We start from the raw sequence: 114,221 nt of genomic DNA, 5'->3' as shown, positions 1-114,221 counted from the left end.
GAGGCGATCCGCGAAGAGGTCATGGAATTCCTGCCCCGCGACGTGCTTGCAGAAGCCGTGCGGGAAATGGACAGCGACGATGTCGTTGACCTGATCGAAGATCTCGACGAACCCGAACGGGCCGAAATTCTTGCCGCGCTGGATGACAGTGACCGGGCCGCAGTTCAGCAATCGCTGGCTTACCCCGAGCATTCGGCAGGTCGCCTGATGCAATCCGAGATCGTCACCGCCCCCGAACACTGGTCCGTGGGCGAGACGATCGACTTCATGCGCGCCGAAGAGTGGCTGCCCGAGCAGTTCTATCATGTCATCCTGGTGGATCCCCGCCGGCATCCGATCGGGTATGTCACATTGGGGCGCCTGCTGGCGTCGCGTCGCGATGTTCTGTTGAAGGATTTGTGCGAAGACAGTTTCCGCACCGTCAGCGCCTATGCGGAAGAAGGCGATGTCGCCTATGCCTTCAACCAGTATCACCTGATCTCGGCGCCGGTCGTGGATGCCGATGATCGCCTTGTCGGGGTCATCACGATCGATGACGCCATGTATGTGCTGGACGAAGAGCACGAAGAGGACATCCTGCGCCTTGCCGGGGTCGGCGAGGATTCGGCGATCACCGACACCGTGCTGGAAACCCTGCGCCAGCGCGTGCCCTGGCTGATGGTGAACCTGATCACTGCAATTCTTGCGTCTCTGGTGATCGCGGTTTTTGAAACGACCATTCAGAAAGTGGTCGCATTGGCGGTTCTGATGCCGATTGTTGCGTCGATGGGCGGAAACGCCGGAACCCAAACCCTGACGGTGGCGGTCAGGGCGCTGGCAACCAAAAGCCTGACGGGCAGCAATGTCTGGCGGGTCGTCAGACGCGAGGCGATTGTCGGGCTGCTGAACGGGCTGGCCTTCGCGATCGTCATGGCCGTGGTTGCCTGGTTCTGGTTTGACGGCGTATCGCTGGCCGCTGTGATCGGAATCGCGATGATCGTGAATCTTGCGATCGCGGCGCTGGCGGGAATCCTTATTCCGCTGGCCATGGAAAAGGCGGGTGCCGATCCCGCCCTTGCATCGGGCACTTTCGTGACCACGGTCACCGATGTCGTCGGGTTCTTCGCATTCCTCGGGCTGGCATCGGCAATATTGCTATGACTGGGCAAGCCAAGTCCCTGTTACGCAAGGAAGCCTTGGCCAAGAGACTGCGACTTGCGGGGGATCAGGACGCGATCCACCGGATGCTGCGCCGTGCACTCGGCCCTTTTCGGGAACATGTCCTGGCCGGATATTGGCCCATGCGCGGCGAAGCGGATCCCCGTGCCGCCATGGCGGAACATAGCGGCCCGACCTGCCTTCCTGTCGTGACCGGTCGTGCCGTGCCCCTTGTTTTTCGCGCATGGACAGGCGGCGCGCTTGTGGCCGGGCCATTCGGAACCTCGCATCCGCCCGAATCAGCAGCGCCATTGGTGCCAAATGTCCTTATCGTTCCGCTTGCCGGCTTTGACCGCCGCGGAAACCGCATTGGTTATGGCGGCGGATATTATGACAGAACTCTGGAATTACTAAGAAAATCCGGGGGCGTGCAGGCAATTGGCCTGGCCTTTTCATCGCAGGAACTGTCGGAAATTCCTGCTGAACGCTTTGATCAGCCCCTGGATCAGATTGTTACCGACCGGGAAATCATCACCGCAAACCCATGAAAAGACGGGACCTGTTGCATAGCTGCATCGGCTGTGCGCAACCTGAGGATGAGCGTGGGATAACCCTGTGGAAAACGTCTGGATACTAAACGGCAGACCATTGTTTTTGATAGATTAAACGACGGATCAGGGTCAATGGAAAACCCTGGACTTCCCGTCCTGTGAACGAATCTCGATCAATTGACAGTCATAGGCTGTCAATGAAAATCGCGGCCTGAAAGGACGAAAAAATCTGTTGAAAGCGTGACAAGAACTGTTCAATTTGTGTCTCACGGCGACGAAGTTACTAAATGTGGTAGGAACACCTGCCCGAGATCACAATTCACCGCGCCGTTCTTTGATCTGATGCCTTCGAGACGGTTCAACCGTCCGACCCCTTGCTGCGCATGCGCGGTGAGCCACGATTGACATGGCATGGGCGCAGGTCGGGGACCGAGGGACAGTATCAACGCTCGGAGGAGCAGGCATGAAAATCGAACGGCGCTTTACGACCGAACATGGTGGTGCATATGGCAGTATCGCCTTTACCGCGACCACCAGCGAGATCCGCAATCCTGACGGACAGATCGTCTTTCGCAATGACCATGTCGAGGTTCCGCAAGGCTGGAGCCAGGTGGCAAGCGATGTCATCGCACAAAAATATTTCCGCAAGGCCGGCGTTCCTGCCGCGTTGAAGCCCGTTCGGGAGAAGGGTGTTCCCGAGTTCCTGTGGCGCAAGGTCGCGGACGATGCCGCGCTGGAGAAACTGCCCGAGGCGGATCGCTATACGGGCGAGACGAGCGCAAAGCAGGTCTTTGACCGACTGGCCGGTGCATGGACTTATTGGGGGTGGAAAGGCGGGTATTTTTCCGAAGAAGAAGACGCGCGCGCCTATTTTGATGAAATGCGCCATATGCTTGCGCGGCAGATGGCCGCCCCGAACAGCCCGCAATGGTTCAATACCGGGCTGCATTGGGCCTATGGTATAGATGGGCCGTCGCAGGGTCATTTCTATGTCGATTTCAAGACCGGAAAACTGGTGAAATCCGCCAGTGCCTATGAACATCCCCAGCCACATGCATGTTTCATCCAATCGGTCTGCGATGACCTGGTGAATGAAGGCGGGATCATGGATCTTTGGGTTCGTGAGGCGCGGCTGTTCAAATACGGATCGGGGACAGGCACCAATTTCAGCAGCCTGCGGGCCGCAGGGGAAAGCCTGTCTGGGGGCGGGAAATCCAGTGGATTGATGGGCTTTCTGAAGATTGGCGACCGGGCAGCGGGGTCCATCAAATCGGGGGGCACAACGCGCCGCGCGGCCAAGATGGTCATCTGCGACATGGATCACCCGGATATCGAGCAGTTCATCAACTGGAAGGTCATCGAAGAGCAGAAAGTCGCATCGCTTGTAGCCGGGTCGAAGATGCATGAGCGGAAGCTGAATGACATCTTTCGGGCGATTCGCAGCTGGGATGGCGCATATGCGGCAGCCACGGATCCGGCCGAGAATGGCGGCTTGAAGAGCGCAATTCGCGATGCGAAACGGGCCATGATCCCTGAAACCTATATCAATCGCGTCTTGCAATACGCAGCGCAGGGTTTCGACAGCATCGAGTTTCCGACCTATGATACCGATTGGGACAGCGACGCCTATAACAGCGTGTCGGGCCAGAATTCGAACAACTCGGTCAGAGTGACCGACACATTCCTGCGTGCTGTTCGTGAGGATGCGCCCTGGGAACTGATCCGGCGCACTGACGGCAAAGTTGCCAAGACGGTATCGGCGCGCGAGTTATGGGAACAGATCGGGCATGCAGCCTGGGCCTGTGCCGATCCTGGGATCCAGTTCCACGATACGGTGAATGCCTGGCACACCTGCCCGGCCGATGGCCCAATTCGCGGAAGCAATCCGTGCAGCGAATACATGTTCCTCGACGATACGGCGTGCAACCTTGCCTCGATGAACCTGCTGACATTCTATCGGGACGGGCAGTTCCAGGCCGATGACTATGTTCACGCTACCCGTCTCTGGACGGTTACACTGGAGATCAGCGTGATGATGGCGCAATTCCCCAGCAAGGAAATTGCGCAGCGGTCATATGACTATCGGACGCTGGGATTGGGCTATGCCAATATCGGCGGATTGCTGATGAATATGGGCCTTGGCTATGACAGCGACGCAGGTCGTGCGTTGTGCGGGGCACTGACGGCGATCATGACCGGTGTGGCCTATTCGACCTCGGCCGAGATGGCCGCCGAACTGGGCGCATTTCCGGGTTATGCGCGCAATGCGGATCACATGCTGCGGGTTGTCCGAAATCACCGCGCCGCGGCCCATGGAACGGACGCCTATCAAGGCATCAATATCCGCCCGGTGCAATTGGATGCCGAGCATTGCCCCGACCAAAGCCTGATTGCCATTGCGCGCGAAGCCTGGGACGAGGCGCTGACGCTTGGCGAAGACCACGGATATCGCAATGCGCAGGCCACCGTCATCGCCCCGACAGGCACCATCGGCTTGGTGATGGATTGCGACACGACAGGGATCGAACCCGATTTTGCCCTGGTCAAGTTCAAGAAACTGGCTGGTGGCGGCTATTTCAAGATCATCAATCAATCCGTTCCCGCCGCCCTTGAGACACTTGGGTATTCCTCTGCGCAGATCGAGGAAATCATTGCCCATGCGGTCGGTCATGGCACGTTGGGCAATTGCCCCGACATCAACCACACCTCTCTGGCGGGACATGGTTTCGGAGCCGCCGAAATAGACAAGATCGAAGCCGCACTTGGCACGGCCTTTGATATTCGCTTTGTCTTCAACCAGTGGACATTGGGCGAAGAGTTCTGCCGTGGCAGCCTGGGCATTCCAGCGGAAAAACTGAACGATCCGACCTTTGATCTTCTGCGCCATCTGGGGTTCACCCGCGCCCAGATCGACGCGGCCAACGATCATGTCTGCGGCACCATGACGCTGGAAGGCGCACCGCATTTGAAAGCACGGCACCTGCCGGTCTTTGATTGTGCCAATGCCTGCGGAAAGAAAGGCACCCGTTATCTGTCTGTCGAAAGCCACATTCACATGATGGCTGCCGCGCAGTCTTTTGTTTCGGGCGCGATCAGCAAGACGATCAACATGCCCAACAGCGCCACGATCGGTGATGCGCTGGCCGCCTATGAGCTGTCCTGGTCACTGGGGGTCAAGGCCAATGCCCTGTATCGGGATGGATCGAAATTGTCGCAACCGCTGGCCTCGGCTCTGATCGAGGATGACGAAGAGGCCGAAGAACTCCTGATCAGTGGCAATCCGCAGGAAAGGGCCACCGTGATCGCCGAGAAGGTGGTCGAAAAGATCATCGTGAAAGAGGCGCTTCGCAATCACCGTGAAAAGCTGCCGCAGCGGCGCAAGGGCTATACCCAAAAGGCGATTGTCGGCGGGCACAAGGTGTATTTGCGCACGGGAGAATATGACAACGGGTCGTTGGGCGAAATCTTCATCGACATGCACAAGGAGGGCGCCGGCTTTCGTGCGATGATGAACAATTTCGCCATCGCCGTGTCGGTCGGGCTGCAATATGGCGTGCCGCTGGAAGAATTCGTGGATGCGTTCACCTTCACCCGATTTGAACCGGCAGGCATGGTGCAGGGCAATGACAGTATCAAGAACGCGACCTCGATCCTTGACTACGTATTCCGTGAACTGGCCGTCAGTTATCTGGACCGGACCGATCTGGCGCATGTCAAGCCCGAGGGAGCGCGGTTCGATGACATGGGCGGGGGCGAGGCCGAGGGTCAGAACCTGACGCCTGTCAGTGAACAGGCCGAGTTGAAATCGCTGACCATGCTGAAACAGATCAGCAGCGCGGGCTATCTGCGCAAGCGATTGCCCCAAGAGCTGATGGTCCTGCAGACCGGGGTTTCGGCTGAGCTGCAATCGGGAACCGCAATGGCGCAACCAGCAACCCCGGCTGCGTCGGTCGATGCCAGGGCCAAGGCCCGCATGCAGGGGTACGAAGGCGACCCATGCAGCGAATGCGGTAACTATACATTGGTTCGCAATGGAACCTGCATGAAATGCAACACCTGCGGCAGCACCAGTGGCTGCAGCTGATCGCGGGCGGCACCTTGGGGTGCCGCCACTATTTGTCAGGCCAAGGGCCGCGATGATGTCCGCGCCCCCTATCGATGCAGCCAGCCGCCCGGCAAGAGGCGCAGCCTGACCCAGCCCCCGCACCCCAATATCAGGGTGCGGGGGCCTTTTTCTGCACCCATCGGTGTCTTCACTGTACGGCGACGATGGGCAAGGGTGATTCGCTGTCACGAGCCCCCGCCCCTTCCATTGCATCTGAACCATGCGCCCTTTCGCGAAAATATTGCGTCCATGACGGCTGTTTTCTGATGGAAATTGCGTGCATCGCGGCGCGGCTTTACGAATGATCCTGTGCTTGCCAACCGCATCCAAGGCGGTTTTCTGACACTGTTTCATTGGCAGTTCGCCGCGAATTGCCTGCAATGGGAGGAAATCGGAATGGCCCTGACACTGACTGATTTGCAGGCCCCGCATGGGTTCGAGCGTCTGGTCGAGGCAAAGGACCAGAGCGCCGGGCTGCACGCGCTGATCTGTGTGCATTCAACCGTGCTGGGACCAGCTGCTGGCGGGTGCCGGATGTGGGCCTATGCATCCCCATCCGAAGCGATCCGGGACGTGACCCGGCTCGCCAGAGGCATGACCTACAAGAACGCGATGGCAGATCTGGGTTTGGGCGGCGGGAAATCCGTCATCATAGGGGATGCCAGACGCGACAAGACCCCGGATATGATGCGCGCCTTCGGACGCGCCGTGCAATTGCTCGAAGGGCGCTACTTTACTGCGGAAGATGTTGGCATCTCTCCTGCGGACATGGCCCATGCGGCGGAAGAAACAGAGTTTGCCGTCGGTCTTTCGACTGCCTCTGGCGATCCCTCGCCCTGGACCGCCGAAGGGGTGTTCCGTTGCCTGCTGGTTGGGGCGCAACATGTCTTTGGCAGCAATGATCTGCAAGGACGTCGCGTTCTGGTGCAGGGCCTCGGGCATGTCGGGTTGTCGCTGGCAGAAAAACTGCATGACGCAGGCGCCGATCTGATCGTGACAGATATCAATCCGGATGCCGTGGAAGATGCGCGCGTGCGGTTGAAAGCAGACGTCTGTGCACCCGATGCGGTCTTTGACCAGCAGATGGACATCTTCGCGCCCTGCGCCCTTGGCGGGGTGCTGACCGGTGATCACGTCGCGCGGCTGACGGCCCGGCTGGTCTGTGGCGCCGCGAACAATCAGCTTGCCACACCGACTGTCGGGCAGGACCTGATTTCCCGCAATATCACCTACCTGCCCGATTACGTCGTGAATGCCGGCGGCATCATCAGCGTGGCCAGCGAAATCCACGGAACTGGCAATGGCTGGCGACGCGCAAGGCTGGACGGAATTGCAGGTCGGGTTTCCCAGATGCTTGACCGCGCTGCCCAACATAATCGCAGCACCACCGAAATCGCCGACGAAATGGTGGAAACCATGCTTGCACGCAATAGCGCCGCCTAGGCGGCTTGTGCCCGGGTGGCGACGCCACCCAGCTTTGGCAGCCCTTCGATGGGGCTGTCAAAGCTTGCGCGCCGGGACGGATGCAACTTCGCCCCGAAGCCTCGCGCCGATGCTTGGCAAATCAGCGTGCGTCCGCCAGGACCGAGGCCAAAACCGATGTCTCGACATCATCGCTGACAAAGGCATTGCCGATGCCCCGCGCCAGAACGAAGCGCAACTGCCCGTCAACGACTTTCTTGTCCTGCGCCATCAATGAAATCAACGCGCTGTCATCAGGCAGCTCTCCGGGCACATCCCCCAGACGGGCCGGCATGCCCATCTGGCGCAAATGTTCCAGAACCCGGCTGGGTGCCTCCTGGCTGCAAAGCCCCATTCGCGCCGACAGATCGAAGGCAAGCGCGCAACCGATCGCGACACCTTCGCCATGCAGCAAGCGATCAGAATACCCCGTCGCGGCCTCAAGCGCGTGGCCAAAGGTATGTCCCAGATTCAACAGCGCACGCTCGCCCTGTTCGGTCTCGTCGCGGGTTACAACACCGGCCTTCATCCTTACCGAATGCGCCACGGCCTCTTGTCGCAAACCGGCATCCGTTCTCAGTGATGTGGCGTTTTCTTCCAGCCATTCGAAGAAACGCTCGTCCCCCAGAAGGCCATATTTCATCACCTCGCCATAGCCGGCCAGAAAGTCCCGGGGCGTCAGGCTGTCCAGGATCGCAATATCGGCCAGAACCAGCGAAGGCTGATGAAAGGCACCGATCAGATTCTTGCCGAATGCACTGTTGATGCCGGTCTTGCCACCGACACTGCTGTCGACCTGGGCCAGCAGCGTTGTCGGAATCTGAACAAAGCGCACGCCCCGGCGCAGGATCGCCGCCGCGAAGCCGACCAGATCGCCAATGACGCCACCGCCAAAGCCGATAACGATATCGCGCCGCTCAATCCTGCTTTCCAGCAACCATTCGACGGTCCGGGTCAGATGCGGCCAGCTTTTCGTACCCTCACCGGCGGGCAGGACAAGGACTTCGGAGCCGATCCCTTCGGCCTGCAAAGCCGACCGCAACCTTGCCAGATGCAGATCGGCCACGGTGTCATCGGTGACAATCGCAACCCGTGGCCGGGCCAGATACGGCGCGATTTCGCGCCCTGCACTGTCGATCAGCCCGGCACCGATGCGGACATCATAGGCGCGTTCGTCCAGGGGCACGTGAATGGTGACGGATTCGGTCATTTCAGCTCCAGAAGGTCAGGATACGCGGCGCGAATTTCTTCGATCAACCGCGTCGCGGTCGCTTCGACACTGTCGCCGCCGCGCGACGGGAAATTCAGATCGGCCAGTTGATAGACGGGATACCGCTCGTCGATAAGGCGGGCCAATGTGCCCTTGGGATCAGCGGTTTTCAACAACGGGCGCGTGCTGCGCTGCCGAACCCTGTGCCACAGCGTTTCCAGATCGCAGTTCAGCCAGACCGACAATCCCGCTTCGGCGATCAGATCGCGATTGCGTGGCTGCATCCATGCCCCGCCCCCCGTCGAAACGATCGAAGGCGGAGCCGCAAGAATGCGCGTCAGGATCTGCGTTTCCCGGCGCCGAAAGAACTCTTCGCCGTCCCGTTCGAAGATCTCGCTGATCGACATGGCCGCCGCAGCTTCGATTTCGGCATCCGAATCCGTGAAGTTCACGCCATAGCGTCGCGCGATCTCGGATCCGATCGCGGTCTTGCCCGCCCCCATCATTCCGATCAGCACGATATGACGCCCAAGCCGATGATTCATCCGCGCCCTCCTTTCTTCGCGTCACTGAATGGCGTGATCTTTCGGCAATTGCCATATATATTCCGACCGAACCGGCGCCGAAGCCGTCGGAATATGGCGAAACCCTGGGCGAATGAGGCAAAATTTCATGCGGTTGATCAAGCTTTTGGTGGTATTGATTCTGGCGGGTCTGATCGGGCTGGTCGGATATGCCTATCTGGGCGACATGGAGCCGCAGCGTCAGGAAGTGCGCAGTCCGGTGGGCGATGGGGCGGCGGGTGACTGATATCGACCCCACAAAGCCAACAGATCCCGCCCTGCGCGGGATTTCACCGACCCTGTCATGTCTGGCGGTGGCAGCACTGATGGCGTTGACTTCACCGGTTCACGCCCAGCAGCCGCTATCGGCCAGTGACTGGCTTTCGGGCAGCGTGCGCGGGCCCGTCCGCGAAAGCTCGGCCTGGCGGCCGACACCGCGCCCGCCCTCGGACAGCAACAGTTCGCCCGTCGCGGCCACCGGCTCGGTCAGTCCGGTGCTGGTGTCGCGCCTTGCGGATGTCGATCTGGATGCGGCGGGCATTGTCACGGCCCGCAAGGCCGGACTGCCCACGGGGTTGTGGGCAGGCAGCGACCCGACCGAACTGGCGGCGCTGGTGCTTTCGACCCCTGCCCGCCTGCCGGCGATGTCGAACCTGCTGACCCGTATCCTGACCGCGCAACTGACCCCGCCCACCGTGACCAACGCCCAACAGCGCGGTCAGCTGTTTCTGGCCCGTGCGGACCGGTTGCTTGACATGGGGGCCGTCGAACCCGCCGGTCGCCTGCTGCTTTCGGCGGCACCGGGCGACCCCGAGGTGTTCCGGCGCCTGTTTGATATTGCATTGCTGACAGGTGAGGAAAGCCGCGCCTGCCTGAAAATGGACGACACGCCGGGTGTTGCCCCCAGTTTTTCGGCCCGAATCTATTGCCTCGCACAGACCGGCGATTGGGCGGCTGCGGCGATCAGCCTGCGCGGCGCCGAAACCCTGGGCCTGCTCGATGCGCAGCAAGGCCTGTTGCTGACGCATTTCCTGGATGATGCCTTTGTCGATAGCGGCGAGCATCTTGCGCCATCCGACAGGATGACCCCGCTGGAATTTCGCGTCCACGAGGCCATCGGCCAGCCACTGCCGACCGGCAACCTGCCAATTGCATTCGCCCATTCCGACCTGCGCCTGAACAACGGCTGGAAGGCCCGGATCGAAGCCGCCGAGCGGCTGGCCCGCGCCAACGCCATTCCCGCCACAACGCTGCGCCAGATCTATGCCGAACAAAAACCGGCCGCGTCGGGCGGTGTCTGGGAACGTGCCGGCGCAATGCGCACATTGGAGGCCGCGATTGCATCGGGCGATCCACTCAGCGCCCTGCCCCGTGCCTTCGAGGAATTTCGCCGCAATGACATGACCCATGTGCTTGCCGCCATGGTCGCCGCGGATCTGCCCGGCGATGTTCAGGGCGAAGCCGGGCAGATCGCCGGATGGTTGCGACAATGGCAGGGTTTGCCGGTTCGCGATCCGGTGGAAATTCCGTCCGATCTGCGCTCTGGCCCTCTGCCCGCGCCATCGGATCGCGCGGCCGAGGCCCTGCTGTCGGCAATGACGGATATCGATGCGGGAATGGACGGCGCGGTGACGCGCGCGGCGCGCGGGCTGGCGACATTGAGGGCGCTTGGACTGCGGGAAGATGCCGATCTCGCCGCCGCGCAGCTGGCGTTGTTGCAGCAATTCAGGGACGCAGCCCAATGAACCAGTCTGACCTGCGCGCGATCTCGACCTTCCTGGATGCGATTGCGGCAGAGCTTGGGTCGTCGCAAAATACACTGATGGCCTATGGGCGGGACCTGCGCGATGTTGTGGACTGGCTGTCACAACGCAATTTGTCGCTGCGCTCGATCACCCGCGATGACATCGAAAACTATCTGTCAGATTGCGATGCCCTGGGCTTGTCACGCGCCACGCGCGCGCGACGCCTGTCCTCGATCAAGCAATTCTGCCGCTTTGCGCTGGAAGAAGGCTGGCGCGAAGATGACCCTGCCTTGCGGATTTCCGGTCCGGGCAACAGCAAGCGCCTGCCCAGAACATTGTCCCCCGAAGAGGTCGAAGCGCTGCTGGCCGCCGCCCCCACGCTTGGCCGGACCGATCGCGACAAGTGTCGGAACCGATGCCTGTTGGAGCTGTTATACGCCACGGGGATGCGGGTCAGCGAATTGGTCATGCTGCCTGTGGCCTCTTGCCGGGGGGACCCGCGTATCCTGATGATACGCGGCAAGGGAAACAAGGATCGCATGGTTCCGCTGACCGATCCCGCGCGTGACGCGCTGGCGGACTGGCTGGCCTGCCGCGACAACGCCCCCGAAAAGTCAAGCCTTGGGCGGCTGGTCGCGGGCAATGGGGCGAAATGGCTGTTTCCCGCACCCGGCAATGCGGGACATATGCCACGTCAAAGTTTCGGTCGGCTTCTCAAGGAGATCGCGATTGTCGCCGGAATTGATCCGACGCGCGTTACCCCGCATGTCATTCGCCACGCTTTCGCCACCCATTTGTTGCAAGGCGGGGCCGACCTTCGCAGCATTCAGACCCTGCTTGGCCATGCCGATCTGGGCACAACGGAAATTTATACCCATGTTCTGGATGCGCGCATGCGCGATCTGGTGCTGAACCATCACCCTTTGGCGCATCCTGCGCCATCAACCGACAGTGAACGTTAAGGAATCATGGACGACCCTTCGAGTATGTTCGACGCCGCCTTCTGGATGACAAGTGCGGCCATTTGTGTGCTTTTGATGATGTCGGGGTTCTTTTCCGGCTCGGAAACGGCACTGACCGCCGCCAGCCGCGCCAAGCTGAAATCGCGCTCGGACAAGGGCGATGCGGGCGCCGAAGTCGCGCTGAAGGTCACCGCCGACAATGAGCGTCTGATCGGGGCGATCCTGCTTGGGAACAACGTGGTCAACATCCTGTCCGCCAGCCTTGCGACGGCGCTGTTCACGCGGCTTCTGGGGTCCAGCGGTGTGGCGATTGCAACATTGGTCATGACGATTCTGGTGCTGATCTTTTCCGAAGTGATGCCCAAGACCTATGCCATCTCGGCGCCGGAAACCGTCGCCAGCACCGTTGCGCGGCCCATTCGCTGGGTGACGCTTGCGCTGTCTCCGATCGTGGCGGTGGTGCGTTTGATCGTGCGCGCGATCCTTTCGCTGTTCGGGCTGAAAACGGACCCCGAATCCAACATGTTCTCGGTGCGCGACGAAATTGCCGGGGCGCTTTCGATCGGCCATGCCGCGGGCGAGGTCCACAAGGAGGATCGCGATCGCCTGCTGGGCGCTTTGGATCTGGGCAATCGCACGGTCGAGGAAATCATGCGGCACCGTTCGGGCATCGAAATGATCAATGCCGACCTGCCCCCGTCAGAAATCCTCGATCAGGTCTTGCACAGCCCGCATACCCGCCTGCCCGTATACAAGGAAGAGCGTGAAAACGTCGTCGGCGTGGTCCATACCAAGGATCTGCTGCGCGCCGTGAACAAGGCGGCACGCGAAACGCCCGATCGCGATGCGGTGCAGGATCTGGACCTGATGTCGGTGGCGATGAAACCATATTTCGTCCCCGACACCACGGCGCTTGACGAACAGATGCGCGAGTTTCTGAAACGGCGCACCCATTTCGCCCTTGTCGTGGATGAATACGGCACGCTGCGTGGTCTGATCACACTTGAGGATATTCTGGAAGAAATCGTTGGCGAGATCGCCGACGAACATGACACCGAAGACGACCAGACCCTGATCCCGAATGCCCAGGGTGATTATACGGTCGATGGCGGCATGACGATCCGGGATCTGAACCGGCAACTGGACTGGACCCTGCCCGATGACGAAGCCAACACCGTGGCCGGGCTGGTCATTCACATGGCCCAGTCCATCCCCGATGCCGGGCAGGTCTTTTCGTTTCACGGCTATCGCTTCGAGGTGGTCACGCGCCGGGAAAACCGGATTACCCGCCTGCGGGTCCGCCGTTTGGCACCGCTGACCGCCAGCCGGGATTGAACGCCCTGAACCGACCAGCGAAGCCGTGCGGCGCTTGCAACCACGTCGCTTCGCCCCTAACACACCATCAACCGTTATCAGCCCAAAGGGACCGCCATGGATATCGACGCCCGCCGCAAAGCCGACCCCGAACATTGGAAATTGGCCAGTGCGATCCGCGTATTGGCAATGGACGCTGTCGAAGCCGCAAATTCCGGCCATCCCGGCATGCCGATGGGCATGGCGGATGTCGCTACCGTGCTGTTTCGCAACCACCTGAAATTCGACGCTGCGGCACCGCATTGGTTTGATCGCGATCGTTTTGTTCTGTCGGCCGGCCACGGTTCGATGCTGATCTATGCCTTGCTGCATCTGACCGGCTATCAGCAGATGACGATCGAACAGATCCGTAATTTCCGTCAATCGGGTTCGATCACCGCCGGCCACCCCGAATATGGTCATGTCGAGGGCGTTGAAACCACGACCGGCCCGCTGGGTCAGGGCATTGCCACAGCCGTCGGCATGGCAATGGCCGAAGAAGCAATGCGCGCAGAATTCGGGGCCGAGCTGTGTGATCACCGCACCTGGGTCATCGCGGGCGATGGCTGCCTGATGGAAGGTATCAGCCAGGAAGCAATCGGTCTGGCCGGCGCGCAGAAGCTGGGCCGTCTGGTCGTTCTGTGGGACAATAACGACATCACCATCGACGGACGCGTCAGCCTGTCTGACAAGACCGACCAGCGCGCCCGCTTCGAGGCGTCGGGATGGCGCGTCCTGTCCTGTGACGGACATGATGCCGCCGATATCGACCGCGCCCTGCGTGAAGCCGCTCAAGACGATGGTCGTCCGGTTCTGGTGGATTGCAAGACCATTATCGGTTTCGGTTCGCCCAACAAGGCCGACAGCGCCAAGGCCCATGGCTCGCCGCTGGGGGCCGAAGAAATCGCCGCCGTGCGCAAGGCATTTGGCTGGGATGCGCCGGCCTTTGAAATTCCTTCCGATATTGCAGCGACCTGGAAGGCCATCGGCAGCCGTGGCAACGAACACCGCAGCGCCTGGGAAAGCCGTGTCGGCGCGCTGAGCAATGATTCCCGCGACGAATTCACCCGCCGCATCGACAACAAGCCGAACGCGCAGCTGGCCGCCAGCATCACCGCGCTGAAGGCCAGGACGTCGGAAGAAAAGCCAAAGGTCGCAACCCGCAAGGCCAGCGAAAACACCCTTGCCGTCCTGAACCCCGACATGCCGGAAAACTTTGGCGGATCTGCGGATCTGACGGGGTCGAACAACACCAAGACCGCCGATATGGGCATCTTCTCTGCGGATAACCGCATGGGTCGTTATATTCATTACGGCATTCGCGAACATGGCATGGCCGCCGCAATGAACGGCATCTGGCTGCATGGCGGTTTCCGCGCCTATGGTGGCACCTTCCTGACCTTCACCGATTATGCACGCGGGGCGATCCGTCTATCGGCCCTGATGGGACTGCCCGTGACTTATGTCATGACCCATGACAGCATCGGCCTGGGCGAAGACGGCCCGACACACCAACCGGTCGAACATCTGGCGATCTGTCGTGCAACGCCCAACCTGCTGATGCTGCGTCCCTGCGACCAGGTGGAAACCGCCGAGGCATGGGAAATCGCGCTGACGCAATCAAACCGCCCCTCGGTCATGGCATTGTCGCGTCAGGGCTTGCCGACACTGCGCAGCACGCATCACGATGAAAACCTGTCAGCCAAAGGGGCCTATACCCTGCGCGAGGCCACTGGCGGCAAGCCCCAGGTCGTGCTGCTGGCAACGGGTTCCGAGGTCGAGATCGCTGTCAATGCCCGCGAAACCCTGGAAGCGGCCGGCACCCCGACGCGCGTGGTCTCGGTACCGTCGATGGAGTTGTTCCGCGCGCAATCCCAAGCCTATCGCGAAGAGGTTCTGCCCGCCGGGAATGTCCGCATCGCGATCGAAGCCGCGATTCGCCAACCTTGGGACTGGCTGCTGCTGGGTGAGCGCGGCCGCGAGGAAAAATCGGCTTTCGTCGGCATGAACGGTTTTGGCGCCTCGGCTCCGGCGCCCGAACTTTACAAGGAATTCGGCATTACGGCCGAAGCCGTGGTCGAGCAGGCGAAATCGCTGCTGTAACAACCATCCGGCGGGGCGACACAGATCGCCCCGCCGACACCCAAATTTGTTCGCCTTTCAGGCAAAGTGACGTCTTGCAACAGCGCGCTCAAGCGGCTAAACCGCAACAACTCTTGGATCAGCGGTGGGTTGGCGGAGAGGTTACGCACCGGATTGCAAATCCGTGTAGACCGGTTCGATTCCGGTACCCACCTCCAAGAGATTTCACCAATCGAGCAGCTTGATTACCGTTGGCAGACATCCTTGGCTGGTTCGCAAGCTCTGGGTGGCAGAAATCAACGGGCACCCCGCCATAGCATACTAAGCTCGGCCCGAATGATCGAACAGCTTGGTCGATGCATCAAGTCGCACTTGGAAACGGCTCAACGACATTCGTGACCTGGCGAAAAACAGCAGGCGGTCTCGGCCCGTAAATCTGTTTGAAACAACCGTCTTCAACCGTACGCAGCAACGAAGAAACTGTGATTTCCGGAGTTCGGCGGCATTGTTTACCCTCACCAGAGGATTGCCTTGACGCGTTGCAACCGTCAAACGCCGCCGCGACGACCGGTCAGAACAGCTGTGCAATCATCTCGTCGATTTCCGGGATATCTTCATTCATGCCCCGAACCGAACATCCACGACCTTGCTTGACGCCTCAACCAACAGGGAACCGTCGCGGTCGGGAATCCAGCGCCTTCATTTTCCGAAGACGTCGACGATTTGTTTATTTTGTTGTTTTAGGACGTTGAGTTTCATGTCGTATATTTTGCTGAGGACATCTGTTGTGATGACGTTTTCGGGTTTTCCGTCGGCGATGATTTTTCCGTCGCGCATTGCGATGATCCTGTCGCTGTGTCTTGCCGCGAAGTTGAGATCATGGAGGACGACGATGGCGGTTTTCCCGTGCTGGTCGACGGCGCGGCGCAGCAATTGCATGATGCCAACAGCATGTTTGATATCGAGACTGTTCAGGGGTTCGTCGAACAGGGCGTATTCGGTGTTCTGGGCCAGGACCATGGCGATGAAGGCGCGCTGGCGCTGGCCGCCCGACATCTCGTCAAGGAAGCTGTGCTGATATTCCTCCAGCGCGACCAGCTTGATGGCATGGGCGATATGGCGGACGTCGCACGCGTTCAGCCGCCCCCGCGAATGGGGATAGCGCCCAAAGCCGACCAGATCGCGCACGGTCAGGCGGGCATTGATGCTGTTGTCCTGGCGCAGCACCGCCAGCCGGCGGGCAAAGCGGTTGCGCGGCATGCGCAGGATGTCTTGCCCGTCCAGAATCACCTGCCCCCGTGTCGGGCGCTGCAGGCCGGCGATCATGCCCAGCAGGCTGGATTTTCCCGCGCCATTGGGCCCGATGATCGAGGTCAGGCCACCCTCGGGCAATGTCAGGGCGTCGACATCGACGACCGTGCGGCTGCCATAGTTCTGGCGCAGGTTTTTCAGCTCTATCATCTGGCTCGCTCGATCAGCAAAAGAATGAACAACAGCCCGCCAAGGAATTCGACGGCCATGCCGACCGTGCCGTCAAAGCCCAGCACCCGTTCCAGCACGACCTGCCCGACCACCAGCAGCAACGCCCCGGCCAGCCCGGCCACCGGGATCGTCTGGCGCAGCGGCGCCCCGGGCAGCATCCGATAGGTGGCATGGGCGACCAGCAGGCCAAAGAAGGTGATCGGCCCCACCAGCGCGGTCGAGGCCGAGACCAGCATGGTGACGATGGCAAAGACTTCCAGCGACAGGCGGCGATGGGACAGCCCGACCGACATCGCGCCCGATCGCCCCAGGATCATCACGTCGATGGCCGGCAGCCGCCAGAAGGCCCAGGCCGAGGCCAGCCCGATACAGGCCGCCGCCATGGCCTGCACCTGCGGGTCGGCGCCGCCGAAGCTGGCGAAGATGCGCCCCTGCAGCACCAGGAATTCTCCGGGGTCGATCATCCGTTGCAACAGCCCCGAGATCGACCGGAACAGCACCCCCAGAACGATCCCGACCAGCAGCAACAGCTCGAGGCTGCCCGCCACCCGGCGCAGCAGCAGGCCGTAAAGCCCCATTGCAAAGCCGGTCATGACCAGCACTTCACCCAGGAACACCCCCTGCACCGGCAGGATGTTGATCCGCTCGGAGCCGATAAAGAAGATCAGCAGCGTCTGGATCAGCACGAAGAGCGCATCGAACCCCATGATCGACGGGGTCAGGATCCGGTTGTCCGAGATCGCGTGGAACAGGATCGTGGACAATGGAACCGCCCAGGCCACAAGCAGCACGGTCAGCAGCTTTTCCCCCCGGTAGGGCAGGATGAACGACCAGTTGCCCGTGGCCCCCAACGTCATGAAGGCCGCGATCATCGCGATCAGCAGCAAGGCAAGACCGCCCCCCGCAAGGCGGCTGCGATTTCGGCGTGTCTCGGGGGTCATCGGGGATGTCTCTTCAGCAGGAGAAACAGGAACACCGCCGCGCCCAGCACACCCATCGTGGCCCCGATCGGCAATTCGAACGGGTAAAAGACCAGCCGGCCCAGGATGTCGCAGGCCAGGGTCACCGTCGCGCCCAGCCAGGCCACCATCGGCAAGGCCGTGCGCAGGTTGTCCCCCACCCGGCGCGACACCAGATTGGGAACGATCAGCCCCAGGAACGGGATGAACCCGACCGTCACCACGATGCTGCCGGCCGTGACCGCCACGATCGAAACCCCCAGCGCCAGCACCCGGCGCGGGTTCAGCCCGACCGAGCTGGCAATGTCATCGCCCAGCCCCGCCAATGTGAAGCGGTCGGCCGCGAACCAGGCCAGCGCCGTCACCCCGGCCGCCACGTATAACAACTCGTACCGGCCCGACAGCACGATCGAGAAATCGGCCGTCGTCCAGGCCCCCAGGGCCTGCATCAGCCCGGTCTGCCATGCGATAAAAGCCGAGATCGCCCCGATGACGCCGCCATAGGCAATGCCCAGCAATGGCGGCATCAGCGCATTGCGGCGCGGCATCGCGCGCAGGACCAGCAGGAACAGCACCGTGCCCAGCCATGACGCCACCGCCGCCATCGCCATGCGCGTCAGCGGCGCGGCATCGGGCAGAAAGATCACCCCCAGCAACAGGCCCAGGCAGGCCGCATCCACCGTGCCCATCGTCGAGGGTTCGACAAAGCGGTTCTGCACCAGGCGCTGCATGATCAGTCCGGTGATCGCCGAGGCCGTCCCCGCCAGCAGCAGCGCCAGCGTGCGCGGCAGGCGGCTGACCAGGAAGAGCTTGGCCGAAGCGGGATCGTTCAACAGCGCCGAAAGCCCGATGCCGCCGCTGCCCACCAGCAGGCTGGCCACCGCCAGCAGCGCCAGCAAGGCCAGCGCCAGAACCGGCTGCCAGACCGGCATGGCCCGCAACCCCGGCTCGTCCGCTGCGATCGATCCCGTCATCACGGCCTATTGCGCCAATGCGTCCGAGAGCTGCGCGACACTGTTCTCGACAGCCGTGATGCTGGCACCGACGATATACCAGTCGACCGGGTCCAGATACAGGATCTGCCCCGATTGCGCGGCCCTGGTGTCATTGACCAGCGGATTGTCCAGCATCTGCGCGGCGGGCTGGCCATCGCGCCCGATCGCCGCGTCGCGGTCAATCACGAAGATCCAGTCCGGATCGCTTGAACGGATGAATTCGTTGGAAATGGGCTGGCCATGATTGCCCGCCTTGATATCGGTCACCGCAGGCGCAAAGCCGAACGCGTCATAAAGCACCGCGAAACGCCCTTCGGCGCCATGGGTGCTCATTCGTCCGCCGGTGGTCAGAACCGTCAGCGCGGTCCCCGCATCTTCCGCCAGGTCATGCAGATCTGCAACCTGTGCGTCCAGATCGGCCAGCGCAGCCTCGGCCTCGGCCTCGCGGCCATAGATCGCGCCCAGGGTCCGGGTGTTGCGATGGATGCTGTCGATCACCGCGGTCGGATCAGGGGTCAGGTCAATGGTCGGGGCAAGCCCGGCCAATTCGTCATATTTGGCCTGCGAACGCCCCGACACGATGATCAGATCGGGTTCAAGCGCCGCAATCGCCTCGATGTCGGGCTCGAAAAACGTGCCGATCTCGGCATAACCGTCACCGGAATATTGCGACAGGTAATCCGGCTTGATGCCGTTGGGCACCCCGACCACATCGCCACCCAGAGCCGAAATCGTGTCCAGCGCCGCAAGGTCCATCGTCACGACCCGCAAAGGCCCCGCCTCAAGCGCAACCGGCCCCCGCGCCGTCTCGACCGTCACCGGCCCGGCATGCAGCGCCGTCGCCCCCATGAACGCACAAAAAGCGCCAGAAAAATATCGCATCATCCACCCCGTCAGAATTCAAGCACAGCGAAAAAACAAAAATGACCATAAAGCCAAAATTGCATTCCCGACCGTTTTCGTGGAGTATTGGCAGCAACCGCATTTTGCAAGGGCCACGATCGCCATCCGACAGGAAATTGCACATCCAGCGACGAGGGAAACCACGTCTTGAATGATTTGCGGGTTCTCCCGAATGTCGTCTGCCCGCGTTCAACGAAGGCCAGAACTGCCAGCGGCAAGCCGGATGGCCGCTTAGACGTCATTGGTGCAGACTGCAACATGGATGGGCGTACCATTCGCCCGGATAGTTGAACCGGTGACAATCAGATCCGGTCTTTTTGAATACTTCCGCGAGCGCCCGATCGTGTTGTTTGGCATCGAGGGTGAAATTTGAGGGCGATCCACTTGTTGCATCAATTGTGAAGTCAACGTCACCGAATTGCTGATCACCCGTCTGTTTTTCCAAGATCATGCCACTGATTTCACGACTTCCGGCGCGCAGCATGTGTCGCCGCATCCAGCGGGTTACATCAGCCTTCAGCCACAGTTGCATCCGCAGACTCCTTGTCAGGCACATGGTCCTACAGAAGCTGCAAGAGCGATTCGGCTCCAACAGATCCGCTGGCTCCCCCTGACCCGACAGGTCGCAAATCGATGGATGAGCTGCCCCTGGATTTGTAGACGCTTTCGAACCCCACCGGCGCGGCCCAAGGCCGCGCAAAGGAGCCGCGCACGGAAACCTTCGTTTCCGATGCTCGACGCAAGAGAAGGCCGCGCTTCGGGCTAAAGCCGAAGCGGCAGGTCTGCCAGCCGCCGAGCTTCTGCGGGAGCACGCAGTCTTGGCGGCGCAAACCCGCGCCCCAGGTTGACCCTTCTCTCGTTCTGGCCGTGGCGCGCTACGGCGGAAACCTCAACCAGATCGCGCGTTGGCTGAACACGGCGACACCCGCGTGATCTACGCGGGCTACATCGAAGCGCCAAACTGGAACGTCTCGCTGCATATGGCTCAGCATGAACGCTTGGTTGGCTTCGAGACATTCGAGAAGATTCAGGCACGCCTGAAAGGGACGGCAAAGGCTCCTGCTCGCAAGAACATCAACGAAAATTTCCCGCTGCGGGGCTTCATGCTTTGTGATGATTTACGTGTCGATCAGCAATGTTCCGCGATGCGTGGGATATGCGCCTTACTCAAGCATCTGAGGACACGAAGGGCGAGAAAGCGAAGATCAAGCAAACTGAAAAGCAGGTCGATCAGCTCCTTGATCGGATTGTCGATGCCAACAGAGATTCCGTGATTTTTGTTTATGAGAAGCGCATTGCTAAGCTGGAGCGCGAGGAAGTTCTCGCCAAGAGTGGCAAACCCCGCCACACCTTTGAGGTGTCGTTCGAACACGCCATGCGTTTTCTCTCAAACCCTTCGAGTATATGGCAGAATTCAGATTTAACCCTAAAGAAAACCGTCCTTGGGTTGGCGTTTGTAGAGCCTTTGCCCTGCCGCCGAAACCAAGGACCTCGAACACCTAATTTAGCCTTACCGTTCAAGGCTTTAGGCGACATTCTCGGTCAAAAATATAAGATGGCGCACCCGAGAGGATTCGAACCTCTGGCCTCTGCCTTCGGAGGGCAGCGCTCTATCCAGCTGAGCTACGGGTGCCTGAGCATTGCATAACCGCGTGGCGCGGGCTGTGCAATGCCCAATTCAGTCCTTTCGAACGATGGAAAACCCGGCCATCGCCGCATAACCTCGGACCAGAGCTTCGCGGTCGTGACGCGGCAACACTGTTTCGATATCGTCAAAACCGCCCGGAGCCAGCTTTTCGACCGCATCGATCACCCCTTCCGGGCCGCCAATGCGATTCTGGGCGACCAGATCGGAGGTCTTTGGCCGGCGATCCTGTTCATAGGCCCATAGCCCGGCACGAGGATGTGGTTGGGATTTCAATGCGTCGGCCAGGGATTCTGCATCAAGCACCGCTTGGCTGGCACCGTTGGAGCCGACGGGATACATCGGATGGGCCGCATCCCCAAGCAAGGTAATCCGGCCAAATGTCCAGCGCGGCAGGGGGTCACGATCGGCCATCGGATATTCATAGATGTCATCGGTCGCGCGCACCAATGCCTCGATGTCATAATCGGGAATGATGAACCGGCGCGCGAATGGCAAGACGGTCGCATGGGCAACCTTGCGCGTCCAATTATCAGGGGGCGGACCACTGATCGCGGGATCCTTGGTGCGGACATTCACCACCCAGTTCATCAACTGCAATCCATCGGCCTCGGGTGGCGCGATAGGATACAGGACCATCTTGGCGCCGAAACCTCCGCCGATCGCCATTTCGGTGCCGCCGCGCCATGCCGGGGCATGGGCTGCCCCGCGCCACATCGACACACCATTCCAGGACGGGGCCCCCTCGTCGGGATAGAACTGTCTGCGCCCGGCCGAGTGAATGCCGTCGGCGCAGATCAACACATCGCCGCGAACCGTTTCGCCCGGCCCGCCGGCACCTGAATCGAGAAACTGCGCCGTGACACCCGCCTCATCCTGAACGAAACCCGCCAGCCGGCGACCACACCGGATGGCATCCGGCCCCAAGCGTGCAAGCACGGCATCATGAAGGATCTTTTGCAGCCTGCCACGATGAATCGAAAATTGCGGAACATCATGCCCGGCCAGCATCCCCCGAGGTTCATCCCAGACCAGCTGGCCATTTCGCGTGTAATAAAAAAGATGCGAAGTGCGCACGGCATGCCGATCCAGATCCGGCAGCAGACCCAGTGCCTGGAAACGGGCGATTGCATGGGGCAAGACATTGATCCCCACGCCGACCTCGCGTACCTGCGGGGCGGTTTCCCAGATGCGGCACGGAATGCCCCGCGCATGCAACATCAATGCGGTGGTCAAACCGCCAATCCCGGCCCCCGCAATCAGGACACGCATCAGTCCTGATCCTCGGGCGGCAGGAAATCCACCTCATGCGCGGCAGACACGGCGACCACATCGGCGGGGTTCGGATTGGGGCCCAGATTGTGCAGCGCCCAGAACAGATCAAACAACCTGCGTGACGGCGACACCCAGAACAGGCATTTGATGTCGCTGTCCTGTTTGTTGAAAATGCCATGGGCCTTGCCCATCGGCAACCGCACAAGGTCACCCGGTTCCGCCCTGAGTTCCGCACCGTCCAGCCACAGGTCAAAGCATCCGTCCAGGATGTAGAGAAACTCGTCCTGAGTGGGGTGAATATGTGGCGGCACAAAGGTGCCCTTGGGCAATGTGGCATGCCAGGACAACGAATTTTCACTGTGCTGTTTGGGAATGTAGACCTGCCCCAGAATATTCCAGGTGATCCCGTCCATTGCTTCGGTCGCGCGCGTCACTCCGGCTGGCATCGTCATTGAGCTATCTCCTTCAGACATTCAGAAAGCGTTCCTTGATCTCGGGCGTATTGCGCAGGGCGTCATTGTCTCCGCTCCAGACGACGCGTCCCTTCTCGATCACCACATGCCGGTCGGCAAAACGGGTCAGCGCATCGACATTCTTGTCGATGATCAGGATCGATTCGCCCGCCATTTTCAATTGTGTGAGACAGGCCCAGATTTCATCGCGGATCAGGGGCGCAAGCCCTTCGGTCGCCTCGTCCAACACGACAAGACGCGGATTGGTCATCAGCGCGCGTCCAATAGCCAGCATCTGCTGTTCGCCGCCAGACAACTGATTGCCCATATGGGACATGCGTTCACCCAGGCGAGGAAACAAGCCCAGCACCTCGGCCAAGGTCCAGCGTCCGGGCTGCGCAGTCGCGATCAGATTTTCCCGAACGTTGAGATTGGGAAAAACCTGCCGCCCTTCGGGGACCAGGCCAAGGCCGGCGCGTGCAATCCGGTGGGCGGGGGCATTGGTCATGTCAACGCCCGCAACCCGGACATGCCCCGCCCCGGCCGGCAACAGCCCGAAAATCGTCGAAACCGTCGTCGTCTTGCCCATACCGTTGCGCCCCAGAAGGGTCACGACCTCACCTTCGGCCACGTGAAAGTTGATGTCGAACAGAACCTTGCTTTCGCCATAGGCAGCCTGAAGCCCTTCAATCTGCAACATCGCCAGCCCCCGCGCTTTCTTCGCCCAGATAGGCTTGCCGGACCTTGGGATCAGCCCGGATGATGTCAGGGGGGCCTGTCGCGATGATCTGTCCATACACCAGCACACTGACCCGATCGGCCAGCGAAAACACCGCCGCCATGTCATGTTCGATCAGCACCAGCGTCACCTGACCGCGCAGGCTGTGCATCACCTCGACCAGCCTTTCTGCCTCTTGGCCGCTGGTGCCCGCAAGGGGTTCATCCAACAACAACAGGCGCGGACGCGTCGCCAATGCGATCGCCAGTTCGAGTTGCCGCTTTTCACCATGTGACAGGCTGCCCGCGCGGAAAAAGGCCCGATCGGCGATGCCGACCCTGTCCAACGCCTCCAGGGCCTGGTCATTCAGACGATTTTCCTGATCGACAGGACTGAAAAAGCGAAAGCTGCTGCCGGTTCGCGCCTGCACAGCGGTTGCCACATTCTCCAGCGCGGTAAAGCCCGGCAGAATCGAAGTGATCTGAAAGCTGCGGGAAATCCCCGCGCGGACCCGGCGATGCATTGCCATGCCCATCATCTCGGCGTCGGCGAAGCGGACGGACCCGCCATCTGACAGGCTCTCGCCCGACAGTTGCGCGATCAATGTCGATTTACCGGCTCCGTTGGGGCCGATAATAGCGTGAATTTCGCCTTCTTCGACGGTCAGATCCAGATCGTCCGTGACCTTCAACGCACCATAGGCTTTGCGCAGATTGCGGACCTCGAGCAGGCTCATGTCCGCCTCCTGAACAGGCCACTCAGCCCATCGCGCGAATACAGGACCACCATCACGAGAATGACCCCGAACAACAGCGGCCAATGTTCGGTCAGTATCGACAGCCATTCCTCCAGCAGCAGCGCAACCGTCGCCCCCGCCACTGCGCCCAACAGGTTACCGACCCCGCCAAAGACCACCATCACGACCAGTTCGCCCGATCGGTGCCAATCCATGAATGCCGGCGAGACATAATTGGTCTGATTGGCCAACATCACCCCCGCCACGGCCGCCATGCAGCCCGAAATCACGAATGCGGTCAGTTGATAGCGAAACGGCGAAAAACCTATGGCGCGCATCCGCACCGGATTTTCACGCGTTCCCGTCAAGACCCGCCCGAAACGCGATCTCGTGATGGCCACCGCCAGCAGATACAATCCCAACAGCAAGGCAAAAGCGGTGTAATAAAGCGCCCGGTCGCTTTCCAGAACCGGTTGCCCGAACAATGTCGATCTTTGGGCCAGCGTCACGCCGTCATCTCCGCCATAGGCTGATAACGAAACGAAAAAGAAATAGCCCATCTGCGCGAAGGCCAGGGTGATCATGATGAAATAGATGCCCTTGGTTCGCAGCGAAATCGCACCGGTAATCGTGGCGAAAATCGCAGCACCCGCGATTGCCGCCGCCAGGTGCAGCCCCAGATCGGTAATGCCCGCGCGGCTGAGAATGGCAACACTATAGGCCCCGATCCCCAGATAGGCTGCGTGACCAAAGCTGACCAGCCCGCCATATCCAAGGATCAGATCCAGCGCCAATGCGGCGATGGCATAGGCGATAATCCGGGTCGCGATGACCACCAGATAGCTGTCATCCAGTGCATCCGCCAGAAAGGGCAAGATCGCGAATGCCGTGAACAACGCCGTTGCGGCCCAGGCACGTGTGGGAATGATCCTCATGATTTCGCCCCGAACAACCCGGCCGGGCGCAATGCCAGAATGATGGCCATCAGGATATAGACCAACATCGGCGCCAGCACCCTGCCCGCCTGCGAGGCCGCGGATGGGTCCATGATCGCCCGCAACAGGATCGGCCCGAAGCTGCGCCCCAGCGTATCCACCAGCCCGACCAGAATGGCCGCGGCGAACGCCCCCTTGACCGATCCGATACCGCCGATCACGATCACCACGAATGCCAGGATCAACACGCTTTCCCCCATTCCGGGATCAACTGTCAGGATCGGGGCAACCATAGCTCCGGCAAAGCCCGCCAGCATGGCACCGAAGGCAAAGATGATGGTGAACAACGATCTGATATCGACCCCCAGAGCCGCGATCATGTTGCGATTGGCGGCCCCTGCCCGCAATCGCATACCGATACGTGTTCGGGTAATGACCAGCCACAGCCCCAGTGCCGTCAGCAAACCCGCACCGATGACGACCAGCCTGAAAACCGGATAACGCAACGGGCCAATCAGGGGGACCGAACCGGACAGAAATTGCGGGATCTCGACCGAAAGCGGCGCCGAACCCCAGATCATTTCCACGGCTTCGCTGATGATCATCACCAGGCCGAAGGTGGCCAGCACCTGGTCCAGATGGGGGCGGTCATACAGCTTGCGAAACACCAGAATTTCCAGAACCAGCCCAACCATCAACGTGGCCGGCAGGGTCAACAACAACCCCAGCCCATAGCTGCCCGTGACCTGACTGAACGTCACTGCCAGATAGGCCCCGACCATATAGATCACACCATGGGCAAGATTGACGAAATCCATGATGCCGAACACCAATGTCAGGCCGGCGGCAATCAGGAAAAGGAGGATGCCGAACTGCATCCCGTTCAGAAGCTGAAGCAAAAACAGGTTGGTCATGCGCGATCCTGGCAAGGCCGGGGCCTGCTGGCCCCGAGCCAGTGCTTATCCCATATCGCAATCAGAAACGTAGTTATCGGCGTAATCGTCAAAGATCTTCTTGACGATCGAAGTCGCAAACTGCCCGTCCTCGCGTTGAACCACCTTGGTCAGATAGAAATCCTGAATCGGGTAGTGATTGGGACCAAAGCTGAAATCACCGCGAACCGACGTGAACGGGGCCGTCTCGAGCGCGGCAATCAGGGCATCCTTGTCCTGAACGCCGCCTGCTTCGCGAATGGCGCCATCAATCAGATTGGCGGCATCAAAAGCCTGCATCGCATATGTGGCCGGCACCTTGCCGTATTTTTCTTCGTATGCAGCAACGAACGTCTTGCTTTCGGGGGTATCGGTATCAGGCGCCCAGTTCGAACCGGCAAAGAACCCCAGCGCGGCATCCTGCTGCGCGGGCAAGGTCGATTCATCAACCGTAAAGGCCGAAAGGAACGGAATGGTATCCAGTCCGGCTTGCCGATATTGCTTAACCAGATTCACGCCCATGCCGCCGGGCATGAAGGCAAACACGGCGTCTGGCTGCATCGCCGCGATCTGGGCCAGCTCGGCCGAATAGTCCAGCTGCCCAAGCTGGGTGAAGATTTCACCGGCGAAGCCGCCCGAATAGCTGTTCTTGAACCCTGCCAGACTGTCCTTGCCCGCCTGGTAATTGGGCGCCAGCAGGAACACATTGTCATAGCCCTGTTCCTGCGCATATGCGCCCATGACCTCGTGCATCTGATCATTCTGATACGAGGTGACAAAGAAATTCCGGTTGCAATCCGCGCCCGCGAAATTCGAGGTGCCGGCATTGGGGCTGATCAGGATCGCGCCACTATCGGTCACAGGTTTCTGGATCGCGCCGAGAATATTCGAGAATATCGGCCCCACAACGATGTCCACCTCGTCGCGCTCGACCAGTTCACGGGCCTTGTTGGCGGCAATGTCAGGCTTTTGCTCATCGTCGACCACGATGATCTCGGTGTTCAGACCGCCGATATCGCCAATCTGCTCAGCCGCCAGAAGAAACCCGTCGCGGCCCATTTCGCCCAGAACCGCCGCCGGGCCGGACAGCGTGAAGATCAATCCGATCTTCAGGGTTTCCTGATCCTGCGCCGCTGCAGGACCTGTCAGCATCGTCGTGGCCACAAGGGCCGCCAATAGCTTGCGCGAATGGGTCATGTCCATCTTCCTGTTGGGATAGCCGCGTTCGCCGCAGCCCGTTCTGTTCTCTACCAGAGCGCACCAAGGAAGGGGTATGTGTCAAGAATTTATTACAGGCTTAAAATAATTTCGGGCCGCAGTACGGCCCGAACATCCCGATTCGGCAATCAGAAATTAAGCGAAATGTTTCGCGTGATCCCCAGCCGAATCACAGGTTGATCACGGTCCTGAACAATCGGAGAATCCCCGGCATCACCGATCAGACGGCCATATTCGAACTCACCCTGCAAGGCTGTGATTTCGTTCAGGGAATAACGCATCGAGAATTTGGCGGCCGCCTTGGTGAACCCGCTGCCAGCGTCATATTCGCCATACGAACTGCGCGACGCTTCATCGGCCGATACGCCGAAATAGGTGCCCACGAATTCGGAATCACCATATTCGACCTCTAGCCCTGACCAGATGCTCAGCCGATCATTAATATCGGTGCGATAGCGAAACCCGACTTCGCCGGTCACGCCGTCATGGCCACCAAACCCAAGGCGCGAGGTCACGTAAGAGGTCAGTGGCCCATATCCGAAATTGACGCGTCCACCCAATTCATAGGCGCGATCAATATCGTCCAGCCCGGCAAGCGCAGCCTCATCGCTTGTATCCCGTTCGCCCACATAGCCGAAATCAGGCAGGAAGACGAACCCGTCCAGTTCGGCCTTGCCGCGTTCACCGAAACCGGCGTTGCGCAGCGGAATCCACGGCGCGAATTCCATTTCGTCCGAACCAGGATAGCTGGGCCCGGCCGAGAAACCCAGACCAACGTCGAATGAGAACTTACCGTTGCCTGGAATCGCCGGAATGTCGAATTCTTCCGCATAGACCGGAGAAGCCAACACCGCAAAGGCAGCCAGATATTTCCACATCGATTCGGTTCTTTCATTGGATGGTCAACGCTGCCGCCAGCATAAGACGACAACCCGTTTCGAAACAAGCAAAGAGCCGGATCAATCCAGAACCATGGCAGTTGGGCAACGCCTTGCGGCGGATCAGGGGTTTTCTGCCAGTTCCAGTCTTTCCAACGCCCGCATCCACAGGTTTTCCGCGCGCGTCATCGCCTCGACAGCCTCGGCATGCTTGCGCCCCCATTTTTCGGCTTCGGGTGGATCTTGGTAAACGGCGGGATCAGCCAGCTTCACATCCAGCTTTTCCAACATCTCGGACAGTTTCTGCACGCGTTCCTCGGCCTTGCGCACATCGCTGCGCAGGGATTGGAATTCATCTTTGGACGGACGTGGGGCTGCTGGCTTCGCGGCCGGACCAGGCGTCTTTTTCTTCGCGGTTTCCGCACCCGTCAGCAGAAAGCGTCGATAATCGTCCAGATCGCCCTCATAAGGGGTGACGCCGCCAGCATCAACCAACCATAGACGTTCGGCCACCAATCCCAGCAGATGCATATCATGGCTGACAAGCACGACCGCACCGGTATAGTCGTTCAAAGCCTCGGACAGCGCTTCGCGGCTTTCGATATCCAGGTGGTTTGTCGGTTCGTCCAGAATCAGGATATGCGGCGCGTCTATCGTCGCGATCAGCAGCGAAAGCCGCGCCTTCTGCCCCCCCGACAACCGCCCGACCTGGGTTTCCGCCTGTGCTTCCATCAGACCGAAACCCGCCAGACGGGCACGCAACCGCGCGGGTGCCTCATCCGGGCGAAGCCTGCGTACATGGTCGATCGGGGTTTCGTTCAAAACCAGCTCATCGACCTGATGCTGCGCAAAATACCCGACGCGCAGCTTGCCAGAACGGGTGATCTTTCCGTCCATTTCGCTCAGCCTGCCCGCAAGCATCTTCGACAACGTGGATTTTCCCTGCCCGTTGCGGCCAAGCAGTGCGATCCGGTCATCCTGATCGATCCGCAGGTCAAGCCGGCGCAGCACGGTGCGATCGCCATAGCCGACGGCCACGTTCTGCATCGAGATAATGGGTGGGGAAAGTTCTTCCGGCTGGGCAAAGCTGAAACGATGCAGACGCGCCTCTTCGGGGGCTGTGATCGGCTGCATCTTTTCCAGCATCTTGACACGCGCCTGCGCCTGGCGTGCCTTGCTGGCCTTGGCACGAAAACGATCCACGAAACCTTGCAGGTGGGCGCGCCTCTCTGCCTGTTTCTTGGCTTCGGCGGCCTGCAATGCGCGCCTTTCGGCACGGATCCGGGTAAAGCCGTCATAACCGCCGGTATAAAGCGTCAGCTTGCGATCCTCGAGATGCAGGATATGTCCGACCGCCCGGTTCAGAAGCCCGCGATCATGACTGATGATGATGACAGTATGGGGATAGCGCGCCAGATAACCTTCCAGCCACAACGCCCCTTCCAGATCCAGATAGTTTGTCGGCTCGTCCAGCAACAGAAGATCAGGTTGCGAGAACAAGACCCCGGCCAATGCCACCCGCATTCGCCAGCCGCCCGAAAAATCGCTGGTCGGTCGCGCCTGATCCGTCGTCGCGAAACCAAGCCCGTCAAGTATCGACGCCGCACGCGCCTCGGCGGACCAGGCGTCGATGTCAGCCAGGCGCATCTGAATTTCGGCGATGCGATTGGGATCCGTGGCTTGCTCGGATTCAGCCATCAGGGAGGCACGCTCCTTGTCTTCGGCCAGCACGGTTTCAAGCACCGACAACCCCGTTCCCGGAGCTTCCTGCGCGACACCCCCGATACGTGCCCGAGAAGGCAACGTGATCTCGCCGCCATCCAGCGACAACTCGCCACGTATCAGGCGAAACAACGTCGTCTTGCCAGCACCGTTTGGACCGACCAACCCGACCTTGTGTCCTTCGGGAATAGCGGCGGAGCACCCTTCGAAAAGAGGGCGACCCTGAATGGAATAGGAAATATCATCAATTCGCAGCATGAATGGGGCATGACGCAAGCCGGCCCTCGCGTCAATGCCGTGAAATGCCCCGACAGGATCCGGTCGGGGCGTTTCATTCCGTGACGGCGCTATTTTACCGTGATGCGCCCATCAAGATAGGGTTCATATGCCTGCTGCCCTGAAAGGTAATCCGCCAGCACCTCTGCCAGGTCGGGACCGTAATCATAGGCATTGCGCGCGTTGCTCGCAAAAATCGCATAGCCGTCGCCACCCGAACGCATGTAATTGTTGGAAACGACGCCATAGACCGTTTCAGGTTCGATCGCGGCCCACTCCCCGTCCTTGCGCACCCTCACATCGCTGATACGCTGCCCGGCCTCTGCGGCGGGATCGACGCTGTATTGCAGACCGGCCACCTGCGAGAAACGACCGGCAACCTCTTCATACTGGCTTGCTCCGTTTTCCAATGCGGACACGATGTCGGCACCGCTCAACTCGAAAGTCGCAAGTGTATTCTGAAACGGAAGAACCGTATAGACTTCGCCCATGGTGACGGGCCCGGAATCGATGGATGCGCGCAGACCACCTCCATTCGTGATTGCAATGCTGACGCCCTGATCCTTTACCCGGTCCAGCATCGCATCCGCGACCAGAACCCCCATCTGGCACTCGCGCGCGCGACAATTTGCACGATCACCGTCAATCATTGCCCCAGCCTCGGCGACGACCTTCTGGCGCAATTCCTGGATGGGTGCGGCCATCTCCTTGACCCGGCCTGCAATTTCGCTGTCTTCGGGCACAGAATTGTCCAGCAAGACCGGCTGCCCCTCTGCCTTTAGAAGCGTGCCGTCATCATCGAAAGTCAGGATCAGGTGGCCTAGATATTTGGAATAGGCATAAGCCTGAGCCACCGGCACTTCCACACCCGCCGGACCTGCAACCATCGTCGGATAAGGACCTTCGGCCCCGTCCATATCCCCCAGTAAACTGTGCGAATGACCGCCGATCACCGCGTCGATCCCTTCGACTTCACCGGCGAATTTCTGGTCGCGCTGGTAGCCGACATGGGTCAGGGCGATAATCTTGTTCACCCCCGCTTCTTCCAGTTTTGCGACGCCAGCCCTAAGGCTTTCAATATCATCCTTGAAAATCACATCCGCCCCGGGCGACGATGTTTCGGGCGTATCCATTGCCAGCGCGGACACCACCCCGATCCGATTTCCCCCGACGTCCAGAACCGCAACGTCACCGATCTTTTCCTTCAGAACAGACGACATCGAAAGGTCGAGATTGCCGGAAATTACTGGAAACCCGACCCCATCGGCCAGCAATGCCAGCCCCTCAGGTCCGTCGTCAAATTCATGATTGCCAACCGCCATTGCATCATAGCCGATCGCGGTCATGAACTCGACGACATCCGCGCCCTTGTAAGTGGTATAAAACAACGAACCCTGATATTGGTCACCGGCATCCAGAACGATCACGTTGCCGCCATCCGCACGGATCTGCTCACGCAGCTCATGCACCTTATGCGCAACCCGGGCGACTCCGCCAAAGCACTCGCCGGCGTCCACCGCTTCTGCATCGCAGGTGCTGTCATATTTGTTGATCGGTTCAATTCGACTATGCAGGTCATTTGTGTGCAGCACATGCAGCACCATTTCCGCCTGAGCCGATCCAGCCATCAGTGCCGCCACGGAAACCGCAGTAATAAAACGCAGGTGCATTCGGCAATTCCTTTTCCCGCTCATATGTTCCTGCAAGCACCTTGGCGCACCACCCGGCACCGGTCAATTTTCCTGATCACCGATTTTTCGGAAACAACCCGAATGACGCGGTTTTCCAAGCGAGCCTCTTGACCAGGACAGCACGCAGCGGGCAAATGCCTGCATGATCATCTACAAGATATTTCGTCAGTCCGAATGGGATGCTTTCAAGGTTGATCGATCGACGCCGGGCGCACCGATCGATCTTCAGGATGGTTATATCCATTTTTCCACGCGCGATCAGGTGGCGGGAACGCTGGCCAAGCATTTCGCAGCCGAAAACGACCTTGTTCTATTGGCCATCGATTCCGCCAGGCTTGGCCCAAAGCTGATCTGGGAGGAAGCGCGCGGAGGCGACCTGTTTCCGCATCTGTATCGCGCGTTACGGATGGATGAGGTTCTTTGGTCGCGCTCGATCGAATTGACATCGCAAGGCCACGCAACGGGACCCCTGGAATGAACCTGATCGAACGGCTCGGTGTTACTGCGCTGCATCGCCTGCCCCCCGAAACCGCGCATGACCTGTCCATACTGGCGCTTGCCAAGGGCCTCGTGCCGCTCCATGGGGGGCCTGTCGCGTCAGAACGACTAACGACGTCATTGGCTGGGATGCGCCTTGCCAATCCCGTCGGGCTTGCTGCCGGATATGACAAGAACGCCAAGGCCGTTGCTGCGCTGATGCGTGCCGGATTTGGCTTCATCGAACTGGGTGCCGCCACCCCGCGTCCACAGCCCGGGAACGCCAAACCCCGCTTGTTTCGGTTGCGCGCAGATCAAGCCATCATCAATCGGTTCGGCTTCAATAATGAAGGCGCACAGGTAATTGCGCAGCGATTGTCCGAACGTCCGCAAGGCATCCCTGTGGGGTTGAATATAGGCGCCAACAAGGACAGCATCGACCGTGCCGATGATTTTGCGCATGTGGTCGCTGCGGCCGGCACAGCCGCCGATTTTCTGACCGTCAACATATCTTCGCCCAACACCGAAAAGCTGCGCGACCTTCAGGGGGCGCAGGCATTGGCGGCATTGTTGCAAGGTGTCATGCAGGCACGTGACAACCTGCCCCTGCGCAAGCCTGTCTTTGTCAAGATTGCACCTGACCTTGATGATGACGGGTTGGCAGATATTGCCGCCGTGGCACGTGACGCAAAGATCGATGGCATTATTGCAACGAATACCACGCTAAGCCGCGACAACCTTGTGTCTGCATGCAAATCACAGGCTGGTGGCATGTCTGGCGCTCCATTGTTCAACCGCGCGACCACTGTTCTGGCGAAATTGTATCGCGCAACCGAAGGGAAAATTCCCCTGATCGGCGTCGGTGGTATCACGAATAGCGAACAGGCATGGCAAAAGCTGCGGGCGGGTGCAACAGCGGTGCAAATCTATTCCGCGCTGATTTATCAGGGGCTTTCACTGGCCGTGCGTATTGCAACCGAGCTGGACGAACGGTTGCAACGCGAAGGCCTGACCCTTGCGGAACTTCGCGGCAGCGGTGCCAAGGACTGGTGCTAGGAATATTCTCCGGTTCCCAACAGCTGGTTCATGCTGTGTGACGGTTCGGAACAACCGGCATCACCGATGACTTTCGCGGGAACGCCCGCGACCGTCTTGCAGCTTGGCACTTCGTGCAAGACCACTGAACCAGCGGCAATACGCGAATGGTGACCGACACTGATATTGCCCAGCACCTTGGCGCCTGCCCCGATCATCACACCATCGCCGATCTTGGGATGGCGATCCCCGTCTTCTTTGCCGGTTCCGCCAAGCGTCACCGAATGCAGCATGGAAACGTCATTTCCAACCGTCGCGGTTTCGCCAATGACGATGGAGTGCGCATGGTCGATCATGACGCCAGTTCCAATTCTGGCTGCCGGATGAATATCGACGCCAAAGCATTCCGAGCAGCGCATCTGCACGAAATAGGCCATGTCATAGCGTCCCTGCCGCCACAGCCAATGCCCCATGCGATAGGCTTGCAACGCCTGGAACCCCTTGAAGAAAAGGATCGGCTGGATCAACCGATGCGTCGCCGGGTCACGATCATAAACGGCCAGCAGATCGGCACGCGCTGCATCCCCCAGCTCGTCGGAACTTGAATAGGCCTGATCGGCAATCTCGCGCAGGATCTGCTCGCTCATCTCACCGCTGGCCAGCTTCAGGGAAAACCGATAGGCCAGCGCAGCCTCGAGGCTGCTGTGATGCAACAGCCCCGCATGTATCAACGCGCCCAGCAATGGCTCATTCCGCACTGCGGTTGCGGATTCGTCGCGAATCTGGGTCCAGACGGCATCCCGATCCAGATCGACTTTCTTGGCGTCATGCTGCATGTTCATCCAAACCACCCGCGTTTCATGAGGGACCTTCATACCGCAGATAGGCCAGCGGGAAAAGGCAGAGCCACCCATCAGGTGATCACATCGGCAGGCGCAAGGACAGCCAGTGGACCGCAAGGCTGACGCGACCGCCGGTAAAATCGCCACCCTCAGCGCGCATCTGAAGCGTTGCCGGCTGATAATAAGTCATTGGCGCGCCCAGAATGCCGCGCGCCCAGGAATTCCGCGCGGTCCCAAGTCCTTGTCCAAAGCGATCATTGGCCCCATCCGTACCCAACCGCCAGCTGCTCAGGCTACCGGTAATGGCCTCTTTGACGCGGGCAACCGCGCCGATGACCATAACCCCGGCGGGGATCGTTACCGGCGTGTCGATCGTCATCCCCGAAGTTATCGTGAAATCAGCCTCGGCCATCGCGCAATCGAGACCCGACCCCAACACGCCGGCAGTGACCGCCCCCACAACCCAGTTCAGCCCGTCATGGATTGCCTGAACACCCTGATCCACGACAAAGGCGCGCATGCCAATCGAAGGCGGAACGAACTGCCACCCACCGTTCGAGCCGACCGCGATCAAACCGTCTTGCCCTGTCCACCCCGACAACGCCCCTGCAGGCACCGCCCAGCATTGCCCGTCGAACACGACGTCGGGCGGTCGTTTGCTGGTCGTGCTTTGCAGAACCAGGTTCACCACCCCGTCAAGGCGCATAAGCGCCTCATTGACCGTGACGTGTTTTTGCGCCTGCGCAGCCTGCAGCAGTGGCATCGCAAATCGCGTGGTTTCATTCGTAGGCATGGAATGTCCTCCTTGCAAATGGACCTGCTCCGAACTGGTCCGACAATTGTGCAACGGCAATCTCGAATGCTCCGCCCGACAGAGTGGATTGCCAAAGATCGTTGGGGATCTGATAAGCCGGTGCCGTCACCTGAACCTCGGCCAATACCTGTCCTTGCCGGATGACCCGCAGAAGATAGATCTCACGGGTTTCACCCAGGGGCACATCCAGCCCGTCCCAGCCGTCGCCATCGATCCGCGTGCGGCGCACCCAACTGATGGACCGGCCCTGCACCCGCAATTGACACGGGGCATAAGGACGCAAACCAATGCCCCGCGCGATTGTCCGTCGCGATCGATAACTGGCGTCATCCGGGGCCCGCAAGGCCGGACCAACACGCCAAAAACGTTCCTGGCCGCGCGTGCTGGGGGCGATCGGGACTTGCTTGACCGCATTGTTCAACAATACGACGACACTGCCTTCAGGCCAGATGTCGGGCATATTGCCATCAGTGCCCGCCTGCCCGCGCAGACGCTCAGACAGATCCCAAAGGTCGTTGCCGACAGGCACGGCCGAACGGAACTGGAAGATCTCCCAGTTGTCCAGCGACCCGTCGCCAATCGCCATCGCGTTGGCCCCAGCCAAAAGGCTTTTGTCTGACACCGATCTCAGCGAATGACCCTTTAGCCGGACACGCAGCGGCGCCCCCCGATCCAGAACCGAAGATCGCGCCGATACCAGACCATTCTCGGTCCGCCCGATGACGGATGCCCGATCAAGCCGCAATGAAAAGTCATACCCGCCTTCCTCTTCAACCGACATATAGGCCGCTACCGATCCCGGCCACGGTCGCGCGGTCGCCGCGAGATAGGGCGCATGCGGATCTTCGTTACCCTTGAGCAGTGGCAGATCTAGGAAGATCGGCCAAACCGGCATTGGCGGGACATAACGCCGAATGGAAGTGTCGTCCTCATTCGACAAAGCCGGCCGATAGACGCCCGGCTCGACCCGCACCGCATCCACCGTCAAGGCGCCGGCACGCTCGATCCGGTCAAGCCGCCACAATCTTGGCTGCGTCGTGCCATCGTCAATGCGCAGAACATCCCCGACCCCTAAATCGGACATGGATGGCGGCAGTGCAAACCGCGCAGTGTCGCGTGAAACCGTTGACTCCGAAAGCCAGCGCTCTGCTATGGCACGTCCCTCGGCACGGGTCAGTGACATGGTAAATTCGCTGTCGCTGACGGTTTCCTGGTCGTTTTCCGGCAAGTTGGTTTCGGTTGTTGCCGCGCCATAATCGGCGCCTGCCTCGACATGGGTCAGGCGCAGCCGCCCGACAAGCTCGGGCTCGGCGGCCCTGACCGTTTCAAAGCCTGGCACCTCTGCCGTGACGGCCATATCGCTGACCGACAACTCACCGGTCGCCAAGCCCTTACGCGGCACAAAGCGCAATGCTCCGTCCCCGTCAACAGCATCAAAGCCATGCACCAGCATCAATGATTGCAGTGCAGCTCGCCCTGAATCACCGCCCGCGACCGTATAGCCCCGAACAACACCGTGAATGCGACTCGTGTCAAAAGATGTCACACCGGCGGAACGACATATATCGCCCACGACGGCCGGCAGCATCACGGCGCCCGCACGCCCGTTGAGCCAATGCCCCCGTTCCCATGCCGGACCGTCCGACCAAAGATCGCGACGCGCAGGGAACGCCGGATACGGCCGCGCATCCCAACACCAGACATGGGCGCGTGACAAATCGACCATGCGACCGCCATCCTCCATTTCTGGGTTGTTGTCCGGATCCGACCAATAACCATTCACGGCCGCGACATAAGCTGACTGCACGGCATCATCCCGCTGCCCCGTTGAAAAATACGGCAACACGCTTTCCGAGCTATAGGCATCCAGAAACTTGTTGGGTTGGTTTGTGGCCTTGTCCAGCGCCGCACATCCATATTCGGTGAACCAGATCGGCTTGGACCCGGGCACCCAACCGGTTGCCTCGCGCGATCTGACGCCGCCGGGCCGATTGAAATGCAGGTTCTGCCACCAGCTTTTCAGATCCTTGTATTTCCAGACCCAGGCCTCATCATACTGGCCATCGCTAATCGGCGTTCGGCGCTGTTCGTTCCTATCGGATTCACTGGCGTAAAACCAATCGAACCCCTCGCCACCGCAGACATTTTTCTTGAGGTAGTCGACATTGCGAACATCGCCCCAATGCGCATCCAGATGATCTTCTCCGTCCCGCCAGTCAGACAGCGGCATGTAATTGTCGATTCCAATGAAATCGATGTTTTCATCGGCCCAAAGCGGGTCCAGATGGAAGAACAGCTCGCCATCGCCCGGATGATGCCCGAAATACTCGGACCAATCAGCCGCATATCCGATCTTCACATCCGGCCCCAGAACAGCACGCACATCCCGTGCCAGCCTGCGCAATTGCGCAACGGCCGGATAGCTGTTCTGAGGCCCGCGAATCTGCGTCATCCCGATCATTTCCGACCCGATAAGAAATGCGTCGATACCCCCGGCCGCGGCACATAGATGTGCATAATGCAGAATGAAACGACGGTATGACCATTCCGCAGGGCCATGATACTCGACATGCGCATCGCGCCGGGTGAAATCCGCAACCTCTGCCGAACCAAAGAACGTGGCGACCTCGGCAACTGCCTGTTCCGTCCCGTCCACAGATCCGTTCCGCCCCGCGGCCACCGAACATGTAATCCTGCCCCGCCATGGCATGACTGGCTGTTCCGTACCGCCATAGGGGTTGGGCAGACCATTGCCCTGCAGTTGTTCCATAAGAATGAACGGATAGAACACCGCGCGCTGTCCGCGTTCGTCCAGCGCCTGCAAGGCCTCAACGATGGATTGATCGCTGGGTGTGCCGCCATAAATCGGCCGGTCATCTATGGTCGCGACCTCCTGGGCCGAACTACGCGTGAGGCCACCCGCGTGCCAGGCCATTTCGCTGCCATCGACACGCGACTGTTCGACTTTTGGTTTCAGGGCGCAGTTATTGATGCGCAGGTCATCGCCAAACCACGACACCACCAAGGCGACCGAGCCGACATTGGGCAGTTCGCGCCCCATGACATTCATGGACGCACTGAAATCCGTACCTCCCATCGGCGTGTTGACATTGATGGTCTTCGTTTCGCCCAGGTCAAGATCCTGTGTCACCTGGGTCGTCGCCAGCGAATATTCCCCCGTTCCCGGAATCAGCGCCACCGCACGCACATCACGGTGCAATCCGGTTCCGTCGCGCGCAGGGCATGTGACCTCAAAGCTGAGCTGCGGCATGCGATTGCCCCAGCGCTCCAGCCCCAGATCTTCCAGAACGACATAGGCCAGACCGCGATATGCCGGGGTATTTTCGCCTTCATGCGCAACGATCGCGGGATCGGGCATCTGATCTGCATCGCCGCAATAGATCCGCAGGTTGAGATCTTCGGCCGCGATTTCCTCGCCATCCGCCCACACTCGCCCGACACCCAGCACCGGCCCCTCGCACAGCGAGATCGCAACGGACAAGCGATAGCCGATCTGCGTGACGCTGGGTTGCGACGGCGCACCCTTGCCGCCTCCGCCACCTTCGGTGGTCTGCGTTTCCTCCAGCGGCGAGGCCCAGATCACATGTCCCGGCAGCCGCATCTGCCCCCAGATCCGCGGAATCGGCACACCTTCGCCGGCGGATTGCAGTCGCAGACGATCAATGCGCCCGGTCTCGACCGCTCTCGAACCTCCGCCCAGCAGGCGTTGATCGATGGCGCGACCAACCGTTGCGCCGACGGCACGCCCGATTACCGCACCGGATAGACCCAACACGGCGCCACCCATGCTGCCCCCGATTGATGCGCCAACTGCCGACAATACGATCGTGGCCATCGTCAACCTCCTGTTTCATGATCTCAAGGAAAGCGGAACCGACCCGATATCCGGTTCCGCCATGGGGTTGTCAGCGGGCTCTCGACGACTCCGTGATGCGTGTAGGCATGCACGAAACGCGGCGCTTCCCCACCGCTGACCAAAATCCCCAGATGTTTGGCAACAGCCCCGCTGCGCATCCTGAACAGCAGGACCTGCCCCGCACCGACGGGTTCCGAACGAAGCACGGGAACCAGATGCCTCTTGGCACCCAGCCACAGCAATTCAGCCGCCCCGGTCTCACCCCAGTCGGGCGTATAGGCAGGCGGGACCTCGGGCTCCTGCCCGTAAAGGTCGCGCCAAACGCCCCTGATCAGGCCGAGGCAATCCGTCCCGGCCTGAAAGTGACTGGCTTGATGGACATAGGGTGTTCCGATCCATGCACGCACCAAATCAACGATCTTGTCCGCGTCCGCCATGTCAGCCCCCCGCCCTCGGCGCCAGCAACCAATCTTCACTCGGCAGATGCGGAAAGCCGCGAAAATTCAGAAAATTATTGAATTTCAAACGACATGTTTCGGCACGTTTATCGCACCCGGCGATCAGGCGCAGACGATCCCCGGTTTCAGGGTGGATGCCCAGGGATTTCCAAAGTTCGACCTCTCGCCCGCCATCCGGCAAGGCCGTGTCGTTCTTGATCGCTCCTTGCAAACCCTCTGCCTGACCGTTGCGCATCATCAACACGCCTCGCTCGAACCAGCCGGATTCATAGCCGGGGAACATGGCGAAACGAAAGATCCGCCCATCTTCACAACCCTCGACATCAAGCACAGTGGAATAGGCAGCGCCGTCAAGCTTCATTGTGCATGCATCATCACCCAGCCTTGCCGAGCAACGTGGATGATAGACGCGCCCCTGCGCCGCATTCAGCGGTTCGGACAGGCCACGAAGCTCGGCGCGGAATGCGCCCCGCGACCGCGAAACTTCGCCCAGACTTCCTGCAAAAACCTTCTTGCGCCGCATTGGGTCGGCCCAGTCGACCTCCCACATGGTCAACTCGGCGCTGTCCCATTTCCCTGCCAGGATGTCTTGCTCGGTGATCGCGCCATCTGTCAGGGCGCCTTCCGCCTCGGAATTGTCGACAGACAACCCCGAAGCCTGCATCAGCGATCGCGCGTTCATGCCATGGTCCGGGCGAAACGCGACCCCATCCAATGTCAGCACCGCATCGTGATCGGTAAAACCCAGGCGCAATCCGTCTTTTCGCGCGATCAACCAGGCGCGGCATATCGTTGTCGTCGTCATACGCGCACCTCGACGATCGGAATCTGTGGCATCTCGCCCGCCTGGAAAGAGGCAACCGATACCGCAATCCGGTCGGTGTCGAACCGGACAGGCACATCGAACTCAAAGCCGGCTGTGATCGCCGCTCCCGGCTCAGGGGGATCGTAAAAGGTGACAAGACCCTTCTCGTGATCGACCTCGTAGTCGTCGCCGACGAACCGTTCGACACCACCAATCCCGGCGCGCACCGATGCTTGCACCGGCTTGCAAATCGGCCGCGAGTATTTTGCGGGCCCCGACACATATGCCTTGGTCAACTGGAACGAAACCGTGTTCCCGTCGCCACGCGCGATCTGCTGATCCTCAAAAGCGACCCCCCGCGAAGGCAGCCCGCTCTTGTAATCTGACCAGTCTTTCCACCGAAACCCATGCAACTGCCCCGAGCGCGCTTCGAAGAACGCCACAAGTGTCGACAGATCGTCCATCGAGCGCAGCCCCATACCTGCGTCATAACGACGACGGGCATGTGCCCAGGGTGTGTTGCGTTCCTCGAACCCGCTTGCCAGCGCCACGATATCGGTACGCCGTTCGGGGCCGCCGACAGAACCGAATGACAGGTTCGCCGGAAACCGCACTTCATGAAATGCCATGCTCTCCCCTTTCCTGATTGATCAGCTGTTGCGTTCGCCGCGTGCCAGCGCCCGACCTAACTGCGCCGCAATCTGGGATTGGCTGCGCTGAAACCCCGCAACATCCGGTGTGCTGACATTGACGGTTACATTCACGGGTCGTTGCCCGCCCGACGCCGCCGCAACACCCAATCGGCCATCGGCACCACGCCGCAGAGGCATAATGGCCTCGGGTCCAGCTTCGCCCATCAGACCCGTCGCCCCGCGCATCGGGAAGGTGGTCGGCGACGAAACCACCCCGCCATTGGCGAAGGGCACCACACGCCCTTGCGCAAAAGCCCCGCCATTGGCAAATGGCATCACGCCCGACATCAACCCGGTCACACCTTGCGCGATGGATCCGGAAATCGCGTTTTCCACCGGTTTCATGGCAAGCGAATACACCGTATCCGCGATCGATTGCCCAATGCCCTTCAACGCATCGGAAAACTTCATTCCGTCCAGAACCATCCCGTCAAAGGCACGCCGCAATCCGCCTTCGATCCCTGAACTCAGGGTAGTCACTTCACGCGACGTAAGAACCATTTCCTGCTTCAGCCGTGCCAGTTCCGCCTGAAACTCTGCTGCCATGCGTCCCGCGTCGCCCAGCCCATTGTCCACTTCATCCAGCGCAGTGCCGAACCCGTCATTATCAGCCATCGTCAAACCTCCGTCCGACTGGTGTTTTGCTCACCTGACGCAGCGACCCGATCAGGAAATTTCTGTGACAGGGCCGCCAGGCGACTGCGTGTCATGCCCGACATGCCCTCTTCGACGCCCAGCATCAGGGCCAGTTCGGCAGGCGTCAGCGACCAGAACTGATCCGGGTGCAATCTCAGGCCACGCAATCCGGCCCGCATCAAACCTGCCCAATCAATGCCCGTGCCGGTTTCCGGCCCGAAACCACTCATGACGAGATCCGAAACGCCCGTGCCAGCAACGCGGCCGCCAGTCGCCCGGCGGCGACCGGGCCGCCCGCAATCTCGGCGGTCAACAGATCGCGGGCCTCGCCTTTCCAACCTCCGCCCCGCAGACCGGCCACCAGGACCGCCACAACGTCTCGGCTGCTGAATTGCCCGGATTCGAAACGCTCGGCGATCGCCATCAGGCTGCTGGCACCCAGCTGGCCCTCCAGTTCGGCAAGCGCGCCCAACGTCAAACGTGCTACATGGGCTTGACCGTCAATCTCGACGCTGACCTCTCCTCGCATCGGATTGACCATCAAAGCGCCGTGAAGCTAAGTGCGCCCGCCGACGCCATCGTCAGCTCATATGTGGCCTCTCCGTTATAGCTGCCCGCATATTCCAATGCAGTCAGCTGGAATGGCCCTTCGACCGTGCCGAAATCGGGGATGATGACCTGGAAACGGGGCACTTCACCATTGAAAAAAATCTGGCGCGCGCGCCCATCGGTATCGGCATCGCGAAAAACCCCCGATCCGGAAATCGACGCGCTGCGCATGCCCGCGCCGCCCAGCAATTCGCGCCAGCCTCCTTCGCTTTCAAGGCTGGTGACATCAACCGTTTCCGCGTTGAATGACAGCCTGGTCGTGCGCAGCCCCGCCACGGTCTCGAATGCGCCGTCACCTGTCATATCCATCTTGATCAGAAGATCACGTCCGTTCTGTACCGCCATGATGATATCTCCTCAGCCCAAATCAATGCGCGCGCGAAAGGTCAGATCGACCCGTCGCGCCGCGCCACTTTCCACCCGCCTTGCCTTGGCCCGACGAAACCACAGCCCCGCCAGATGACCCTGCTCCAACGCCAGCTCTCCGCGCTCCAGGGCCTCGGAAACCGCAACCGCTGCCGCCTTGACCGTGGCGAATCCGGCCGTTTCATCCGACCCGGACAAAACCGAGACGATAAAGTCATGCTGTGATCCGCCGCCGGTCACATCGCCCGCATCGCGCACGTCTTCGGGGCCAAGCGAAACATAGACCCCGCTCGGTGCCTCGACCGGCATCGCGTCATAGATCGCGTCACCGATCAGCGCCGACAACGCCTCGTCCTGCCTCAGCCTCAGATAGACTGCCGATTGCAATGAAATGCTTGCCGCATAGCTCATGCCTGCACCTCTTCAGTCGCAAAACAGGTCAACCAGTGGCCGGCACCGTCCCGTTCGGCGACGGCATCGATATGAAACACGCGCTGCCCCATGCGGAATCTCTGGCCCGCGCGGGGACGCCGCGGATCACCCAAACGCGCCGCACGAACAATGATGCGCCACGACACAACACTTTCCGCACCCACCTGCGCCGAGCGGCGTCGACCGCTGCCGGAATCCATTTCTCCGAAAAGAGCGCCAAGGCGGCGCCAGGTCACCACATGCCCACCAAGGCCGTCGCTGTCCCTTTGTTGATCTTCCAATTCCAACCGGATCATGCGCCTCGCCATCAGCGCACCTCGCGTTGGCCGCGCCCGCCCAGAACGCGTACCTGCCGCCAACGTTCGATCAGTGCACTGACCCCAAAGGGCATGCCACCCCGATGGCTGTCGCTTCCTCGATCTTCGTAATATCGCGCAGCAAGCATCAGCACCGCCTGCGCAAGATCATCGGGAACCGCCTGCCATTGCGTGCCAAACCCTGCCGAGAACACGATCTCGACCCAGCCCCGCCGGGGCACGTTGGGCAAGATCACACCCGTTGGCAGGATCAGCGGTCGTTGACTATCCGGCACCAGGCGCCAGGCCTCTGCCGGCAAATCGGTTGCCAAACCGTCCCCGTCATCCATGCGTATGGCCTCGACGGCGGTCACGGGTGCCAATGGCAATGGCTGTGCCAGCCTGTCCCGCCATTCGTCGATGCGCATCCTGAATCTGCGCTGCAGCAAGACCTTGCCAGTGCGCGCCTCAATCGTCGCGATTGCAGCGCGCAAGAACCCTGTAAGGGCCGCCGTTTCCGCACCGTCTTCCGGGTCATTAAAGCCCGACCCAAGGCGCAAATGCTCGCGCAGCGCTGCCACAGGCAGCGCCTCCGCCGCGGGCGCCGTTTCCTCTATCAGCATCATGTCGCGAACCTCCCGTCCTGCCGTCCGCATCGTCGTTCCACCGTGGCGGGGCCATGACAGGCCCCGCCAATCCCGTTCATTGCAGGAAGGGATCGCGCCCGCGCGCCAGCCATCAGCGCGCGCGGACAGTTGCAAAGCCGGTATGGCCAACACCAAGCGCGATCCCTTCCCTCACCTGATCAACCTTTGATCAGGCGAACTGCAGCAGCTTGACGGCACGAAAGTCGGTGATGCAGCCACCGACACGCTTGGTGGCGTAAAACAACACATGCGGCTTGGCGCTGAAGGGATCGCGCAGAACCCGCAGATCGGGACGCTCAACGATCGTGTAGGCGGCCCGAAAGTCGCCGAACGCCACCGAAAGCGTTTCGATATCCGTGTCGGGCATGTCTTCGCTGATCATCACCGGATAGCCCAGCAATTGCGGCGTTTGCGCCGAGGACAGCGCGTCGGTCCACAGGAACCGCCCTTCCGCATCCTTCATCTTGCGAACCTGTGCCGCCGTTTTCGAGTTCATGACGAAGCTGGCATTCGCACGATATTCGGCATCCAGCGCATAGATCAGATCGATCAGCGCATCACCCGGGGCCTCGCTGGAAAATCCGCCCAGCGCACCGGTCACCAAAGTGCCGATCTGACCGTCGGTCTCGCTGCCATTGGGCGCGATCGGATAGGTCAGAATGCCACGCGGTTTTGCGACCCCATCGCCATTGATGAACGCGGCGGCTTCCGAACGGGCGAACTTGTCGGCGATGCGTTCGGCCAGCCAGGCTTCAACATCGAAAGCAGCATCGTCCAGCAAACGCTGACTTGCCTTCGGCATTGCCGATAGCTCATGAACCGGGATCGAAATCCGCTCGATCCCGCCCGAGCCGGTCTCGGTTGCATCGGCTTCGGTCGCCCAACCTGCGCCGATATCGCCCTTGTCGATCAGCACTTCATATGACGAGGATTCGACCATCACGACATTGGCCAACGACCGCAACGAGGCACTGTTGCGCAACGAATTCTGGACCGTCTCTGCAACCTGCGGTGCGGCCAGGAACCCCCCGTCACTGGCGACCGTCAGGCCCTTTTCCTCGATTGTCAGGCCGCGCAGGCCATCATCGTCACCGCTGCGCAAATAGGCGTTGAACGCCTTCTGATGCGGCAGTTCGGTGTCCGCCGTCGTCGAAAGCGGGGCGCGGCCACGAAGGGCGGTTTTGCGATCAAGAATGTTCATGCGTTCTTCCTGTTCTTGCAGTTTGTTGTGAATGTCTTCGCGGAACCCCTTGAGTTCACTTACGAACCCGCTCATGGCCCCTTTAAGATCAACGGACATGTCCGTCCCGCCCGTGGATTTCACCTCGGTCATGGTCTTCTCCTCATCGCGATAAGTGGGCTAGCCAGCCCCAGACCCGGATCCCGCACTGTCGGGGATCCGGGCAGATTTCGGTGCCGTTCCCCACACCGAAATTCCCGTTTGTCGCCGGTGATGACCGGCGAGCATCATCCAGTGCGCAAGGCGTCTGTTGCGGCGGAAAACAGGTTTGCAATCTCGCGCAGATCATCCGCGTCCTTGCGTCCGACCTTGGCCTCGGGCAGCATTGGAAATGTCACCAGAGACACCTCCCACAGCTCGACTTCGGCCAATACGCGCCGGCCTTTTTCATCCCGTTGTGCGCGAATGGTGCGATATCCGATCGACAAACCATCGATAGCACCCGCCGTCAGCAAGGCGGCTGCCTCACGGGCCTGTTCGACATCAGGCAGTAGCCGCCCCTTGACCCACAGGCCTTTTTCATCCTCGCGAACCTCGTCCCAAACGCCGATCGGTCGGGCGGGGTCGTGTTGCCAAAGCATCCGCACCTTGTCACCTTTCGTGGACAGTTTGCGCAAACTGTTCACGAAGGCACCGGCAAGAACCGCATCCCCGCCCTGGTCGGTCAGGCCGAACAGGCTGGCATAGCCTTCGATCACATGACCATCCGTCAGGGTCGGCACCCCGCCGGCAAATTTCACTTCCAGTCCCGGTGTCATTCCCTCATCCTCCTTTCGGCGCAAAATCGAGTATCCCCTGCAGCGCCTGTGTCAGGATGACGGCGACCACGCCATAGACGGTCATCCACAACCTTCGCTCCAGCCCTTCGATCAATGCCTCGATGCGCTCCAGCCGCTTTTCCATGCTGCCAAACTGCAGTGCCATGATGCGCTCTTGCGCTTCGAAACGCTGGTCGTGCCAGGCGTTTTCCTTGACAAAGCGCGACCCTTCCATCACCTCACCCATCGCTCAGTGGCGGCAGGCCCAACAGCGTCCGTTTTTCGGCATCGCTCAGGAATGTCGCGGCGCTGATGCGCGCCCATTGCTGATCCCGTTCCGCCGCCAGCGCCGGAATCCGGTCCGGATCAGGGCGCAGCGCGATCTCGGCACCAAGATGTTCAGACAACCACCAAGCCACGGCCGCACTCACCCGCGTTGCCAAAGGCAGGACAGTCAGGCGATAGAAGGCGCGATGGGCCTCGGCATAGTTGGCATAGGTCGCATCGCCGGGAATACCCAACAGCATGGGGGGGACGCCGAATGCCTGCGCGATCTCGCGGGCGGCACTGATCTTGGTCTCGTGGAACTCCATGTCGCTGGGGCTGAACCCCATCGGCTTCCAGTCCAAACCACCTTCCAGCAACATCGGACGACCTGCGTTGCGGGCGCCCTGATGGTTCATCTCGATTTCGCCGACCAATCGATCATACTGCTCGGGACTAAGAACCCCCTGACCATCAACCCCTTTATAGACAATCGCCCCGGACGGACGGGCCGCGTTGTCCAGCAATGCTTTTGACCATGCCGACGCGCTGTTATGCACGTCCATTGCCACTGCGGCGGCCTGCATCGGCGACAAGCCGTAATGATCGTCCTGGGGATGAAAGCTCTTGATGTGGCAAATCGGATCAGGGCGACCCGTCATGTCGAAACGATGTTTGCGGCCACCGACGGCATATTCAAAGGCAACAGGCCAGCCATCCGCACCGGGAACGATACTCATCCGGTCAGACCGCAAGATATGCATCTCTTCGGGCAGACCCTCGCCGGTGATGCCAACCGCTTCGACATAAGCGTTGCCCGACAACAGCAATTGCCCGAACAAACTTTCGAAAAGCTCGGCACGTCCCTGCCCGGCATTCGGACGGCGCAACAGGTCGATAACCGGATGGCTCTCGTATCGGCGGTCCGTATCCTCGCAGACAAGCGGAACTGCGGCCGCGGCCTCGGCGATCAACTTGACCGACCGAAATCCGACCGGATTGCCGACAAAGCCCCCCCGCGTCAGGCTGTTACTGTCGCGCGCGGACCAGACCGCCCGCCCCGAACCGGTTGCAAATGCCACCACGCGGCCGGTGGCACTGGCCTTTTCTTCTGGCGCAGAAGCAGGTTTCTGCTCCCGCGAAAACAATCGCAACGCCATTCTCGCCTCCATATTCAGCCATGAAAAAGGCCGCCCCGATGGCGGCCTCCTGGAACTGTCTTGTCATCTGCAATCTGCTGGCGCCGGCATCACAACCGTCGCATCTGCGGCCTTCGCCATCCCGAGGCGGGTTCGATCATCAACTCGTGCAACGCCCAGACCAACGCGTCCAACCGATCCGGACTGCCCCGCCCCTCAAAGCCCCGAACCGACATCTGGCACATCTGATCCTCCAGGGTTCCAAGGTTTCCAGACAGCAGGTGCTTGACGCGACCCTGCTCATACAGCGCCGCCACGGGCTCGGCCCGCATCCCTTTTCCGCGCGACGCACGCAGCCCCTTGAACGGAACAAGCGGATCAACCTGGCGAATGACACTTTCGACCAGATCGCCCCCCTGATTCACCTCGGCAACCAAACGTTCGGCGCCGTGGCGTTCCATCGCCGCAATCGCCGCACGCGCCCATTCCACTGGCCCGCCACGAACGCTTGCATCTTCCAGAACATAGGCCCGCCAATCCTGCGGCTCTCCTCGGGTGACGACACCAGCCACGACAATACCGCATTCATCGCTGGCCTTGCATGCCGTGACTGCCGGGTCCACGGCGACAACAATCCGGGAAAGCTCGGGCAGCCGCTCGACGCGACATTGTTCCAACGTGCCGGTGGCCCAAAGCGCCCCCTCCACATCGTCCAGCAAGACTCCGTCCAACTCTTGGCGCCCCAACCGCGTGCCCCCATAGCGTGATTGCACTTCGGCCAAAAAGCTCTCGGCAAGATAGGCCCTGTTGGCATCGGTGGGGGCATGGGTCGTCACTGTCGAGGCATTGCGCAGAATGCGCTTCAACACCCCGACATTGCGAGGCGTTGTCGTAATCACCTGCTGCGGATGCGCCCCAAGACGCAGCGCGAATTGCAGCATATCCCAGGTTTCCTCGGCTTTCTTCCACTTGGCCAGCTCATCCACCCATGCCGCATCGAATTGCGGGCCGCGCAATGCCTCGGGCTCGTGGGCGGAATACACCGTTGCGGTGGCGCCGTTCGCCCAGACCAGCCTGCGCCGCCCCGCCTCCCAGACCGGGCGGCGGTCGGGGGGTGAACAGGCAAGGATGCCGCTCTCTCCCATGATCATCACCTCACGGGCCTGATCAAAGGTTTCCCCGACCAGGGCGACCCGATGGCATTTTCCGGGCGCGGCTGCAGTCGGCCCCTCGACCAGCTTTCGCACCCATTCCGATCCGGCACGGGTCTTTCCCGCACCGCGCCCGCCCATGATCACCCAGCTTTTCCAATCGCCCTCTGGCGGTAACTGATGCGGCAATGCCCAGAACTCGAACAGCCAGGGCAGTGCCGTCAGGGCATTGTCGCTCAGCCCTTCCAGAAAGGCATCAACCTCCCTGGGCGCGGCGGAGGCAAGCCAGGCGGCGCCCGATTTCATCTCTTGCCGAGTCAAGGTCGAGGCTACCTCCTCCGACCCCGCCGGTGATATCCTTGCGAAGTTTGTCAACCTTGTTCCTTTCCGACAGCAACAGATGGACCGCCTCGCGGACGACCTTTGCGCTGTGCATAGCCTCTTTCAGTTCTGCTGGATCCACGGCGCCACGCTCTCGCGCCTCCAGCGCCGCCTCATGTCGTCTCAGGTCCCGGATATAGGACCAGAAAAGTCCCTCCACGACGGAAATTGCCTCTTCAGGGCTGCATTCCTGCCGCGCGTCCCCCAATTGGTTGTCAGAGCGATTGCCGCTGCCCCCATTCGACAACGGTCCTCGTTCGGAATCCTGGATTCCGCACCATTCCATATCGTTCATGCAAGCCGTCCCGCCTCGTGTCCTGTCCGCACGAGCCGAGAAATGAAAAAACGGCCTCGGGGTTTCCCCCTGGCCGCTTGCCCACTTCTCCCAGCATGTAAACTTTCTACCCAGGGGCGTTCTCAAAGTCAATAACTTCAACCAATGAGCGAATGACTTGAAGGGTTTATAATTATTCTTCAGTAGCTTACGCGTTGCGCATCTGTTGCGAACGCAATGCAACACCCTGCGTTGCATTGACGAAAATGATTGGAATCGCCCGCTACAAGAATCGCAACGGGCGCGAATCCATCATGCCTTGCGGTTGGAGTTGTCCTTAGCGCGCGCTTCGGTTGCAGCGGCGATCGCGTTTGACGCTTCATCCTGCATCTTTTGTGCGAAAGCGACCATCTGGGCGGCATAAGCCTCGGCCCAATCGGGGAAATGGCCGCTTTTCCGGGCCGCCTCGCGCATTTCTTCGCCCTTTTCCTGCATGCGCTGGAACTGTTCTTCCCATGCGCTTTGCATGGTCTGCCACTGGTTGCGGACATTGTCGCCAGCTTCTTCAAAGTAACCGCGCATCTGTTGGTTCATTTCTTCCTGACGCTGCATGGCGGCCTCTTGCCATTTGCGGGCACTGGCGGTCATTTCCTCATTCTTGGCGGACATTTCATCCTGCCATTTGGCCGCGCGCTCTTCGAACATGCGTGCATTGTCAGCCAGCGTGGAAAACATATCGGACAGTTTCATCGCGAATCCTCCTGTAACCAGAGGCTCGGGCCGGCGCAGCCTACGCCATTGAAAAAGCCCGCCCCTTGCCGCGAAGCCTGCGGCGAGGAACGGGCGTTGTCAAACCCTATAAGCTGCGGGTTCCGGCCTTAACCACCATCCTGAACCGGGGTGTTGGTTTCCTGACCGCGCTGCGCCTCGATCTCGCGCCAACGCGCGACATTCGCATTATGCTCATCCAGTGTCCGGGCAAAGGCGTGCCCCCCGCTGCCATCCGCAACAAAGAACAGGAAATCGGTATCGGCCGGGTTCAACGCAGCCCTGATCGCCTCGCGTCCCGGGTTGGCAATCGGCGTCGGGGGAAGCCCGTCGATCTGATAGGTATTATAGGCGGTCCGCTGGTTAAGCTCGGACCGGCGCAACCCGCGGTTCAACACCGACCGTCCCTCGGTGACACCATAGATCACCGTCGGGTCGGTTTGCAGGCGCATCCCTTCTTCCAGTCGATTGACAAAGACACTTGCGACCTGTGCGCGTTCTTGTGCCAGCCCGGTTTCCTTTTCAACGATGGATGCCATGATCAGCGCCTCTTCGGGCGTTTCATATGGCAAACCGAACGGCCGTTCTTCCCAGGCTTGCTCGAGAATCACTGACTGGCGCGCGGCCATCTCGGCCAGCAATTCGACGCGCCCAGCCCCCTTCTCGACCGCATAGGTATCCGGTGCCAGACTACCCTCGGCAGGTACATCATCGATGTCACCGGACAGGAAATCGACCTGTTTCAATGCTTCGGCGATTTGCCAGCTTGTCACGCCTTCGGCCACGGTGATGCGCATACGGGCATCGGGCTTCTGTTGTGCAGCGGCAATCGCTTCGGGTTCATCACCGGATGCCGGATCAAAGCGGGCCATTTCCTCGAATGCACCGGTTTCGGGGTTCATGTCGCGCAGCAGCACATTATTGCCCCGCACCCCGACCAGCAGGATGACCTGCGTGCCACAGGTCGATGGCCCGCCTGCGGTAATGACATTCACGATGTCATTCATGCTTGCATTCGGCTCGACCAGATAGCTGCCGAATTTCAGGTCCCGCGACTTGTCCAGATAATCGGCGCCCGCCCGAAAGATATAGGCGCTAGAGACCGCCCCTTGCGCCGCAAGCTGTTGACTGACAGCGTTCAGGCTGGCGCCCGGCGCAATCTGCACGCATTGGGCCACTTCGCTTGGGCCGGGTCCGCTGAACTGGTGTTTACCCCAGGCAATCGCACCGGCCAGCGCCAGCAGCAGAACAATCGCAAGGGTCAAAAAATTCGAGGCGATATTGCGCCAGATCATCCCTCGACCTTCCCAAGCACCAGACTTGCATTGGTGCCACCGAAACCAAAGCTGTTGGACAAGGCCACATCGACCTTGCGCCGAACCGCCGCGTTCGCGGCCAGGTCCAGCTTGGGTTCGACCGCCGGGTTGTCGAGATTGATCGTAGGCGGGCAAATCTGGTCGCGGATCGCCAGAACGCAGAAAATTGCCTCGACAGCACCGGCCGCACCCAACAAATGCCCGATACTGGATTTGGTTGACGACATCACGGCATTCTTGGCCGCTTCACCCATCAGACGTTCAACCGCGCCCAGTTCGATCGTATCCGCCATGGTCGATGTGCCATGCGCGTTGATATAATCGATCTTGTCCGCATCCAGCCCGGCCGAACGCAGTGCCGCCTGCATTGCCCGATAGCCGCCGTCACCATCTTCCGAGGGTGCGGTAATGTGATAGGCGTCGCCTGACAGGCCATAGCCCAGAACCTCGGCATATATCCTGGCGCCACGGGCCTTGGCATGTTCATATTCTTCCAGCACAACGACACCGGCACCTTCGCCCATCACGAATCCGTCGCGATCCTGGTCATAGGGACGGCTGGCCGAGCTCGGGTCATCTTCGCGCTTGGTTGACAACGCCTTGCAGGCATTGAAGCCTGCAATGCCGATTTCGCTGATCGGAGATTCCGCGCCCCCTGCCAGCATGACATCCGCATCACCCAGCATGATCAGGCGCGCCGCGTCGCCGATGGCATGCGCCCCTGTCGAACAGGCCGTCACCGGTGCGTGGTTCGGCCCCTTGAACCCATAGCGAATGGAAACCTGACCGGAAATCAGGTTGATAAGGGCGCCCGGAATGAAAAACGGCGACACGCGCTTGGGGCCGCGTTCCTTGATCAGGACGGCTGTCTCGGCAATGCTGGTCAGACCGCCGATGCCGGAACCGATCATCACGCCCGTGCGCAACCGTTCGTCTTCATCCTCGGGTTTCCAACCGGCATCGCGCACCGCCTGTTCGGCTGCGGCCATGCCATACAGGATAAAGTCATCGACCTTGCGCCGATCCTTGGGCGACATCCAGTCATCGGGATTAAAGCTGCCATCGCTGCCATCGCCCAACGGGATCTCGCAGGCATATTTCGTCACCACATCCTTGGGATCAAACCGGGTGATCGGACCCGCGCCCGACTGCCCCGCCAACAAACGTTCCCAAGTGGCTTCGACGCCCGAGGCCAACGGCGTGACCATTCCAAGTCCCGTGACAACAACCCTGCGCATCTTCTTGTCCTTGCCTGCCTAGTTTCGGGCGGTCATACACGCCCGCACAACAACGCGCAACGAAACAACGTCCGCCGCGCATCGCCACAAGCAAGCGTGAAGTTCCGTCAGGCTCAGTGAAGCTGAACCATCGGCTTTGCATTCGCCAGATGCCGCGCCGCAAGTTTGCGACCGCGCCGGCCCGATACCAAAGGTCGCGCCGGGTTCAGGATCTCGACCTGCGAACCGATCTCGGCAAGCTGCGGGAACAGCGCCAAAATCTCTTCGCGTGCAGCCTCGCTGACCCCTTTCAGCGCCTCGGGGCCGGTGAACAGCGACTCGGTCGCAGCGCCGTTCGCGGTAACGATTTCATGCTGGTCAAACAGCAGGTGGACATAGGTAACCTGCCCGGCATCCTCGACGATCTCGATCCCCGGAAGCCCGGTCAGATGCTTGGCCGCGACCAGAACCTCGGAGGCATCGAACATGCGCGCCGCCGCGGCGGAACGCACCAGAATGCGGTGCTGCTGGGACAGCAGAAGATCGGCATTCGGGCTGTTTTCACCCAATGCACGCGCGCTGATGCGCACCGGGCGCAAATTCGGTTGCGCGGCGCTGTCCAGCTTGCGCGATCCGGTCCAGACAAGCGGCCGAGCCCCGTGGTCTGCAGTCAGCACCATATCGCCGGCGCGCAGATCCTCGACCGGGCGCAACCCGTCAGGGGTTTCGATCAGGGTGCCGGCCACGAAACAGGTCACGAAATCGGCGGCCTGACGATCAGCGGTCAGGTTCGCCGTATCAATCGTTAACGCCGTCAGCTCGATCGATTCAATCGGCCCCTGTTGATAGATCGCTGAATCTGCGTTCGCGGTGATTTCAGGAGCAAGGAAGAAGTTGCGTGCCTCATCCTGAAACAACACTGCGCTCACTTGGGCGGTCGTGCCATCAAGGAACGTCACCGTCGCATCATACACGGCAATCCCTTCGAAGGTGGCAACCATCGCGCTGGTCTCACCCGGCAACGTATAACTGACCTGATCCACCCCACCGGCCCCGCCATCGGTATCCAATGACCCCGCCTGACCCGCCCGATCCAGCGCCGTGACCTCGACGATCCGCTCAAACAATGGTGAGGCTGCCGATCCTGCCGACGCTCCTACCAGCTGATCGGCATTTTCGCTTTGTGAGTTTCCTTCGATCGGATCGATGTTGAAACTACCCGAGTTTCCCAGATAAATCGCGTTCCATGTCGTCGGCATCGTTACATCCTCAAAATCGGTTCCGGCACGGCATCAGCAGGCGGAAAATCTACCTTATTCAAAACGCACGCAGCAAATAAAGAAAAGTTGCAATTCGAACGAAAATTTCGGCAGGCAAATTCCTGCTGCGTGACTTCTTGGTTTACCTGCGACAATCGTCACTTTGGGTCAATGGTTTAACAAACCTTCCAAGCGAAAATCCGCGCGCAGGTCACGCTCGGGTCGCGGCCCCACATGGCTGATCACTTCGGCCGCGGCTATACAGCCCATGCGCCCGGCGACCTCCAGCGGTGCACCCGTGGCCAGGCCATAGATCAGCCCGGCAGCGAACTGGTCACCCGCCCCCGTCGCATCGATCGGAACGATTTTCTGCACCGGCGCGGTGACCCTTTCGCCATCGCGGATCAGAACGGCGTCCTCGCCCGAGCGCGTGCAAATGACCGTCGCGCAATCCGCCGTCGCCTGCGCCAAGGCCGCCTCGAGATCCTCAGTCTGGTAAAGTGATGTCCATTCATGGGCATTGCCGATCACGAAATCCATCGGCCCGGCCACAAGCCTGCGAAAATCCTCTCGGTGGCGGTCGACGCAAAACGGGTCACTCAGCGCGATGCCGGCCTGCCCCCCCGCCTCGTGACAGGATTTCGCGGCCTTCAGAAACGCGTCCTTACCCTTGGGCTTGTCGAACAGATACCCCTCAAGAAACAGCCAGCCAGCGCCCTGGAACACCGAAGGGTTCACGTCATCGGTGCCCAATTCAGCCGATATGCCCAGATAGGTATTCATCGAACGTTCGCCATCCGGCGTCACGAAGATAATGCTGCGCGATGTCGGCAACTCGCCCCCCGCCACAGGCGGATTGACGAACACCGTTCCCGCCGCCTCGGTCTGTTCGGCATAGCTCAACCCAAGAGGGTCATCCGCGACGCGGCCGATAAATGCGGTCTTCAGTCCCAGCGCCCCGATGCCCGCAAGCGTATTGGCAACCGATCCCCCCGGCACAAGGCGCGCATCGGCGCGCCGGGCGCCATGATCGTCTGCCTGCGCGGCCATAAGATATTCGGAACGCTCGCGTTCAATCAGCTGCATGATCCCCTTTTGAACACCCAATGTCTGCAATTGGGCATCATCCGTCGGCGAAATGACATCCATGACAGCATTTCCAATTCCGATGACATAAGGGGTGGTCATGCGGTTTTCTCCTCATAGGGGCAAAGATCATTGATGATACAGACCGCACAGCGCGGGCGACGCGCCTGACAGATATAGCGGCCGTGCAGGATCAGCCAGTGATGCGCATGTTGCTGAAAGCGGACAGGAACATGGTCCTCGATATTCCGCTCGACCTCGTCCACATCGCGCCCCGGTGCGATCCGCGTCCGGTTTCCGACCCGGAATATATGCGTATCCACGGCCTGCGCACTGTGACCGAACGCGCAGTTCAGAACCACATTCGCAGTCTTGCGGCCAACACCGGGCAATCCGGTCAGGGCCGCCCGGCTGTCGGGCACCTGACCGTCATAATCCTCGACCAGAATTCTGGACAGGGCGATGACGTTCCTGGCCTTCTGGCGAAACAGACCGATTGTCTTGATATGATCGGTCAGCCCCTCCAGCCCAAGATCCAGCATCTTCTGGGGGGTGTCCGCGATCTTGAAAAGCTCTGCGGTCGCCTTGTTCACCCCGATATCCGTTGCCTGCGCCGACAGGGCCACGGCGACAACCAGCGTGTAGGGATTGGAATAATTCAGCTCGGTCTCTGGGCTGGGATCATGCGCTTGCAACCGCTCGAAAATGGCGACCTGATCGGCAAAGGGCAATGCGGGGGGCAAACGACGGGATTGAGCCATGCATGTCTATTGAACCGCCCTGCCTGCCAATGCAAGCCCGTGGCACGGCACGTGCGCACGCGAAATCGTCATCGTGCCGGGCGCTTGAAGGCTTCCATTTTCAGGTCAACTGCGCCAGTTTGACCCGGCAAATAGCGATGACGGCCCCGCCATGCAGGGCCAGCAATACGTTCAACAGTTCCACGAGACAGGAATCTTTACGATATGAACCTGAAATTCACCGCGATTCTTGGCGCGACCGCATTGACGGCCCTGGGCGCTTGTACGGACCCCAACGGCACGACGGCCTTTGGCAATATGAACAGAACCCAACAAGGTGCATTGGCTGGCGCGGCGATCGGTGCCGTTCTTGGCGGCACCCGCGATGACGACAAGAACGATCAGGGCAAGGACGCCGTCAAGGGTGCGATTCTCGGCGCTGCTGCCGGGGCTGTTGCGGGCAATATCCTCGATCGTCAGGCCGCTGCGCTAGAGCAGGCTGTTCAGAACCCGAATGTCCAGATCGTGAACCACGGATCCTACCTGCAGGTTGTGCTGCCCGAAGGCATCCTGTTCGCGACCGACTCGGCAGCGGTATCGGGCATTGCCCAGAACGATCTTTACGCGGTTGCGCGCAACCTGAACGAATATCCCAACAGCCGCGTCGAAGTGGTCGGACACACCGACAATACCGGCAGTGCCGCTTATAATCAGGATCTTTCGCAACGGCGCGCGCAATCCGTAGCCGGTATCCTGACCGCTGGCGGTGTCTCGGCCGGCCGGATCGTCGCAGTTGGACGTGGCGAGGATCAACCGGTTGCCTCGAACGCATCGGAACAAGGCCGTGCTCAGAACCGCCGTGTCGAAATCCTGATCCGGCCAAACGGCTAAGCGCCGCACGCGGATATTCGCCTGAATGCGGGGCCGGTCTTGATCGGCCCCCAATTTTGCTGCAATCTGGCAACAACCTAAAGTTGTATCAAAGTTACGCAGCGTTTTTTGACCAAATGGTCAAATTTTTACTGGTAATAGTAGGCCAATCCACACATCTATCACATGCGTGACAGGAATGTTTCGTGATCGCCCCCAGAAGATCACGAAGGGATGCGCGCATCGGTCCGACTGCCAGAAGGCCGGTGACCAGACAGGCATCCGGGTTTCGTCGCGTCTTCTTTCGTTTGGCAGAGCAGACGAGTTTGCTGAATGAAAGAACCCCCGGCCTTTTGGCCGGGGGTAACCCTGTCCCTCGAAACTTCAGCTCGTGCCGCAGATGGCACAGGAACTCAGTTCAGGCGACGCGCCACATCTTCGATGGCATCGTCAATACCGGCCGAGCGGGTGCCCGCCTTGACTTGCTGCGACAGCAATTCCGACGCTGCGGAAACCGCGGTCTGCACGGCACGGTCGCGAACCGCGCGAACCGCATCGTTTTCGGCACTGGCGATCTGGTCGGATGCTGCTTGCAGCCGGCGCTCGATCGAGGTTTTCAGATCGGCCTGTGCCTTTTCCGCCTGTGCCTCGGCTTCGCGCTTGGCATTCGCCACGATCTGCTCAGCCTGACCTTTGACTTCGCGCTGGCGGCGCTCATAGCTGGCATAGATTTCCTGCGCTTCTTCGCGCAGGCGCCGAGCTTCATCAAGATCACCGCGGATTCCCTGGGCCCGCTTGTCCAGAAGCGAACCGATCAGGCCAGGAACCTTGAAATAGATCAGCACGCCCACGAACACGAGGAACGAGATCAATACGATGAAATCGGTGTTGCGCAGCGAAAAGAACGGGCCCGACGCGGCCGCAGCCGGACCGGCCATCAGCATTGCAGCGGCGATCGTTGCAAAACGTTTCATTGCACGGCCCCTTTCATGCGTTGGTCGACGACCTTGTCGACCGCACCCTGATCCACATCACCGCCAAAGCTGCGCACCAGTTCCGCGGTCACATCCCGCGCAACGGTTGTCGCATCCGCGGCTGCGGATTCACGGATTTCGGCCAGCCGCTTTTCGGATTCCGCAGTGCGGGCAGCGATTTCGGCATCTGCCTTGGCAATCGCTTCGTCCAGCTCTTTCTGGATGTCGGCGCGGTTGGCGGCGACGATCTTCTGAGCTTCGGACCGCGCATCTGCCAGCGCCTTGTCATAGGCAGCTTCGGCTTCCTTGGCCTTCTGTTTGAATTCCTCGGCAGCCATCAGGTCGCCGGTAATGGCCCCCTGCCGGTCCGAGATGACGGCGGCGATCCGGGGCAACGCAATCTTGGACAGCACCCAGTAAAGCACCAGGATTGTCACCACGAGCCAGAAGATCTGGTTCGGGAAACTGCTGAGATCGAGCTGCGGAAGACCCGTCGAGGCTTCGGCCGCGTGGCCAGCGGCCTCGGCCCCATGCGCAGCGGCATCGCCGTGCTGCGCCACAGCCGCGGCGGCGTCTTCGGTGTGTTCGGCCGCGTGCGTGGCGGCCTCTTGCAACAGGCTGAACATTTCCTACCCCTTGGCCTATCAGGTCACGAAGGGGCGAGGGATTTCCCCCACCCCGCCGCAAGGATGGCGAAGGATCAGACCGCGAACATCAGCAGAAGCGCGACCAGGAACGAAAAGATCCCCAGAGCTTCCGCGAAGGCCATGCCGATGAACAGCGTAGCGGTCTGGCCAGCAGCGGCCGAAGGGTTGCGCAGGGCGCCCGACAGGAAGTTGCCGGCAACGTTGCCCACACCGATAGCAGCCCCGCCCATGCCGATGGCGGTAAGGCCGACGCCGATGTACTGGCCCAGTTCTCCGATATTGCCTTCCATGATGATACTCCTTGCGGTTGGAAGTTGTGAATTCGGGTTAATCTCAGGTCAGGCCCGAAGGCATGACCAGGGAAAGTCTGGCCTGCCCCGCTTAGTGCGACGGGTGCAGCGCGTCCTTCAGGTAGACACAGGTCAGGATCGTAAAGACATATGCCTGGATGAAGGCCACAAGAATTTCAAAGGCATACATGCCGACCACCGCGATGATCGAAACCGGGGCAACAGCGGCAATCCCGGCAAAACCTGCGAAAACCTTGATAACCGCATGGCCGGCAATCATGTTGCCTGCAAGACGAATGGAATGGCTGACCGGGCGCACGAAATAAGAGATCACCTCGATCACGGCCAGAACCGGGCGGATCGCCAGCGGGGCCGAGCGAACCCAGAACAGGTCAAGGAAATGCGCGCCGTTCTTGATGAAGCCGATGGCGGTCACGGTGAAAAACACCGCGAAAGCCAGAACGCCGGTCACCGCGATATGCGAAGTGACGGTGAACGCCTTGGGCAGCAGACCTGCAAAGTTCGAAAAGACGATGAACATGAACAGCGTCATGATATAGGGGAAATATTTCAGACCTTCCTTGCCTGCAATATCCTCGATCATCTTGTGAACCATGCCATATGCCAGTTCCGCGATCGATTGCGAACGGCTCGGCACGATCGCCCGGCCGCGCGTTCCCAGAACCAGCAGCGCGATGATTCCAAGCGCGACCACCGCCATCCACAGCGTGACATTCGTCGGGGTATACCAATGAACGGGGCCATCGCCGAACAGCGGCTTGACGATGAACTGATCCATCGGGTGGAAGGTCAGGCCGGTTGCTTCACCATGCGCTTCGGTCGCCACGATCAATCCCTCTCATCGGTCTCCGGCGCATTGCCGGGTTTTGTGTCCAGCTCGGACGCGGTGCGCATCATGGTCTTGATGCCGGCCGCAAAGCCGAGAAATATAAACAGGATCATCAGGAACGGCTTCGTGCCGAACAGATAATCCAATCCGTAGCCGAGCCCGCAGCCCATCAGGATGCCTGCGACGATCTCGGTGACCATGCGCCAGGCGATATGCCCTTTGTCATAGCCGGCCATCGGCCCGCTGGCCTCTGGTTTGGAGGTCACTTTCGACAGCCGTTCCTCCAGATCGCGCAAGCGGGTCGTATCATCGTCCCTGCCGTTGCCATTCCGGGGCCCTTCGGCCATCTCTCACGCCCCCGTTATCGTTCGATGGGGTGTCTAGGGGGGAAACCGCTGCAAGTCAAGCAAGGCGCTCTACATATAAATTTGTTTGTTTTCAGTGTCTTGCGATTACCCACGATTCGAATCCCGATCTTGCAATCCTTTTGCGCTGCCGACATTATTCAACCACCAAGTTGACCATTCCGCCTTTGCAGGACAATTCACCGACAATGCCAATCCCTGACCGGCTCGATCTTATCTTCTCGGCACTGGCCGATCCGACGCGTCGGCGGGTTCTGTCGATGCTGCTGGAAGACGATATGGCCGTCAGTGACGTCGCGGCACCCTTTGACATGAGCCTTGCGGCGGTATCGAAACATCTCTCCGTGCTTGCGGCCGCCGGCCTGATCCGGCAGGAACGCCGCGGCCGGATCACCTGGTGCATGCTGGACCCCGAAGGGATGCGCAGCGCATCGGTCTGGATGCAGGGTTTTGGTCAGTTCGACCCCGTGGATCTGGATGATTTCGAACGCTTCCTGAAGGTGCAGATCGACGAATGGAACCAGGAATGAACAAAGACCCCGACATCCTCTGTATCGGCGCCATGCTTTGGGATGTCATTGGCCGCGCCCCGCGGCGGATGGCTTCGGGCGCAGATGTGCCCGGGCGCATTCGCCATGTGCCCGGCGGCGTTGCATTGAATGTCGCGGTCGCACTGGCGCGCTGGCAGGTGAGCTCGGCCGTTCTGTCCGCGGTTGGCCGCGACCCGGAAGGCAATTCGCTTGTCGCCGAGGCCGAACGTCTGGGTGTGCTGACCCGATGGCTGTGCCGTGACAGTGGTCTGCCCACCGATTGCTACATGGCCATCGAAGACAGCGAGGGGTTGATTGCCGCCATCGCCGATGCCCACAGCCTTGAAGAAGCTGGCGGCACGATCCTGGCACCTCTGGACAACGCTCTGGCCGGTTGGTCCGGGCCTGTGGTTCTGGATGGGAACCTTACGGAAGAACTTCTGGCATCGATCGCCCGCGACCCGCGCCTTAGCGGCGCCGATTTGCGTGTCGTGCCGGCAAGCCCCGGCAAGGCCGAACGGCTGGAGCCGCTGATCGCCACGCGTCGGGGGTGCTTTTACCTGAACCGGCTTGAAGCCGAGATTCTGGCCGGGCGCGCTTGCCCCGACGCCGCAAGCGCCGCCGAGGCCGTGGTCGGACGCGGCGCGGCACGGGTGTTGGTCACCGATGGTCCGAACACCGCCGCCGAGGCCATTGCAAACGGCCCCACGATCACCGTAACGCCACCAAAAGTGACAGTCGCCCGCGTGACCGGCGCCGGCGATTGTTTCCTGGCCGCGCATCTTGCGGCCGAACTGAACCGATTGCCGCGCGACGCGGCGCTGCGCCGGGCGGTTGACGCTTCGGCCGCACATGTTTCCGGAAAGGACGTACCATGACCTCCGCCCCCCTGACCTTCTCTCCCGAAGTGGAACGGGCGCTTGCCGCCCGACGGCCCGTCGTCGCGCTGGAATCCACGATCATCACGCATGGAATGCCCTATCCGCAGAACCTGCAGATGGCACGCGATGTCGAACAGATGATCCGCGACAACGGTGCCGTACCAGCGACCATCGCGGTCATGGGCGGCAAGATTCACATCGGCTTGACCGATGACACGCTGGAAGCCCTGGCCCAGACGCCGGCAGACCAGGCAATGAAGCTGAGCCGCGCGGATCTGGCGGTTTGCCTGGCGAACGGGCGCACTGGGGCCACGACCGTCGCCGCCACGATGATCTGTGCCGCGCTCGCGGGCATCACCGTCTTTGCCACCGGGGGCATCGGGGGTGTGCATCGCGGTGCGGAAACCAGCTTTGACATTTCCGCCGACCTTCAGGAACTGGCGCAAACGCCGGTGACCGTTGTGGCGGCGGGCGCCAAGGCAATTCTGGACCTGCCGAAGACATGGGAAGTTCTGGAAACGCTTGGCGTCCCGGTCATTGCCTATGGTCAGGATGAATTGCCGGCCTTCTGGTCGCGCAAATCCGGCATTCCCGCGCCTTTGCGCATGGATACGGCCGCCCAGATCGCCCAGGCTGCGCGGATGCGCGCCGCACTTGGGCTGAAAGGCGGGCAGCTGGTTGCCAACCCGATCCCGCAAGATGCCGAGATCACGCAATCCGAAATCCTGCCGGTGATCCTCAAGGCGCTGGACGAGGCCGAGGTTCAGGGAGTCGCCGCCAAGTCGGTGACCCCCTTCCTGCTGCAACGCATCTTTGAACTGACCGACGGTCGCTCGCTGACATCAAATATCGCGCTTGTGATGAACAATGCGCGACTGGCTGCGGAAATTGCCGCCGAGATGTCGAAAGCGGCTTGACCAACACGGGGATTGCGCTGTTCCAATTCGCTCATGCGCGTCCCCGACCCCACCCCCTTGCAGATCCCTCCCCGCAAACGCGGGTTTCTGGGCATGCTGCGATCGAATTTTCTGGCCGGGCTGGTCGTGGTCGCCCCGATCGGCATCACGGTCTGGCTGATCTGGACCCTGACAGGCTGGATGGACAGCTGGGTTCTGCCCATGGTGCCGGCGCGATGGCGCCCCGAACAATATATCGGCATCAACCTGCGTGGCGTCGGTGTGGTGTTCTTTCTGTTCTTCACCGTCGTCATCGGCTGGCTTGCCAAAGGCTTGCTGGGGCGATCCCTGCTGCGGACCGGGGAACACATCGTCAGCCGGATGCCGATCATCCGGTCTGTCTATGGCGCGCTGAAACAGATCGCGGAAACGATCCTGTCCCAAAGCGAGGCCCGGTTTGACCGCGCCTGCATGCTGGAATATCCCCGCAAGGGCCTTTGGGCGATCGGATTTGTCGCCGGTCCCGCCAAGGGTGAGCTGATCGAACATGTTTCCGACGATCTGATCGCGGTCTTCGTTCCAACGACGCCGAACCCGACCTCTGGCTTTCTGATCTATGTGCCCGAAAGCGACGTGACCTTCCTGAAAATGAATATCGAGGACGCCGCCAAACTAGTGATATCCGCCGGGCTCGTCTATCCGACGATGCCCGACCCGGTCAAAAGCTCGGGCAAGTCAACTGTGTCATGACGGTTCAGCGCGTCGGCGTGATCTTCCAGAAACCGGTCCGCCGCCGCCTGCCCTGCCCTTTTCATCCGCTCCAGCAAGCCCGGGGCGGGCATCATCTTGGATCGGGCATTCAGGTCATTCATCAGCAGATCATCCAGGATCATGTGGATCAGCGGATCCTTCATCGCCTTGTCCTGCAGACGGTTTTCGCCATGCAATCGCTTGACGAAATTGATCGCACGCAGTTCCGACATCAACGAGCTGTTGAAGCTGACCTCATTGACACGATCTGATATTTCAACCGGCGTCTTTGGTATGCCGTCGCGCATCAGGGGATTGATATTCACGATCACGATGTCGCGCGGCAAATGCCGGGCATAAAGCGGGAACAGCGCCGGGTTTCCGGTAAAGCCGCCATCCCAAAACGCTTCGACGCGTCCGGTCGCCGGGTCCGGGATCTCAACCGCCCGAAACAATGTCGGCAGGCAGGCCGAGGCCAGTACCGCATCCACGGTCACGCGGCGTCCGGTAAACACCCTGATCCGGCCGCTGCGGACATTGGTCGCGGCCACGAACAATTCGGGGCCGGAATCACCGTCAAATCCCGGATATGGCAGCTCGCGCAGCACGGCGCCTAGCGGGTTCGAATAAAAGGGACCATAGTCATAGGGGCTGAAGATACGGCTCAGCCCGTCCAGCCAGGCCGCCGGAGAAAACATCTCGGTCAGACGGTGCATGCTGCGCGGCATCGGCACCAGGGAATGCATCCAGCGCACCATCCGGTTATCCGACAGCTGCCCGACCTCACCCCATAGACAATCCAGATTGCGTTGCGCCGCACGGCGCCCCTGCACCCCATTGTGGCGCGCCATCCCCGCCTTGATCGCGGCGCCGTTCAGCGCGCCTGCCGATGTTCCGCTGATGGCGCTGAATCGCAGCCAGCTTTCATCCAGCAGGCGATCCAGAACCCCCCAGGCGAATGCTCCATGCGCCCCGCCGCCCTGCAACGCCAGATTGATCTGTTTTTCCTGCATGGACGGCCCCGCATGTTGCGTTGTTTTCGGGGCATAGTAACTGCCATTTGGCCTGCTGCAAGCCGGGTTCCCCTACCCCCCTTGCAGGAAGGCCACAGGCACCTGATACACTTGGCTGTCATCGATGATGACCTGCCAGATATCATCCTGCAATGCGGCATCCGCGTTGCGATTGGTCGCGTTGACATAGGGATCGCCGGTCGTCACGTCCTTCATGAAATTCATGGTGAACTGGTTCCCTGCGCCGTCCAGCACCGTCACCGAGGCCTGCCCGTCTTCCATCCGCATCACGCCAGCGGGACAACCGGCCGTCAGCTCGGCACCGGTCGCGCCGCAATTCAACAGGGCTGTCGCGTCATAATCATCGGTGGAAAACGGTGCGGTCGGATTGTCTGCATCCGACGTCTGATCACCATGCCCCCAATAGACAAACAGACTGAAATCCGGAAAGCGAAAGATCGTGCCAGCATCCGCCAGACCGCTTTGGCGATAGACCGGATTGCCCTGCGGATCCTCAAAGTTTCCGGGCATATCGCCGACCGGCATCAGGTCGTGATCGACGCCATCTTGCCGGGTGATGGTGATATGCCCCTGCCGTTGGCTGAATGTGCAAGGCGTCATCGTCTCGACCCGATCAGAGCCCGCCGGATAAATCTCGCATTGCGCCTCGGCGGTGTCGGCCCCCGCCTGGAACGCCCATATCCCCGAAACCAACAGTGAAAAGATTACAGAAACGCGCATCTGACCGCCCTTTCGCGTCATGGATGGAAACCACATCATGACACGAAACCCCGCCCCGGTCAGCAATAGGCTTCGGGGCCTTTTGACATCGCCTCGCCGTATCGGGGACCATGGGCCCAGCCAACCGGCAGTATCGCCTCGATCTGGGCAAGCTGTTGGGCACTCAGCGAAATCGTGGCGCCCAACGCGTTTTCGCGCATATGTGCAATACTGCGCGATCCGGGCAGCGCCAGAACCTGCGGCCCGCGTGACAAAAGCCAGGCGATGGCCAGTGTCGCCGGGCTGTGTCCCAGATCACGGGCATAGGCGTTGAACGCTTGCAGATATGGCAGGTTGCGCGACCAGTTCACTGGGTCGAAACGCGGCATGCCCTGACGCAGATCCCCCGGACCAAAAGCCGTGGGCTCCGGCAATTGCGACGCAAAGACCCCGCGCCCCACCGGGGAAAACGCCATCAATGCAACGCCACCACGCCCACAGGCCTGCACCAGACCCAGTTCCGGTTGGCGCGACCACAGTGAATATTCCGACTGGACGGCGGCAACCGGCCCGACAGCCAGCGCGCGTTGCAACGTCGAGGGCGCAATCTCGGACAGGCCGATGGCCCCGATCTTGCCTTCGTCACGCAGGCGCATCAGCGTATCCATCACATCTTCAATGGGGCGGCCCGGTTCGTGACGGTGCAGATAGTACAGGTCGATATGATCGACCCCCAACCGTTTCAGCGACCCCTCCAGCGATCGCCGGATATATTCAGGCGAATTGTCAAAGGGCCGTTCGGGGTTGCGGGTAATGCCGCATTTGCTTGCCAGCACGACACGATCGCGATGATCGCGCAGAAACTCGGACAAAAGCTGTTCCGCACGCCCCATGCCATAGACATCCGAGGTATCGAAATGATCCACGCCCATCTCAAGGCATTCCGCCATGCAGCGCAGGCTCTCACGTCGGTCCGCATCCCCATAGGTGCCGACGAAATTCATCGTGCCAAGGGCGACTGCGCCGATCTTGCGACCATTGCGCCCCAATTCGCGTGTCTGCATGTTCTGCCCCTGTCCTGACGCCGGGCTTCGCCCCCGGATATTCACGATCGGCGGCGGGGATCAGTCCTCGGACTGGGCCTCGGCGCGGCTTTTGCCCGCCACATCCAACGCCAGCGTTGCAGCCATGAACGCATCCAGATCGCCATCCAGAACGCCTTGCGTATCGCTGGTTTCCTCGGAGGTGCGAAGATCCTTCACCATCTGGTAGGGATGCAGCACATATGACCGGATCTGGTTTCCCCAGCCGGCATCGCCTTTGGCATCATGCTGGGCCTGAATGCTTTCGGTGCGCTTGCGCAACTCCATCTCGTACAGGCGTGACTTCAGCGCGGCCATCGCGTTGGCGCGGTTCTGGTGCTGCGACTTTTCAGAACTGGTCACCACGATTCCGGTTGGAATATGGGTGATCCGCACGGCCGAGTCCGTCGTGTTCACGTGCTGGCCGCCCGCACCCGACGAGCGATAGGTATCGACGCGGATTTCACTGTCGGGAACGGTGATCTCGATATTGTCATCCACCACCGGATAGACCCAGACCGAGCTAAAGCTGGTGTGCCGCCGCGCCGCGCTGTCATAGGGGCTGATACGCACAAGCCGATGCACGCCCGATTCGGATTTCAGCCAGCCATAGGCGTTGTGTCCGCTGATCTTGTAGGCGGCGCTGCGAATCCCGGCCTCATCGCCCGAGCTTTCGCTGATCAGTTCGACATTATAGCCCTTTTTCTCGGCCCAACGCACATACATCCGCGCCAGCATCGACGCCCAGTCACAGCTTTCCGTGCCGCCTGCCCCGGCGTTGATTTCAAGGAAGGTATCGTTGCTGTCGGCCTCACCGTTCAGCAGGGCCTCCAATTCCTTCTGGGCGGCCATTGCCGCCAGCTCTTTCAGATTGGCCTCGGATTCGGCGACCAGCTCGGCATCGCCTTCGGCCTCGGCCAGTTCGACCATCTCGGCATTGGCGGTCAGATCACCTTCGATCCGCTTATAGGTTTCGATGGCGTCGGCCAGGGACTGGCGTTCGCGCATCAGCTTTTGCGCGCGGGCCGGATCCGACCACAGATCGCCATCCTCGATCATCGCATTCATTTCTTCCAGGCGATGCGGCGCGGTCTGCCAATCCATCCGCTGCCCAAGCAGGCTCAGCGATTTGCGAATGGCTTCGATGGTGGACTGCGTCTCGGCGCGCATGTGACGATCCTTCTGGAATTTCAGGCGCGAGTGATAACGCCTGGGGGCCGGGGGAACAAGTGCCGCCGACATGACCGGCGCCGATTGCCGGGGGTCAGTACAACCCCCCGGAAGACATCGTGCCGAAATCCGTTCGCTTTGGAATGACCTTGCGTTGTCCCGTAGAGGTCGTGATCGAGGTCGCCGCACGCGACGCTGCGCCTGCTTCCCAGGGCAAAACGACCTTTTCATCGCCAAAACCGGAAATGATCACCGGCGACAACCAATCCGGATCGGTGCCGTCGCGGAAATATTCGGCGATGACATTGTCACCGGCGGCATCATCATCCAGTCGCTGACCGGTAATGCGGTCGATCTTGACCCAATGACCACCCGGCGGAACCGCAAATTCCGTGCCGCCGAATTCGGCAACCGCATCGCGCATGAAGGCGTTGAACACCGGCACGCACAGCGTCCCGCCATAGGCGTTGCGCCCCAGGCTGCGCGGCTGATCATATCCAAGATAGCAGCCGGCGACGATATTGCTCGAAAACCCGATGAACCAGACATCCTTGGCATCGTTGGTGGTGCCGGTCTTGCCGGCGATCGGCACCGGCAGGTTCACGCCCTTGCCCGATCCCCTCTGGACCACACCTTCCATCATCGAGGTCAACTGATAGGCGGTGACCGCATCCATGACCCGTTCGCGATTGCTGTCGATGACCGGGGCCTGTCCCGCCGGCAATGCCTGCATGCCACAGGTTTCACATTCACGCTGATCGTGGCGATAGATCGTTCTGCCGCGACGGTCCTGCACGCGGTCGACCAGCGTCGGCTCGACACGCTCACCGCCATTGGCAAACATCGCGTAGGCGGCCACCATCTTGAACAGGGTCGTTTCCTGCGCACCCAGGGCGTTGGCCAGGAATGGCTTCAACTGATCATATGCGCCGAATTTTTCAGCATACTGCGCCACGACATCCATGCCGATATCCTGCGCGATCCGAATGGTCATCAGGTTGCGCGATTGTTCGATCCCGGTGCGCAGCGGTGTCGGGCCATAATGGCGGCCACCCGCGTTCTTCGGCTCCCACAGACCATAGGGGGTGTTCAGACGGATCGGTTCGTCCACGACAATGGTCGCAGGGGTGTAATTGTTGTCCAGCGCGGCCGCATAGACAAAGGGCTTGAAGGACGAACCGGGCTGACGCTGCGCCTGGGTCGCACGGTTGAAGACCGAGGATTGATAGGAAAAACCGCCCTGCATCGCCATGACGCGTCCGGTATTGACATCCATCGCCATGAACCCGCCCTGAACCTGCGGCACCTGCCGCAACGTCCAGCGAATAAAGCTGCCGTCGCTGTCACTGGTCATCGGCCGTACCAACACGACATCACCCACCGACAGCAAATCGCCAGCAGTGCGGGCCTTGGGGGCCAGCTGCCCCGTCGAACGATCCAGCTTTCGCGCCCATTGAACATCCTTGGCCGGAATCCAGTGACCATCGGAATCCTCTTCGATGCCTTCGATACCGATGCGGGCATCCGATTGCCCCACCTGCAACACGACCGCAGGCGACCAGTCGGGGATGTCACGCGGCACACGGGTCTCATACAGCGCGCCACGCCATGACGCCTCGTCGGTCAGTTCCTCGGCCGGGATGGTCACCCCGGTGCCACGCCATACGCCGCGCCCGCGATCATACTGTTCCAGCGCGGTGCGCAACGCATCCGCCGCCGATTGCTGCAGCTTGGGTTCGACAGTGGCACGGATCGTCAGCCCGCCACCGAAAAACTCGTCCTGCCCGAATTCGCGGCTGAGTTGCCGCCGGATCTCGTCGGTAAAATAATCACGCGGCGGCATCTGGCTGTTGAAGGACGGGTAATCGCCATTCTGAACCGACTTCAGCGGCAGCTTGGCTTCGGCCTCGTAATTCTCCTGAGAAATATACCCATTCTGCCACATCTCGCGCAGAACATAGTTACGCCGTTCGGTGACACGTTCCTTTGCGCGAACCGGATGATAACGACCCGGTGCCTGAGGCATGGCGGCCAGCATCGCGGCCTCATGCGGGGTCAGCTCTGCCAGCGACTTGTTGAAGTAGCTTTGCGCTGCGGCGGCAACCCCAAAGCTGTTCTGCCCCAGAAAGATCTCGTTCAGATACAGTTCAAGAATCTGGTCCTTGCTCAGCGACCGTTCCAGACGCGATGCAAGAATCAGCTCCTTGACCTTGCGCTCGACGCTGCGATCGCTGGACAGCAGGAAATTCTTCATGACCTGCTGGGTAATGGTCGATGCACCGCGAACATTCGATCCACCCGAACGCGCCGCCTCGTATGCCGCGCCCAGAATACCGCGCAGGTCATAGCCGGGATGGATGTAGAAATTCTTGTCCTCGGCGCTGATGAACGCTTGCTTGACCAGATCGGGAATATCCTCGATCGGCACGAAAATCCGGCGCTCCTGGGCGAATTCGTCGATCAGGCGCCCTTCACCCGAATAGATGCGGCTGATCGTCTTGGGGCTGTATTGCGCCAATGTCTCATGGCTGGGCAAATCCCGCGAATAGACCCAGAAGATCCCCCCGACCGTCAGGGCAATAAAGAAGCTGGCGGTCACGAACCAGGAAAAGATCGCACCGAAAAATGACAGGATGCTGCGCAGCACGTCCAAACGCCTTTCAATCACTTGCCCCGTCTATAGCGATGGCCATGCCGGGGGTCAAAACAACACTGAATCAGGTGGCCCGTTCAGCGTCGCAACATGCCCTTGCGCGCAGCCTCGTCGCGGGCCCAACCGGTAACGGATTGCGCGATCACATCCACCATGCGGGTCCGCCAGCGCGGATCAACCAGATTGGCACGGTCGCCATCATCCGAAATGAAGCCCAGTTCCAGCAGGGCCGACGGAATATCCGGCGACTTAAGCACCGAAAACGACGCCGTCTGCACCGGACGTCCATGCAAGCCAATCCCCATCAATGCCAACCGCGAGGTCAGGAAACGTGCGAAATTCTCGGATCGGGGCTGGGTATCGGTGCGCGCGAAATCCATCAGAACCGATGTCAACGCATCATCCTGACCCTCCAGATCCTGCCCCGCCAACAGATCGTCGCGGTCATGGCGCAGCGCCAGCTGGTGGGCGGCGCGCCGGTTCGACCGTGAATTCCACAGATACACGGTCGCGCCCGCCGCCTGCCCTTCGGGCAAGGCATCCGCATGCAGCGACAGGAACAGATCAGCGCCCCCTTTGCGCGCGATGGTCATGCGATCTTCAAGGCGCACGAAGACATCCGCATCCCGCGTCATGATGACCTGAACACCACGTGCCTCCAACGCGGTGCGCAATTCCTGTGCGAATTCCAGAACCAGATCGGATTCCTTTTCGCCCCCCGCCTCGGCCCCCGGATCGAAACCGCCATGCCCCGGATCAAGCGCGACGACCAGACTGGAATCCTCGGGCGGTGCAGTCAGTTCGGCAGGGTTCGGCAAATTTCGCAACGCGGTCGCCGCGCTGGCCCGGGGCGCGAAATCGGCCTCGCTGACCGGATCCAGCGCCACGGTAATCGCAGGCCGGGAATCCGCGGTCCGTTGCCCCGCCTTTTCGATCCGATACGGCCCCGGCAGCTCGATCACGATGCGCGACCACCCGCGGCGATAACGCCCCCATCGGATCGCCGGCACAAGATCCGCCCCGGCCAGATCAGTGCCGGTCATATCGGGAAACTCGACCCCTTTCAGGTCAACGATCAACCGCGCGGGGTCTGCGACGATATACACCCGGTATGGCACTGCCTGCGTCAACCCCAGCGTCAGTTCCAGCGGCGCGGACCGCCCCCACCAGCCGCGCCCCGTCTGGACCAGACCCGAACCGCCCGGATCCAGACGTGCCACATCCTGCGCCACCACCGCAAATGGCAGCCATATCAGCACAAGGCACAGGGCAATCCATCTCATCGCGATGCCATGAACTCCGTCAGGCGGCGCAGTCCTTCGACGATATCTTCCGTCGAACGCGCATAGGAAAACCGCAGGGTGCGGGCGCCACGATCGGGGTCGAAATCCAGACCGGGCGTCACCGCGACCCCGGCCTTTTCAAGAATTTCACCCGCAAAGGCCAATGAATCATCCGTCAGATCCGAAATATCGGCATAGATATAGAACGCCCCTTCGGGCGGCGCGATGCGGGTGAACCCGGCCTTGGGCAAGCCGTCCAGCATCAATTGCCGGTTCCGCGCATAGACCTGCAGGTTCTGTTCGGTCTCGTCGATGCAATCCAGCGCCGCCAATGCTGCAACCTGGCTTGCATGAGGCGGGCAGATGAACATGTTCTGCGCCAGCCGCTCGACGGTACGCAAATGGGTTTCCGGCACGACCATCCAGCCCACGCGCCACCCTGTCATCGAGAAATACTTGCTGAAGGAATTGACAACGAACACCTCGTCGGTCGCCTCAAGCGCGCTATGGCACCGCTGACCATATGACAGCCCGTGATAGATCTCGTCGGAAATCACCGCCATCCCCTTGCCCCAAGCCGCATCCGTAAGGGCCTGCATCTCGTCAAGGCGCAGCACCGTCCCCGAAGGATTGCCCGGCGATGCCAGGATCAGCCCTTCGGCGTCGGGCAGCTTGTCCGGGCGGGGCTGATAGCGATCCTCGGGGCGGGTCTGGATTCCGATCGGTTGCAAGGACATTGCCCGCAATATCTGGCGATAGCTGGGATAGCCGGGAAACCCCATTGCCACGCGGTCGCCCGCATCGAACAATGTCGCAAACGCCAGAAGAAAGGCACCGCTGCTGCCGGGTGTGACGACAACACGGGCCGGGTCCAGATCGACTCCGTACCAGCGCCGATACAGTCCCGCGATACCCTGGCGCAGTCGCGGCAATCCCAATGCGCCAGTATAGCCCAAAGGTTGTTCAAGCGCGCGTGCCAAGGCATTGCGCGCGCCAAGCGGTGCCGGGGTTCCGGGCTGTCCGACCTCCATGTGGATGATATGGCGTCCTGTGGCTTCGGCGCGCGCCGCTGCCTCCATCACATCCATGACGATGAAAGGGTCAACCTGTCCGCGGGCGGATTGTCGCATTGCTCTTGCCTCAGATCTTGTTTTGTCTGCTGTCATAGCGCGACATGCGCCCCGGCTCTAGCCTTTTGGCCTTATCACGCAGCCGTGTGCCGGGCTTTCTTGCCATCTGCGGCCCATACGGCCAAGCTGCGCTGGACATATACAGAGGAATTCCATGAAACGCCTGATCGCTGCGCTGCTGCTGACCGCAACACCCGCCCTGTCTTTTGACCTTTCGGCAATGTCCGACAGCGAAAAAACCGCCTTTGGCGAAGCCGTGCGCGAATATCTGATGGCCAATCCCGAGGTGCTGGTCGAATCGATCAACGTGCTTGAAGAACGCCGCGCGGCCGAGGCGGTGCAGAATGACCAACAGCTTGTCGCCGCGAACCAACAGGATTTGTTCGATGATGGCTACAGCTGGGTCGGCGGCAATCCCGAGGGCGACCTGACCATCGTCGAGTTCATCGATTATCGCTGCGGCGTCTGTCGCCGCTTTAACGACGAAGTGCATGAACTGGTCAAGAATGACGGCAATATCCGCCTGATCATCAAGGAATTCCCCATTCTCGGTCAGGATAGCGACATGTCGGCGCGCTTTGCTGTTGCGGTCAAGCAGATCGCCGGCGACGACGCCTATATGAAGGCCCATGACGAACTGATCACGCTGCGCAGTGCCGCAACGCTGGAATCACTGAAGAAAGTCGCGGACAAGATCGGCGTCGATCCCGACGAGGTGGTGAACACGATGAACACGGCGTCGGTCGATGATGTCTTGCGCCAGAACCATCAGCTGGCCGAACGCATGGCGATCATGGGCACGCCAACATTCGTGATTGGTGATGAATTGCTGCGCGGCGTGCCGCAGGCCGGGCTGACACAGACCGTCGAACAGATCCGCGCCAGCAAGGGGTAGTGACGCCGAAAGGCAGGCGCGCCACCGGCGACGCCTGCCACCCTTATCGCGATCCGGCGATACGGCCCAGAATATGATCGGCGCCCTTTTCGCCGACCATGATCGAAGGGCCATTCAGGTTGCCATTGGTGATGCGCGGGAAAACCGAGCTGTCGACCACCCGCAACCCTTCGACACCGATGACGCGCAATTGCGGATCGACCGCCGCCTGCGGATCATCAGCGCGCCCCATGCGCGCCGTCCCGCAGGGATGATAGGCCGATTCCGCATGTTCACGAATAAAGGCGTCGATCTGCGCGTCACTTTGAATATCATCACCGGGTTGAATTTCCTCGCCCCGATATTCCTTGAACGCGGGTTGATCGAAGATCTGGCGCGTCAGCCTGACACAAGCACGAAATTCTTTCCAATCATCCTCATGCGACATGTAGTTAAAGTGAATGCGCGGTGCCTGAACCGGATCCGCGGAGTTCAGCCGCACCGTTCCCCGCGACTTTGACCGCATGGGGCCGACATGGGCCTGGAACCCATGTCCCTGTGCGGCGGCCTTGCCATCATACCGCACGGCCAGGGGCAGGAAATGATACTGGATATCAGGATATTCGATATCATCGCCCGACCGGATGAACCCGCAGCTTTCAAACTGGTTCGATGCCCCAAGCCCGGTTTTCTGCAACAGCCATTCGACGCCGACCCGGCTTTTGCCCAGCAGGTTGTAATAAGTATACAGGCTGACCGGCCTGAGCGATTTATACTGCATATAGATCTCGAGATGATCCTGCAGGTTCGCCCCGACCCCCGGCCGATCCACCAGCGGCGCGATGCCATGTTCGCGCAGATGATCGGCCGGCCCCACCCCCGACAACATCAGCAATTTGGGGGTATTGATCGAACTTGCCGACAGGATCACCTCTTTGCCCGCCGTGACCTGTTCGATGCGGCCCTTGCGGTCGATCTCGACGCCATAGGCCCGCTTGCCGTCAAACAACACCTTGCGCGCCAGCGCCCTGACCACGGTCAGCTTGCCCGATTTGCGCGCCGGACGCAGATAGGCATTGGCCGTGGACCAACGCCGCCCCTTCCAGATCGTGGCCTCCATCGGGCCAAAGCCTTCCTGGTTTTCGCCATTATAATCAGGCGTATGGGGCCAGCCGGCCTGCTGTCCGGCCTCGATGAAGGCATTGAACAACGGGTTCTTGCGCTTGCCGCGCGTGATATGAAGCGGGCCATCGGTCCCGCGCAGGGGCGAACTGCCGCCATGCCAGGTTTCCATGCGCTTGAAATAGGGCAGCACATCCCCGAAGGCCCAGCCATCCGCGCCGGATTCTGCCCAGTGATCGAAATCCTTGGGGTTGCCGCGCACGAACACCATGCCGTTGATCGATGACGACCCGCCCAGAACCTTGCCGCGGGGCGTAGCCAGATTGCGCCCGCCCAGATGCTGTTCCGGTTCCGAGGAAAAACCCCAATCATATCGCGGCATGTTCATCGGATAAGACAGCGCACCGGGCATCTGGATAAAGATCCCGATATCGCTTCCCCCGAATTCGATCAGGGTGACGGTCCTGCCCGCCTCGGTCAGCCGATAGGCCAGCGCACATCCCGCGCTGCCTGCGCCGACAATGACATAATCTGACTGGCTCATGCCAATGATACCCTCATGCAAAGGTTGGATCGGCTCAGTAGGGCGCCTCGACGTCGCCCATGCCGACATAGACCGATTTCAGTTGTGAATAATGTTCGATGGCCGCCGCCGAGTTTTCGCGGCCCAGACCGGACATCTTGACGCCGCCGAATGGCATCTCGACCGGCGTCAGGTTATAGGTGTTGATCCAGCAGGTGCCTGCCTGCAGACGGGAAATGACCCGATGCGCGCGTGTCAGATCCTGGGTGAATACGCCGGCCGCCAGACCGAACCCGGTGTCATTGGCGCGGCGCACGACCTCATCTTCGTCATAGAAGGCCAGCGTGGTCATCACCGGTCCGAATATCTCGTCACGAGTGATGCTCATGTCATCCGTGGCATCCACAAAGACCGTCGGCGGGATAAACGCTCCTTCACCGCCGCCCCCACAAAGAAGGCTGGCCCCGGCTTCTTGCCCGGCCTGGATCGCGGCGCGAATCTTGTCCGCCTGTATCGGGCTGACAATGGGGCCATGCTGGGTTTCGGGATCCAGCGGATCGCCCATGCGCACGTTGCGAACCCGTTCGGCCAGACGGTCAAGGAACCGTTCGCGGATACCTTCCTGCAGGAAAACCCGCGTGCCATTCGAGCAGATCTGCCCCGAGGAATAGAAATTCGCGTTGATCGCGGCGCTGACGGCATTTTCCAGATTCGCGTCGTCAAACACGATCAGCGGCGATTTCCCGCCCAACTCCATGGTGACGTGCCGCATCCCCTCGGCTGCTGCGGCATAGACCTTGCGACCGGTCGGCACGGACCCGGTCAGCGACACCTTGTCCACATTTGCATCGGTGGTCAGCGCAGCCCCGACGCCGCCCCTTCCCTGAACGACATTGAAGACACCGGCAGGTAGCCCCGCTTCGATCAGGATCTCGGCCAGTTTCAGTGCCCCCAACGGGGTCTCTTCCGAGGGTTTGAACACCATCGCATTGCCCATGACCAGAGCTGGCGCAGCCTTCCAGCAGGCGATCTGGCTGGGATAATTCCATGCCCCGATCCCCGCGCAGACGCCCAGAGCTTCGCGCCGGGTATAGGCCCAGTCCTGCCCCAACGGGATCATCTGCCCGGTAAGCGTTGCGGCCAGGCCTCCGAAAAACTCCAACGCTTGTGCGCCTGATTCCCAGTCGGCAATCAGGGTTTCCTGAATCGGCTTGCCGGTATCCAGGGTTTCAAGACGCGACAGTTCCTCGTTTCGTTCGCGAATGATGGCGGCGGCGCGGGTCAGAACACGCCCGCGATCGACGGGGGCCATGGCTGCCCATTCGGGCTGGGCATCGGCGGCGACCTGACAGGCAAGCGCGACCTGTTCCAGAGACGCTTCGCGCAAAGCGGCGATTTCTTCGCCGGTAAAGGGATAGCGCACGGACAGTGCATCACCTTCGCCTTCGACGGGACGGCCGTTGATGAACAAACTGGCGGCGGGTTGGGCGTTCAGGCTCATGCGAGCGCCTCCTCGATATATTCCGTGATGGTGGTCAAGGCCGCGTCACTGTCGACGGGACCCGGTGTCAGAACGGCGCGCAGATACACACCGTCAATCAGCGCGCCCAGGGTTTCAGCGGTGCGAACGGGATGATCGGTCAGCGGCCGCAGTGTCGAGATCAGGTTCGAACGCAGGCGTCGATGATAGATCTTCAACAGCCGCGCCGCCTGGCGGTTGATCAGCGCCAGCGCATAGAAATTAACCCAGGCGCTGATGATCTCGCGCTGAAAATTCTCGGGGGCGAAATTGGCACGTGCGATCGCATTCAGCCGTGCGCGGGCATCGTTCCTGGGCAGGGATGATCGAACAGAACGTCCGTAAACCGACAGGATATGGCGCATCGCAGCCAGGAATATCTGCTCCTTGGAACCGAAATAGTGATGCGCCAGCGCAGGCGACATCCCCGCCGCACGCGCGATCTGCGCGACGGTCACGTCCAGCGATCCTGCCCGCCCCACCTCGGAGATGGTTGCGTTGATTAACGCGGCTTTTCGGATAGGCTCTGCCCCAAGTTTCGGCATCTGCACACCTGCTGTCGGAGTTTTCGGTTGCTTTTTGACTGTAACCGATCTTTAATTGACTGGTCAATCAATAACAGGGAGCCCGCCATGACCCTTTCTCGCATTGCCTCCGCCTTTGCGCTGACAACCGCCCTGACAGGCACTGCCACCCTGGCAGCCGAACCCGATCAATGTCGCACCGTGGTCTTTTCGGATGTGGGCTGGACCGACATCACGGCCACCACTGCGCTGGCCTCGACCGTGCTGCAGGCGCTTGGCTATGATACGGAAACCAAGATCCTTTCAGTGCCGGTCACCTATACGGCGATGTCCACGGATGATGTCGATGTCTTTCTGGGCAACTGGATGCCGACCATGCAGGCGGATATCGGTCCTTATACCGATGCGGGCACCGTCGACACCGTGCGCACCAATCTGACCGGCGCGAAATACACATTGGCCACGAACAAGGCAGGCGCAGATCTTGGAATCGATGATTTCGCCAAGATCACCGAGCACAAGGACGCCCTCGACGGCAAGATCTACGGCATCGAGCCGGGCAATGACGGCAACCGCCTGTTGCTGGAAATGGTGGCCGAGGACAAATTCGGCCTTGGCACCTTTGAAATTGTCGAATCCAGCGAACAGGGCATGTTGGCTCAGGTTTCACGCGCGGGCAATTCGGACAAGCCGGTCGTGTTCCTTGGCTGGGAACCCCATCCGATGAACGCCCAGTTCGACATGACCTACCTGACCGGCGGCGATGACATCTTCGGCCCCGACCTTGGCGGCGCCGAGGTGCGTACCAACACCCGCACCGGCTATGTCGACGAATGCAGCAATGTCGGAACCTTCCTGAAGAACCTCGAATTCACGCTGGCGATGGAAAACGAGGTCATGGGCAAGATCCTGAACGATGGCGAAGATCCCATGGACGCCGCCAAGGCCTGGCTGGCCGACAATCCGGATGCGGCGACGCCCTGGCTTGACGGGGTCACCACTGTGGACGGCAATGACGCCCAGGCCGCGCTTGGCGCGGCATTGAACGGCTGATCCCGGCCGCATTTCCGGGGCTGTCCGGGCCCCGGCACACCCGTCGAAACTAGAAATGTCACGCAGCCTTTCTCAAAGCTGCGTGACCTAGCGTTAACAGGGAAGACGTATGGAACAGCTGACCGCAATCGTGACCGACAACAAGATCCCCGTCGGCAAGACAGCAAAGGCGCTGTTCGATTGGCTGAACACGAATGCCGCCGTGCTGTTCAACAGCATCTCGACGGCGATGGACTGGCTTATCGGACAGATTCTGGCCGCGCTGGAATTTCCGCACCCTTTCGTCTTCATCATTCTTGCGGCTGCGCTGACCTGGGCGCTGCAACGCCGATGGCAGCCCTGCCTGCTGATGATCGTGGGCCTGCTCTTTGTTCTGAACCAGGGCTATTGGGAAGAAACGCTGCAATCGCTGACGCTGGTTCTGGCCGCCTGTATCGTCTGCATGGCCATTGGCGTTCCCATCGGGATCGCCGCTGCGCACAGACCGCGCCTATATGCCTGGATGCGCCCGGTTCTGGACCTGATGCAGACCCTGCCGACCTTTGTCTACCTGATTCCCGCGATCGTGTTTTTCGGGATCGGCATGGTGCCGGGCCTGCTGGCCACGGTGATCTTTGTGCTTCCCGCCCCCATCAGGCTGACCCAGCTTGGGGTTGCCTCGACCCCGCAACCTCTGATCGAGGCCGCCCGCGCCTTTGGCGCCACCCCCCGGCAATTGCTATGGAAGGTCGAACTGCCAAGTGCGTTGCCCCAGATCATGGCGGGCCTGAACCAGACAATCATGCTGTCGCTGTCGATGGTCGTGATCGCTGCGCTGGTGGGTGCGTCGGGCCTGGGTGTCCCGGTGGTGCGCGCCCTGAACAGCGTCAACACCGCCCTGGGATTCGAATCGGGCTTCGTCATCGTTGTCGTGGCCATCTTGCTTGACCGTATGCTGCGCATGGAGGGCCGGAAATGAGCGACACCACGCCGAACGCCGTTGAATTCGACAATGTAAGCATCGTTTTCGGGGATTCCCCCGACGAGGCGCTGCCCTTGATGGACGAGGGTCAGGAGCGCGGCCAGATCAAGGAAGAAACCGGTCAGGTGCTGGGCGTGCATGATTGCAGCGTCGATGTGAAACAGGGCGAGATTCTTGTTCTGATGGGGCTGTCAGGTTCGGGGAAATCCACCTTGCTGCGCGCTGTCAACGCGCTGAACGATGTCTGCCGCGGCGAGGTACGCGTCTGGGATGGCGACAAGATGATCCCCGTGACCGGCACCGACAAGAAAACCCTGCGCGACATCCGGCTGCGCCATGTCGCAATGGTCTTCCAGCAATTCGGCCTGCTGCCCTGGCGCACGGTGCGCGAGAATGTCGGACTCGGGCTGGAACTGGCCGGGCTTTCGCCGCGCGAACGCAAGGCGCAGGTCGATCAACAGCTGGAAACCGTCGGCCTTGACGAATGGGCCGAGCGCAAGGTGGGCGAATTGTCGGGCGGCATGCAGCAGCGCGTCGGACTGGCCCGGGCCTTTGCGACGCAGGCTCCGATCCTGTTGATGGACGAGCCGTTCAGCGCCCTGGACCCCCTGATCCGCGCGCGGCTTCAGGATGAATTGCTGGAATTGCAGGAAAAAACCCGTCGCACGATCATTTTTGTCAGCCACGACCTCGACGAGGCCTTCAAGCTGGGCAACCGCATCGCCCTGATGGAAGGCGGGCGGATCGTTCAGATCGGCACCGCGCGCGAGATCATTGCCAGCCCGGTCAATGATTACGTGGCCGATTTTGTGGCCCATATGAACCCGCTTGGCGTGCTGACGGCGGCCGATGTCGCACAACCCGGCGAAGCGCAGGGCGAGGCGGTGCCCGCCGACATGCCGGTGCGCGAGGTCATGGAATTGCTGGCCGGACAAAACGCGATTGCCGTGCAGGGCGGCGGCCGGATCACCCGTGACGCAGTGCTGGCCCGCCTGATCGACCCGCGCGGCTAGCTGTTCAGAAGGTCACGATGGTATCGCTGCAACAAGGCGATACCGATCACCATCAGGATCAGGCCCAACGAAAAGACATAGACGGGCGTCACGTATTCGCCCTGATAGGACGTATAGAACGACTTGCGCATTTGCCCGACCACATGGACCAGCGGATTGAACCAGAGATAGGGTTTGACGATATCCGGCACATTGTCGAAAACGAAAAAGATGCAGGACAGCAAGAACAGCGGCCGCGTAATGATCGACCAGACCTGTTGCCACCACGGAAAAGCGCTGAACAGAAAACAGTTCACCGCCCCCACGCCGATCGCGATGGTAAAGGCCATCAGGAACGACAGCGCGATGCCCAGAATCTGGGGATCGGTCCTGGTATCCTGCGTAACCATGATGAAGGTGAACACGATATAGGCCACCAACAATTGGGTGACGACATTGAAGAACACCTTGGCCAGCATCGCATCCATGAAGGTGACCGCCGGATAGGCCAGCAATGATTTCGATTGCCTGATCGAATTGGCAACCTTGTTGGCGATATTATTATACGCGACGAAGGGAACCACGCCAGTCGCATAGAAGATGGCGAAATTGGTCCCCAGTGCAGGTGTGCGGAACCCCAATGAAAAGATCAGTGTCAACATCATGATCCCGCCGACCGGCTCGGCGACCGCCCAGAAATACCCGCCCGGAGATCGCCCGTAACTGGTCGCCATTTCGCGCAGCACAAGTGCCCCGATCGACCTGAGACTGGCAAAGCGGCGCTGTTTGTGCACCGGCCGCAGACGGGGTTTCCCCTTTTCCGGGGCGGTTTTTTTCATGGATGGAAATGTAATGCCGGACATCTTGGCTGCTCTGCCGCCCTTTTCTGTCACAACCCTGTCAGGAACGGGCCTGTCAGGAAAGGACGCTGGAACTGTCGGGCTGCTTTATGTATGAGAACCGACGACAGATCAACTGACAGGCCGGAGTTCACGCGCATGTCCGCCCATGACAAAGCCACCGGCACGGATGTTTCGCCCGACACCCCCGACAACGAGGCGGCTGCGCCCCGGAGACCTGGCTTTCTAAGCCGTGCCCCCATGTCGGTACCGGCAACTGACCCAACCGAACCCGAACAGGCCCAAACCGAACAGACGGGCCATGCCGTCACGGCAGGACCGGAAAAGGCATCGGAACCCACCACCCCATCCCCCCCCGATGACGCGACCGAAAGCGACGAAAACAAGGGGCCGCGCGGGCGCGGAAAGAAAGGCCAGGGACAAGGGCGCGGAAAAGGCCGAGGCAAGGCCGGGGGCGGCGCAGCAGAGGAACGCCGCAAGAAGGTGCGCGAACGGCAGGCCGAACGCGAAGCCAAGCGCCTTGCGCGCCCTCAACCACCCGTTCTGCCCCCTGCCCGTCCCGCCACCATCGAGCGCCGGCATGTCGGCATTCTGGTCAGTCTGTGCCTGATCGTGATCCTGCCCATCGCGATCAGCGGCTGGTATCTTTATAACCGCGCGGCCGATCAATATGCCTCGTTCGTCGGCTTTGCCGTGCGCAGCGAGGCCGGACCAAGTTCCTCGGACATTCTGGGCGGCCTGACATCTTCGCTTGTCGGGATGACCAGCAGCTCCAGCAGCGACACCGACATCCTGTACAAGTTCATCCAGAGCCGCGACCTTGTCGATCGCGTCGACCAAAAGCTGGGCCTGCGCGAAATCTGGTCCAAGGCACCCAATGATCCGATTTTCCGCTTTACAGGCAAGGACTCTCTGGAAGATCTGTTGTCCGAATGGGAACGCAAGGTCAAAGTCTATTATGACAACGGCATGATCGACCTGCGCGTGCAGGCATTTGACCCCAATGACGCCCAGAATATCGCCCAGGCGATCCTCGATGAAAGCACGCTGGTCATCAACCAGTTGAACGACATCGCCCGGGAAGACGCCCTACGCTATGCCCGCGACGAGCTGGATTCCGCGCTAGGGCGGCTGAAGGCGGCGCGCCAGGCCGTGACCGAATTCCGCAACCGCCATCAGCTGGTCGACCCTTCAGCCGATGTGCAGGGCCAGATCGGCGTGGTATCTTCGTTGCAGCAACAGCTTGCCGAACAGCTTGTTTCCCTGGGGTTGCTGCAGGCCAATGCCCAGCCCAACGACCCCCGCATCGAACAGACCGAGCTGCGCATCGAGGTGATCCGCGAACAGATCCGCGCCGAGCGGCAAAAATTCGGCTCTGAAACCTCGGGGGGCGAGGTTCTGTCAGAGCTGGTCGGTCAATATGAAACCCTGTCGGTTGACCGCGAATTCGCCGAGCGCACCTATACCGCCGCTCTGGCATCCTTCGACACGGCCAAGGCGGATGCTGCAAGACAGTCGCGCTATCTGGCGGCCTATGTGAAACCCACCCTCGCCCAGGAAGCAGAATACCCCCAGCGCAGCCGGCTGATGCTGATCATCGGCGGTTTCCTGATGTTGATCTGGATCCTGGGTGTGCTGATCTTCTACAGCCTGCGCGACCGTCGATGATCCGGCTACAGAACCTGACCAAGATCTATACCATGGACGGCCGCCACAAGCGGATCGCCGACAACATCACGGCCACCTTTCCTACCGGCGTGTCGGTCGCGCTGCTGGGAAGAAACGGCGCGGGCAAGTCCTCGCTGCTGCGGATGATCTCGGGGGCGATGCTGCCGACTTCGGGGCAAATCCTGTCAACCGGATCGATCAGTTGGCCGGTGGGCTTTGCGGGGTCATTCAACGGCGAACTGACCGGCGAGCAAAACACCCGGTTCATCGCCCGCGTCTATGGTGTGGACAGCACCGAAATGCGCGATTTCGTCGAGGATTTCGCGGAACTGGGCCAACATTTCTATTTGCCACTGCGCACCTATTCATCGGGGATGCGGTCGCGGCTGGCTTTCGGCGTTTCGATGGCGGTTCCCTTTGACACCTATCTGGTCGATGAGGTCTCTGCCGTTGGCGATGCCGCCTTCAAGGCGAAATCCAACCGGGTCTTCAACGCGCGCATGGCAAATGCCGGCGCCCTTGTCGTGTCGCATTCCATGAACATGCTGCGCAAGAATTGTGACGCAGGCGCCGTTCTGGAAGGCGGCAAGCTCAGCTATTTTCACGACATCAATGACGCCATCGAGGTGCATCTGGACAATATGGAACGCGCCAAATCCTGACCGGCCGGCCAATTGTAACAACCACATGGCAAAGTTGTTTCACGGGTTGGCGTCCCCCTTGCCGCCGTTTTACAAGCGATCGTCAAGACTTGTAACGAAGGCAACGACATGAAGATCATCGTTCTGGGCGGAGACGGATTTTGCGGCTGGCCCACCGCGTTGCACCTTTCGGCGCGCGGTCACGACGTCATCATCGTGGACAACCTGTCCCGTCGCAAAATCGATGTTGAACTCGAGGTCAGCAGCCTGACCCCGATCCGCCCGCTGGGTGAACGGGTGCGCGCGTGGAAGGAACTGACCGGTCACGATATTCGCGTGGAAAACTTTACGGTCGGTGAACATTACCACCGCCTGCTGACATTGTTGCAGCAGGAAAAGCCCGACACCGTGATCCATTTCGCCGAACAACGCGCAGCCCCCTATTCCATGAAATCCAGCTGGCACAAACGCTATACCGTCAGCAACAACCTGAACGCGACCAATGACGTGCTGGCCGCGATCGTGGAAAGCGGGCAAGACATTCACCTGGTGCATCTGGGAACAATGGGCGTCTATGGCTACGGCACCGCAGGCATGAAGATCCCCGAGGGTTATCTGCAGGTGACGGTCGACACCTCGAACGGCCCAAGCCAGCAAGAGATCCTGTATCCCGCCAATCCGGGCAGCATCTATCACATGACCAAGACCCAGGATCAGCTGTTCTTCTTTTACTACAACAAGAATGACGGCGTCAGGATCACCGATCTGCATCAGGGTATCGTCTGGGGCACCCAGACCGAAGAAACGCGCATGGATGACCGGCTGATCAACCGTTTCGACTATGACGGCGATTACGGCACGGTGCTGAACCGCTTTCTGATGCAGGCCGCGGTGGATTATCCGCTGACCGTGCACGGGACTGGCGGACAGACCCGCGCGTTCATCCACATTCAGGACACCTGCCGCTGTATCGAACTGGCCGTGACCAATCCGCCGGCACAGGGCGACCGGGTCAGCATTCTGAACCAGATGACGGAAACCCATCGCGTGCGGGATCTGGCCAGGATGATCGCGGATCAAACCGGCGTTGAAATCGCGCATCTGAAGAATCCGCGCAACGAAGCGGATGAGAACGACCTGCACGTGGCCAATGACCGTTTCCTTGGTCTGGGGTTGGAACCGATCAAGCTGGCGGACGGCCTGTTGGCCGAAGTGCAGGAAATCGCGCGCAAATATGCCGACCGTTGTGATCGCGCCAAGATCCCCTGCGCATCGCAATGGCGGCGCGATTCCTGATCGCCCACCTCCTCTGGCCCGTGCGGTGTTGCCCCGCGCGGGCCGCAGACGCTATGGACCGACCTTGGCCCAGGTCTGGCTTTTGCAGATCAGCCCGCCCGCGACACAGCCCGACAGGCTCATCCGGTCGCCCGACACGCTGGCCTTGCCCTTGTAGATCTTGTCATTGGCCGGGCGCAGCACCTTGCCCTGATAGCTTCCGCCACCGGTCGGAGCCATATCGATCACGATCTGGCGGCCGATATTGGGCGATTGATACTCGGACTTGCCCTTGAAAGTCCTGGTGATCACACCGCAATAGGCGTTTCCGCAGGGGCCTATATCGACATGGGCGAACGCGCCTTCATCGGGCTGCGTCTGCCAGATGCCTTCGATCGGGTCCGCATTGGCGACCGTTGCGCCCAAAACGAGCACCGCCGCAATGACAAGTTGTTTCATGATCCCTCCTCCTCAGGATGCCATGAGCGCAGCCTGCTGTGTCCGGGGGCACCAAGGCAAGCCTGACGTGAGGTCGCACCCTTTCCCTTTGCCGTCCAAACTGGCAAAGGAACAGGAACCTTATGATCAAGAGACTGAACATGATCCTTTATCCCGCAATCGACCTCAAGGATGGCAACTGCGTCAGGCTGCTGCGCGGAGACATGGATGCCGCGACGGTATTCGGCAGTGACCCCGCCGCCCAGGCGCGTGCATTTCAGGATGCCGGGGCGGAATGGCTGCACCTGGTGGATCTGAACGGCGCATTCGAAGGAAAGCCGGTGAATGCCGGGGCGGTGGAAGCCATTCTGGGTGCTGTTGACATTCCGGCCCAGCTGGGTGGTGGCATTCGCGACATGGCCACAATCGAGAACTGGCTGAGCCGTGGATTGACACGGGTGATCCTGGGCACGGTTGCCGTCGAAAACCCGGCATTGGTCCACGAAGCCGCCGCAGCGTTTCCCGGTCGCATCGCCGTGGGGATCGATGCGCGGCAGGGCCGCGTGGCAACCCGCGGCTGGGCGACGGAAACGAATGTGAATGCCACAGATCTTGCGCGTCAGTTCGAAGATGCCGGCGTTGCGGCAATCATCTATACCGACATCGAACGTGATGGCGCGATGCAAGGGCCGAACATCCCGGCCACAGAGGCGCTTGCGCGGGCAGTCAGCATACCGGTCATCGCCTCGGGCGGAGTTTCATCGATGGGCGATCTTCGTGCGCTGGCCGGTACCCGTGTCATCGCCGGAGCGATATCGGGCCGCGCCCTTTACGATGGCGCCATCGATCTGGCCGAGGCGTTGAACGCGTTGAAATAACCAGGCAGGGACGGAACGAACCCCGTCCCCCATCGAAGGGGACTGGGTTCGTGGGGGGCTTTGCCCCCTTTCCACCCCCGGCCAGCCGCGCTAGGAACATGATATGTTGAAAACCCGGATCATTCCCTGCATGGATGTCGCAGATGGCCGCGTGGTCAAAGGCGTCAACTTTGTCGATCTTGTCGATGCCGGCGACCCGGTAGAGATCGCACGCGCCTATGATGCCGCCGGGGCCGACGAGATCTGTTTTCTGGACATCCACGCCACGCATGAGAACCGCGGCACGATGTTCGATCTGGTCACCCGCACCGCCGAACAATGCTTTGTTCCCCTGACCGTCGGCGGCGGCGTGCGCAGCCACGAGGATGTCCGCGCATTGCTGTTGGCGGGCGCAGACAAGGTCAGTTTCAATTCCGCAGCGGTCGCCGACCCTGATGTTGTTGCCGCCGCGGCAGATCGGTTTGGCAGCCAATGCATCGTCGTGGCCATAGATGCCAAGACAACCGCCCCCGGAAAATGGGAGATCTTCACCCATGGTGGCCGCAAGCCCACCGGCATCGACGCAATCGAATTCGCCCGGACCGTCGAAGCCAAGGGCGCCGGCGAGATCCTGTTGACCAGCATGGATCGCGACGGCACCCGCAGCGGCTTTAACCTGCCGCTCAATCGCGCGGTTTCGGATGCCGTCTCGGTGCCGGTCATCGCATCAGGTGGCGTCGGCACGCTGGATCATCTGGTCGAAGGCGTGACCGAAGGCCATGCCAGCGCCGTTCTGGCCGCGTCGATATTCCATTTCGGCACCTACAGCATTGCCGAAGCCAAGGCGCATATGGCCGCTGCAGGTATCCCCATGAGGCTGACATGAGTGACGCATTGAACCGGTTGGCCGCAACGGTCGAGGCACGCAAATCCGCTGATCCTGACGGCAGCTGGACTGCCCGGCTGCTGGCGCGCGGACCGGAAAAATGTGCTGAGAAATTCGGCGAGGAAGCCATCGAAGCCGTCATCGAAGCGGTCAAGGGTGACCGCGCAAGGCTGACCTCCGAAGCCGCCGATGTCATGTTTCACCTGCTGGTGATGCTTGCGGCGCGCGACATCACCTTGCAGGATGTCACAGATGAACTGGAACGACGCGAAGGCGTGTCGGGCATTGCCGAAAAGGCTGCGCGCGAACAAACACCCTGAGTATTCAACCATGGGGCGGCCTGGCATGACCATCAGGTCAACGCTTGCCGACAAGGCAAGTATGGTTTACGGCGAATCCCTTCCCCTTATTGGTCATCCAAGGCTATAAGCGGCATAATTCCCGCACGAAATTTGACAAGCGCGGCATCAGAACACGGCAGAGGACGGCATGAGCAACGAATCCCATAACGGCAAGCATCACGAAGGCGACGTGGCCTTCATCCAGTCGCTGGCCGAGTTGTTGAACGCAAGCGAACTGAATGAAATCTCGGTCAAACGCGAATATGGCGAACATGACCGCCTGACCGTCAGCCTGTCCAAACAGGGCAAACAGGTCGCGATTGCAGCGCAACCGGCATATGCGCCAAGCGCCCCCGCCCCGGTGGCAGCGCCCGCCGCCCCGGCACCCGCTGCCCCCGCCGCAAGCGACAACAATGAAGACCCCGCAAGCCTGCCCGGCGCAGTCACCTCGCCCATGGTGGGCACGGCCTATCTGTCACCCGAACCCGGCGCCCCCGCATTCGTCCAGGTCGGGCAAACGGTGGCCGAGGGTGAAACCCTGCTGATCGTGGAAGCCATGAAAACCATGAACCACATTCCGGCACCCAAATCTGGCACCGTGAAGCGGATTCTGGTCGATGACGGCAACCCGGTCGAATTCGGCGCCCCGCTGATGATCGTCGAGTGAGGCCGGCATGTTCGACAAGATCCTGATCGCCAATCGCGGTGAAATCGCGCTGCGGGTGATTCGCGCCTGCCGCGAAATGGGCATTGCCTCGGTCGCGGTCCATTCAACGGCAGATGCGGACGCAATGCATGTCCGCATGGCCGACGAATCGGTCTGCATCGGCCCGCCCCCGTCAGGCAGCAGCTATCTGTCGATGCCTGCCATCATCTCTGCCTGTGAAATCACCGGCGCACAGGCCATCCATCCCGGCTATGGCTTCCTGTCGGAAAACGCCGGTTTCGTGCAGATGCTGGAAGATCACGGCATCACCTTCATCGGTCCCCGCGCCGAACATATCCGCATCATGGGTGACAAGATCACCGCCAAGGACACGATGAAGGCGCTTGGCGTGCCTTGCGTTCCCGGCAGCGATGGCGGCGTCGATGACGTCGAACAGGCCAAGAAAATCTCATCGGATATCGGCTATCCCGTCATCATCAAGGCGACGGCCGGCGGTGGCGGTCGCGGCATGAAGGTCGCCAAGGACGAAGCCGGTCTGGAAGTCGCCTTCCGCACGGCCCGCGCCGAAGCAAAGGCAGCGTTCGGAAACCCCGATGTCTATATCGAAAAATACCTGCAGCGCCCCCGCCATATCGAAATTCAGGTCTTTGGCGACGGCAAGGGCCGCGCCGTGCATCTGGGTGAACGCGACTGTTCGCTTCAGCGCCGCCACCAAAAGGTTCTGGAAGAGGCACCCGGCCCGATCATCACCGAAGAACAGCGCGCCCATATCGGCAAGGTCTGTGCCGATGCTGTCGGCAAGATCGGCTATGCGGGTGCCGGCACGATCGAATTCCTGTTCGAAGACGGCGAGTTCTACTTCATCGAAATGAACACGCGGCTTCAGGTCGAACATCCCGTGACCGAGGCCATTTTCGGGGTCGACCTCGTGCGTCAGCAAATTCGCGTCGCAGCGGGTGAAGAGATGGAGTTCGAACAGGACAAGCTATCCATCCTTGGCCACGCCATCGAGGTCCGCATCAACGCGGAAAAGGTACCAACCTTCAGCCCCTGCCCCGGCAAGATCACCCAGTATCATGCACCGGGCGGGTTGGGCGTGCGTATCGATTCGGCGCTGTATCAGGGCTATTCGATCCCGCCCTATTATGACAGCCTGATCGGAAAACTGATCGTCCACGGACGTGATCGCCAAGAGGCGCTGGCCCGCCTGGATCGCGCCCTGGGTGAGCTGATCGTCGATGGTGTCGATACGACAGCTCCGTTGTTCAGCGCATTGCTGCAGGAAGCGGATATCCAGTCGGGCAACTATTCGATCCACTGGCTGGAACGCTGGCTGGATCAGAATTTCGGCTGATCGGACAGAATGCTGACGGCTGCGCAACTGCTCAGAGGTTATGCGCGAGGGGTTTTTCCAATGGCCGAGAGCGCGGGAGATCCGCGCCTCTATTGGTTCGATCCGCCGATGCGGGGCATCCTGCCCATCGGCGGCGTCCATGCCTCGCGTTCGCTGCTGCGCGATCTGCGCAAGGGGCCCTGGTCAGCCAGGATTGACGGCGATTTCGGCGCAACGGTGGCCGCCTGCGCCAATCGCGACGAGACCTGGATCAATGAACCGCTAACCGATCTTTACCACCAGCTTCATGAACAAGGGCACGCCCACGCCCTTGATATCTACCAGGACGGAGTTTTTGCCGGCGGTATCTTCGGCGTCACCCTCGGCGCGGCGTTTTTTGGCGAATCGATGATGTCGGCGCGCAAGAACGGGTCCAAGATGGCGCTGCTCTGGCTGTCGAACCACCTGGCGCGATGCGGATACCAGCTATTTGACACACAATTCCTGACACCGCATCTGGCGCGTATGGGCGGTATCGAGATCACGCGCATGCAATATCTGCGCAGATTGGATGCCGCCATCACGGTTCGTGCCGACTTTACTGCACACGGCCTGCCCGATAATGATCAGCTTTGGCAGGAAATCACCCAGACATCATAGCGCGCATCGTCCAGCGCTGACAGCGCCGGCGAGCTGGCGATCATCCAGCCGCTGAACAGGGTCACATTCTGCGACAGGTCGCTGATGGTCAATTGGGCATAGGCATCGGCACTGGGATTCCCGGCCGGGTAACGGCATTCGCCCAGGCGAACCTGCAACCGGCCAAAGCGCGTTTCTTCGCCGATCTGCAACTGCATGTCGGTGGTGCGCCCGGACACCTTGTCCAGACCACGTAACAACGCGCCCTGCCCGCGCGCCACATCCTGTGCCATCGCGGGCACCGTCGATGCCATGACCAGCGCCAGCAGCAAAGTCCGGATCATTCCGCCCCCTCATCCGATGATTGGCTGTCGATGAATTTCATCATCAATTGCAGCAAGCTGACCGCGCCTTGGACATCTTCGATCTCATCGCCCGCCGCCAGATTGTCTGGGCTGCCGCCCGGTTGAATCTGAATATACGCGCCACCCAGCAAACCGTCGGATTGAATGATGGCCGCGCTATCTGCGGGCAACACCACGTCATCGGGCAGCGTCAGAACGGTGTCGGCCATATATGTCTGGGGATTCAGGCGGACATCAGAGACCCTGCCAAGCGAAACGCCGGCCATACGGATTTCGGTGCCGACCTCAATTCCATCCACATCAGGGAAAGACGCCGTGACCTCATACCCGCGCCCGGAAAATGCGTCGTCACCAAGCGCCCAGATCAGAAACGACGCGGCCACCGCAAGAACTGCGGCGCCGGCGATCAGTTCCGCGCGCTGCTCGGCATTGGTGGTCATTTATTCAGGCTGCCACGCATCATAGTCACGCCGCGCCGAGGGTTCGGCGCGATACAAGGACCCATCCGGATGATATGCCTCGGGCGTGCCGGTCATGTTGGGTTCATGAGGTTCTTCCCAGGACTTGCGCGGCAAGGGCAACTTGGTCGGGGGTTCGGCCCATGTGTGGTGCAGCCAGCCATGCCATTCTGGGCTGACCCGGCTGGCCTCGGCCTCGCCCTTATAGATGACCCAGCGACGTTTTCCGTCCTTGGTCTGGTAGAAAACGTTGCCGTCGGAATCCTCTCCGACCTTGGTGCCGTTGCGCCAGGTCCAGAATTGCGTGTTGATCGTCTGGCTGTTCCACCAGGTCAAAGCGCGTAGCAGAAACGACATGAACGCCAATCCCTTCATTCAGCTGTGTCCGAGATATGGCCCAAACAGACGCGAAGGTCCAGCCTTTGCAATTGCGGACCAACCGATCCTGCACCCCCATGCCGCGAATATGAAGACGGGGGCCAATGGCCCCCGATTCAGCACAGACAGGCACCACGGGATCACCCCGCGGAGGCGCTTTCTTTCTTTTGATCCGCATGGATCAACAATGGCTTCACCTGAGCATTTTCAACGGCGTCTTCATTGACCACCACTTCTTCGACGCTTTCCATACCGGGCAGATCGAACATGGTATCCAGCAGGATATCCTCCATGATCGAGCGCAACCCGCGTGCGCCGGTCTTGCGTTCGATTGCCCGCTTGGCGATGGCACTCAGCGCGTCGTCGGTGAAGGTCAGTTGCACGTCTTCCAGATCGAACAGGCGCTGATATTGCTTGACCAGCGCGTTTTTCGGCTTGGTCAGAATGATGATCAGCGCCTCTTCGTCAAGATCCGTCAATGTGGCGATAACCGGAAGACGGCCGACAAATTCGGGGATCAGGCCGAATTTCAACAGATCTTCGGGTTCCAGTTCCTTGAACAGCTCACCCACGCCACGGTCATCGTTTTCCTTGACCGAAGCGCCAAAGCCCATCGCAGTGCCCTTGTTGCGCTGCGAAATGATGCGATCAAGGCCCGCGAAGGCACCGCCACAGATGAACAGGATATTGGTGGTGTCGACCTGCAGGAATTCCTGCTGCGGATGCTTGCGCCCGCCCTGCGGCGGTACGCTGGCAACGGTGCCTTCCATGATCTTCAGCAATGCCTGTTGAACACCTTCACCCGAGACGTCACGGGTGATCGAGGGATTGTCCGACTTGCGCGTGATCTTGTCGACTTCATCGATATAGACGATGCCGCGCTGCGCACGTTCGACATTGTATTCGCTGGCCTGCAAAAGCTTCAGGATGATGTTCTCGACATCCTCGCCGACATAGCCCGCCTCGGTCAGCGTGGTCGCGTCGGCCATGGTGAAGGGCACATCCAGAATGCGCGCCAGCGTCTGGGCCAGCAGCGTCTTGCCGCAACCCGTCGGGCCGATCAGCAGGATATTGGACTTGGCAAGTTCGATATCCCCTTTCGCGCCATGGTTCAGCCGTTTGTAATGGTTGTGAACAGCCACCGACAGAACGCGCTTGGCGTGTTCCTGACCGATCACGTAATCATCCAGGACGCCACAGATTTCCTTGGGCGTGGGCACCCCTTCGCCGGATTTCAGGCCGGTCGATTTGGTTTCCTCGCGGATAATGTCCATGCACAGCTCGACACATTCGTCGCAGATGAACACGGTTGGCCCCGCGATCAGCTTGCGGACTTCATGCTGGCTCTTGCCGCAGAAGCTGCAGTAGAGCGTGTTCTTGCTGTCACCGCCGGACTGGTTTGCCATCGTCCACTTCCTTACTTGCCACCATCCATCGCGGATGGCGGGCGATACAGGCGTGCGCCGCATCGCCACTTGTTCATGTCAACACATGGGTGCTGAACGTTTCACGCCATGTTAAGGATGACCCGCGCGGGTCACAATCCCCAACAGGGCTATTTCTTTTCCGGATCGGCCTTGCCACGCGGCTCGACCACCTCGTCGATCAGGCCCCATTCCTTGGCTTCTTCGGGCGACATGAAGCGGTCACGCTCCAAAGCCTCTTCGACCTCTTCCAGCGACTTCCCGGTATGCGAGACATAGATCTCGTTCAGGCGGCGCTTCAGCTTTTCGGTTTCACGGGCATGGATCAGGATATCCGTTGCCTGCCCCTGGAACCCGCCCGAGGGTTGATGCACCATGACGCGGCTGTTGGGCAACGAATAACGCAGCCCCGGTTCACCGGCAGCCAGCAGAAGCGACCCCATCGACGCCGCCTGCCCCACGACCAGTGTGGAAACACGCGGACGGATATACTGCATCGTGTCATAGATCGACAGGCCCGAGGTAACGACACCGCCGGGGCTGTTGATATACATGCTGATGTCCTTGTTCGGATTTTCCGCCTCCAGGAACAGCAGCTGCGCACAGATCAGCGTCGACATGCCGTCATGGACAGGGCCGGAAACGAAAATGATCCGTTCTTTCAGCAGGCGCGAGAAGATGTCATAGGCCCGTTCCCCGCGCGAGGTCTGTTCGACCACCATGGGAACGAGGGTGTTCATGTAGAATTCTGCCGGATCGCTCATCTTCTGTCCTTGCCTGTATAGTCCCTGTTCCCGCGATTCGTCCGGGCTTCTAACCCTGTCTTAGCCGCGAAACCTTGACAGAGTCTTAGTAACCGGCAAGGTCCGCCGCAAGGGATGGAACGCAATTCGACGAATGCCAGTCCATTTATTCAACGCAGGAGACGGAAATGAAACTGATTGTCGGGCTGGGAAATCCGGGGGCTAAATACGCCGGCAACCGGCACAATATCGGTTTCATGGCCCTTGACCGCATTGCCGAAGATGCCGGATTGGGGCCATGGAAATCGCGATTCCAGGGCCAGTTGATCGAAGGTCGCCTGGGCAGCGAACGCACGGCCCTGCTGAAACCGCAGACCTTCATGAACCTGTCGGGGCAATCTGTGGGCGAGGCGATGCGCTATCTGAAGCTGTCGCCCGAAGATGTGATCGTCTTGCATGACGAACTGGATCTGGCCCCGGGGAAATGCCGTTTCAAAATGGGGGGCGGCCATGCCGGCCATAACGGCCTGCGGTCCATCCACCAGCATATCGGCGCGGATTACGGACGTATTCGCCTGGGAATCGGGCATCCCGGGCACAAGGATCGTGTCGCGGCCTATGTGCTGGCCGATTTCGCCAAATCCGAACAAGATTGGCTGGATGATCTGCTGCGCGGCATTTCGGATGGCGCCACGCATCTGGCCGCGGGCGATACCGGTCGCTTTCAGAATGCGGTCGCCGCACGCGTTGCCCCGCCGCGCAGCGGCCAAGGCCGTGACAACAGGCGGCTGCCTGCTGAACCGAAACCCACGAAAGACGCAGCGGCCAAATCGCCAGCCCGGAATGCGCCCCCGTCCGAGCCGGCCTCCTTCGCCGACCGCTTGCGCGCCCTGACCGATCGCTTCAAATGAGCGCGGCAGAGGTCATTCGTGCATTCCGGGATCAGGCCAGCGCCTGCGCCAGACTTGGCTCACCCTTGACGGCGGCGCTATGCACGCATTTGGCCGATACCCTGCCGGAACAGCGCGGAGCCGTGGCCGAGCGGGTGATCGGTTGGCCCGGAAATCCCGCCACCCAGGCCGATTCGCTGCCCCTGCGCCTTGCCGGTGCGCTGCATGCCCTTGTGCTGTCGGGAACAGACAAGAACCTTGGTCACATGTACAAGACCGGAAAGATTGATGGCACCGTCCTGTCGAACGCGCTGATGACCCATGCGGATTTCATTCTGGACTGGCTGGGAACTGCGCCACAGACAAACGAGGTTGGCCGTTCGGCGGTGATCATCGCCGCGGCGCGATTTCTGGCCGGCAAGATCGACTTGCCACTGCATACGCTGGAACTGGGCGCATCGGCCGGGCTGAACCTGAATTTTGCGCATTACGGCCTGCATGACGATTCCCCGAACCGGGCGTTGCGCCTATGCCCTGACTGGCATGGCATCATGCCGAGCGCATCCTTCAGGGTCGCAAAATCCGAAGGTGTGGACCTGCGGCCCATCGATCCTGTCAAGGACAGGTTGCGCCTGATGGCATATTGCTGGGCCGATCAGGATCAGCGACTGGCCCGCCTGACTGCAGCGCTGGATCTTGCCGCACAATTCCCCACGCGCGTTACCGCCGGGGATGCCGGGGCATGGCTGCACGAACGCCTGGCCCATCCGGCGCATGGCGCGACAACCCTGGTCTTTCATACCGTCGCGGCACAATATTTCCCGCCTGACACCCTCGCCTCTTGCGAAGCCGCATTGCAACATGCCGCTGCCCAAACCGATCATGCGACCGTGCTGGCGCATCTTGGGATGGAACAGGATGGGCTTGGCGAAGGGGCCGGAGTTACGTTGCGCCTGTGGGATGGCAAACTGCGCGAATGGCAATTGGGACGCGCAGATTTCCATGGCAGATGGGTGCAATGGCAACCAGAGCCGCGCAAAGGGCTTGGCCTGATCGCCGCTCGGGGCTAGCCTGCTTGGAAAGGCATGAGGCGAAGCATGGAACCTTCACTGAACGTCCTGGGAAAAACACTGGAGCCATGCTCCAGGGATCCGCTGACGGGGTTCTATCGCAATGGCTGTTGCGACACTGGTCCCGAAGACAGGGGCAGCCATACCGTCTGCGTGATTACCACCGCCGAATTTCTGGCCATGTCCGCCTATCTGGGGAATGATCTGAGCCAACCCCGCCCCGAGTTCAACTTTCCCGGCCTGAAACCCGGAGATCGCTGGTGTCTCTGCGCGGCGCGCTTTTTGCAGGCGGCGCAGGAATATGCGGCCCCGAAGGTCATTCTGGAAGCAACACATATCAGCGCCCTGTCAGTGGTGCCGCTGGAACTGCTGAAGGCACATGCCCATACGCCGCCCGGCACGCAGGATCAGGACGAAACCGGATAAAGGGCCGGCATCACGCTATGCCGGCCCCTGCTCAGCCGATCAGGCTTGCATGTCAAAACCCAGATGTTTGGCGACCGTGAAGATATCCTTGTCGCCGCGCCCGCACATATTCATGACGATCAGATGGTCCGAGGGCAGGTCCGGCGCGATTTTCATGACATGCGCCAGCGCATGGCATGGTTCCAGCGCGGGAATGATGCCCTCGGTGGCGCAGCATAGCTGGAACGCCTCGAGCGCCTCCTTGTCGGTGATGCTGACATATTCCGCACGGCCGATATCGTTCAGCCAGGCATGTTCAGGCCCGATCCCCGGATAGTCCAGCCCGGCGCTGATCGAATGCCCCTCGAGGATCTGACCATCGTCATCCTGGAGCAGATAGGTGCGGTTGCCATGCAAGACGCCAGCGCGGCCGCCAGACAGGCTGGCGCAATGTTCCATCTGGTCGTTGACGCCCTTGCCCCCCGCCTCGACGCCGATGATCTTTACAGATTCGTCATCAAGGAAAGGAAAGAACAACCCCATCGCGTTCGAGCCACCGCCGATCGCGGCGATGATGCTGTCGGGCAGGCGGCCTTCACGTTCCAGAATCTGTTCCCGCGCCTCTTTGCCGATGATCGATTGAAAATCACGGACCATCGCCGGATAAGGATGGGGTCCGGCCACCGTCCCGATGCAATAGAAAGTGTCGCGAACATTGGTGACCCAATCGCGCAGCGCATCGTTCATGGCATCTTTCAACGTGCCGCGACCCGATGTGACCGGCACCACCTCGGCGCCCAACAGGCGCATCCGGAACACGTTCGGGGCCTGACGCTCGACATCATGAGCGCCCATATAGACCACGCATTTCAAACCAAATCGCGCGCAGACGGTCGCGGTGGCAACCCCGTGCTGACCCGCACCGGTTTCGGCAATAATTCTCGTCTTGCCCATCCGCCGCGCCAGAAGGATCTGTCCAAGCACGTTGTTGATCTTGTGGGCGCCGGTGTGATTGAGCTCGTCGCGCTTGAGGTAGATCTTCGCGCCGCCCAGATGCTCGGTCAGGCGTTCGGCGAAATACATCGGACTGGGGCGGCCGACGTAATGTTTCCAGAGATCGTCCATTTCAGCCCAGAACGAGTCATCGGTCTTGGCGCGTTCATATTCGGCCTCGAGATCGAGGATGAGTGGCATCAGGGTTTCGCTGACGAAGCGTCCGCCATAGATGCCGAACCGGCCCTGTTCATCAGGTCCGTTCTTGAAGCTGTTCACCAGATCATCGGCCATGGAATATGCTTTCCCGGTTAGGAGGGGTATTTGGGCGAAAAAGAAGCCCGGATGGCTTTCTTATAACCGATATGGCTGGGCGTGAAGCCCATCCGCTCGTAGAAACGATGCGCGTCGTGCCGGGCCTTGTTCGTCGTGAACTGAAGCAAGCTGCATCCTGCGGCGCAAGCGCGGCTTTCGGCATCCTGAAGCATGGCGTGACCCAGACCGCGACCACGCCAGTCGGGAGCGACGCGCACGCCTTCGATTTGCGCCCTGCGTGTGGCCGAGAGCGAAAGCCCCGAGATGAATGTCAGCTGGTAGCAGCCGAGAATGTCATCGGCGATGACGGCAACGATCAGATGGTTCGCGCCCTCGGCCTGTATACGGTCGAAGGCGTCAAGATAGTGCTGGATCGCCGCAGCTTCCCGATCCCTGCCGAGGATGTCATCCGCCAAGAGCGCGACAATCGCCGGAACCTCGTGGCGTCGGGCATGGCGAAAATCCGGCGTCGGTCCGGATGGTTTATCTGGATCCGATGGGTGCATCGGTCATTTCGCCGCGGCGATGAAGTCCCGGATCAACCGGCTGTCCTTGACGCCCGGCGCAGTTTCGACGCCCGAGCTGACATCCACCCCACGCGCGCCGGTCAGGCGAATGGCCTCGGCCACATTGTCAGGGGTCAGGCCCCCGGCCAGCAGCCAGGGCCGCAGCCATTTCCGGCCGACCAGAAGTCGCCAATCGAAGGTCAATCCGTTCCCGCCCGGAAGCGATGCATCCTTCGGCGCCTTGGCATCCACCAGAAGCATGTCGGCGACCAGTCCGTAATCCGTGAGAGCCGCGAGATCATCGGCCCCCGACAGGCCGATTGCCTTCATGACGGGCAGGCCGGTCCTGGCCTTGACCTCGGCAACGCGCTGCGGGCTTTCACTGCCGTGAAGCTGGATCAGATCGAGCGGTGCGGTGTCGAGCGTGCTGTGCAGAAAATCGTCATCAGGGTTCACGAACAGCCCGACCTGCGCGACACCTGCCGGCACCGCCTGGCCCAATTCGCGCGCCTGATGCGGAGTAACCGCGCGCGGAGATTTGGGGAAGAAGACAAAACCCAGATAGCGTGCGCCCGCATCGACCGCCGCTGCGACATGTTCGGCCTGTCGCAGACCGCAGATCTTGACCTGTGCCACGAGGTATCCTTAGCGCGGAGCGGGCAGCGTGCTGCCGGCGGCTGGCGTTGTTCCGGCCTTTGGCGCCCTGGGTGTGTCGAGGATTGCCACCACCTCATCGCGCGGCGCGGCGTGACGATCGCGCAGATGCCCGACCTCGCCTTCAAGCCGTGCAATCTGCGCACTGCGCTGGCGCGCTTCACGCCGGATATGGGCTTCGCGCAGATATTCCCAGACAAGGCCCGCCAGCATACCCAAGGCAAAGGCGACAAAGATAACCAGAAAGAGCGGCAGGCTGATCGACCAGTCGCCACCGAGATACTGACCGAAATTCGCCGGGAAGGCGGACAGTGTCACGACGTCTCGGTTGGCAAGCGCCACTGCGACCAGAAGGATGGCCAGAAGGGCGAGAAACAAAAGTCGAATGAAGCGCATGGATTATCCTTGAACCTTCCCGCCCGCGCCGTGGTTGCGCGGACATTGGCCGGGCATGTTTACGCCGTTCAGGCGTCGCCGTTCAACCGATCGCGCAGCAATTTTCCCGTTTTGAAGAACGGGACATGCTTTTCCTCGACCTCGACGGAATCACCTGTGCGCGGGTTGCGCCCTGTTCTGGCGTCGCGTTTCTTGACCGAGAATGCGCCAAAGCCGCGCAATTCGACCCGGTCGCCGCGCGCCATTGCATCGATGATTTCCTCGAAGACGGTGTTCACGATCCGCTCGACATCCCGCCTGAAAAGATGCGGGTTTTCGTCAGCGATCATCTGAATCAACTCGGAACGGATCATTCTATCCCCCCAACAATACGCGACAACGCGATAAGAACGGCGGGAAGGCTTTTTTGCACCCCGACCGCCGGGCAACGCAGGAAACAAAGCTATGGTTTCCTAGCGATGCCAGCTTTGCGGCGTTTGTGCAAGCCGCTTGCGCATTGCAAGCCGCGAAATTGACAGACAAAAAAGCCCGCCCCCAAGGGTTTGGGGGCGGGCCGGTCATCTGAATCGCCGTGGCGATCAGTTGTCGCGCTTCAGTGCCGCGCCAAGGATATCCCCCAGCGACGCGCCCGAATCCGAGCTGCCATACTGGTCGATGGCTTCTTTTTCCTCGGCGATTTCGCGTGCCTTGATCGACAGGCCCAGACGGCGGGTCTTGGTGTCGATATTTGTGACGCGGGCATCGACCTTGTCGCCGACCTGGAAGCGCTCGGGGCGCTGGTCCTGACGGTCGCGGGCCAGATCGCTGCGGCGGATGAACGACTTGACGCCGTTATATTCCACCTCGACGCCACCATCTTCGATGGCGGTGACTTCGACGGTCACGATCGAGCCACGCTTCACGCCGTCAACGGCTTCGGCCATGTGCTCGTTTTCAAGCGACTTGATCGACAGCGAGATGCGCTCTTTCTCGACATCCACGTCCTGAACGACAGCCTTGACGACGTCGCCCTTGCGGAAGTCCTGGATCGCATCTTCGCCACGGGCATCCCAGCTGATGTCCGACAGGTGAACCATGCCGTCGATATCGCCTTCGAGGCCGATGAACAGACCGAATTCGGTGATGTTCTTGACTTCGCCTTCGATGACGGTGCCCGACGGGTGGGTTTCGGCAAAGACTTCCCACGGGTTGCGCATGGTCTGTTTCAGACCCAGCGACACACGGCGCTTGGCTTCGTCGATTTCCAGAACCATGACGTCGACTTCCTGCGAGGTCGAAACGATCTTGCCCGGATGGACGTTCTTCTTGGTCCAGCTCATTTCCGAAACGTGGACCAGACCTTCGACACCGGCTTCCAGCTCGACGAACGCACCGTAATCGGTGATGTTGGTCACGCGGCCGTTATGCACCGAACCCAGCGGGAACTTGTCGGTCACGGTATCCCACGGATCGGCCTGCAGCTGCTTCATGCCGAGGCTGATGCGGTGGCTGTCCTTGTTGATCTTGATGACCTGAACCTTGACGGTTTCACCGATCGACAGGATCTCGGACGGGTGGTTCACACGGCGCCATGCCATGTCGGTGACGTGCAGCAGGCCGTCAACGCCGCCCAGATCAACGAACGCACCGTATTCGGTGATGTTCTTGACCACGCCGTCGACCGTCTGACCTTCGGTCAGGTTGGCGATGACTTCGGCGCGCTGTTCGGCGCGGCTTTCTTCCAGGATGGCGCGGCGCGAGACAACGATGTTGCCGCGGCGGCGGTCCATTTTCAGGATCTGGAACGGCTGCTTCAGACCCATCAGCGGGCCGGCATCGCGCACGGGGCGCACGTCAACCTGCGAACCGGGCAGGAACGCAACAGCGCCGCCCAGATCGACGGTGAAGCCGCCTTTGACGCGACCGAAGATGGCGCCTTCGACGCGCTCTTCGTCTGCATAGGCTTTTTCCAGGCGATCCCAGGCTTCTTCGCGGCGGGCTTTCTCGCGCGAGATGCTGGCTTCGCCGCGGGCGTTCTCGACGCGGTCCAGATAGACCTCGACTTCGTCGCCGACGGCCAGCTGGGCGTCCTCACCGGGATTTGCGAATTCTTTCAGATCGACGCGGCCTTCCATCTTGTAGCCGACATCGATGATGGCCTGGCCTGCCTCGATGGCGATGACCTTGCCTTTGACAACGCTGCCTTCGTTGGGCGTGTCGATATCGAGGCTTTCGTTCAGAAGGGCCTCGAACTCCTCCATTGTCGCTTTAGCGCACATATATAATCAGTTTCCTTTACGTCTGTTTGTCTGGCCTGACGGTTGGCTCCGCCGGTCTGTTTGCTGTCAATTCGGCAACGACAACGGGTCGCGGCATGCTGCCCGACCCGTTGGAAAGTGGCCTGTTCTGACCATGTCGCCCATATGACTAGTGCCGATATAAGGATTGCAAGCGGAAAACTCAACGCAAAATTCGCGCTATGGGCGGCATTGGGGGCTTGCGCCGGGTGCTATCCGAGGTGTTATGTTCAACCGGACATAACGGAATCGAAAGACGCGACATGTCCCCTGCCTGCCCCGCCGCGCTCTCTTGCGCCATTTTCTTGTTGGCTTCCGCCCCGCAGGCCAGTCTGGCGGGTGATGATGTCGTGGTCTTTGCCGCGGCCTCGCTGAAAAATGCCATGGACGCCGTGACGGCCGAATTCACGGCCCAAACCGGCGTGTCAGTCGCCATCTCTTATGCCGGGTCTGGACAGCTGGCCAAACAGGTCATCGCAGGGGCGCCGGCGGATCTGTTCATTTCAGCAAATGAGAGCTGGATGGACGAGGTCGAGCGCGCCGATGCCCTGCTGGAACGTCGCGACCTGCTGGGCAACAGCTTGGTGCTGATTGCCCATGATCCAGATGCCACGCCGGTCGAACTGTCCACCGACACCGACCTGGCCGGCATGTTACAGGGCGAAAAGCTGGCCATGGCGCTGGTCGATTCCGTTCCGGCCGGCCAGTATGGCAAAGCCGCGCTTGAAACTCTGGGGTTGTGGGGCGGGGTCGCCGGATCGGTGGCGCAGGCTGACAATGTTCGCGCCGCCCTTGCGCTTGTTTCCAGTGGCGAGGCCCCCCTTGGCATCGTTTACGCCACCGATGCCGCTGCGGAACCTCAGGTTCAGGTCATCGGCCGGTTCTCGGCGCAAACCCATCCGCCGATCACATATCCCATGGCACTGATCTCGGATAAACCCGATGCGCGCAAACTGTATGACACCCTGATCGACGAAGCTGCGGCGCAACAGTTCCGACAGCATGGATTTGACGTGTTGAAATGAACGCTGGCAATTGGCTGACACCGGATGAATGGCAGGCCGTTGCCCTGTCGCTGCGCGTGGCGGCTGTGGCTGCCATTGCCAGCCTGCCGGTCGCCCTGCTGACAGCCTATGCCTTGGCGCGCTGGCGATTTCCGGGCCATGCCGTCCTGAACGGGCTTGTGCATCTGCCACTGGTGCTGCCGCCGGTCGTTACCGGCTATCTGCTGCTTTTGACCTTCGGGCGGCGCGGAACAATCGGCGCGTTTCTGGATCAGTTCGGCATTGTCTTTGCCTTTCGCTGGACGGGTGCGGCGCTGGCGGCGGCCATCATGGCCTTTCCGCTGATGGTTCGCGCGATCCGCCTGTCGATCGAGGCCGTGGACCCGGGTCTGGAACAGGCCGCCGCCACCCTTGGCGCCAGCCGCATCTGGGTGTTTCTGACCGTAACCCTGCCGCTGGTCCTGCCCGGCATTCTGGCCGGTCTGGTTCTGGCCTTTGCCAAGGCCATGGGCGAATTTGGCGCGACGATCACCTTTGTGTCCAACATTCCCGGACAGACGCAAACGCTGCCCTCGGCCATCTACAGCTTTCTGCAGGTGCCGGGCGGCGAAGGCGCTGCCGGGCGTCTGGTCCTGATCGCGGTTGCCATCGCCCTGAGCGCGGTGTTCATCTCCGAGTGGTTGGCCAAGGCGCTGGCCCGTCGCGTTTCGGGGGCATAATGCTATCGGTTTCGTTTCGTCACCGGATCGGAAATTCGCGGATCAATGCCGACTTCGCCGCGCCCAATGGGGTTACTGCGCTGTTCGGTCGATCCGGCGCGGGCAAAACCACCATCGTGCAAGCCGTCGCAGGGCTGTTGCGGCCTGAATATGGACGTATCGCGCTGGATGACACGGTTCTGTCAGACAGTGATGGCGGCCATTTCCTTCCCCCCCATCGACGTGCCATCGGTTATGTTTTTCAGGACGCACGGCTTTTCCCTCATCTGACCGTCAGTCAGAACCTGCTCTATGGACGATGGTTCAGCAGACGCTCGCAATTGGCACCGCCAGACCAGATCACCCGAATGCTGGGCATAAGCCATCTGATGCAGCGCCGTCCTGCGGCACTTTCGGGGGGGGAACGCCAGCGTGTCGCGCTTGGCCGCGCGATCCTGTCCAACCCGCGCATGCTGCTGCTGGATGAACCGCTGGCCGCACTGGATGAGGCGCGCAAGACCGAAATCCTGCCCTATCTGGAACGCCTGCGCGACGATCTGGGCCTGCCGATCCTTTACGTCAGCCATTCCGCTGCCGAAATCGCCCGCCTTGCCACCACTATCGTGTTGGTCGATCAGGGCCGGGTGATCGCCTCGGGCGAGGCCGCTTCTATGCTGTCCGACCCCGCCATGGCGCCCTATCTGGGCGCGCGCCAGACCGGCGCGATCCTGAGCGTCACCCTGGCGGCGCAAGAAGCCGACGGTCTGGCGCGCGTGGACAGCAAGGCGGGACCTTTGTGGCTGTCCTGTCTGGATCGGCCCGTCGGCACACCCTTGCGTCTGAGGATCATGGCGCAGGACGTGATGATCGCGCTGCAGCGGCCGGCGGACATATCCGCCCTGAACGTCCTGCCTGCGACCATCACCGATCTTCGCTTGGATGAGGATGGTGTTCTGGTGCGCTTGGATGCGGGCGGCGATCCGCTGTTGTCGCGCATCACCCGACGCTCGGCCGAGCGTCTTGACCTGCGCCCGGGCAAGGCGGTTCATGCCGTTCTGAAAGCGGTATCCGTCGCACCGGGAAACATCGGCGCCGCCAGCCTTTGCCCGACGCCGCCCCGCTGAGACCGGCTATAACTGCTTCGCCGCATCCTCGACCGCAGGGCTGAGCCCCTTCCCGCCCGCCTGAATATATTCGATCAGTTGCGCGCGCATCCGCGGTTCCCAGTAATCGCGCAGATGATCCGCGATCTTGCCCGATGGATCGCCGGGTTGGGTCGTGAAGAAACTGGCGATCTGATTGGCCATATGGACCATCTTGTCAGGCGACATCGGGAACCTCTGAATTCAGGCGTCTGGAATGTGTGAACAGATCAAAGCCCTCGCCTCGTGCAAAGGCGGCGACCGTGATACCGGATCGGTCGGCGACACGAAGGGCGGTCAGCGTCGGCCCCGAAACCGCGATCAGCATGGCGCAACCGGCCATGGCGCATTTCTGGACCATCTCGACCGAAACGCGGCTGGTCAGAACAATCGCCCCTCCGGCCGGGTCAAGCCCCTGCCGCGCCATCGCGCCGATCAGCTTGTCCAGGGCGTTGTGGCGGCCGACATCTTCCCGGGCAAGCAGGATACCTTTTTCCGGATGCAGGAACCCGGCGGCGTGCACCGCACGGGTGCTGTCATGCAGGGGCTGCCATTCCTGCAGCTGCCCGGTCGCCGAGGCGACCTGATCGACACTGAACACCGGCCCGACATGCGACAGATCGGGCATGTCCCGCATCGCCTGTTCCAGACTGTCGATACCGCATAGCCCGCAGCCGACCGGCCCCGCCATACTGCGCCGCCGTGCCGCCAGAACATCGCCCCGCGACCGTGTCAGCCACATCTGCACCTCGACCCCTTGCCTATGGGGCATCACCTGCCGGCTCTCGATCTGGGAGGGGTCGTCTATGACGCCCTCGCTCAGCGAGAACCCGACTGCGAAATCGTCAAGATCGGCCGGGGTGGCCATCATCACCGCGTGGCTTGTGCCGTCATAGACCAGGGCCACCGCCGTCTCCTCGGGCAGAACCCGGCGCAGGTCGCGCCGGCTGCCGTGCCGGATATGGCTGGCGACCACTGGGGCCGAACGGTCCGGCAATCCCATGGCGTCACTCGGCTGCCGGCAGGATACGGCGAGACTGTTGGGCCTGCGCGTCATAGCTTTCCTGCCAATCGGTCGGTCCGTTCGACGGGCTGATCTGCACGGCCGTCACCTTGTATTCCGGACAATTCGTCGCCCAGTCCGAGAAATCCGTGGTGACAACGTTCGCCTGCGTCGCCGGGTGGTGGAAAGTGGTATAGACCACGCCCGGTGCCACGCGATCGGTCAGGGTCGCGCGCAGCGTCGTTTCACCCGATCGGCTGGCAAGGCGCACCCAGTCCCCTTCGTTCACGCCGCGCTGTTCGGCGTCATGGGGGTGGATTTCCAGGATGTCCTCGGGGTGCCAGATCACGTTCTCGGTGCGGCGGGTCTGCGCGCCCACATTATACTGCGACAGGATCCGCCCGGTCGTCAGCAACAGCGGGAAACGCGGGCCGGTGCGTTCATCGGTCGCCAGATATTCGGTGACGATGAAATGCCCCTTGCCGGACACGAAGTGATCGACATGCATGGTCGGCGTGCCGTCGGGCGCATCCTCGTTGCAGGGCCACTGCACGCTGCCCTTTTCCTCAAGCATGTCAAAGCTGACGCCGGAAAAGCTGGGCGTGGTCGCAGCGATTTCATCCATGATCTGGCTGGCATGGGTATAGTGCCAGCTTGCGCCCATCGCATTGGCCAGAAGCTGCGTCACCTCCCAATCCTCATAGCCGTTCAGCGGGGCCATCACCTTGCGCACGCGGTTGATGCGGCGTTCGGCATTGGTGAAGGTGCCTTCCTTTTCCAGGAAGGACGATCCGGGCAGAAAGACATGGGCGTAATTCGCGGTCTCGTTCAGGAACAGGTCATGGACGATGACGCATTCCATCGCCTTCAGACCGGCGGCGACATGATGGGTGTCGGGGTCCGATTGCAGGATATCCTCGCCCTGGCAATACAGGCCCTTGAACGTGCCTTCGACGGCGGCGTCCAGCATGTTGGGGATGCGCAGACCCGGTTCCGGGTCGATTTCCACGCCCCAGGCCTTTTCAAAGATCGCGCGCACATCGGGCAGCTTCACATGGCGATAGCCCGGCAGTTCATGCGGGAACGACCCCATGTCGCAGGACCCCTGCACGTTGTTCTGGCCGCGCAGCGGGTTCACGCCCACGCCCTCGCGCCCGACATTGCCGGTCAGCATGGCCAGGTTCGCGATGCCCATCACCGTGGTCGAGCCCTGGCTGTGTTCGGTCACGCCCAGCCCGTAATAGATCGCGCCATTGCCCCCGGTCGCGTAAAGCCGCGCGGCCTCGCGCAGGTCCTTGGCCGGCACCTGCGTCAGCGCCTCGACCGCCTCGGGGCTGTGGCGGTCCTGGCTGACGAATTCCGCGTAATGCTGAAACTCGTCCCAGTCACAGCGTTCGCGAATATAGCCCTCGTCCATCAGGCCCTCGGTCACGATGACATGGGCCATGGCGGTGACGACGGCGACATTGGTGCCCGGACGCAGCGGCAGGTGATGGGCCGCCTCGACATGGGCGCTGCGCACGATATCGGTGCGGCGCGGATCGACGACGATCAGCTTGGCACCCTGACGCAGGCGTTTTTTCAGGCGGCTGGCAAAGACCGGGTGCCCGTCGGTCGGGTTCGCGCCGATGATGACAACAACGTCGGTCTTTTCGACACTGTCGAAATCCTGCGTCCCCGCCGAGGTGCCGAAGGTCTTGCCCAGCCCGTAACCGGTGGGCGAATGGCAGACCCGCGCGCAGGTATCGGTGTTGTTGTTCAGAAAGACGCCGCGCGCCAGTTTCTGCACCAGATAGGTTTCCTCATTGGTGCAGCGGCTTGATGTGATCACCCCGATCGAGCGGCGGCCATGCTTGTCCTGCAGGCCCTTCATCCGGTCGGCGGCGAATTTCAGCGCCTCGTCCCATTCCACCTCGCGCCAGGGATCCTCGATGTTTTCGCGGATCATCGGCTTCAGGATGCGGTCCTTGTGATTGGCATAGCCATAGGCAAAGCGACCCTTGACGCAGCTATGCCCCCGGTTCGCCTTGCCATGCTTGTAAGGCACCATGCGCACCAGCTGATCGCCATTCAGTTCGGCCTTGAAGGAACAGCCGACCCCGCAATAGGCGCAGGTGGTGATGACGGACCGTTCCGGCGTTCCCAGTTCGATCACCGATTTTTCCTGCAGGGTCGCCGTCGGGCAGGCCTGCACGCAGGCCCCGCAGCTGACGCAATCCGAGGTCAGGAAGTCATCGGCGGCTGTGCCCGCGCTGACCTTACTGTCGAAACCGCGTCCCTCGATGGTCAGCGCAAAGGTGCCCTGCACCTCTTCGCAGGCCCGCACGCAGCGCGAGCAGACGATGCATTTGGACGGATCGAAGGTGAAATAGGGATTGCTTTCATCCTTGGGGACATAGCGCGGATTGGCGTGATCGACGGGCATCCGCAGACGCGCCTCGGACTGGCTGCGCGCGCCGGTCCCCGACGGGTCGAAATGGTTGTCGCCGGGGGTATAGCGCACATCGCGCAGCCCCACCTGCCCCGCCGCATCCTGCAATTCGCAATCGCCATTGGCCGCGCAGGTCAGGCAATCCAGCGGGTGATCGCTGATATACAGCTCCATCACGCCCTTGCGCAGGCGCTTGATCTTGCTGGTCTGGGTGTGGACGACCATGCCTTCTTGGACCGGCGTGGTGCAGCTGGCGGGCGTGCCGCGACGGCCTTCGATTTCGACCACGCACAGACGGCAGGAGCCGAACGCCTCAAGATTGTCGCTGGCGCACAGTTTCGGGACCATAATCCCGGCCTCGGCCGCCGCCCGCATAACCGAGGTTCCCTCGGGGACCGTCACCGGAAACCCATCGACGGTCAGCGTGACCGGGGCCCCGGTCTTTGCGGGCGTGCCCATGTCGCGATCATCGCCCGGCGGAAATTGCGGAATGATGAAATCTTTCATTCGGCGGCCTCCTTCTGGGTCGCAAAGTCGTCTGGAAAGCCCTGCAACGCGGACATGACCGGGAAGGGCGTGAACCCGCCAAGCGCGCAGAGCGAACCGTCCTTCATCGTCTCGCACAGGTCGGTCAGCAATTCGGTGGCGGCGGCATCGCCCGCGGCGATACGGTCGATGGTCTCGACGCCGCGCACCGCGCCGATCCGGCAGGGGGTGCATTTGCCACAGCTTTCGACGGCGCAGAACTCCATCGCGAAACGCGCCATTTGCAGCATGTCGGCGCTGTCGTCAAAGACCACCATCCCGGCATGGCCGATCAGCCCGCCCTTCTGGTCGAATTCCTCGTATCCCATCGGCGTATCGAATTTCTGGATCGGCATATAGGCGCCCAGGGGTCCGCCGACCTGCACGGCCTTGACCGGACGCCCGCTGGCCGTGCCGCCTGCGATGTCGTTCACGACCTCGCCCAGGGTGATGCCAAAGGCGCATTCGAACAGGCCGCCCTGTCTGACATTGCCCGCGATCTGCAAGGTCGCCGTCCCGCGCGAACGGTTGACCCCGAAATCGGCGTAATGGGCCGCGCCCTTTTCAAAGATCACCGGCACCGTCGCCAGCGAGATGACATTGTTGACGACCGTGGGCTTGCCCAGAAACCCTTCCAGCGCCGGCAGCGGCGGCTTGGCCCGCACGACGCCGCGCTTGCCTTCCAGACTGTTCAGCAGGCTGGTTTCCTCGCCGCAGACATAGGCGCCTGCGCCCATGCGGATCTCCATGTCGAACGCATGGTCCGAGCCCAGAACCCGTGGCCCCAGCACCCCCCTGTCGCGGGCGATGGCGACGGCTGCATTCATCACCTTGATCGCATCGGGATATTCACTGCGCAGATAGACATAGCCCCTGGTCGCGCCGACGCCGATCCCGGCGATGGCCATGCCCTCGATCAGGGTGAAAGGGTCGCCCTCCATGATCATGCGGTCGGCAAAGGTGCCGCTGTCGCCTTCATCGGCGTTGCAGACGATGTATTTCTGATCGGCCTCGGCCTGCATCACCGTCTTCCACTTGATGCCGGTCGGAAAGCCCGCGCCGCCGCGACCGCGCAGGCCGCTGTCGGTCACTTCGGTGACGATATCCTCGCGCGGCATGGCGATGGCGCGGCGCAGACCGGCCAGACCGCCATGCGCCTGATAATCATCCAGATCCAACGGGTCGATCACCCCGCAGCGGGCAAAGGTCAGCCGGGTCTGGCGGGCAAAGAACGGGATCTGCTCGACCGGGCCAAGCCCCGGCAGCGTGCCCTCGAGCAGCGCGGGCACATCCTCGACCGAAACCGGCCCGAAACCCACGCGGCCCTGATCGGTTTCGACCTCGACCAGCGGTTCCAGCCAGATCATGCCGCGACTGCCATTGCGGATGATCTGGACGTCAATTCCGCGTGAGGCGGCGGTTTCGGCGATGCTGCGCGCGACCTCATCGGCGCCGACGGCCTTGGCGGCGCTGTCCATGGGAACCCAGATTTTCATGCGCCCGCCTCTTTCAGCAGCCGGTCCATCCGCGCATCGTCCAGCCGCGCGACGACCTTGTCGTCCAGCATCGCGGCGGGCGCACAGGCGCACATGCCAAGGCAATAGACCGGCTCAACCGTGACCGCGCCGTTGGGCGTGGTGCCGTGCCAGTCGATGCCCAGCTTGTCCAGCGTCGCCTGCGCCAGCCCGTTGCCGCCCATCGCCTGACAGGCCTCGGCCCGGCAGATCTTCAGAATATGCTTTCCTGCCGGGGCCTTACGGAAATCGTGGTAAAAGCTGATGACGCCATGCACCTCGGCCCGGCCAAGGTTCAGAATATCCGACAGGACCGGGACGGCCGCCTCGGGGACATGGCCATACGCCTCTTGCACGGCATGTAACATCGGCAGAAGTGGTCCTTCCAGCGAGGCAAGCGGCGCGGCGATGGCGCGAATATCCTCGGTGGTCGGCGCTGGCGCATTGGGATGCATGGCTAGCCTTTCAACATTCGTCAGGTTACCAGCAGACACGTTCAATGATTGGAAATCAATAATGCAATTCCGTTGATCGATAGAGATTATCTATCAACTACCATGCGCCGCGCCTCGGTCAGCAATGCCTCCAGGACCGGGGTGTGCGGCTCGCGCCAGGGGGCCACCAGACCGACGGCATGGGTGGTTTCGGGCTGATCCAGCGGGATCAGCGACACGGGCTTGCCCTGCGCCAGAAAGCCCGCGATGTCCTCGGGCAGGATCGTCACCCAGCCCCCTTCCAGCACATGCGAGACCAGAACCACGGTCGAACTGCTTTCGACCGTCGCCTGCGGCGTTACTCCGGCCTCGGCCAGATTGCGGTTGATGATCCGCCGGTTCTGCATGTCGGATGTCAGCAGGCACAGCCGGTGCCCGTCCAGATCGGCCCAACTGGCCCGCCCCTGCGCGGCCAGATCGCTGCCCGCCTCGCAGACCAGCATATAGCGTTCATCATAAAGCGGCACGGTCGAAACCTTGCCCAGAGGTTCATTGTCCAGATAGGAAATCCCGGCATCGATCTGCAGGTCATCAATCATCTGCAAAATCTCGACCGAGGTGCGCGACAGGATCGTGAAGCCGACATTGGGATGGGCGCGCCCGAAACGTGCGCTGATCTTGGCCGCCCATGTCAGCGCGGTGGGAATGACCGCGATCCGCAACCGACCCGACAGACCGTGGCGGCGGGTCCGCATCTCGTCGCGCAATTGCCGCGTATCACCGACGATCCGCCGCGCCCAGATCAGCGCCGATTGTCCCTCGGGCGTCAGGCCACCATAGCGCGAGCCGCGAAAGATCAGCAGCACGCCCAGTTGTTCTTCCAGTTGCTTGATGCCCGCCGACAGCGTGGGCTGGGTAATTCCCAGCGATTGCGCCGCGCGTCCGAAATGCCCTTCCTTGGCGACGGCCAGGAACATTTCCAGCTTGTCGATCACGGCTTCCTCCGTCCGGCGTCATCATCATTGCCAGCAAGACCGGTGGAAGCCGTCAGGTCAAGGGCCGGTCAGACGTTCTGACCGGTCGTTTGCGCCGGCGCATTCTCTTCCAGATCATCCTGACGCCCCAACAGCCGGCGCATCAGCACATAGAACAAAGGTGCAAACAGAATGCCCATCGCGGTCGCCGCCAGGGTTCCCCCCAGCACGGTTGCGCCAATGGTGTTTCGGCCATTCGCACCCGCCCCCGTCGACAGAACCAAGGGCAACACCCCCAGCGAGAAGGCAATAGAGGTCATCATGATCGGGCGGAAACGCTGTCGTGCGGCTTCGACCACCGCCTTGTAGAGCGGCACCCCTTCTTCGGATTGCTCGCGCGCGAATTCGACAATGAGGATCGCGTTCTTGCCGGTCAGACCGATCACGGTCAGCAAGCCGACCTGGAAGAACACACCATTGTCGAACTGGCCGACCCAAGCCCCCGTCAAGGCACCCAGAACGCCGATCGGCATGACCAGGATGACCGCAAACGGGATCGACCAGCTTTCATACAATGCCGCAAGACACAGGAACACCGCCATCAATGACAACGCATAAAGCAAAGTCGTCTGGTCGCCGGATTCGCGTTCCTCGAGGGAAAGGCCGGTCCAGGCCGGATAGAAACCGCCGGGCAACTGCGCAACGAGCCGTTCGATCTCGGCCATCGCCTCGCCCGAGCTGACGCCGGGGGCGGGGCTGCCTTGAATCTGCATGGCAGGCAGGCCGTTGTAACGGTTCAGGCCCTGCGGCCCATAGGTCCATTCACCTTCGGCAAAGTTCGAAAACGGCACCAATCCGCCGCTGGCGTTGCGCACGCGCCACTTGTCCAGATCACTGGGACCGGACCGCGCCGATGCCTCGCCCTGCACATAGACACGTTTGATCCTGCCGCGATCGATAAAGTCGTTCACATAGGATCCGGTCCAGGCGATCTGCAGCAGATCGGCAACATCGGTCGCCGTCACGCCCATGGCCCCGGCCTTGCGCCAATCGACATTCAACTGGAACTGCGCCGCGTCCTCCAGACCAGAGGGCCGAACCTGGGCAATCAGCGGGCTTTGGCTGGCCATGCCCAGCAACTGGTTGCGGGCCTCCAGCAATTGTTCGTGGCTCTGGCCGGCACGCGCCTGCAAATAGAAATCAAAGCCCGAAACATTGCCAAGCTCGATCACCGATGGGGGCACGATCGGGAAGACCAGCGCATCACGGATCTGGCTGAATGCCCCGAAGGCGCGCCCGGCCAGTGCCTGCACCCCTTGCGCGGGGTTGGTGCGCTCGTCCCAATCGGTCAGTCTGACAAAGGCCATGCCCACATTCTGCCCCTGCCCGACAAAGCTGAAACCAGACACGGCGAACACGGATTCAACGATCTCGCCTTCCTGTTCCAGCATATAGTCGCGCACCTGATCCAGCACGTCATTGGTCCGTTCGCTGGTCGCCCCGGTGGGCGCATTGACCAGCACGAACATGATACCCTGATCCTCGTCGGGCAAGAAGCCTTCGGGGGTCCGCACGAACAGCAGCGCCATCACCGCACCAAGACCCGCATAGATCAGCAGCATCCGGAACGGACGCCGCACCATCCAGCCCACCGTGCCCGTATAGCTGCGCGTCGTGCGGTCGAACCCGCGGTTGAACAGCCCGAAAAAGCCGCGCTTTTCACCATGGGCCGGCCGCAACATCGACGCGCAAAGCGCAGGGGTCAGGGTCATGGCCACAACCACCGAAAGCCCCATCGCGGAAACGATGGTGATCGCGAATTGCTGGTAAATGACCCCCGTAGACCCCCCGAAAAACGCCATCGGCACAAACACCGCCGACAGGACCAGCGCGATCCCGACAAGGGCGCCGGTAATCTGGCCCATCGATTTGCGGGTCGCATCACGGGGTGACAGGCCCTCTTCTTCCATCAGGCGTTCGACGTTTTCGACAACGACAATGGCGTCATCGACCAACAGGCCGATCGCCAGAACCATGGCAAGCATCGTCAGCGTGTTGATCGAGAACCCAAGCGCAGCCATGATCCCGAAGGTTCCCAACAGAACAATCGGCACCGCCAGCGTCGGGATCAGCGTCGCACGCCAGCTTTGCAAAAAGACATACATCACGATGAAGACCAGAATGATGGCCTCGACCAATGTATGTATCACCTCTTCGATCGAGATCTCGACGAAGGGCGTCGTGTCAAACGGTATGACGTAATCGACGCCTTCGGGGAAAAACTCGGCGAATTCGTTCATGCGTTCCTTGACGCGTTCTGACGTGTCCAGCGCATTCGCGCCCGGTGCCAGGCTGATTGCCATACCGGCGGCAGGACGCCCGTTATAGGTGGCTTCGGCCGCATAGCTTTCGGACCCGACCTCGACGCGCGCGACGTCCTGCAACAGCACCAGACCGCCGTTTTCCTCGGCGCGCAGAACGATCTGACGAAAATCCTCGGGCGTCGACAACAGCGATTGCGCGGTCACGGTCGCATTCAGCTGCTGGCCTTCCAGGGTCGGGCGGCTGCCGAAGGCTCCGGCGGAAATCTGGGTGTTCTGTGCCGACACCGCCGCGACGACATCCGAGGGTGCGATTTCATAGGATGCCAGCTTGGATGGGTCCAGCCAGATGCGCATGGCATATTTCGACCCGAATACCTGCACGCTGCCAACGCCTTCGACCCGGCTGAGATCGTCGACAAGATTGGTGACCATATAGTCCGACAGGTCGGTCTGGTCATAGTTTTCATCGCCGATCAGACCGATCACGACCAGAAAACCCGCCGATGATTTCTCGACCGTCACACCTTGTCGCTGCACGGCCTCGGGCAGCAATGGCGTGGCCTGTGACAGCTTGTTCTGGACCTGGACCTGCGCAATATCGACATCGGTGCCGGTTTCGAAGGTCAGCGTTGTCGACGAAGTGCCCGATGACGTCGCGCTGGACGACATATAGCGCAGCCCGTCCAGCCCCGTCATCTGCTGTTCGATGACCTGGGTGACGGTGTTGGTGATCGTATCGGCCGACGCACCGGGATAGGTCGCGCTGACCGACACCGAAGGCGGCGCAATCTGGGGATATTGCGCGACCGGAAGGGTCAGGATCGAAAGGACCCCGATGCCCATGATGATGATCGAGATCACCCAGGCAAAAACCGGACGGTCGATGAAGAAACGTGCCATGAGGATCTCGTTCTGATCAGTTGGGGGCGCCCAGCCCGGAAATTCAGTCTGCGGCGGTTTCGGTTGATGCCGCCGAAGCCTGGTCTTGATCGGCCGGCTGCCGTTCTTCGGGGGCGACGGTCATCCCGACACCGATTTTCTGCAATCCGGCAACCACGATACGGTCGCCGTCCTCCAGGCCGCTGCTGACGACCCAGCGGCTATCGAGGTCCTGCAAAATCTCGAGCTGGCGTTCTTCGACGACATTTTCCGCGTTGACCACCATGGCAACAGGCCGGCCGCGGCGATCCCGTGTCACGCCTTCTTGCGGGGCCAAAATCGCATCGTTGAGAACCGCCTGGGGAATGTCGGCCAACACATACATGCCCGGAAGCAGCAAGTTGTCGGGGTTGTCAAACTGCATTCGCAGGGTCACGACCCCGGTCGTTTCGTCGACATGCGGTTCAGCTGCGGTCAGCGACCCGGTATTTTCATAGAACGATCCATCCGCAAGGCGCAGCTTGACCGTGCGGTCGGCGCCCGGCGCCAGCGCGGCCTCGGCGCCCTTGCGCTGCCAGCGGATGATCTCGGCGGCCGATTGCGTCACATCGACCCGCACCGGATCAATGCCGCGGATCACCGCCAGCGGCGTCGCCTGCCCCGCCGTCACCAGCGCCCCCTGACTGACCAGCGCCAGCCCGATCACCCCGTCAATGGGCGCGGTCACCGTGGTGCGATCCAGATCGATCCGGGCGGCCTGCAACTGCGCTTCGGCCGCCTTCACCGATGCCTCGGCGGCATCGCGGGCAGCAATGGCGCTGTCTTCGGTCTGTTCACTTGCAACGCGACGTTCGCGCAATTCGGCGACACGTTCGGCTTCGCGGCGTGCTTCATCGGCCTGCGCCTTGGCCTGTGCCAGCGACGCTTCGGCCTGTGCTAACGCCGCTTCATAGCTGCGCGCATCAATCCGATAGAGCGGGTCCCCTTCGGACACCTCGCTGCCCTCGTCGAACAGCCGTTCAATGATCAGGCCGCCGACCTGTGGCCGCACTTCGGCCTCGGCGGCCGATACGACCCGTCCGGGCAAACTGGAGGTCAAAGTAACATCCTGCGCCTGCAGCGTGACCACCGTCACGGCCGTCGGCAGCGCTTCGCCTTCGGGGGCCTGTGCCGACACAGGCGAAACAAGGGCCAATGCTGCGGCCGCTCCGGCCAGTGCGAAGGTTCGGATCAGCGTTTTCATGCAGTCAGGTCCGCCTGAAGAGGAAGGTTCAGATATTCGTCATGCGATCTGCGCCGCTCATCAGCGCGTGATCGGGCAGATACAGTCCCGAGGGCAAAATTTCAACCTCGGCTGCGTTTGAAGAATAGCTGAGTTGCACAGTGCGCAAGGCACATCGACCGCCAATCGGGTTTGCCCTCCCCCGCAAGCGACCGGGCGCTGCTTCGGGCAGCAGAGTTTGTCGGCCAGCCTGCGCATGAGCCAGGATTCGAAGTTGTTGGGCTGGGGCCGTTCGGCATCGGCTAGTCGTTGGATGTCAGTGAAGTTTTCTTCGATGATCTGGGCAACATCCATTT

General features: G+C 60.9%; 115 protein-coding genes, 2 tRNA genes and 1 pseudogene (1 of these 118 running past the window's edge). 38 read left to right on the top strand and 80 right to left on the bottom strand.

Translation table 11 applies throughout. From position 1 onward, the window contains the following. From mgtE to PAF17_RS11190, 4 genes are all read left to right on the top strand, one after another. Positions 1-1,140, top strand: the 3' portion of a protein-coding gene (gene mgtE / locus PAF17_RS11205; protein ID WP_271889189.1) for a magnesium transporter. The gene continues 279 nt to the left of window position 1, outside the view; only the last 1,140 of its 1,419 coding nucleotides appear in the window; its start codon lies beyond the left edge, outside the window; the stop codon is at positions 1,138-1,140. Next, positions 1,137-1,685 carry a 5-formyltetrahydrofolate cyclo-ligase gene (locus PAF17_RS11200; RefSeq protein ID WP_271889188.1) on the top strand — a complete coding sequence of 183 codons (549 nt, stop codon included), beginning with the start codon at positions 1,137-1,139 and terminating at the stop codon, positions 1,683-1,685. The genes mgtE and PAF17_RS11200 overlap by 4 nt, the downstream gene beginning before the upstream one ends. Before the next feature lie 466 nt (positions 1,686-2,151). Continuing rightward, the gene (locus PAF17_RS11195) at positions 2,152-5,772 is read left to right on the top strand and encodes a vitamin B12-dependent ribonucleotide reductase (protein ID WP_271889187.1); all 3,621 of its coding nucleotides are present in this window, start codon (positions 2,152-2,154) and stop codon (positions 5,770-5,772) included. 417 nt (positions 5,773-6,189) lie between these two features. After that, complete coding sequence (locus tag PAF17_RS11190) at positions 6,190-7,236, top strand: Leu/Phe/Val dehydrogenase (RefSeq protein ID WP_271889186.1); 1,047 nt, start codon at positions 6,190-6,192, stop codon at positions 7,234-7,236. A 121-nt stretch (positions 7,237-7,357) separates the two neighbouring features. On the opposite strand, the gene aroB is transcribed toward PAF17_RS11190, so the two are convergent. Further along, complete coding sequence (gene aroB / locus PAF17_RS11185; RefSeq protein WP_271889185.1) at positions 7,358-8,464, bottom strand: 3-dehydroquinate synthase; 1,107 nt, start codon at positions 8,462-8,464, stop codon at positions 7,358-7,360. Beyond that, a complete protein-coding gene (locus PAF17_RS11180) occupies positions 8,461-9,009 on the bottom strand; it encodes a shikimate kinase (RefSeq protein ID WP_271889184.1) in 549 nt (182 codons plus the stop codon). The genes aroB and PAF17_RS11180 overlap by 4 nt, the downstream gene beginning before the upstream one ends. A gap of 127 nt (positions 9,010-9,136) precedes the next feature. Here PAF17_RS11180 and PAF17_RS11175 point away from each other — a divergent pair, with 127 nt between their 5' ends. The 6 genes from PAF17_RS11175 to PAF17_RS11150 all read left to right on the top strand — a co-directional run bounded on the left by PAF17_RS11175 (position 9,137) and on the right by PAF17_RS11150 (position 15,387). After that, on the top strand, positions 9,137-9,274 hold the full coding sequence (locus PAF17_RS11175) for a hypothetical protein (protein ID WP_271889183.1): 138 nt from the start codon (positions 9,137-9,139) through the stop codon (positions 9,272-9,274). Then, positions 9,267-10,772, top strand: a complete 1,506-nt coding sequence (locus PAF17_RS11170) for a hypothetical protein (protein WP_271889182.1) — start codon at positions 9,267-9,269, stop codon at positions 10,770-10,772. The genes PAF17_RS11175 and PAF17_RS11170 overlap by 8 nt, the downstream gene beginning before the upstream one ends. Beyond that, positions 10,769-11,734, top strand: coding sequence for a site-specific tyrosine recombinase XerD (locus PAF17_RS11165; protein WP_271889181.1), 966 nt, complete (start codon positions 10,769-10,771; stop codon positions 11,732-11,734). Before PAF17_RS11170 ends, PAF17_RS11165 begins: the two co-directional genes overlap by 4 nt. A 6-nt stretch (positions 11,735-11,740) precedes the next feature. Next, entirely contained in the window at positions 11,741-13,069 is a 1,329-nt protein-coding gene (locus tag PAF17_RS11160) for an HlyC/CorC family transporter (RefSeq protein ID WP_271889180.1), read from the top strand. A gap of 96 nt (positions 13,070-13,165) precedes the next feature. Next, the gene (tkt, locus tag PAF17_RS11155) at positions 13,166-15,190 is read left to right on the top strand and encodes a transketolase (protein ID WP_271889179.1); all 2,025 of its coding nucleotides are present in this window, start codon (positions 13,166-13,168) and stop codon (positions 15,188-15,190) included. A gap of 123 nt (positions 15,191-15,313) precedes the next feature. Further along, positions 15,314-15,387, top strand: a tRNA-Cys gene (locus PAF17_RS11150). Positions 15,388-15,868: 481 nt separating this feature from the next. Here the strand turns inward: PAF17_RS11150 and PAF17_RS11145 are convergent. The 5 genes from PAF17_RS11145 to PAF17_RS11125 form a co-directional block, all read right to left on the bottom strand. Beyond that, the gene (locus tag PAF17_RS11145) at positions 15,869-16,630 is read right to left on the bottom strand and encodes an iron ABC transporter ATP-binding protein (protein WP_271889178.1); all 762 of its coding nucleotides are present in this window, start codon (positions 16,628-16,630) and stop codon (positions 15,869-15,871) included. After that, positions 16,627-17,592, bottom strand: coding sequence for an iron chelate uptake ABC transporter family permease subunit (locus PAF17_RS11140; RefSeq protein WP_271889177.1), 966 nt, complete (start codon positions 17,590-17,592; stop codon positions 16,627-16,629). Before PAF17_RS11140 ends, PAF17_RS11145 begins: the two co-directional genes overlap by 4 nt. Next, entirely contained in the window at positions 17,589-18,584 is a 996-nt protein-coding gene (locus PAF17_RS11135; protein ID WP_271889176.1) for an ABC transporter permease, read from the bottom strand. Before PAF17_RS11135 ends, PAF17_RS11140 begins: the two co-directional genes overlap by 4 nt. Before the next feature lie 6 nt (positions 18,585-18,590). Continuing rightward, positions 18,591-19,487 carry a siderophore ABC transporter substrate-binding protein gene (locus PAF17_RS11130; protein ID WP_271889175.1) on the bottom strand — a complete coding sequence of 299 codons (897 nt, stop codon included), beginning with the start codon at positions 19,485-19,487 and terminating at the stop codon, positions 18,591-18,593. Positions 19,488-19,746: 259 nt separating this feature from the next. Next, positions 19,747-20,040: a hypothetical protein gene (locus tag PAF17_RS11125; RefSeq protein ID WP_271889174.1), complete on the bottom strand. Its 294-nt coding sequence runs from the start codon at positions 20,038-20,040 to the stop codon at positions 19,747-19,749. A 232-nt stretch (positions 20,041-20,272) separates the two neighbouring features. Between PAF17_RS11125 and PAF17_RS20180 the strand changes: the two are divergent. Further along, positions 20,273-20,356 (top strand): annotated as a pseudogene (locus PAF17_RS20180) (hypothetical protein); the annotation flags it as partial. Between the two features lie 57 nt (positions 20,357-20,413). Beyond that, positions 20,414-20,782: a hypothetical protein gene (locus tag PAF17_RS11120; RefSeq protein ID WP_271889173.1), complete on the top strand. Its 369-nt coding sequence runs from the start codon at positions 20,414-20,416 to the stop codon at positions 20,780-20,782. Between the two features lie 282 nt (positions 20,783-21,064). Here the strand turns inward: PAF17_RS11120 and PAF17_RS11115 are convergent. The 11 genes from PAF17_RS11115 to PAF17_RS11065 form a co-directional block, all read right to left on the bottom strand. Further along, positions 21,065-21,141 (bottom strand) — tRNA-Arg (locus tag PAF17_RS11115). A 45-nt stretch (positions 21,142-21,186) separates the two neighbouring features. Next, positions 21,187-22,425 carry a flavin-dependent oxidoreductase gene (locus PAF17_RS11110; protein WP_271889172.1) on the bottom strand — a complete coding sequence of 413 codons (1,239 nt, stop codon included), beginning with the start codon at positions 22,423-22,425 and terminating at the stop codon, positions 21,187-21,189. Further along, positions 22,425-22,880 (bottom strand): cupin domain-containing protein, encoded by a 456-nt coding sequence (locus tag PAF17_RS11105; protein WP_271889171.1) that lies wholly within the window; start codon positions 22,878-22,880, stop codon positions 22,425-22,427. The genes PAF17_RS11110 and PAF17_RS11105 overlap by 1 nt, the downstream gene beginning before the upstream one ends. A 13-nt stretch (positions 22,881-22,893) precedes the next feature. Continuing rightward, positions 22,894-23,580, bottom strand: coding sequence for an ABC transporter ATP-binding protein (locus tag PAF17_RS11100; protein WP_271889170.1), 687 nt, complete (start codon positions 23,578-23,580; stop codon positions 22,894-22,896). Next, positions 23,567-24,334, bottom strand: coding sequence for an ABC transporter ATP-binding protein (locus PAF17_RS11095; protein WP_271889169.1), 768 nt, complete (start codon positions 24,332-24,334; stop codon positions 23,567-23,569). Before PAF17_RS11095 ends, PAF17_RS11100 begins: the two co-directional genes overlap by 14 nt. After that, entirely contained in the window at positions 24,331-25,269 is a 939-nt protein-coding gene (locus PAF17_RS11090) for a branched-chain amino acid ABC transporter permease (RefSeq protein WP_271889168.1), read from the bottom strand. Before PAF17_RS11090 ends, PAF17_RS11095 begins: the two co-directional genes overlap by 4 nt. Then, positions 25,266-26,183, bottom strand: coding sequence for a branched-chain amino acid ABC transporter permease (locus tag PAF17_RS11085; protein ID WP_271889167.1), 918 nt, complete (start codon positions 26,181-26,183; stop codon positions 25,266-25,268). Before PAF17_RS11085 ends, PAF17_RS11090 begins: the two co-directional genes overlap by 4 nt. A gap of 45 nt (positions 26,184-26,228) precedes the next feature. Next, on the bottom strand, positions 26,229-27,398 hold the full coding sequence (locus PAF17_RS11080) for an ABC transporter substrate-binding protein (protein ID WP_271889166.1): 1,170 nt from the start codon (positions 27,396-27,398) through the stop codon (positions 26,229-26,231). Between the two features lie 149 nt (positions 27,399-27,547). Continuing rightward, positions 27,548-28,297 (bottom strand): MipA/OmpV family protein, encoded by a 750-nt coding sequence (locus PAF17_RS11075; RefSeq protein ID WP_271889165.1) that lies wholly within the window; start codon positions 28,295-28,297, stop codon positions 27,548-27,550. 123 nt (positions 28,298-28,420) lie between these two features. Further along, positions 28,421-30,277: an ABC-F family ATP-binding cassette domain-containing protein gene (locus PAF17_RS11070; RefSeq protein ID WP_271889164.1), complete on the bottom strand. Its 1,857-nt coding sequence runs from the start codon at positions 30,275-30,277 to the stop codon at positions 28,421-28,423. A gap of 89 nt (positions 30,278-30,366) precedes the next feature. Continuing rightward, positions 30,367-31,965, bottom strand: a complete 1,599-nt coding sequence (locus PAF17_RS11065) for a bifunctional metallophosphatase/5'-nucleotidase (RefSeq protein ID WP_271889163.1) — start codon at positions 31,963-31,965, stop codon at positions 30,367-30,369. A gap of 163 nt (positions 31,966-32,128) precedes the next feature. Between PAF17_RS11065 and PAF17_RS11060 the strand changes: the two genes are divergently transcribed. Both PAF17_RS11060 and PAF17_RS11055 read left to right on the top strand, forming a co-directional pair. Next, the gene (locus PAF17_RS11060; RefSeq protein WP_271889162.1) at positions 32,129-32,464 is read left to right on the top strand and encodes a DUF952 domain-containing protein; all 336 of its coding nucleotides are present in this window, start codon (positions 32,129-32,131) and stop codon (positions 32,462-32,464) included. Then, a complete protein-coding gene (locus PAF17_RS11055; RefSeq protein WP_271889161.1) occupies positions 32,461-33,519 on the top strand; it encodes a quinone-dependent dihydroorotate dehydrogenase in 1,059 nt (352 codons plus the stop codon). Before PAF17_RS11060 ends, PAF17_RS11055 begins: the two co-directional genes overlap by 4 nt. Here PAF17_RS11055 and cysE read toward each other — a convergent pair. The 25 genes from cysE to nth form a co-directional block, all read right to left on the bottom strand. Next, positions 33,516-34,340 carry a serine O-acetyltransferase gene (gene cysE, locus PAF17_RS11050; RefSeq protein ID WP_271889160.1) on the bottom strand — a complete coding sequence of 275 codons (825 nt, stop codon included), beginning with the start codon at positions 34,338-34,340 and terminating at the stop codon, positions 33,516-33,518. The two genes, PAF17_RS11055 and cysE, sit on opposite strands and share 4 nt — an antisense overlap. A 79-nt stretch (positions 34,341-34,419) precedes the next feature. After that, positions 34,420-35,133 (bottom strand): DUF2793 domain-containing protein, encoded by a 714-nt coding sequence (locus PAF17_RS11045; RefSeq protein WP_271889159.1) that lies wholly within the window; start codon positions 35,131-35,133, stop codon positions 34,420-34,422. After that, entirely contained in the window at positions 35,120-39,010 is a 3,891-nt protein-coding gene (locus PAF17_RS11040; RefSeq protein ID WP_271889158.1) for a baseplate multidomain protein megatron, read from the bottom strand. The genes PAF17_RS11045 and PAF17_RS11040 overlap by 14 nt, the downstream gene beginning before the upstream one ends. Before the next feature lie 23 nt (positions 39,011-39,033). Continuing rightward, positions 39,034-39,468 (bottom strand): C40 family peptidase, encoded by a 435-nt coding sequence (locus PAF17_RS11035; protein WP_271889157.1) that lies wholly within the window; start codon positions 39,466-39,468, stop codon positions 39,034-39,036. A 1-nt stretch (position 39,469) separates the two neighbouring features. Further along, the gene (locus PAF17_RS11030; RefSeq protein ID WP_271889156.1) at positions 39,470-40,294 is read right to left on the bottom strand and encodes a DUF2163 domain-containing protein; all 825 of its coding nucleotides are present in this window, start codon (positions 40,292-40,294) and stop codon (positions 39,470-39,472) included. Continuing rightward, the gene (locus PAF17_RS11025; protein ID WP_271889155.1) at positions 40,291-40,923 is read right to left on the bottom strand and encodes a DUF2460 domain-containing protein; all 633 of its coding nucleotides are present in this window, start codon (positions 40,921-40,923) and stop codon (positions 40,291-40,293) included. Before PAF17_RS11025 ends, PAF17_RS11030 begins: the two co-directional genes overlap by 4 nt. A 21-nt stretch (positions 40,924-40,944) precedes the next feature. Then, complete coding sequence (locus tag PAF17_RS11020) at positions 40,945-41,601, bottom strand: phage tail tape measure protein (RefSeq protein WP_271889154.1); 657 nt, start codon at positions 41,599-41,601, stop codon at positions 40,945-40,947. A 2-nt stretch (positions 41,602-41,603) separates the two neighbouring features. Next, on the bottom strand, positions 41,604-41,852 hold the full coding sequence (locus tag PAF17_RS11015) for a rcc01693 family protein (protein WP_271889153.1): 249 nt from the start codon (positions 41,850-41,852) through the stop codon (positions 41,604-41,606). Then, positions 41,849-42,163: a gene transfer agent family protein gene (locus PAF17_RS11010; protein WP_271889152.1), complete on the bottom strand. Its 315-nt coding sequence runs from the start codon at positions 42,161-42,163 to the stop codon at positions 41,849-41,851. Before PAF17_RS11010 ends, PAF17_RS11015 begins: the two co-directional genes overlap by 4 nt. Then, positions 42,163-42,576 (bottom strand): phage major tail protein, TP901-1 family, encoded by a 414-nt coding sequence (locus PAF17_RS11005; protein WP_271889151.1) that lies wholly within the window; start codon positions 42,574-42,576, stop codon positions 42,163-42,165. The genes PAF17_RS11010 and PAF17_RS11005 overlap by 1 nt, the downstream gene beginning before the upstream one ends. 12 nt (positions 42,577-42,588) lie before the next feature. Then, complete coding sequence (locus tag PAF17_RS11000; protein ID WP_271889150.1) at positions 42,589-43,008, bottom strand: DUF3168 domain-containing protein; 420 nt, start codon at positions 43,006-43,008, stop codon at positions 42,589-42,591. Further along, positions 43,005-43,325, bottom strand: coding sequence for a head-tail adaptor protein (locus tag PAF17_RS10995; RefSeq protein WP_271889149.1), 321 nt, complete (start codon positions 43,323-43,325; stop codon positions 43,005-43,007). Before PAF17_RS10995 ends, PAF17_RS11000 begins: the two co-directional genes overlap by 4 nt. An 11-nt stretch (positions 43,326-43,336) precedes the next feature. After that, positions 43,337-43,951, bottom strand: coding sequence for a head-tail connector protein (locus PAF17_RS10990; RefSeq protein ID WP_271889148.1), 615 nt, complete (start codon positions 43,949-43,951; stop codon positions 43,337-43,339). Positions 43,952-44,141: 190 nt separating this feature from the next. Then, positions 44,142-45,305, bottom strand: a complete 1,164-nt coding sequence (locus tag PAF17_RS10985; RefSeq protein ID WP_271889147.1) for a phage major capsid protein — start codon at positions 45,303-45,305, stop codon at positions 44,142-44,144. 134 nt (positions 45,306-45,439) lie between these two features. Beyond that, positions 45,440-45,970 (bottom strand): HK97 family phage prohead protease, encoded by a 531-nt coding sequence (locus PAF17_RS10980; protein WP_271889146.1) that lies wholly within the window; start codon positions 45,968-45,970, stop codon positions 45,440-45,442. A 4-nt stretch (positions 45,971-45,974) separates the two neighbouring features. Beyond that, a complete protein-coding gene (locus PAF17_RS10975) occupies positions 45,975-46,205 on the bottom strand; it encodes a GTA head formation protein, RCAP_rcc01685 family (RefSeq protein ID WP_271889145.1) in 231 nt (76 codons plus the stop codon). A 4-nt stretch (positions 46,206-46,209) separates the two neighbouring features. Continuing rightward, positions 46,210-47,394 (bottom strand): phage portal protein, encoded by a 1,185-nt coding sequence (locus PAF17_RS10970; RefSeq protein ID WP_271889144.1) that lies wholly within the window; start codon positions 47,392-47,394, stop codon positions 46,210-46,212. An 89-nt stretch (positions 47,395-47,483) separates the two neighbouring features. Continuing rightward, positions 47,484-48,830 (bottom strand): DNA-packaging protein, encoded by a 1,347-nt coding sequence (locus tag PAF17_RS10965; RefSeq protein WP_271889143.1) that lies wholly within the window; start codon positions 48,828-48,830, stop codon positions 47,484-47,486. Continuing rightward, entirely contained in the window at positions 48,781-49,200 is a 420-nt protein-coding gene (locus tag PAF17_RS10960) for a hypothetical protein (RefSeq protein ID WP_271889142.1), read from the bottom strand. Before PAF17_RS10960 ends, PAF17_RS10965 begins: the two co-directional genes overlap by 50 nt. Before the next feature lie 291 nt (positions 49,201-49,491). After that, complete coding sequence (locus tag PAF17_RS10955) at positions 49,492-49,929, bottom strand: hypothetical protein (RefSeq protein ID WP_271889141.1); 438 nt, start codon at positions 49,927-49,929, stop codon at positions 49,492-49,494. A 128-nt stretch (positions 49,930-50,057) separates the two neighbouring features. Next, on the bottom strand, positions 50,058-51,242 hold the full coding sequence (gene mltG / locus PAF17_RS10950; protein WP_271889140.1) for an endolytic transglycosylase MltG: 1,185 nt from the start codon (positions 51,240-51,242) through the stop codon (positions 50,058-50,060). After that, positions 51,239-52,501: a beta-ketoacyl-ACP synthase II gene (gene fabF / locus PAF17_RS10945; protein ID WP_271889139.1), complete on the bottom strand. Its 1,263-nt coding sequence runs from the start codon at positions 52,499-52,501 to the stop codon at positions 51,239-51,241. The genes mltG and fabF overlap by 4 nt, the downstream gene beginning before the upstream one ends. 113 nt (positions 52,502-52,614) lie before the next feature. Beyond that, positions 52,615-53,739 carry a Hint domain-containing protein gene (locus PAF17_RS10940; protein WP_271889138.1) on the bottom strand — a complete coding sequence of 375 codons (1,125 nt, stop codon included), beginning with the start codon at positions 53,737-53,739 and terminating at the stop codon, positions 52,615-52,617. Between the two features lie 168 nt (positions 53,740-53,907). Beyond that, positions 53,908-54,927: an adenosine kinase gene (locus PAF17_RS10935; RefSeq protein ID WP_271889137.1), complete on the bottom strand. Its 1,020-nt coding sequence runs from the start codon at positions 54,925-54,927 to the stop codon at positions 53,908-53,910. Beyond that, positions 54,924-55,586, bottom strand: coding sequence for an endonuclease III (nth, locus tag PAF17_RS10930; protein WP_271889136.1), 663 nt, complete (start codon positions 55,584-55,586; stop codon positions 54,924-54,926). Before nth ends, PAF17_RS10935 begins: the two co-directional genes overlap by 4 nt. Positions 55,587-55,790: 204 nt before the next feature. Here nth and PAF17_RS10925 point away from each other — a divergent pair, with 204 nt between their 5' ends. Then, complete coding sequence (locus PAF17_RS10925; protein ID WP_271889135.1) at positions 55,791-56,456, top strand: OmpA family protein; 666 nt, start codon at positions 55,791-55,793, stop codon at positions 56,454-56,456. Positions 56,457-56,848: 392 nt separating this feature from the next. On the opposite strand, the gene PAF17_RS10920 is transcribed toward PAF17_RS10925, so the two are convergent. The 5 genes from PAF17_RS10920 to PAF17_RS10900 all read right to left on the bottom strand — a co-directional run bounded on the left by PAF17_RS10920 (position 56,849) and on the right by PAF17_RS10900 (position 59,543). Then, a complete protein-coding gene (locus tag PAF17_RS10920) occupies positions 56,849-57,409 on the bottom strand; it encodes a F0F1 ATP synthase subunit B (RefSeq protein WP_271889134.1) in 561 nt (186 codons plus the stop codon). Next, entirely contained in the window at positions 57,406-58,035 is a 630-nt protein-coding gene (locus PAF17_RS10915) for a F0F1 ATP synthase subunit B' (RefSeq protein WP_271889133.1), read from the bottom strand. Before PAF17_RS10915 ends, PAF17_RS10920 begins: the two co-directional genes overlap by 4 nt. 74 nt (positions 58,036-58,109) lie before the next feature. Continuing rightward, positions 58,110-58,346, bottom strand: coding sequence for a F0F1 ATP synthase subunit C (locus PAF17_RS10910; RefSeq protein ID WP_089343169.1), 237 nt, complete (start codon positions 58,344-58,346; stop codon positions 58,110-58,112). Positions 58,347-58,437: 91 nt separating this feature from the next. After that, a complete protein-coding gene (locus tag PAF17_RS10905; protein WP_271889132.1) occupies positions 58,438-59,193 on the bottom strand; it encodes a F0F1 ATP synthase subunit A in 756 nt (251 codons plus the stop codon). A gap of 2 nt (positions 59,194-59,195) precedes the next feature. Beyond that, on the bottom strand, positions 59,196-59,543 hold the full coding sequence (locus PAF17_RS10900; protein WP_271889131.1) for an AtpZ/AtpI family protein: 348 nt from the start codon (positions 59,541-59,543) through the stop codon (positions 59,196-59,198). A 206-nt stretch (positions 59,544-59,749) separates the two neighbouring features. Here PAF17_RS10900 and PAF17_RS10895 point away from each other — a divergent pair, with 206 nt between their 5' ends. From PAF17_RS10895 to PAF17_RS10880, 4 genes are all read left to right on the top strand, one after another. Beyond that, positions 59,750-60,091 carry an ArsR/SmtB family transcription factor gene (locus PAF17_RS10895; protein WP_271889130.1) on the top strand — a complete coding sequence of 114 codons (342 nt, stop codon included), beginning with the start codon at positions 59,750-59,752 and terminating at the stop codon, positions 60,089-60,091. Next, on the top strand, positions 60,088-60,969 hold the full coding sequence (locus PAF17_RS10890) for a PfkB family carbohydrate kinase (RefSeq protein ID WP_271889129.1): 882 nt from the start codon (positions 60,088-60,090) through the stop codon (positions 60,967-60,969). Before PAF17_RS10895 ends, PAF17_RS10890 begins: the two co-directional genes overlap by 4 nt. Then, positions 60,966-61,889 carry a pseudouridine-5'-phosphate glycosidase gene (locus tag PAF17_RS10885; protein ID WP_271889128.1) on the top strand — a complete coding sequence of 308 codons (924 nt, stop codon included), beginning with the start codon at positions 60,966-60,968 and terminating at the stop codon, positions 61,887-61,889. Before PAF17_RS10890 ends, PAF17_RS10885 begins: the two co-directional genes overlap by 4 nt. Positions 61,890-61,982: 93 nt before the next feature. Further along, on the top strand, positions 61,983-62,618 hold the full coding sequence (locus PAF17_RS10880; RefSeq protein ID WP_271889127.1) for a DUF502 domain-containing protein: 636 nt from the start codon (positions 61,983-61,985) through the stop codon (positions 62,616-62,618). Here PAF17_RS10880 and PAF17_RS10875 read toward each other — a convergent pair. The 7 genes from PAF17_RS10875 to PAF17_RS10845 form a co-directional block, all read right to left on the bottom strand. After that, entirely contained in the window at positions 62,564-63,631 is a 1,068-nt protein-coding gene (locus PAF17_RS10875; RefSeq protein ID WP_271889126.1) for a patatin-like phospholipase family protein, read from the bottom strand. The genes PAF17_RS10880 and PAF17_RS10875 overlap by 55 nt on opposite strands. Before the next feature lie 72 nt (positions 63,632-63,703). Further along, positions 63,704-64,372 carry a hypothetical protein gene (locus tag PAF17_RS10870; RefSeq protein WP_271889125.1) on the bottom strand — a complete coding sequence of 223 codons (669 nt, stop codon included), beginning with the start codon at positions 64,370-64,372 and terminating at the stop codon, positions 63,704-63,706. Positions 64,373-64,431: 59 nt separating this feature from the next. Next, entirely contained in the window at positions 64,432-65,415 is a 984-nt protein-coding gene (locus PAF17_RS10865; RefSeq protein ID WP_271889124.1) for an aldo/keto reductase, read from the bottom strand. 60 nt (positions 65,416-65,475) lie between these two features. Beyond that, positions 65,476-66,603 (bottom strand): peptide chain release factor 2, encoded by a 1,128-nt coding sequence (prfB, locus tag PAF17_RS10860; protein ID WP_271889123.1) that lies wholly within the window; start codon positions 66,601-66,603, stop codon positions 65,476-65,478. Positions 66,604-66,697: 94 nt separating this feature from the next. Next, positions 66,698-69,250, bottom strand: a complete 2,553-nt coding sequence (locus PAF17_RS10855; protein ID WP_271889122.1) for a penicillin-binding protein 1A — start codon at positions 69,248-69,250, stop codon at positions 66,698-66,700. Positions 69,251-69,333: 83 nt separating this feature from the next. After that, entirely contained in the window at positions 69,334-70,539 is a 1,206-nt protein-coding gene (locus PAF17_RS10850; RefSeq protein WP_271889121.1) for an N-acetylmuramoyl-L-alanine amidase, read from the bottom strand. Then, entirely contained in the window at positions 70,536-71,669 is a 1,134-nt protein-coding gene (locus PAF17_RS10845; protein ID WP_271889120.1) for a pyridoxal phosphate-dependent aminotransferase, read from the bottom strand. The genes PAF17_RS10850 and PAF17_RS10845 overlap by 4 nt, the downstream gene beginning before the upstream one ends. A gap of 154 nt (positions 71,670-71,823) precedes the next feature. Between PAF17_RS10845 and PAF17_RS10840 the strand changes: the two genes are divergently transcribed. Then, positions 71,824-72,564 (top strand): DsbA family protein, encoded by a 741-nt coding sequence (locus PAF17_RS10840; protein ID WP_271889119.1) that lies wholly within the window; start codon positions 71,824-71,826, stop codon positions 72,562-72,564. Positions 72,565-72,607: 43 nt separating this feature from the next. Here PAF17_RS10840 and betA read toward each other — a convergent pair whose 3' ends face one another. From betA to betI, 3 genes are read right to left on the bottom strand one after another with little or no spacing between them, the layout of a single operon-like run. Then, on the bottom strand, positions 72,608-74,209 hold the full coding sequence (gene betA, locus PAF17_RS10835; RefSeq protein ID WP_271889118.1) for a choline dehydrogenase: 1,602 nt from the start codon (positions 74,207-74,209) through the stop codon (positions 72,608-72,610). A 34-nt stretch (positions 74,210-74,243) separates the two neighbouring features. Further along, positions 74,244-75,683 carry a betaine-aldehyde dehydrogenase gene (betB, locus tag PAF17_RS10830; protein ID WP_271889205.1) on the bottom strand — a complete coding sequence of 480 codons (1,440 nt, stop codon included), beginning with the start codon at positions 75,681-75,683 and terminating at the stop codon, positions 74,244-74,246. 2 nt (positions 75,684-75,685) lie between these two features. Then, complete coding sequence (gene betI, locus PAF17_RS10825) at positions 75,686-76,252, bottom strand: transcriptional regulator BetI (protein ID WP_271889117.1); 567 nt, start codon at positions 76,250-76,252, stop codon at positions 75,686-75,688. Positions 76,253-76,339: 87 nt separating this feature from the next. Between betI and choX the strand changes: the two genes are divergently transcribed. The 3 genes from choX to choV all read left to right on the top strand — a co-directional run bounded on the left by choX (position 76,340) and on the right by choV (position 79,258). After that, on the top strand, positions 76,340-77,284 hold the full coding sequence (gene choX / locus PAF17_RS10820; protein WP_271889116.1) for a choline ABC transporter substrate-binding protein: 945 nt from the start codon (positions 76,340-76,342) through the stop codon (positions 77,282-77,284). Positions 77,285-77,393: 109 nt separating this feature from the next. Then, a complete protein-coding gene (choW, locus tag PAF17_RS10815) occupies positions 77,394-78,242 on the top strand; it encodes a choline ABC transporter permease subunit (RefSeq protein ID WP_271889115.1) in 849 nt (282 codons plus the stop codon). Continuing rightward, positions 78,239-79,258 (top strand): choline ABC transporter ATP-binding protein, encoded by a 1,020-nt coding sequence (gene choV, locus PAF17_RS10810; protein ID WP_271889114.1) that lies wholly within the window; start codon positions 78,239-78,241, stop codon positions 79,256-79,258. Before choW ends, choV begins: the two co-directional genes overlap by 4 nt. Here choV and PAF17_RS10805 read toward each other — a convergent pair. Beyond that, positions 79,255-80,100, bottom strand: coding sequence for an ABC transporter permease (locus PAF17_RS10805; RefSeq protein WP_271889113.1), 846 nt, complete (start codon positions 80,098-80,100; stop codon positions 79,255-79,257). The two genes, choV and PAF17_RS10805, sit on opposite strands and share 4 nt — an antisense overlap. Positions 80,101-80,235: 135 nt before the next feature. Between PAF17_RS10805 and PAF17_RS10800 the strand changes: the two genes are divergently transcribed. The 3 genes from PAF17_RS10800 to PAF17_RS10790 all read left to right on the top strand — a co-directional run bounded on the left by PAF17_RS10800 (position 80,236) and on the right by PAF17_RS10790 (position 83,702). Beyond that, complete coding sequence (locus PAF17_RS10800; protein ID WP_271889112.1) at positions 80,236-81,765, top strand: hypothetical protein; 1,530 nt, start codon at positions 80,236-80,238, stop codon at positions 81,763-81,765. Further along, complete coding sequence (locus PAF17_RS10795; RefSeq protein WP_271889111.1) at positions 81,762-82,427, top strand: ABC transporter ATP-binding protein; 666 nt, start codon at positions 81,762-81,764, stop codon at positions 82,425-82,427. The genes PAF17_RS10800 and PAF17_RS10795 overlap by 4 nt, the downstream gene beginning before the upstream one ends. Positions 82,428-82,535: 108 nt before the next feature. After that, complete coding sequence (locus tag PAF17_RS10790; protein WP_271889110.1) at positions 82,536-83,702, top strand: NAD-dependent epimerase/dehydratase family protein; 1,167 nt, start codon at positions 82,536-82,538, stop codon at positions 83,700-83,702. Between the two features lie 51 nt (positions 83,703-83,753). Here PAF17_RS10790 and PAF17_RS10785 read toward each other — a convergent pair whose 3' ends face one another. Further along, on the bottom strand, positions 83,754-84,140 hold the full coding sequence (locus PAF17_RS10785) for a DUF2147 domain-containing protein (protein WP_271889109.1): 387 nt from the start codon (positions 84,138-84,140) through the stop codon (positions 83,754-83,756). 140 nt (positions 84,141-84,280) lie between these two features. On the opposite strand from PAF17_RS10785, the gene hisA reads away from it, so the two are divergent. The 6 genes from hisA (at position 84,281) to aat (ending at position 88,863) form a co-directional block, all read left to right on the top strand. Next, positions 84,281-84,997: a 1-(5-phosphoribosyl)-5-[(5-phosphoribosylamino)methylideneamino]imidazole-4-carboxamide isomerase gene (hisA, locus tag PAF17_RS10780; RefSeq protein WP_271889204.1), complete on the top strand. Its 717-nt coding sequence runs from the start codon at positions 84,281-84,283 to the stop codon at positions 84,995-84,997. A gap of 103 nt (positions 84,998-85,100) precedes the next feature. Beyond that, positions 85,101-85,862 (top strand): imidazole glycerol phosphate synthase subunit HisF, encoded by a 762-nt coding sequence (gene hisF / locus PAF17_RS10775; protein ID WP_271889108.1) that lies wholly within the window; start codon positions 85,101-85,103, stop codon positions 85,860-85,862. Then, the gene (locus tag PAF17_RS10770; RefSeq protein ID WP_271889107.1) at positions 85,859-86,182 is read left to right on the top strand and encodes a phosphoribosyl-ATP diphosphatase; all 324 of its coding nucleotides are present in this window, start codon (positions 85,859-85,861) and stop codon (positions 86,180-86,182) included. Before hisF ends, PAF17_RS10770 begins: the two co-directional genes overlap by 4 nt. A gap of 169 nt (positions 86,183-86,351) precedes the next feature. Beyond that, complete coding sequence (accB, locus tag PAF17_RS10765; RefSeq protein WP_271889106.1) at positions 86,352-86,870, top strand: acetyl-CoA carboxylase biotin carboxyl carrier protein; 519 nt, start codon at positions 86,352-86,354, stop codon at positions 86,868-86,870. Positions 86,871-86,877: 7 nt separating this feature from the next. After that, a complete protein-coding gene (accC, locus tag PAF17_RS10760; RefSeq protein WP_271889105.1) occupies positions 86,878-88,224 on the top strand; it encodes an acetyl-CoA carboxylase biotin carboxylase subunit in 1,347 nt (448 codons plus the stop codon). 9 nt (positions 88,225-88,233) lie between these two features. Further along, positions 88,234-88,863 carry a leucyl/phenylalanyl-tRNA--protein transferase gene (gene aat, locus PAF17_RS10755; RefSeq protein ID WP_271889104.1) on the top strand — a complete coding sequence of 210 codons (630 nt, stop codon included), beginning with the start codon at positions 88,234-88,236 and terminating at the stop codon, positions 88,861-88,863. On the opposite strand, the gene PAF17_RS10750 is transcribed toward aat, so the two are convergent. The 5 genes from PAF17_RS10750 to PAF17_RS10730 all read right to left on the bottom strand — a co-directional run bounded on the left by PAF17_RS10750 (position 88,830) and on the right by PAF17_RS10730 (position 92,231). Beyond that, positions 88,830-89,186 carry a DUF2155 domain-containing protein gene (locus PAF17_RS10750; RefSeq protein WP_271889103.1) on the bottom strand — a complete coding sequence of 119 codons (357 nt, stop codon included), beginning with the start codon at positions 89,184-89,186 and terminating at the stop codon, positions 88,830-88,832. The genes aat and PAF17_RS10750 overlap by 34 nt on opposite strands. After that, a complete protein-coding gene (gene mlaD / locus PAF17_RS10745) occupies positions 89,183-89,647 on the bottom strand; it encodes an outer membrane lipid asymmetry maintenance protein MlaD (protein ID WP_271889102.1) in 465 nt (154 codons plus the stop codon). Before mlaD ends, PAF17_RS10750 begins: the two co-directional genes overlap by 4 nt. Next, positions 89,648-90,022: an NADH:ubiquinone oxidoreductase subunit NDUFA12 gene (locus tag PAF17_RS10740; protein ID WP_271889101.1), complete on the bottom strand. Its 375-nt coding sequence runs from the start codon at positions 90,020-90,022 to the stop codon at positions 89,648-89,650. 161 nt (positions 90,023-90,183) lie between these two features. After that, complete coding sequence (gene clpX / locus PAF17_RS10735; protein ID WP_271889100.1) at positions 90,184-91,449, bottom strand: ATP-dependent Clp protease ATP-binding subunit ClpX; 1,266 nt, start codon at positions 91,447-91,449, stop codon at positions 90,184-90,186. Positions 91,450-91,598: 149 nt separating this feature from the next. Further along, positions 91,599-92,231 (bottom strand): ATP-dependent Clp protease proteolytic subunit, encoded by a 633-nt coding sequence (locus PAF17_RS10730; protein ID WP_271889099.1) that lies wholly within the window; start codon positions 92,229-92,231, stop codon positions 91,599-91,601. A 167-nt stretch (positions 92,232-92,398) separates the two neighbouring features. Between PAF17_RS10730 and pth the strand changes: the two genes are divergently transcribed. Genes pth through PAF17_RS10715 form a run of 3 tightly spaced genes read left to right on the top strand, consistent with a single transcriptional unit; the run spans position 92,399 to position 94,596 of the window. Further along, entirely contained in the window at positions 92,399-93,121 is a 723-nt protein-coding gene (gene pth / locus PAF17_RS10725; RefSeq protein WP_271889098.1) for an aminoacyl-tRNA hydrolase, read from the top strand. Continuing rightward, positions 93,118-94,170 (top strand): DUF2332 domain-containing protein, encoded by a 1,053-nt coding sequence (locus PAF17_RS10720; protein ID WP_271889097.1) that lies wholly within the window; start codon positions 93,118-93,120, stop codon positions 94,168-94,170. Before pth ends, PAF17_RS10720 begins: the two co-directional genes overlap by 4 nt. A gap of 27 nt (positions 94,171-94,197) precedes the next feature. Continuing rightward, positions 94,198-94,596: a DUF2237 family protein gene (locus PAF17_RS10715; RefSeq protein ID WP_271889096.1), complete on the top strand. Its 399-nt coding sequence runs from the start codon at positions 94,198-94,200 to the stop codon at positions 94,594-94,596. Positions 94,597-94,635: 39 nt separating this feature from the next. On the opposite strand, the gene trpB is transcribed toward PAF17_RS10715, so the two are convergent. The 6 genes from trpB to rpsA all read right to left on the bottom strand — a co-directional run bounded on the left by trpB (position 94,636) and on the right by rpsA (position 99,697). Further along, positions 94,636-95,862, bottom strand: a complete 1,227-nt coding sequence (trpB, locus tag PAF17_RS10710; protein WP_271889095.1) for a tryptophan synthase subunit beta — start codon at positions 95,860-95,862, stop codon at positions 94,636-94,638. Positions 95,863-95,879: 17 nt separating this feature from the next. After that, positions 95,880-96,389, bottom strand: a complete 510-nt coding sequence (locus PAF17_RS10705) for a GNAT family N-acetyltransferase (RefSeq protein ID WP_271889094.1) — start codon at positions 96,387-96,389, stop codon at positions 95,880-95,882. 3 nt (positions 96,390-96,392) lie between these two features. Continuing rightward, a complete protein-coding gene (locus PAF17_RS10700) occupies positions 96,393-97,025 on the bottom strand; it encodes a phosphoribosylanthranilate isomerase (protein ID WP_271889093.1) in 633 nt (210 codons plus the stop codon). Positions 97,026-97,034: 9 nt separating this feature from the next. After that, complete coding sequence (locus PAF17_RS10695; protein WP_271889092.1) at positions 97,035-97,439, bottom strand: LapA family protein; 405 nt, start codon at positions 97,437-97,439, stop codon at positions 97,035-97,037. A gap of 68 nt (positions 97,440-97,507) precedes the next feature. Continuing rightward, on the bottom strand, positions 97,508-97,792 hold the full coding sequence (ihfB, locus tag PAF17_RS10690) for an integration host factor subunit beta (RefSeq protein ID WP_271889091.1): 285 nt from the start codon (positions 97,790-97,792) through the stop codon (positions 97,508-97,510). A gap of 225 nt (positions 97,793-98,017) precedes the next feature. Beyond that, positions 98,018-99,697 (bottom strand): 30S ribosomal protein S1, encoded by a 1,680-nt coding sequence (gene rpsA / locus PAF17_RS10685; protein ID WP_271889090.1) that lies wholly within the window; start codon positions 99,695-99,697, stop codon positions 98,018-98,020. 281 nt (positions 99,698-99,978) lie between these two features. Here rpsA and modA point away from each other — a divergent pair, with 281 nt between their 5' ends. The 3 genes from modA to modC are packed head-to-tail and all read left to right on the top strand — an operon-like array spanning position 99,979 to position 102,541. Continuing rightward, complete coding sequence (gene modA, locus PAF17_RS10680) at positions 99,979-100,740, top strand: molybdate ABC transporter substrate-binding protein (RefSeq protein ID WP_271889089.1); 762 nt, start codon at positions 99,979-99,981, stop codon at positions 100,738-100,740. Then, a complete protein-coding gene (modB, locus tag PAF17_RS10675; protein WP_271889088.1) occupies positions 100,737-101,438 on the top strand; it encodes a molybdate ABC transporter permease subunit in 702 nt (233 codons plus the stop codon). The genes modA and modB overlap by 4 nt, the downstream gene beginning before the upstream one ends. Next, positions 101,435-102,541, top strand: a complete 1,107-nt coding sequence (modC, locus tag PAF17_RS10670) for a molybdenum ABC transporter ATP-binding protein (RefSeq protein ID WP_271889203.1) — start codon at positions 101,435-101,437, stop codon at positions 102,539-102,541. The genes modB and modC overlap by 4 nt, the downstream gene beginning before the upstream one ends. A 6-nt stretch (positions 102,542-102,547) precedes the next feature. Here the strand turns inward: modC and PAF17_RS10665 are convergent, their stop codons facing one another. From PAF17_RS10665 to PAF17_RS10625, 9 genes are all read right to left on the bottom strand, one after another. Beyond that, positions 102,548-102,748, bottom strand: a complete 201-nt coding sequence (locus PAF17_RS10665; protein ID WP_271889087.1) for a formate dehydrogenase subunit delta — start codon at positions 102,746-102,748, stop codon at positions 102,548-102,550. Further along, a complete protein-coding gene (fdhD, locus tag PAF17_RS10660) occupies positions 102,738-103,616 on the bottom strand; it encodes a formate dehydrogenase accessory sulfurtransferase FdhD (protein WP_271889086.1) in 879 nt (292 codons plus the stop codon). Before fdhD ends, PAF17_RS10665 begins: the two co-directional genes overlap by 11 nt. Further along, positions 103,567-106,500 (bottom strand): formate dehydrogenase subunit alpha, encoded by a 2,934-nt coding sequence (gene fdhF, locus PAF17_RS10655; protein WP_271889085.1) that lies wholly within the window; start codon positions 106,498-106,500, stop codon positions 103,567-103,569. The genes fdhD and fdhF overlap by 50 nt, the downstream gene beginning before the upstream one ends. Then, a complete protein-coding gene (locus PAF17_RS10650) occupies positions 106,497-108,014 on the bottom strand; it encodes a formate dehydrogenase beta subunit (RefSeq protein ID WP_271889084.1) in 1,518 nt (505 codons plus the stop codon). Before PAF17_RS10650 ends, fdhF begins: the two co-directional genes overlap by 4 nt. Further along, positions 108,011-108,487: a formate dehydrogenase subunit gamma gene (locus tag PAF17_RS10645; RefSeq protein ID WP_271889083.1), complete on the bottom strand. Its 477-nt coding sequence runs from the start codon at positions 108,485-108,487 to the stop codon at positions 108,011-108,013. Before PAF17_RS10645 ends, PAF17_RS10650 begins: the two co-directional genes overlap by 4 nt. A gap of 86 nt (positions 108,488-108,573) precedes the next feature. Further along, the gene (locus PAF17_RS10640) at positions 108,574-109,461 is read right to left on the bottom strand and encodes a LysR family transcriptional regulator (protein ID WP_271889082.1); all 888 of its coding nucleotides are present in this window, start codon (positions 109,459-109,461) and stop codon (positions 108,574-108,576) included. 68 nt (positions 109,462-109,529) lie between these two features. Then, the gene (locus PAF17_RS10635; RefSeq protein WP_271889081.1) at positions 109,530-112,664 is read right to left on the bottom strand and encodes an efflux RND transporter permease subunit; all 3,135 of its coding nucleotides are present in this window, start codon (positions 112,662-112,664) and stop codon (positions 109,530-109,532) included. Between the two features lie 43 nt (positions 112,665-112,707). Then, on the bottom strand, positions 112,708-113,886 hold the full coding sequence (locus PAF17_RS10630) for an efflux RND transporter periplasmic adaptor subunit (protein WP_271889080.1): 1,179 nt from the start codon (positions 113,884-113,886) through the stop codon (positions 112,708-112,710). A gap of 60 nt (positions 113,887-113,946) precedes the next feature. Beyond that, positions 113,947-114,221, bottom strand: a 275-nt coding sequence (locus tag PAF17_RS10625; protein ID WP_271889079.1) for a hypothetical protein, incomplete at its 5' end; no start/stop codon positions are given.

The sequence above is a fragment of the Paracoccus onchidii genome (assembly GCF_028294535.1).
Taxonomy (GTDB): Bacteria; Pseudomonadota; Alphaproteobacteria; order Rhodobacterales; family Rhodobacteraceae; genus Paracoccus; species Paracoccus onchidii.
Note: the sequence above shows the minus strand (reverse complement) of the source record. Positions and strands in the feature narration are given on the sequence as shown.

Coding starts and splice junctions, on each gene's coding strand:
- PAF17_RS11200 (WP_271889188.1), top strand. CDS start 1,137: ATGACTGGGCAAGCCAAGTCCCTGTTACGCAAGGAAGCCTTGGCCAAG.
- PAF17_RS11195 (WP_271889187.1), top strand. CDS start 2,152: ATGAAAATCGAACGGCGCTTTACGACCGAACATGGTGGTGCATATGGC.
- PAF17_RS11190 (WP_271889186.1), top strand. CDS start 6,190: ATGGCCCTGACACTGACTGATTTGCAGGCCCCGCATGGGTTCGAGCGT.
- aroB (WP_271889185.1), bottom strand. CDS start 8,464: ATGACCGAATCCGTCACCATTCACGTGCCCCTGGACGAACGCGCCTAT.
- PAF17_RS11180 (WP_271889184.1), bottom strand. CDS start 9,009: ATGAATCATCGGCTTGGGCGTCATATCGTGCTGATCGGAATGATGGGG.
- PAF17_RS11175 (WP_271889183.1), top strand. CDS start 9,137: ATGCGGTTGATCAAGCTTTTGGTGGTATTGATTCTGGCGGGTCTGATC.
- PAF17_RS11165 (WP_271889181.1), top strand. CDS start 10,769: ATGAACCAGTCTGACCTGCGCGCGATCTCGACCTTCCTGGATGCGATT.
- PAF17_RS11160 (WP_271889180.1), top strand. CDS start 11,741: ATGGACGACCCTTCGAGTATGTTCGACGCCGCCTTCTGGATGACAAGT.
- tkt (WP_271889179.1), top strand. CDS start 13,166: ATGGATATCGACGCCCGCCGCAAAGCCGACCCCGAACATTGGAAATTG.
- PAF17_RS11145 (WP_271889178.1), bottom strand. CDS start 16,630: ATGATAGAGCTGAAAAACCTGCGCCAGAACTATGGCAGCCGCACGGTC.
- PAF17_RS11140 (WP_271889177.1), bottom strand. CDS start 17,592: ATGACCCCCGAGACACGCCGAAATCGCAGCCGCCTTGCGGGGGGCGGT.
- PAF17_RS11135 (WP_271889176.1), bottom strand. CDS start 18,584: ATGACGGGATCGATCGCAGCGGACGAGCCGGGGTTGCGGGCCATGCCG.
- PAF17_RS11130 (WP_271889175.1), bottom strand. CDS start 19,487: ATGCGATATTTTTCTGGCGCTTTTTGTGCGTTCATGGGGGCGACGGCG.
- PAF17_RS11125 (WP_271889174.1), bottom strand. CDS start 20,040: ATGCAACTGTGGCTGAAGGCTGATGTAACCCGCTGGATGCGGCGACAC.
- PAF17_RS11110 (WP_271889172.1), bottom strand. CDS start 22,425: ATGCGTGTCCTGATTGCGGGGGCCGGGATTGGCGGTTTGACCACCGCA.
- PAF17_RS11105 (WP_271889171.1), bottom strand. CDS start 22,880: ATGACGATGCCAGCCGGAGTGACGCGCGCGACCGAAGCAATGGACGGG.
- PAF17_RS11100 (WP_271889170.1), bottom strand. CDS start 23,580: ATGTTGCAGATTGAAGGGCTTCAGGCTGCCTATGGCGAAAGCAAGGTT.
- PAF17_RS11095 (WP_271889169.1), bottom strand. CDS start 24,334: ATGAGCCTGCTCGAGGTCCGCAATCTGCGCAAAGCCTATGGTGCGTTG.
- PAF17_RS11090 (WP_271889168.1), bottom strand. CDS start 25,269: ATGAGGATCATTCCCACACGTGCCTGGGCCGCAACGGCGTTGTTCACG.
- PAF17_RS11085 (WP_271889167.1), bottom strand. CDS start 26,183: ATGACCAACCTGTTTTTGCTTCAGCTTCTGAACGGGATGCAGTTCGGC.
- PAF17_RS11080 (WP_271889166.1), bottom strand. CDS start 27,398: ATGACCCATTCGCGCAAGCTATTGGCGGCCCTTGTGGCCACGACGATG.
- PAF17_RS11075 (WP_271889165.1), bottom strand. CDS start 28,297: ATGTGGAAATATCTGGCTGCCTTTGCGGTGTTGGCTTCTCCGGTCTAT.
- PAF17_RS11070 (WP_271889164.1), bottom strand. CDS start 30,277: ATGCTGCGAATTGATGATATTTCCTATTCCATTCAGGGTCGCCCTCTT.
- PAF17_RS11065 (WP_271889163.1), bottom strand. CDS start 31,965: ATGCACCTGCGTTTTATTACTGCGGTTTCCGTGGCGGCACTGATGGCT.
- PAF17_RS11060 (WP_271889162.1), top strand. CDS start 32,129: ATGATCATCTACAAGATATTTCGTCAGTCCGAATGGGATGCTTTCAAG.
- PAF17_RS11055 (WP_271889161.1), top strand. CDS start 32,461: ATGAACCTGATCGAACGGCTCGGTGTTACTGCGCTGCATCGCCTGCCC.
- cysE (WP_271889160.1), bottom strand. CDS start 34,340: ATGAACATGCAGCATGACGCCAAGAAAGTCGATCTGGATCGGGATGCC.
- PAF17_RS11045 (WP_271889159.1), bottom strand. CDS start 35,133: ATGCCTACGAATGAAACCACGCGATTTGCGATGCCACTGCTGCAGGCT.
- PAF17_RS11040 (WP_271889158.1), bottom strand. CDS start 39,010: ATGGCCACGATCGTATTGTCGGCAGTTGGCGCATCAATCGGGGGCAGC.
- PAF17_RS11035 (WP_271889157.1), bottom strand. CDS start 39,468: ATGGCGGACGCGGACAAGATCGTTGATTTGGTGCGTGCATGGATCGGA.
- PAF17_RS11030 (WP_271889156.1), bottom strand. CDS start 40,294: ATGACGACGACAACGATATGCCGCGCCTGGTTGATCGCGCGAAAAGAC.
- PAF17_RS11025 (WP_271889155.1), bottom strand. CDS start 40,923: ATGGCATTTCATGAAGTGCGGTTTCCGGCGAACCTGTCATTCGGTTCT.
- PAF17_RS11020 (WP_271889154.1), bottom strand. CDS start 41,601: ATGGCTGATAATGACGGGTTCGGCACTGCGCTGGATGAAGTGGACAAT.
- PAF17_RS11015 (WP_271889153.1), bottom strand. CDS start 41,852: ATGAGTGGTTTCGGGCCGGAAACCGGCACGGGCATTGATTGGGCAGGT.
- PAF17_RS11010 (WP_271889152.1), bottom strand. CDS start 42,163: ATGGTCAATCCGATGCGAGGAGAGGTCAGCGTCGAGATTGACGGTCAA.
- PAF17_RS11005 (WP_271889151.1), bottom strand. CDS start 42,576: ATGGCGGTACAGAACGGACGTGATCTTCTGATCAAGATGGATATGACA.
- PAF17_RS11000 (WP_271889150.1), bottom strand. CDS start 43,008: ATGAGCTATGCGGCAAGCATTTCATTGCAATCGGCAGTCTATCTGAGG.
- PAF17_RS10995 (WP_271889149.1), bottom strand. CDS start 43,325: ATGATCCGGTTGGAATTGGAAGATCAACAAAGGGACAGCGACGGCCTT.
- PAF17_RS10990 (WP_271889148.1), bottom strand. CDS start 43,951: ATGATGCTGATAGAGGAAACGGCGCCCGCGGCGGAGGCGCTGCCTGTG.
- PAF17_RS10985 (WP_271889147.1), bottom strand. CDS start 45,305: ATGACCGAGGTGAAATCCACGGGCGGGACGGACATGTCCGTTGATCTT.
- PAF17_RS10980 (WP_271889146.1), bottom strand. CDS start 45,970: ATGACACCGGGACTGGAAGTGAAATTTGCCGGCGGGGTGCCGACCCTG.
- PAF17_RS10975 (WP_271889145.1), bottom strand. CDS start 46,205: ATGGAAGGGTCGCGCTTTGTCAAGGAAAACGCCTGGCACGACCAGCGT.
- PAF17_RS10970 (WP_271889144.1), bottom strand. CDS start 47,394: ATGGCGTTGCGATTGTTTTCGCGGGAGCAGAAACCTGCTTCTGCGCCA.
- PAF17_RS10965 (WP_271889143.1), bottom strand. CDS start 48,830: ATGAAATCGGGCGCCGCCTGGCTTGCCTCCGCCGCGCCCAGGGAGGTT.
- PAF17_RS10960 (WP_271889142.1), bottom strand. CDS start 49,200: ATGAACGATATGGAATGGTGCGGAATCCAGGATTCCGAACGAGGACCG.
- PAF17_RS10955 (WP_271889141.1), bottom strand. CDS start 49,929: ATGAAACTGTCCGATATGTTTTCCACGCTGGCTGACAATGCACGCATG.
- mltG (WP_271889140.1), bottom strand. CDS start 51,242: ATGATCTGGCGCAATATCGCCTCGAATTTTTTGACCCTTGCGATTGTT.
- fabF (WP_271889139.1), bottom strand. CDS start 52,501: ATGCGCAGGGTTGTTGTCACGGGACTTGGAATGGTCACGCCGTTGGCC.
- PAF17_RS10940 (WP_271889138.1), bottom strand. CDS start 53,739: ATGCCGACGACATGGAACGCGATTTATCTGGGAAACTCGGGTAGTTTC.
- PAF17_RS10935 (WP_271889137.1), bottom strand. CDS start 54,927: ATGACCACCCCTTATGTCATCGGAATTGGAAATGCTGTCATGGATGTC.
- nth (WP_271889136.1), bottom strand. CDS start 55,586: ATGGCTCAATCCCGTCGTTTGCCCCCCGCATTGCCCTTTGCCGATCAG.
- PAF17_RS10925 (WP_271889135.1), top strand. CDS start 55,791: ATGAACCTGAAATTCACCGCGATTCTTGGCGCGACCGCATTGACGGCC.
- PAF17_RS10920 (WP_271889134.1), bottom strand. CDS start 57,409: ATGAAACGTTTTGCAACGATCGCCGCTGCAATGCTGATGGCCGGTCCG.
- PAF17_RS10915 (WP_271889133.1), bottom strand. CDS start 58,035: ATGTTCAGCCTGTTGCAAGAGGCCGCCACGCACGCGGCCGAACACACC.
- PAF17_RS10910 (WP_089343169.1), bottom strand. CDS start 58,346: ATGGAAGGCAATATCGGAGAACTGGGCCAGTACATCGGCGTCGGCCTT.
- PAF17_RS10900 (WP_271889131.1), bottom strand. CDS start 59,543: ATGGCCGAAGGGCCCCGGAATGGCAACGGCAGGGACGATGATACGACC.
- PAF17_RS10895 (WP_271889130.1), top strand. CDS start 59,750: ATGCCAATCCCTGACCGGCTCGATCTTATCTTCTCGGCACTGGCCGAT.
- PAF17_RS10890 (WP_271889129.1), top strand. CDS start 60,088: ATGAACAAAGACCCCGACATCCTCTGTATCGGCGCCATGCTTTGGGAT.
- PAF17_RS10885 (WP_271889128.1), top strand. CDS start 60,966: ATGACCTCCGCCCCCCTGACCTTCTCTCCCGAAGTGGAACGGGCGCTT.
- PAF17_RS10880 (WP_271889127.1), top strand. CDS start 61,983: ATGCTGCGATCGAATTTTCTGGCCGGGCTGGTCGTGGTCGCCCCGATC.
- PAF17_RS10875 (WP_271889126.1), bottom strand. CDS start 63,631: ATGCAGGAAAAACAGATCAATCTGGCGTTGCAGGGCGGCGGGGCGCAT.
- PAF17_RS10870 (WP_271889125.1), bottom strand. CDS start 64,372: ATGCGCGTTTCTGTAATCTTTTCACTGTTGGTTTCGGGGATATGGGCG.
- PAF17_RS10865 (WP_271889124.1), bottom strand. CDS start 65,415: ATGCAGACACGCGAATTGGGGCGCAATGGTCGCAAGATCGGCGCAGTC.
- prfB (WP_271889123.1), bottom strand. CDS start 66,603: ATGCGCGCCGAGACGCAGTCCACCATCGAAGCCATTCGCAAATCGCTG.
- PAF17_RS10850 (WP_271889121.1), bottom strand. CDS start 70,539: ATGAGATGGATTGCCCTGTGCCTTGTGCTGATATGGCTGCCATTTGCG.
- PAF17_RS10845 (WP_271889120.1), bottom strand. CDS start 71,669: ATGCGACAATCCGCCCGCGGACAGGTTGACCCTTTCATCGTCATGGAT.
- PAF17_RS10840 (WP_271889119.1), top strand. CDS start 71,824: ATGAAACGCCTGATCGCTGCGCTGCTGCTGACCGCAACACCCGCCCTG.
- betA (WP_271889118.1), bottom strand. CDS start 74,209: ATGAGCCAGTCAGATTATGTCATTGTCGGCGCAGGCAGCGCGGGATGT.
- betI (WP_271889117.1), bottom strand. CDS start 76,252: ATGCCGAAACTTGGGGCAGAGCCTATCCGAAAAGCCGCGTTAATCAAC.
- choX (WP_271889116.1), top strand. CDS start 76,340: ATGACCCTTTCTCGCATTGCCTCCGCCTTTGCGCTGACAACCGCCCTG.
- choW (WP_271889115.1), top strand. CDS start 77,394: ATGGAACAGCTGACCGCAATCGTGACCGACAACAAGATCCCCGTCGGC.
- choV (WP_271889114.1), top strand. CDS start 78,239: ATGAGCGACACCACGCCGAACGCCGTTGAATTCGACAATGTAAGCATC.
- PAF17_RS10805 (WP_271889113.1), bottom strand. CDS start 80,100: ATGTCCGGCATTACATTTCCATCCATGAAAAAAACCGCCCCGGAAAAG.
- PAF17_RS10800 (WP_271889112.1), top strand. CDS start 80,236: ATGTCCGCCCATGACAAAGCCACCGGCACGGATGTTTCGCCCGACACC.
- PAF17_RS10795 (WP_271889111.1), top strand. CDS start 81,762: ATGATCCGGCTACAGAACCTGACCAAGATCTATACCATGGACGGCCGC.
- PAF17_RS10790 (WP_271889110.1), top strand. CDS start 82,536: ATGAAGATCATCGTTCTGGGCGGAGACGGATTTTGCGGCTGGCCCACC.
- PAF17_RS10785 (WP_271889109.1), bottom strand. CDS start 84,140: ATGAAACAACTTGTCATTGCGGCGGTGCTCGTTTTGGGCGCAACGGTC.
- hisA (WP_271889204.1), top strand. CDS start 84,281: ATGATCCTTTATCCCGCAATCGACCTCAAGGATGGCAACTGCGTCAGG.
- hisF (WP_271889108.1), top strand. CDS start 85,101: ATGTTGAAAACCCGGATCATTCCCTGCATGGATGTCGCAGATGGCCGC.
- PAF17_RS10770 (WP_271889107.1), top strand. CDS start 85,859: ATGAGTGACGCATTGAACCGGTTGGCCGCAACGGTCGAGGCACGCAAA.
- accB (WP_271889106.1), top strand. CDS start 86,352: ATGAGCAACGAATCCCATAACGGCAAGCATCACGAAGGCGACGTGGCC.
- accC (WP_271889105.1), top strand. CDS start 86,878: ATGTTCGACAAGATCCTGATCGCCAATCGCGGTGAAATCGCGCTGCGG.
- aat (WP_271889104.1), top strand. CDS start 88,234: ATGCTGACGGCTGCGCAACTGCTCAGAGGTTATGCGCGAGGGGTTTTT.
- PAF17_RS10750 (WP_271889103.1), bottom strand. CDS start 89,186: ATGATCCGGACTTTGCTGCTGGCGCTGGTCATGGCATCGACGGTGCCC.
- mlaD (WP_271889102.1), bottom strand. CDS start 89,647: ATGACCACCAATGCCGAGCAGCGCGCGGAACTGATCGCCGGCGCCGCA.
- PAF17_RS10740 (WP_271889101.1), bottom strand. CDS start 90,022: ATGTCGTTTCTGCTACGCGCTTTGACCTGGTGGAACAGCCAGACGATC.
- clpX (WP_271889100.1), bottom strand. CDS start 91,449: ATGGCAAACCAGTCCGGCGGTGACAGCAAGAACACGCTCTACTGCAGC.
- PAF17_RS10730 (WP_271889099.1), bottom strand. CDS start 92,231: ATGAGCGATCCGGCAGAATTCTACATGAACACCCTCGTTCCCATGGTG.
- pth (WP_271889098.1), top strand. CDS start 92,399: ATGAAACTGATTGTCGGGCTGGGAAATCCGGGGGCTAAATACGCCGGC.
- PAF17_RS10720 (WP_271889097.1), top strand. CDS start 93,118: ATGAGCGCGGCAGAGGTCATTCGTGCATTCCGGGATCAGGCCAGCGCC.
- PAF17_RS10715 (WP_271889096.1), top strand. CDS start 94,198: ATGGAACCTTCACTGAACGTCCTGGGAAAAACACTGGAGCCATGCTCC.
- trpB (WP_271889095.1), bottom strand. CDS start 95,862: ATGGCCGATGATCTGGTGAACAGCTTCAAGAACGGACCTGATGAACAG.
- PAF17_RS10705 (WP_271889094.1), bottom strand. CDS start 96,389: ATGCACCCATCGGATCCAGATAAACCATCCGGACCGACGCCGGATTTT.
- PAF17_RS10695 (WP_271889092.1), bottom strand. CDS start 97,439: ATGCGCTTCATTCGACTTTTGTTTCTCGCCCTTCTGGCCATCCTTCTG.
- ihfB (WP_271889091.1), bottom strand. CDS start 97,792: ATGATCCGTTCCGAGTTGATTCAGATGATCGCTGACGAAAACCCGCAT.
- rpsA (WP_271889090.1), bottom strand. CDS start 99,697: ATGTGCGCTAAAGCGACAATGGAGGAGTTCGAGGCCCTTCTGAACGAA.
- modA (WP_271889089.1), top strand. CDS start 99,979: ATGTCCCCTGCCTGCCCCGCCGCGCTCTCTTGCGCCATTTTCTTGTTG.
- modB (WP_271889088.1), top strand. CDS start 100,737: ATGAACGCTGGCAATTGGCTGACACCGGATGAATGGCAGGCCGTTGCC.
- PAF17_RS10665 (WP_271889087.1), bottom strand. CDS start 102,748: ATGTCGCCTGACAAGATGGTCCATATGGCCAATCAGATCGCCAGTTTC.
- fdhD (WP_271889086.1), bottom strand. CDS start 103,616: ATGACGCGCAGGCCCAACAGTCTCGCCGTATCCTGCCGGCAGCCGAGT.
- fdhF (WP_271889085.1), bottom strand. CDS start 106,500: ATGAAAGATTTCATCATTCCGCAATTTCCGCCGGGCGATGATCGCGAC.
- PAF17_RS10650 (WP_271889084.1), bottom strand. CDS start 108,014: ATGAAAATCTGGGTTCCCATGGACAGCGCCGCCAAGGCCGTCGGCGCC.
- PAF17_RS10645 (WP_271889083.1), bottom strand. CDS start 108,487: ATGCATCCCAATGCGCCAGCGCCGACCACCGAGGATATTCGCGCCATC.
- PAF17_RS10635 (WP_271889081.1), bottom strand. CDS start 112,664: ATGGCACGTTTCTTCATCGACCGTCCGGTTTTTGCCTGGGTGATCTCG.
- PAF17_RS10630 (WP_271889080.1), bottom strand. CDS start 113,886: ATGAAAACGCTGATCCGAACCTTCGCACTGGCCGGAGCGGCCGCAGCA.